Raw genomic sequence first — 84,968 nt, forward strand, 5'->3', positions numbered from 1 at the left:
ACAGGCCCGGCCCGGCGACCTCCGCCCCGGCCTGGCTCACGGACACCCGGCCGTTGGCCGACAGCAGGTCCTCGGGGGCGACGAACTTCGGCAGGTAGGCCACCAGGCACAGGTCGAACAGCACGGTGAACGTCCCGATGCCGGTGGCGAGGACCACCAGCCAGGGCATGGTCAGCCAGCCGAGCGCGGCGAGCACGGGGATGGCCCCGACGAGCGCCGCGCGCGCGGAGTTGGCGATCACCAGCAGGGGGTGGCGCCTTCTCCGGTCGACGAGGACGCCCAGGGGCAGGGCCAGGGCGAGGAAGGGGAGGTATTCGGCGAAGCGCAGCAGGCCCAGATCGGAGGCATCGGCACCGAGTACGACGAGGGCGGTGAGCGGCAGGGCCAGGAGGCTGACCTCGGCGCCGAACAGTGAGATCGTCTCGCCGACCCAGAAGATGTGGAAGTCGCGGTTGCGTCGCAGCCCTTGGGGCGGGGCCTGCGTCGTCGACGTCATCAGTGCGCCACCTGCCGTGACCACGTCCGTGACCAAGTCAGAGACCGTGCCCAGGCCCGTGACCGGGCCGGGCGCCGCCGACCGGCCGCCGTGGTGAGCGGGCCGACACCGTCAACCCCAACCCCAACCCCGAGCCCGAACCCGGCCCGGAGCGGCCTGACTCCGGGTGTGTGCGCGTTCATGAATCCACCCATCAGTGACACTTTTGACGCCATGTCATTCTCCACTTGCTGAGCCCGGTGAGGGGCCTCCGGCCCGTACGCGGGCCGGCCGTCGTACGGGCCTCGGCGCGCCGGGCGGGAGCCAGGTGCTCTCACGCGCTGCCCGAGGTCGTCGTGAGGTGGCCGGCCCCGGACCGGTGGCGCGGCACCGACAGCCGGCGGAGGCGGTCGAAGGCCGCGTCGAGATACTCGGGAGCCGCGCCGAACGAGAGGCGGACCCGGTCGTCCGTGCCCTGCCAGAAGCCGGGGCCGGGCATCAGCCGTACGCCCGTCTCCGCCAGCGCGCGGTCGCAGAACTGCTGGGCGCCGGCGTTCGGGCCGGCCAGCTTCAGCCAGAGGAAGAGGCCGCCGGCCGGTGGCGGGGCGGTCTCGAAGAGGTCGAGGGTGGACAGTGCCTCCAGGGCGATGGCCCGGCGCTCGGCCAGCAACGTCAGGTTTCCGTCCACGGGTTGTGCCAGCAGGCCGGCCGCCGCCTGCTGAGCCACCAGTGACGGACCCATGCGCAGACGCTCGGCCACACCGGTGAGTACTTCGGCGACGGCCGGTGCCGTGGCGATCCACCCGATGCGGACGCCGGGGCAACCGAAGGCCTTCGACACCGAGTTGACCTTCACCAGATGGCCGGAGTCGAGCAGGGACTGGTCCTCGTGGGGGCGCGTGCCGCCCACGATCAGTTCGTCGTAGACCTGGTCCACGACGAGCAGTGCGCCGTCGGCGGCGGCCGCCTCGGCGTGGAAGGACAGGGCGCCGTCGGCGAGGACGCGGCCGTCGGGGTTCGACGGGCTGTGCAGCAACCGCATCCGGGTCGTACGGGCACTGTCGGGCTCCGCGTTGAGCGGGACGAGTCCGGCGCCGAGGTTTTCCAGGATCTCCCGGTAGAAGAGGAAGCTCGGAGCCTGTACGGCGACGCGGTCGCCGGGGTCCAGGAAGGTGTGGGCGAGCAGGAAGAGCGCCTCGGTCGCACCGTGTGTCACCACGATGTGGTCCTCGGTCAGCGACAGGCCGTACTTCGCGTTCTCCCGGGCCGCGATCCGGCGACGGAGTTCCCGCTCCCCCTGGGGGTCGGGATAGGACTCGGCGCGGAACGTGACCTGGCCGGCCGAGGACGGGAGGCCGCGCAGCAGGGCCTCCGAGAGGTCCCATGTGGGCCGTGCGTCATGCTGCGCCGCACGCGCCTGACGCTCTATCAAGGACAGATCGTGCCACGGGCGACACGGCGAAATCATGGGCCCTCCTCGGGGTGGTGGATCTCCGGCTCGTGCGGAGCCGCCTGGGGTCCGCGCCGGTGTCCGCGACGGGAGCCGCGGACACCGGCGGTGATGCGGTGCTGAGGTGACTAGAGCCGCAGCTCGATCGGCAGCGCGGCCGGGCTCGTGTCGGGCTCCGCGGGCGGGGCGTCGAAGAGTGTGGTGAGGCTCGTGTAGGCCCGGTCGGGGGAGCGCGGCGGTGTGCTGGGCTTGAAGAGTCCGTCGGTCTGCCACCGCTCGGGGTCCAGGCCGATCGCCCAGGCGTTGAGCCAGGGGTGTTCGTCGAGGTGTGCCCGCCGCTCGGGCATGGTGTCCTCCACGGCGATGCGGAAGATGGCCTGCGCCACCTCTTCGAGCACCTCCATGGAGTGGCGGTGGTCGGCCACGAGTTCGGCGACCGACTTGCCCTCCACGAGGTTGCGTTCGTACGCCTCACGGAGGAACGGGATCTTGTAGTAGTCGATGAAGCGGAAGTCCCGGCCCCGGCCCGCCTTCCGTTCCCACTGCTTGAACAACCGCTTGACCTGCACGGTCAGCGCGTACAGACCGGGGGTGGCGCCGCGAACCGCGGCGGCCTTCTCCTCGTCGAGGAAGATGCCGTTGTAGATCTGCGGGGTCGCCGTGGTCCAGGAGAGCAGGGTGTCCCAGAGGAACGACAGCGCCATGATCAGTGGCTCGCCGAAGTACGAGTACGAACTGTGGATGTTGTACTCGAGCCAGTCGTTCTGGCCGAGCACGAACCGGCTCAGCTCGTCGACGCGGTCCGGGCGCAGCTCGTTCCGGGCGTCCTCGTCGATCAGCTCGATCAGTGCCGAGTTCTCGAAGGCGATCATGTTGGAGCCGGGGGAGTAGAACGGGTCGGCGAAGGCCGCGGCCTCCCCCACGCAGCCCCAGCGGTCGGCCGAGAACACCTGGGAGGAGGTGTAGCTGTAGTCGCGGACCGCGAGGAAGTCGAGGACCTCGTGGTGGACCAGCGCGGACGCGACCGCCGGCTCGTGGTGCTCCAGCCACTCGACGGCACCGGGCAGGGTGCTCATCCCGTCGATGTCGTGGAGCTCACCGGACGTCACGATGCCGACGCTGGTGTTGCCGGAGCCGAGCGGAATCAGCCAGACCCAGTACCCGGGGCCCATCAGATGGACCGTGGAGAGCCGGCGCCGGCGGCCCGGTACCCGCTCGTGCCACTCGGTGTCGTCGTCGGACACGAAGTCCTCGACGTCGAGCCGGCCCTCGACGCGGAACCACGCGGCGTTGAACTGGCCCTCGGTGGGGCGTTGCAGCCCCAGCTTGCGCTGGAGGTACCGGGCCCGGCCCATGGCGTCGACCACCCAGCGGCAGCGTGCGCTGCGCGGTGTCCCGTCCCCGTCGACGTAGTGCACCAGGTGCGAGGCGCTGCCGGGGCCCAGGTCGACCTCGCGGACCATGCTGCCGGTGGCGATCTCGACACCGGCCTCGCAGTTCATCTCGTACAGGTCGTTCTCCAGGACCCCGCGGTCGATCTGGTAGGTGCTGCGCCCCGGCAGGGCCGACAGCCCGATCTCCGGGGCGTCCGCGAACGGCTCGCCGGCCCGGCCGAAGAAGTAGCGCAGGCCCAGCTTGGGCAGGTGCTTGTCCGCCATGTAGTCGGCGAGCCCGAGGACGGAGGAGAAGTAGAACCCCGCGATGTCCACGGTCGATTCGCCGACCTTGTGGGCCGCCAGCGGCACCGGGTAGGTCTGCCCGTCGATCACCAGGACCGAGGCGTCGGGCTGCTTGCGGCGCAGATGGCGGGCGAACGTGGCGCCCGCGAGTCCGCCGCCGCAGACCACGACGTCGTACCAGGGCGTGTCATCGGGCGTCTCGGTGTGCTCAGGACCGAACAGTGTCACGGGATTCCTCCGGATTGCCGGGTACGGGGCCGTGGCCCGGGATGTCGGTGGCCGGCTGGGACAGCGCCTCCGACCAGAGGGCCATCAGCCGCTCGGCCGCGGTCTCGTCGAGCCGGTCGAGGTCGTGCTCCAGGGTGGCGACGAGCTGGGGCGCGCCGCCGGGAGTCGCCGGTTCGAGCGACACCGCGAGCACCACCGGGTGGTGGAGCTGGCCGAGGGCCACGCACTCCTCGACCAGGGCGAGCCGCTCGACGGCGTCGCGGGCGTGATGGAAGTGCACGAAGTTGAACCACCCCGCGACCGCCCGGTCGTCCGCCACCTGGCCCGCCAGCGGATATCCCGCGTAGGGCTCCATGGCGTCGAGCCCGGCCTGGACCGCCGTCGCCGAGGGGGGCTGCGCACCGGCGTCCCACCGGGAGGTGAAGGGCAGGATGTTCCAGAACAGTCCGGTGGTGCCGAGCGGGTCGGTGAGCCGCTCCGAGCGGCCGTTGGCGACGACGCCGACCGTCAGCGCCGGTGCACCGCCGTGCCGGTGGAGGGCGGAGAGGAACGCGGAGAGACAGCGGGCCTTGGGGGAGAGCCGCTCGTTCCTGGCGCTCGTGAGGAGCGCCTCGACCCGCTCCGGGGGCACGATCACCTCCGTGTAGCCCACGCGCCGGAACTCCCGGCGTTGCGGAGTGTCCAGGCCGTCCGGGAGCGTGGCGAGGGCCTTCGCCCAGAAGTCCTGCGCCTGCGGATCGTTGGCGAGCGTCCGCTCCAGGGCGACGAACTCCCGGTAGGAGTCCACCGCGGGTGCCGCGGTGTCCGGGCGGCCGCCGGCGCGGAGCGTCCCGTAGTCCGCCAGCAGTTCGTTCCGCAGCTGGACCCCGCTCCAGCCGTCCGTCAGCGCGTGGTGCGCGGACATCAGGACATCGGCCTCGGTCGCGGAGCGTACGACGATCCGGAAGCGGGTCCACGGTGCGGTGCCGTCGCTGGCGAACGGTTCGGCGAGGTCGGCCTCGACGACGGCGTTCAGCACCGCGTCGGCCTCCTCCCCCGGGCCTGCTTCGACGGTGTCGACGAGGGTGGTGTCCGGAGGGAGGACGCACTGCAGCAGACGTCCCGAGCCGGGCGCGCGGACCACGGTGGTGCGCAGCGACCGGTGCCGCTCGACCAGGCCGCGCAGCGCCCGCCGCAGCGCCTCGACGTCCAGGTCCGCGGCGCGCACCCGCCACCCCGCGACGCAGCGGTAGGTGTGCAGCGCCCGCAGGTCCGGTTCGGCGGACCACTCGACCATCCGCTCCTGAAGGTGCGTCAGCGGATAGGCGTCCTCCCACCCCGCCGGCAACTGCCGTGCCTCCTCGTCGGTGAGGCTCACCGACGCGCTCACGGCCGGCGCAGCGGGCTCGGCGGCGTCGCCGCGTTCGGTCACCATGCGCGCGAGCGCCCGGACCGTGCGGTGCTCGATGATGTCGCTGGTGCGCAGGGCGACCCCCACCTGCTCCGCGGCCTGCACGGCCTGGATCAGCCGGATCGAGTCGCCGCCGAGCTGGAAGAAGTCGTCCTCGGCGTCGATCGCGGACCTGCCGAGGACCTTCGCCCACACCTCGACCAGGCTCGATTCGAGCGGGGTCGCCGGTGTGCCGACCGGACGCTCCGCCATCCGCCGCTCGTGCAGGGCGATGAGGGCGCGGCGGTCCACCTTGCCGTGCTCGGTGGTGGGGAAGGCGTCGACGAGGTGCACGGCGCCGGGGACCATGTAGGCCGGGAGCGTGCGGGCGAGGTGGTCGGCGAGCGCGCCCGTCAGCCCCTCGTCGTGCTCCGTGCCGCGGCCGCCCGGCTCGCGGACGAAGGCCAGCAGGACCCCGTGCACGGCGTCCACGGCCACGACGGCGTCCTCCACGCGGTCGTGCCCGCGCAGCGCGGCCTCGACCTCGGTGGGGTCCACCCGGAAGCCGCGGATCTTCACCTGCTGGTCCCGGCGGCCGGCGAAGACCAGCTCCCCGTTCTCGTCCCAGCCGCCGAGGTCGCCGGAGAGGTGCAGCACACCGTCCGGACGGAACGGGTGCGGGACGAACCGTCGGGCGCTCTGCTCCGGGTCCCCGACGTACCCGGACGCCACACCGCGCCCGGAGATGGCGATCTCGCCGATGACGTGGCGGGGGAGCAGATTCCGGTCCTGGTCCAGGATGTAGACCTGCATGTTCGCGCGCGGCCGGCCGAGCGGCACACTCTGGTAGTCGCGCTGCGGGTCCACCCGGTGCAGCGTCGTGTTCACGCACGCCTCGGTCGGGCCGTAGCCGTTGTACACCGCGACGCCGCGGGCCGCCCACGCCGTCAGGTCCGCGGTGTTCGCGGGCTCCGCCGCCGAGATGAGCACCCGGAGATCCGTCAGCCGCCGCGGGTCCAGGGCGCTCAGGTAGGAGGGGGTGATGGTGGTCGCCGTGACGGCGTGCTCCGCCATCAGGTCCTCCAGGCGGCGCGGGTCGGCGAGTTCCTGCTCGTCGGGCAGGACCAGCGCCGCACCGGCGAGATGGGTCATCACGATGTCGAGCAGCGCGCCGTCGAACGAGAGCGCCATGAACGCGAGATAGCGGTCGCCGGGGCCGAGGTCCAGCTCGGTCACGTGGTCGAGCGCGACGTTCACCACGCCGGCGTGGTCGAGGACGATCGTGCGCGGGGTCCCGCCCGAGCCCGAGGTCGTGATCACCGCGGCCGCGTCACCGCCCCGCGGGGCCGGCCAGGTCGGTTCGGCCGGCGGTCCCGCTGCGGTGCCCGCGGGGAACTGGAGGTCGGGACAGCACACGGCGAGCGAGGGCAGATCGGTGAGACGGTGCAGCAGACCGGAGTGCACCGCCAGGGTCTTGGCCTTCGAGGCCTCGGCGATCTGCGCGATACGGGCGGCCGGGGCGTGCGGGTCGACCGGGACGTACGCGGTCCCGGCGATCATGCACCCCCACAGCGCCACGAGGGTGTCCTCGGCCCGCGAGACGAGGACGGCCACCGCCTCTCCGTCGGCCAGGCCCAGGTCGCCGCGCAGATGGTGGGCGAACTGCTCGGCGCGGGCCAGCAGTTCGCCATAGCTCACGGTCCGGCCGCCGGTGAGGAGGGCGGGGGCGTCGCCGGCCGCGGCGGCCACCGCCCGGAACCGTGCCGCCAGCGAGTCGTCCGGGGTGTGGGCGGGGACGTCGGTGGCGGTGAGGGTGTCGAGCTGGTGGAGGATCTCGTCGTCGTCGAGCAGATCCAGGTCGGCCACCGCGGCCCCGGGGGCGTCGAGGTGTGCCAGCACCTTCTCGACCAGCCCGACGACATGGCCGGCGAACCACGCCGGGTACCGGCCCTGCCGGTCCTCGAACTCGAAGCTGCCCTCGGCCGCGTCGATCCGGATCACCAGGTCGGTGCTGTCGTCGGTCGGCACCTCCTCGTGCAGCTGTGTCTCGGCGACCATCAGACCGGTGTCCGTCGGTCCGTCCGCCTGCGCCCACAGGTCGCGGACCGGGAAGCCCTGGACCGCGTAGCAGGTGGCGGCCTGCCGGCGCACGTGCTCCAGCAGCGACTTGAAGCTGTCCCGCCGCTCCGTGCGGAAGACCAGCGGCACCCGGTCGTCGTGCCCGTAGGGGCTCTCGACCCCGCGGAGCAGGGGCGTGGACAGCCAGACCACGTCATGCGCCGAGGTACGCCGGACGACGGCCGCGAGGGCGGAGAGCAGGACCACGAAGCCGCCCAGCGCCTGGCCGCCGCTCACGGCGGTGACCCGGCGGCGGCTCTCCGGCCCGAGCACGGCGCGGTGCCGTGTCCCCGGGGCGGACGTCTTCGTGGTGACGACGGTGTCGGCCCAGTGCAGGGCGTCCTCGGCGGACGGCATGGCCGCCAGCCAGGCGGCGCGCTGCTGTTGATGGGCCGGGCCCTGAAGGGCCTCGATACGGGAGATGCTCACGATGCCCTCCAGCGCTTCGCCCCGTAGAGCCGCTCGGAGTGGCGGCCCTGTGCCTGGCAGGTCTCGACCAGGAGGTTGGCTTCCCGGATGGCGAGGGAGTCGTCGGTGTAGGGGATGCCCAGCAGGGGATAGAGCCAGGGCTCCTCGCCCATCGCGTACACGTAGACCGCCGAGCCGCTGAACCGCTCGACGACGTCGAGGGCCTCCTGGCAGGTGGACGCGCGCCCCCGCCGGCTCTGGTCGTGGTCCCGGTCGAGCGGATGGGCGAAGTACGGGGCGTAGACCCAACTCGCCGGTGCGCCCTCGCACTCCATGCCGAGGAACAGCATGTCCACATCGCCGACCAGGTCGTGCACGCGGTCGTAGAGCGCCGGGTTGACGTTGGCGGTGTCGGCCCCGAACAGCGCCGTCCGGCCGCCGAGACGGACGTGGTAGGTGGACTTCGACCGGATCGCCAGGTCGTGGTGCTCGCCGACGAACGGGATGGCGGTGATCGCCCCGTCGGGAAGGGGCACCACGTCGAGTTCCCGCACCTCACGGACGTCGGGGAAGCCCAGGTGCTCGACGACCAGGCGCAGCGACGGGTCCATCAGCCCTCCGCCGTCGTTGCCGGGCACGATGACCGTCCCCACCTTGTGCCGGATCTGCAGCAGTGTCTCGGGCAGCACATGGTCGTGGTGGGCGTGGGTGATCAGTACGTAGTCGATCCGGTCGGGCAGGTCGGCGAAGGAGAGGCGCGGCACGTCGGACTCGTGGTCGTAGGGGAGCACGGGGTCGACGAGGATGCTGACGCCCTCGTGCTCCACCAGCACACAGGCGTGCCCGAAGTAGGTCACCCGGACCTCACCCGGGCCGGACTGCGCGTCCTCGCGCGCACCCGGCGTCCGCGGGGGCGTGGTGGTGAACAGCTCGCGGAAGCGGGGCCGGGCCGCGGCGTCCAGGCCCAGTTCGTCGGCGAGCGCTTCCGGGTCGACGGGTTCGGTGCGGGCGCGGAACAGGGTGTCGAGTGCCGCAGTGGCGAAGGGCACGTCGAGTTCCACGGCGCCTTCCCAGGCCGCGCCGTCGGCGGCGTCCGGGTCCTCCACCACGGGCAGTCGGGGCGTGGAGAACGCGAACGGACGGTCACCGTCCCGGTCCGTGCGCACCAGCCGCAGACACTGCCCCGACGGGTCGGCCAGCGCGTCGGCGTACAGCAGCCGTTCGTAGAGCCGGCAGCGTGCCCGGTTGTGGCGGTCGTACTCCAGCTCCACCAGGCCCTTCAGCGCGGCCGGGACGGACGGGTAGAGCGGTTCCAGCGCCCCGCCGGTCATGCTCTCCAGCAGCTCGTCGAGTTCGCCGAACGCCGACACGAAGTCCTGCTGGCGCTTCGCCTTGGTGCGCGTCGCGTCCAGCAGCGCCTGGACCTCGGCGACCTTGGCGCCGCCGAGGTCGAGGAACGGGCCGCTGCGCGTCGCCGGGTTCGCCGCAGCGGCGGCGTGCATCGAGGGGGAGCGGACGTAGGACTCCATCATCCGCAGATGACGCTCGATGGTGACGAAGGCGGCCGTGGCCGGCGAGACCAGGTGCACCCACGCATACCAGCGGTCGACCAGCGGCTCGACCTCGACATCGCCGCGGAGGAAGTGACCAGGGGTCTTCTGCGGCCTCGTCATGAGCGGTCTCCCTCGGCGACCAGGGTGTCCAGGGCGGCCAGCGCCGACTCGATCTCCGCCAGGTCCTCGACGACGAAGTACCGGTTCTGGAGCTGGAGGATGTCGAAGGTCTCGCGCCGCACCACCTCCGGGTCGAAGGTCTCGACCGGGCAGGCCGGGTCGAGGCACTGCTGGATCTCGTCGGCCGAGGACAGGATGGCGCCGCCCAGCGCCCGGAGCCCGTCGGGCGTCCGTATCAGACCGGCCTCCAGCGTGGTCCACATGATGCTCTGGAGGAGCGCGAGTTCGTCCGGGCGCTCGGCGCACCGGACCCCGATACGGCCGAACTCCTGGTACAGACGCGCCGTGCGCGGGTGGGCCAGGAACGGGCCGTGCCCGAACAAGTCGTGGAAGAGGTCCGGCAGTTCGGCGAAGCGGATCTCCTCCGGCTTGCGCATCTGGTTGGTCACCGGGAACCGCCGGTTCAGGAGCATGTCGAAGAAGTCGGCCCCCTTCACCAGGCCGTCCACCGCGACGAAGGTCCAGCCGGTGATGGCGCGGACGCGCTCGTTCACCCGGTCGAGATCGGGCACGTGATCGGCCGGGAGGCCGAGCAGGTCGAGCCCCTCCAGGTAGAGGGCCGGCGCGGCCAACGGCACGAGATCCCGCTGCTGGCGGTAGAGCCGCTGCCAGACCTCGTGGTCGACCGGCTCGTGGTGTGCCTGAACCGGCGGTACTTCCTGAGTGTCCACCTCTGCTCCTTTCGGCGGGGACGGCTTCACACCAGTCCCGGGATCAGCGCTCAGTAGCGCAGCTCGATGGTCAGGGGGGCCGGGGACTGCGCCGGCCGGGCGTCCACGGCCCGGTCCAGCGGGTCGTCGGCGTGATCGAGGAGCGTCTCCACGATCCGGAGGAAGGCCCGCCCGAGTCCGGCGAGCGTGTCGTCGTCGATGCGGGCGCGCGGCGCCACGATCTCGACCTCCAGGGTGTCCGCCCGCTCGGTGATGTCGAACCACAGCGCGGTGTGGGCGCCGAAGACCACCTCCGTCCGGGGGACTTCGGCGGTGTCGGCCCGGGGCTGGAGGGTCAGGCCGACGTCGGCGAGCGGTGCGTCCGCCTCCAGGCCCAGCGCCCGGCCGATGTCCCCCGGCGGGGTCCGCCGGTGGGCGAGCGCGTCGAGAACCGAGTGGCGGACGGAGCCCAGCAGGGCGCGGAACGGTTCACCGGGCCGGATGTGGTCGCGGAGGGCGACGGTGTTCAGCAACGGGCCGAGCTGCTCCTCCAGGACCCGCCCGTCCCGCAGCGACACCGGCGACATCACGACGAGGTCGGTCTGCCGGGTCATGGCGAACAGGAAGGCCTTGACGACGGCGTGCAGCCCCGCGAACAGCGTCGTGCGGCCGTCCGCGCAGAGGGCCCGCAGGGCACGGGTACGGCGGGCGTCCACGGTCACCCAGTGGCGGCGCCCGAGGAAGTCCCGGGGCCCGGAGGGGCGGCCGATGCCCAGCGGCGTGAGATCGGGCCGGATGCGGTCGACCCCGGACAACCGCCCGGTCCACCAGGCGAGTTCGGCGCGCCCCTCGGGGCCCCTGAGGTAGGCGAGGTGGTCGGCTGCGACGTCGCGGAACTGACGCGCCGGACGCCGCGGGGCGCCCCGGCCCGCCTGCCGCGCCTGCCGGTCCCGCTGCCACCACTGGGCGAGGACGTCGAAGGACATGCCGTCCCACACGATGTGGTGGGCGGTGACCACGGCGAGCGTCGACGCGTCGGGCCGCCGGACCAGATGGAGCCGGAACAGCGGGCCCTCGGCGAGGTCCAGCGGCCGGGCCGCCTCCTCGTCGAGGAGCGTGCGCAGGTCCTCGGCCGTGGGGGAGCGGGACAGGTCGGTCAGCCGGAGCGCGTCCTGCGGGCCGTGCGGCCGGACCCGCTGCCGCGGGCGGCCGTCGGCCAGGGGGAAGTCGGTGCGCAGGATCTCGAAGGACTCGACGAGCCGGGCGAACGTGGCCCGGTCGGCCGCCGGGTCCCACGCGGTCCCGAGGTCCACGACCTCGGGCAGCGCCGCGGGTGTCTCCGGGCTCCGGAACTGGTCGAGCAGCCAGAACTCCGACTGCGCGGGCGACAACGGGGAGTCGTCGCCGTCCGGGGCGGCCGGCAGCGGGTCCGGACCGGTGGCGGGCTGCTCGTCCGCCGGAGTGCGGCGGGCGTCGATCAGCTCCGCCTGGCGGCCGAGCGTGGCGTACGTCAGCACGTCCTCCAGGCCGAGGACGACGCCCAGTTCCTCCTCCACCCTGGTCACCAGCGCCACCGCCAGCAGGGAATGGCCCCCGACGGTGAAGAAGTTGTCGTCCGGGCCGGGGCCGGGGTGGCCGAGCAGCTCGCTCCACAGGGCCGCCAGCGAGGCCAGCGTGCCGGGCGCACCGCCCGTGGCACCGTGGTCCGTCTCCGCCGGTTCCGCCGATTCCGTGGGGTCCTGGGCAGGGTTCTCCGGAGCGGCGGAGTACCGGGCGCGGAGCGCGTCCAGGTCCGCCTTCCCGTTGTCCGTGGTCGGCCAGTCGTCGACGGTGACGAACGAGGCGGGGACCATGGGCGCGGGCAGCAGCTCGCGCAGCCGCCGGCGCAGGGCGGGGATCTGCTCCCGGTCGCGGTCGTCGACGTAGGCCACCACCGACGGGGCGTCAGCCGGGCCCGTCCGGACATCGGTCACGGCGTCGCCGGCCAGGAGCCCGGTGCTCAGGATCGCGGAGCGGACCTCCTCCAGCTCTACCCGGTAGCCGCGGATCTTGACCTGGCGGTCCCGCCGTCCGACGAACACCAGGTCACCGGAGGGGAGGCGCCGGGCGAGGTCTCCGGAGCGGTACCACCTCCGGGGCGGGGCACCGTCGGGTCCGCCGCCCGCACCGTCCCCGGGCGCGTGCACCCCGAAGGCGCGGGCCGTCTCCTCGGGGCGGCCGAGGTAACCACGGGCCACCGCGGGCCCGCTGATGACGATCTCCCCGACGCCGCCGTCAGGGACCGGCTGCCCGTCCGGGTCCAGCAGTTCCACGCTCATCGTCCCCATCGGGCGGCCGATGTTCTGCACGTCGGACGGCGCCCCGGAGTCCTCTGCGGGGTCGAGCCGCTTGAACGTCGTGAAGACGGTGGTCTCGGTGATGCCGTAGCCGTTGACCACGTCCACGCCGGGCACATGGCCGGCGAGGCGCCGGACGGCACCGGGATGGATCGGCTCTCCCCCGAGCACCACGTAGCGCAGCGAGGCCGGCGCCAGTTCCGGACGTCGGTCGAGTGCGTCCACCGCGCGCTCGAAGGTGCTGGGGACCTGGGACAGCACGGTCACCCCCTCCCGCACGAGGACCGGCAGCAGCTGCCGCGGGTCCCGGCGGGTGGCCTCGGTGATGATCACGACCCGGGCGCCGCGGGAGAGCGGCAGATGGAGTTCCCAGACGGAGAAGTCGAAGGCGAACGAGTGCGTCGACGTCCAGACGTCGTCGTCCCGGAACTCGAACGGCCAGCCGCCGGCCCACAGGAGCGCGAGGGCGTTCCGGTGCTCCACCACGACACCCTTGGGCGTGCCGGTGCTGCCGGAGGTGTAGATGACGTACGCGGGGTCGTCCGCGCCGGCGGCCGGGGACAGGTCGGCCAACTCCGGTTCGCCGTCGGACGGTTCGGGTTCGTCGTCGAGGGCCAGCACGGGGAGCCACGCCACCCCCTCCGGGAGGCCGCGCTCGTGACCGTCGACGACCAGCAGGACCGGCCGGGCGTCCTCCAGGACCGCGCGGCCGCGCGCCTCGGGCTGGGTGGGGTCGATCCCGAGGAAGGCACCGCCCGCCTTGAGGACCGCGAGCTGGACGACGGGCACGCGCTCGGAGCGCTCCACCGCGTAGCTGACGAGCTGCCCCGGCACCACGCCGAAGTCGTCGCGCAGCCGGTGGGCGAGCCGGTTCGCCCTGCGGTTGAGTTCCCCGTAGGTGAGCACCCGGTCCTCGCACACCACGGCGGGGCGCTCGGGCGTGCGGCGGGCGTGCCGCTCCACCGCCGTGTGCAGCAGGTCCGGGACCGCCGGGGCCTCCAGTGCCGACCGGGCCACGGCCGCGGCGGTCGCACCGGCGGAGTCCGGGAGCGCGGTGAGCACGCGCGACAGCCCGGAGAGCCAGCGTTCGACGGTCGTGCTCGCGAAGAGGTGGGAGTCGTACTCGATCTCACCGCGCAGCCCGTCTTCGTCCTCGACGAACGTGACGATCATGTCGAGCTTGCCGACGCCGCGGTCGACGTCGACCCGGCGGGCGCGGGGCTCCCCCCACACGGACTCGGTACGGGCCCCGGGCGCGTTCTGCAGGACCAGCATCACGTCGAACAGGGCCGAGCGCCGGGGGTCACGCGCCAGACCCAGGTCCCGGACCACGAGGTCGAGGGGGTACTCCTCGTGGGCGAACGCGTCCAGGGCGGTGGACCGGACGCGGGCCAGCAGATCCTCGGGCGAGGCCTCCGGGTCGACGGCCACGCGGAGCGCCACGCTGTTGACGAAGGAGCCGAGGACGTCTTCGAGGTCGACGTGCGGGCGGCCGGCCACCGGGGTACCGACCACCAGGTCGCGCTGACCGGTCAGCTGGTGCAGCCAGGCGGAGGTCGCGGTGAGCAGAGCCATGAACAGCGTGGCGCGGTGCCGCCCGGCCCACGACCGCAGGGCGCCGGTGGCCTCGGGGCTCAGAGCGAAGCGCCGGACATCCGCCCCGGGGACCTTCGCGGAGCCGCGTGGGGCGTCCAGCGGGAGACCGAGGGCCGGCAGCGGCCCGGCCAGCCGGCCGGTCCAGAAGCGGCGCATCCGGTCGCCGGCCGGTCCGGCGAGCCGTGCGCGTTCCCAGGCGGCGTAGTCGCGGTACTGGAGGCGGGCGGGCGGCAGTTCCGCCGGGCCGTTACCGGCGGCCAACTCCCGGCACCGTGCGGCAAGTTCGGTGAGCAACAGCGTCAACGACCAGGTGTCGCTGATCAGATGGTGGATCACGAGGTACAGCACGGTTCCCCGGTCGGGTGTCCGCTCCGGAGCGGCCGGGGTGATCAGGCCGAGCCGCAGCAGGGGCCCGGCCTCGGTGTCGAACGGCCGCTCGCTCACCGCGCGCAGATGGCGCGCCGGGTCGGCCGCCGCACCCGTCTCCACGGGCACCCGGCCCGGCTGCGGGGGCAGGATGCGCTGGATGAGTTCGCCGTCCTCCAGCGCGAAGGTGGTGCGAAGGATTTCGTGACGGGCGGTCAGTTCGTCCAGTGCGGTGCGCAGGACGGCGGGCTCGGGGACCTCGGCCAGCTCGATGCCGACCGCGATGTTGTACGCCGAGGACGTGGCGTCGGAGCGGCTGGTGATCCAGTGGCGGAGCTGGCTGTGGGACGCCGGGACCCTCTCGGCCGACGGCGTGGGTTCGAGGCGGGCGACCCGGCACGAGGAGTGGTCGCAGTCCCGGATGACCGCGGCCTGGGCCCGGATCGTGGGGTGCGCGAAGACCGTGAGCACGTCCAGCCGGCCGCACAGCCCCGCCGCCGCACGGGTGGCCACCCGCGCGGCGTCCAGCGAGGTGGCTCCCCGGGCGATCAGATCGTCCTCGGGTCCCACCGCCGCCCCGTTCAGTACGTCCCGCCACAGGGCGGTGAGGGTGTCCTCGACGGAGGCGGACGGGGCGACCGGCAGGTGGTCCGTCGCCGGGCCGTCCGGAAGCGCCGTGTACGCCGCCGCCAGGGACTTGACGTCGACCTTGTCGTGCACGGTCCGGGGGAAGGCGGCCAGCACCCGGACCGCCTGGGGGACCATGGTGGACGGCAGGAACGCGCCCAGGTGCGCGCGGACTTCGTCCGGATCGGGCGGGGCGGCCGCGGCCTCGTGGGTCACCCAGGCCACCAGCCGTTCACCGCCCGCCTCCGCCGACGGGCCCCCGCCCACGGTGCGGACCAGGGCCTCGTCCACGGCGGGATGGCGGCGCAGCACGGCCTCGATCTCCGCGGGGGCGATCCGCTGCCCGCGGACCGACAGCTCGTCGTCGAGCCGCCCCAGGAACTCCAGGTTCCCGTCCGCGCGCCACCGGGCCCGGTCCCCGGTGCGGTAGAGCAGCTCCGGGCCCGCCACCGCGCGCCGTACGAAGCGTTCGCCGGTCAGACCGGGGTCGTTGAGATAGCCGGCGGCCAGGCAGCGGCCTGACACGAAGAGCTCACCCGGCACTCCGAGCGGAGTGAACCGTCCGTGGCGGTCGAGCACGGCGACACCCGTCCCCGGCATCGGACGGCCGACCGGCACGGGCTCGCCGACCGGTCCGGCCGAGCAGTCGAACGAGGTGACGTCGACACAGACCTCGGTCGCACCCCACCCGTTGAGCAGATGGGCGCCCCCGTGGCGGCCGACGGCCTTCTCGAACAGCTCCACCAGCCAGGGGTGCAGGGTCTCGGCACCGGCCAGCACCCACCGCAACGAGGTGACCGAGGAGGAGAGGCCCAGCGCGACCACATGCTCCAGCAGGCTGCGCAGCGGGGAGGGCACCAGGTCCACGACGGTGACCCGCTCACGCTCGATGGCCTCCAGCACCCGCGCCGGGTCACGCTCGTGACCGGTGGGCAGGAACCAGACCCGTCCCCCGACCGGCAGCAGACGGAACATCTCGCAGACGGCGGGGTCGAACGACAGCGCCGTCCGCCCCAGCGACACATCCTCCGGCCCGAGGCCGAGCCGGTCGATGAGCCACCGCTGACGGTTGACGAAGGACCGGTGGCGTACGAGGACGCCCTTCGGCTCGCCCTGGGAGCCGGAGGTGAACATGAGGTACGCGAGGTCGTCGCCGTGCAGCCGCGGGCGGTCTTCCTGCGGTTCGGCCGGTCCCAGGTCTTCGAGGACGACGGTGGGGTGGTCGGCCGTGAGCGCGGTGCGCCCGGCCCGGGTGGTGACGGCCAGCCGCGCCCCGGCCGCCGCCAGGAGCTGTTCCCGGCGGGCCTCCGGCAGGGTGGGGTCGAGCAGGAAGAACGCGCCGCCCGCGGTGAGCACACCGAGCGCCGCGGTGAGCACCGCGCAGGACCGCTCGGCGACGACGGCCACGACCTCCCCGCGCCCGACCCCGTGGGCCAGGAGGGCGGCGGCCACCCGGTCGGCGCGTTCCACGAGTTCCTCGTAGGTGAGGCGTTCCGCGGCGCAGGCCGCCGCGATCCGCTCCGGGTGGCGGCCGGCCGCCGCCCGGACCAGCTCATGGATCGTCGTCTCCGCCGGCACCGGGGACGGCTCGCCGGTGAGCCACTGCCGCTGGAGATCGGCCTCGGCGGGCGAGAGCACGGGGAGTTCGGCCAGCTCCTGGCCCGGGCGGGCGGTACCGGCGGCGAGCACACGGGCCACCGCCTCGTGCGGGCCGGCCGCGTACGGGTGCTCCAGGGTGAGCGTGGGCTCGGCGCCGTCGCGCACGGTGAGTTCGCAGCGCGCCACGGGCCCGGCGACCGCGCCGGATTCGGGGGCGTCGGCATCGGCGACCCGGACCGTCCAGCGACCCGCGACACGGGGCTGCGGCAGCCGGCCGGCGAGCGCGGCGCGCACCTGCGCGAAGGTGGCCGAGGGGGAGCAGTCCACGACGACGCCGTGCTCCGCCACGGCTCCGGACGCCGCGTCCGCCGGCTCGGCCGTGACGTCCACGACGAGCTGGTACCGGTCCTCGTACCGCGCGAGCACGATCACGGCGGCCGCGAGCATGTCGTCGGCGGAGGGACGGGCACCGTCACCGTCTCGGGCCGGGAGGGCGGGCCCGGAGTGCACCGGGCTCATACCTCGAAACCCTCCGCCTCGCCGTCCGGCGCCGAGGTGCCGGACAGCCGCTCGGACACGGTGGGCACCTCGGTGTGCGCACGGGTCGGCTTCGGCCCCCGCAGCGGCGGAGTCGTGCCCGACCGGTACCCCGACGGCCCGTGGTACTCGGAGACCTCGCCCGCCCAGTTGCGCAGGACGGCCCGCTCCGGTGACAGGCTGAGCAGGTAGTTCGGTCCGACCGGGATCTTCCCGCCGCCACCGGGGCTGTCGACCACATAGGTCGGGACCGCGAAGCCGCTGATGTGCCCCCGCAGACCCTCGATGATCTCGATGCCCTTGGTGACGCTCGTCCGGAAGTGCCCAGCGCCCCGCACCGAGTCGCACTGGTACAGGTAGTAGGGGCGTACCCGCATGCGGACGAGTTCGGTGCACAGCCGGCGCTGCACCTCGACGCTGTCGTTGATCCCCGCGAGCAGGACCGTCTGCGCGCCGAGGGGCACGCCGGCCCGGGAGAGACGCGAGCAGGCCCGCGCGAGTTCGGGGGTGAGTTCGTACGGGTGGTTGACGTGGATGTTCAGCCACACCGGGTGATTCGCCGCGAGGAGTTCACAGAACTCGTCGTCCACGACGAAGGGGTTGAAGACCGGGGCCCTGGTGCCCACCCGGATGATTTCGACGTGCGGAATCTTACGGAGTTCGGTGATGATTTCGGCGAGCCGGTTCCGCGCCATCGACAGCGGATCTCCGCCGGTGATGAGGACATCCCGCACCTGTGGCGAATCCCGGATATAGCGCAGTTGCTCCGCCCAGTCCGAGTGACTGTAGTTCTGCTTTCCGTCACCTACGAACCGGCTCCGTGTGCAGTACCGGCAGTAGGAGGTGCAGGAACTTGTGACGAGCATGACCAGACGGTCGGGGTATTTGTGAATGATGCCGCGCACCGGCTCGTGCTCGACCTCCGAGTTGGCATCGGGCAGCCGGCCGTCGAAGGCCTCCATTTCCCGTGAGCTGGGCACGACCTGGCGGCGCAGCGGGCAGTGCGGGTCGTCCCCGTCGATGAGGCTGAGGAAGTACGGGGTGATGTCCACACGGAACAGATCGTCCCCGCCGAGCGCCGCCTCCTCGTCCTCGGTCAGCTTGATGACCTCGCGCAACTGCGAGGGGCGCCGCAGCCGGTGGGTCATCTGCCATCGCGGATCGCTCCACTCGGCCTGGGGCACGTCCGCCCATCGCGGGTGACGAGCACTCTCTCCACTTTCTACGCCGATTGACACCTGAAACCTCCGGCTGCATCCAAGCGAGATTGCTGGAAAAGGAGACCGACGGATGATCGTCGCTGTCCTGAGTTCCACCAGAACACAGTCATGACGGTGATTCAAGAGTGGCCGAATTAGCCTTCAGATGGCCCGTCAGGCGCCTTTAAGGGAGCGTTTGGACAGCGTTTAGGGTGGGCTTTAGATGCCCCTTGGAACTCTGGTGTGCGGCTGCGCTGATCTGGTAGACCGTTCCTGCCCGTTGTTTTTCTCTTCGGCCGGACCGGTGCGCGGCCCGGCTGTCTGGCCGGTCTCGATCAGAGGTGGAGTGATGTCTGGGAGTACCGAGGAATTGTTCACCTGGAATCCGCGCTCAGGCGGCCTTGACCATGTCGGGATCGAAGATGACAGCCTGCGGGACGGATTACAGGGTGCTTTTGTGCACCACCCGCCCGTCGACGTGAAGAAAACGCTTGTCGAGTCCTCCGCGGCGATCGGGGTCGAGGCGGCCATGCTCGGATTTCCTTCGAGTTCGCCGGACGCCCGTGCGGAGGCCGCCGAGCTCGTCGAGCACCTCGACCGCCGCGGCATCCCGATGGTTCCGCGCTTCCTGGCGCTGGCCGACCCGGCGAGCATCGCCGCGGTCACCGCCGTCAACCGCGGCACCGACCGGGACGTGTGGGCCGACTTCTTCGTCGGGTGCAGCCCGCTGCGGCGGCGCATCGAGGGCTGGACCCTGGAGAGCGTGCTCGACCGCATCGCGGACGCCGGGTCGGCGGCCCGTGAGGAGGGCACCAGGTTCGGCGTCAGCCTGGAGGACGCCACACGCACCCCGCCCGGGGAACTCGAGCAGATGGTGCACACGGCGGTCGGTGTCGGGGCGGAGGTACTCACCGTCTGCGACACCGTCGGGGAGTCGACACCCGAGGGCGCCGCACACATCGTGCGGACGGTGCGGGCGGCCGCACAGCAGGCGGCGGACGCGCTGCCGCCCGCCGACCGCACCGCGGTGAAGATCTGGTGGCACGGCCACGACGACCGGGGGCTCGCGGTGGCGAACGCCCTCGCCGCCGCCGAGGCCGGGGCCGACACCCTCAGCGGCGCCTTCCTCGGCCTGGGGGAGCGGGCGGGGAACACCGCGCTCGAATCCGTCCTGATGTACCTCTACCAGGCAGGACATCAGGGCTACCGGATGGACCGGGTGTTCGCGCACTGCCGCCGGCTCGCCGAGGCGACCGGCACCCCGGTACGGCCCAACGCCCCCCTCATCGGCGACCAGGCCTTCGCCACCTGCACCGGGACCCATGTCGCGGCCCTGGTGAAGGCCCGGCGCTGGGGACGGGAGGCCGAGGACCTGGTGTTCTCCAGCGTGCCCGCCGCGGCGCTCGGACGCAGCCAGTCGATCATGGTCGGGCCGACGAGCGGCCGCGCCGCCGCCCGCGAGGCGCTCGCCTCGGTCGGGGCGCTGATCGACGACCGGAACGTCGACGCGGTACTGGCCCGCGCACGTTCGCGCGACCGCTGGCTGGAACCGTCGGAAATCCGTGAACTGCTCGACGTCGGAGGTACGCCGGCATGACCCCGCAGACCATGACCGCCAAGATCCTCGCGCGGGCCGCGGGCCGGGACCATGTGGTCGCCGGGGAGATCGTCGAGGTCGGCATCGACATGGCCTTCACCCACGACCCGGTGTGCGAGGGCCTCCGCCGCGAGTTCCGCGCCGCGTTCGGCCCGGACGCGACCGTGTGGGACCCCGGCCGGATCGCCCTCTTCGAGGACCACCTCGTGCCGGCCAAGGACGCCGAATCACGCCGGCTCGCCGCGGGCATGACGCAGTTCGCCACCGAGCAGGGCATCACCCACCACTACCCCTATGGCGAGAACTACGGCATCTGCCACGTGATGATGTGCGAGGAGGGACTCGTCCAGCCCGGGACCGTGGTGCTCGGCACCGACTCGCACTCGGTGACCTACGGCGCGTTCAACGCCTTCGGCACCGGCGTCGGCATGATCGACATGGTGAACGCCTTCTACACCGGCGATCTGTGGTTCCGGGTCCCGGAGACCATCGAGGTCCGCATCGAGGGCGAACTCCCGCCGGGCGTACTGGCGAAGGACGTGATCCTCACCCTGGTCGGCGACCTCGGCATGGGCGGTGCCTCGGGCCGCACGATCGAGTTCACCGGCTCCACGATCGACACGATGTCGGTCGAGGAGCGTATGACGCTGTGCAACATGGTCGTGGAGGCCGGCGCGGTCAACGGGATCATGTCGCTGTCGCCCGCCGCCGCCGACTACCTGGCCGCCCGGCCGCGCACCGTCGCGTACGAGCCGGTGACCAGCGACCCCGGTGCCCCGGTCGCCCGGCGCCTGGAGTACCGCGCCGAGAAGCTGCGCCCCGCCGTCGCCTACCCGCACCGGCCGGACAACGTGCACTCGATCGACGAGGCGATGGCCGACCGCATCGCGGTGGACCAGGTCTACATCGGGTCCTGCACCGGAGCGAAGTACGACGACATCGAGATAGCCGCCGCCGAACTCGCCGGCGGGCACGTGGCACCCGGAGTACGGCTCATGATCGTGCCGGCCACCATGGGGATCTACCGCCGGCTGGCCCTGTCCGGCACCATGGCCACGCTCCTCGCCGCCGGTGCCGTCGTCGAGTCGCCCGGATGCAAGGCGTGCTACGGCGCGCACGGCGGGGTCGTCGGGGACGGCGAGGTCTGCCTGTCCACCACCAACCGCAACTTCCGCGGGCGGATGGGCAACCCCAAGTCGTCCGTCTACCTGGCCTCCCCGATCGTGGCCGCGCGCAGTGCGCTCGCCGGCCGGATCACGGAGTAGCCGATGACACCCACAACGGAACCGACGGTACTCATCCTCCCCGGCGAAGGCATCGGACCGGAGGTCGTGGGCGCCGCCCGCCAGGTCCTCGAGCACGTCCTCGACCGCGCCGGACTGCCCGCCACGATCCGCGAGCACGCGGTGGGCCTCCCGGCGTACGAGCGCACCGGGCAGTGGCTGCCCGACCCGGTACGCGACGAACTCGACCAGGTCGCGGCGTCGCCGCACGGCGCGGTCCTGTTCGGCGCGACCGCGGACGAACCGATCGGCGAACTGCGCAGCCGCTACGACCTGTTCGCCAACCTCCGCCCGGCCCGCCCGCTGCGGGCGCTGGGCGAGGTCTCGCCGCTCCGGCCGGAGCGGCTCGCCGGTGTCGACCTGCTGCTCGTGCGCGAGCTCGTCTCGGACGTCTACTACGGGCGACGCCGGACGGGGTCCGACGCCGGACAGCGGTGGGCCGGACAGGAGATGTACTACCGGGAGGACGAGATCCGCCGCATCGTGCGGTGCGCCCTCCAGCACGCCGAGACACGGCGGCGCCGCCTGACCCTGGTGCACAAGGCGAACGCCATCCCCGACGTCTTCGGGCTGTGGCTGGACGTCCTCGCCGAGGAGGCGCCGGCCTACCCGAAGGTCGAGATCCGGGACATGTTCGCCGACACGATGGCGATGCAACTCGTCCTGCGGCCCGCCGACTTCGACGTCCTCGTGACCAGCAACCTGTTCGGCGACGTGCTCTCCGAGATCACCGGCGCGGTGTGCGGATCGCTGGGCCTGCTCCCGTCGGCGACCCTGAGCCCCACCGGGTTCGCGCTGTACGAGCCGGTCGGCGGCACGGCCCCCGACATCGCCGGCACCGGACGCGCCAACCCGCTCGGCACGATCGGCTCCGTGGAGCTGATGCTGCGCCACACCTTCGGCGCACCGCGATGGGCGGACTTCCTGGCCACCGCCGTCGAGCGGGCCGTCGAGACCCACCGCACCCCCGATATCGCCGGGCCGGGGAACCCGCCCTGCACCACCGACGAGATGGCCGCCGCGGTCCGTGACGCGTTCGACGCCGTGGTGGCGGAGGAGGCGACTGCGCGATGACCCCACCCACGCCCGGCGGACCGGGCGGACCCGCCGGCGACCCACCACAGGACTACGACGACGCGGTGCGCCGCGCCGACTACCGCGGGGTGTTCGGCCCGGAGACCACCTTCCTCGGACTGCCGCGATGTGACCAGAGCCCCGCGGGCTACGCCGGCGCCGATGTCGTGATCCTCGGCGCGCCCTTCGACGGCACCACCTCCCACCGGCCGGGAACCCGGTTCGGCCCCCAGGCCATCCGCCGCACCGACTACCTGCCGCATGTCCCCTACCGCCCCCATATGAGCCTCGGCATCGACCCGTTCAGCGAACTCAGGATCGTGGACGCCGGGGACGTGCCGACCCCTCCGGGGGAGACCGAGCGGGCCCACCAGCTCCTCGAACGCGCGGTGAGCGAGGTCGTCGCCGCCGGGGCCATCCCCTTCACCCTCGGTGGGGACCACAGCATCGCCTGGCCGACGATGCGCGGGATCGCCGGCCGGCGCGGCGCCGGAAGCTTCTCGGTGCTGCACTTCGACGCCCACGCCGACATCGGGGACACCAGCGACTTCGGAGCGAAGTACGGCCACGGCACCGTCATGCGCCGCCTCCTGGAGTCCGGCACCGTACCGGGGGACCAGTTCGTCCAGATGGGACTGCGCGGGTACTGGCCCGGACCACGCACGCTCCAATGGGCGGCCGGGCTCGGGGTCCGCTCGGTCACCATGTCCGAGCTGCGCTCCCGCGGCCTCGACGCCTGCCTGGACGAGGTCCTCGGACAACTCGGGGACACCCCCCTGTACCTGACGATCGACATCGACGTCGTCGACCCGGGCATGGCCCCGGCGACGGGGACGCCCGAACCGGGCGGGCTGACCAGCCGTGAACTGCTCGACGCCGTACGGATCTGCGCCCAGCGCACCGACCTCGTCGGCGCGGAGATCGTCGAGCTCTCGCCGCCCTACGACGGGCCGGGGGAGATCACGGCCTATCTCGCGAACCGGGTGGTGCTGGAAGTGCTGGCGGGGATGGCGTGGAAACGCCGCGCCACGTCAGCCGAGAAGGGAGGGATGCCGTCGTGATCATCAGTGGCCTCGCCTACGGGGTGGGGGACTTCGTGGACACCGACGTGATGAGTCCGGGCCGTTTCGAGCCCTACGAGGGGCCGGCGCAGCTCGCGCGGATCGCCCTGGTCGACTACCCGGCGAAGACGCCGTTCGTCGACCCGGAGACGGGCAGTTCGCCGTACACGGTGATCTTCGCCGGGACGGAGTTCGGCTGTGGCTCCAGCCGCGAGACCGCCCCGCAGGCGCTGCACCACGCCGGGGCCCGCGTGGTCATCGCCAGGTCCTTCGGCAACATCTTCTTCCGCAACTGCGTCAACATGGGCCTGCTGCTTCCCGTCGTCGTCGACCACGGCTTCGACGAGTCGATCACCGGTGCACCGGTCCGTGTCGATGTCTCCCGCCGGGTCGTGACCTGTGCGGACCGTGAGATGGAGTTCGCCGACCTCGGGGCCCTCCAGGGCATCGTCGACCGCGGCGGTCTCACCCCCTACACCCTCGACCGAGTCCGGGCCGGACAGGGAAGGCGCGTCCGATGACACCAACTCCGAACAGCCGCCGACCCGTTGCGCTGCGTCCCGACGTCGTGGCCGAGCCACTGATCGACCACTGGTACGCCTGGTCGCACCTGCTCTCGCCGGGCACGGCGGCGCGCAACATCGCCCGCCGCCAGCTGCCGATCATGACCTCGTACCTGGAGTCGCCGGCGGTCCACCAGCGGTCGTCCCGGACACCGGCGCTGGCCGGCGGCCCCTTCATGGACCTCGGAGCCGACCGCTCGGCGGACGTCGAGGCCCTGATCGAGACGACCCGGCGGCGCGCCGCGCGGCTGCTGGAATTCGACGGCGCGGTGGACGAGCTCCAGGAACTGCTCGCGAAGGCCGGTCCGGGCGTGCCGCTCGAAGGGCTCTACCCCCTCGTGCCGGAGCCCCTCAAGGGCTATGTGGAGCTGGTCTACGACCTCCAGGACAACGCCTCGTTCCGGCTGATCGAGGCGCTGCTGTACCGAAGTGACTACGCCTCGACCGACGGCCAGGCCCTCGCGCTGGAACCCCTCCGGGCCGACCGCCGCCCCTTCGCCCTCTCCACACCCCGTCTCGACACCGACGAGCGGACCGTGCTGCCGGTGCCCTTCCGCCACCCCGGCGTCGACGTCATGTTCTCGACCCTGCGCACCCCGCGGCCGTTCGGCGAGGTCGCCGAGGCCCTGGAACTCACCCCCGACGCGGCGGCGCGAGTGGCGCGCTACTTCACCGCGGCCGAGACCCCCGCGACGGCCGCGCGCAGGGAACACGTTCGGGAGCCGCGCATCCGCTACCTCGGACACGCCTGCGTCCTGGCCGAGAACGACCGGGGCGCGGTCCTGGTGGACCCGCTGCTGCCGCCCGCGTTCCCCGGCGCCGGCCCCCGCCTGGTCGACAGCGATCTGCCCGACTTCATCGACCACGTCCTCATCACGCACGGGCACCAGGACCACCTGGTACTGGAGTCGCTGCTGCGCCTGCGCACCCGGATCGGGACGATCGTCGTGCCCCGGTCGGACGCGGGGTCGCTCCAGGACCCGTCGCTGCGGCTGGCGCTGGAGGCCGCGGGCTTCCCCCGGGTCATCGAACTCGGCGAGCTGCAGCAGACCGACACGGCGATGGGCCGGATCACCGCCGTGCCCTTCTTCGGCGAGCACGGCGACCTCGCCATCGCCAAGTCCGCCTGGCTGCTGGAGTCCGACGGCAGGTCCGTGCTCTTCGCCGCCGACACCGCCACGGTGGACCCCGACGCGTATGCGCATGTGCGGCGGGCCATCGGCGAGGTGGATGTGCTCTTCCTGGGCATGGAGTGCGAAGGCGCCCCGCTGACCTGGCTCTACGGGCCGCTGTTCACTCAGGAGCCGGCGCGTGAGATGGCCGTGCGCCGGCGCCTGAACGGCAACGACGACCTCGGCGCCATGGCCCTCGCCGAGGCGCTGGGGTGCGGCCGGGCCTATGTGTACGCCATGGGACACGAGCCATGGGTCTGGTACCTGACGACGACCACCTTCGACGAGAACGCGGTACCGGTGCAGGCGGCCGAGCGGTTCGTGGCGGCCTGCCGCGCCCGGGGGATCGAGGCGCAGCGCCTGCACGGCTCCTGCGACCTGCCGTGGTGACGGGGCACCTCCGCACCGCCCCGCCGGTGTGACCCGCCGGTGAAACGGACCGTGCCCGGCGCGGATCACCGTCGGAACCGACCGGTGCAACGCATCCACAGAAAGGAGTGGTCGTGACTTCGCTCGAAACCTCTCTGGAGCCACAGGTGGCCGAACGGCTCATCCGTGGCCGGCGCGCGGTCCGTGCCTACCGACCCGACCCGGTCCCCGACGCGGTGATCGCCTCGGTGTTCGACCTGGCGGCCTCGGCCCCGTCACACTCCAACACCCAGCCGTGGTCCGTCGACGTCCTCAGCTCCGGCGCCCGCCAACGGCTCGGCGAGGCCCTGGTCCGGGCCGCCGAAGCGGGGAAACCGAGCCCCGACTTCCCGCTGCGCCCGTACACCGGGACGGCCGCGGAGCGCAGTCACGCGGCCGGCGCCCTCACCTACGAAGCGCTGGGCGTCGCCCGTGACGACCGTGCCGCACGGCGGCGGGCGTTCCTCGCGGGGCTGCGCTTCTACGGGGCGCCCCATGTCGCGCTGCTCTCGGTCCCCGCCAACGCCGACGAGCGCATGGCGGCCGACCTCGGCATCTACGCACAGACCCTGATGCTCGCCATGACGGCCCACGGCATCGCCAGCTGCCCGCAGGGCGTGCTCGGCTTCTACGCCGACGCCGTACGCACCGTCCTCGGCCCCTCCACCGACAAGCTGCTGTTCGGCATCTCCTTCGGCTACCCCGAGCCGGAGGCCGTGGCCACCATGCCGGCCGTCCCCCGCGCACCGCTCACCGAGACCACCCGGTTCCACGAGTGAACGGAGCCGGGTGACCGAGCGGCTGCCGGGCGCGCGGCACCGATGAAAGAATCGGCGCATGACCGCCGGAACCGGGGACTTCGAGTTGACCACGGACGAGCTGCGCGCCGTGGCGCGCTACGCCGCCGAGAGCGCTCAGGACGTCCTTCCGGTGTTCGAGGAGGCCCTTCCCGGCGATCCACGGCCGCGCGCGGCCGTGGACGCGGCCTGGGAGTTCGTGAACGGCGCACGAAGGACCACGCTGCAGCGCGTCACCTCGCTGGACGCCCACCGCGCCGCGAAGGAGGCGGACACCGAGGCCGCCTGTCTCGCGGCCCGCGCAGCCGGCGACGCCGCGGCCGCCGCCTACCTGCACCCGCTCGCCAAGGCCACCCAGGTGGGCCACATCCTGCGCGCGGCCGCCTGCGCGGCGCGCGTCGCCGAGCTGACCGCGGGCGACGCCCCCGGCGCCGGAGAAAGGGCCATTGAGCAGGCCCGGCAACGCGCCACGCCGCTCCTGAAGGACGTCCTGAGCCGCTATCCCGCCGCCCCGCACGGCAAGAGCCGCGTGGCCCACCTCATGAGCGCCTTGGACGCCGCCCTGCGCACGTCCGGCTGAGGAGGGCGATCGGCCGGCGTCCTTCGACGGTGAGGGGCGTGGTGCGGTGAGCCTGGGCCGTCCCGCCCGCGGTCGCCTCACGGGCCGGCGGGCGAGGCGTCCCGCGTGGCGAGAGTGAGCAGCACGGCCGCCGCGCTGAAGGCGAGGCCGACGAGGACGGTTCCGCTGAGATCGCCGGTGACGGTGATCGCCCGGCTTCCGATCGTGGTGGCCGCCGCGACGCCGAGGGTGATGGCCGAGGTGTGCACGGTGTTCACGAGAACGTCCGGCTCTCCGACGGCGATCACACGGTTCACCAGAAGAGGGTTCAAGGCGATGCCTGTCCCTCCAAGGAACACCGTCGCTGCCACGATCCACTGCGAGTCACCGGGCGTCAGCAGGAAAAGGAGCAGAGCGCCGAGCTGGACGACGACTCCTACGACCAGCCACCCTCGGGCGGCTCCTCCGGCAACGCGGCCGGCGAGGTGGTTGACGGCGAACGCCGCGCCACCGAAGCCGAACATCGTCAGGCTGACCTGGGGTGGGGTGAGACCGGCGCGCTGGAGCAGCGGGTCGATGAAGGTGAACGCCGTGAAGGCGCCACCGATGGTGAGAAAGCTGGTGAGGTACCTCAGCCACAGCTGTCCGTTGCGCAACGTGCCCAGAGACGCCGGGCGTTCATCGGGCCGCCCCGCCGCTTCGGGTACGGCGAGACGTACCGCGAGAGCCATGGCGGCCGCGGCCGCCGCCAGCACGACGAACGACGCTCGCCAGCCCACCGCCGTCGCCACCACGTGGCTCAGGGGGAGCCCCAACAGCGTTCCAGCCATCAGGCCGGTCAGAACACCGGCCGACATACGGGCCCGGCCGTGCTCGTCACCGAGGCGCATGCCCGTCGACAGGGCCATCCCGAAGGTCGCCCCGGACAACGCTCCGGTGAGCAGCCGCAGCGGGATGAGCAGGTGCTCTTCCGTCATGGTCCCGGTCAGCGCCTCGGCGACCGCGTAGCAGGCCATCACCAGAACCAGAGCGCTCCGGGGCCGGAACCGCCGGAGAGCCCATGCCACCACCGGCCCTCCGAAGCCCATGCCGAGCGAGTAGACCGTCACCAGGAGGCCCAGGTCCGCCACCGAGGCCCCCAGGTCGGCCGACATCGCGGTCAGCATGGCCGCGACCTGGAACTCGCTGCTGGTCACGACGAACAGCGCACCGGCGAGGACGATGACCACCAGCGTGGGTGAGGAAGTTCTTCGCATGCGCGGTAGCATCAACCTTCACACCAATATGAAGGTCAAGTCGGAAGGGCCCGACCACGGATGCGCATCGCTGACGCGGCCGCTCGCATCGGGGTGCCGGCGCACCGGCTGCGCCACTATGAGGCGGCGGAGCTGCTCGTACCCGACCGGAGCCCGGCCGGCTATCGCGACTACGACCCCGCCGACATCGACCGCGGCAAGCAGATCAAGGCGCTCCTCGACTCCGGCTTCACCGCCAAGGACATCGCCCTGATGCTGCCCTGCATGACCTCCGGCACGGACGACGACCGCCGTTGCTGCGAGGTCACCCGAGCCCGCCTGTCCGAACGCCTCGACGAGATCACCGAGCGGCGCATCCAACTCCAGCGCACCGAGCACGCTCTGACGGCCTGGCTCGACACCCCGGGACACAACGAGACCTCAACAGCCCCCTGAGCCACGACAACCGGGGTGCGCCGCACGGAAGTTCACCGAGCGGGCCGACGGCCACCGGGCACCGGCCCGGCCCGACCAGACCCTGTCCCCGGCAGCGACGCCTCTGCTTCGAGGCCGGGGAGGACCTGGACGAGGCCGGGGCCCGGCCGCTCGAACTACGGCTGCCGCGTCGGAGGATGCTCGCTGTTCTCCGCACGCGGCCCCGACGCCGGGACCCGTGCGCCGAGGGTGTCCTCGCCCTCCGCCGGCGCGCCGATGCTCGCGCGCAGGAGCGGCCCCGACACGACGGTGGTCACGACCGCCATCACGACCATCAGCGAGTAGAGGCCGGAATCCAGGAGCCCCAGGGAGAGGCCGACCGTCAGCAGCACCAGTTCGGTCAGGCCCCGCACGTTCATCAGCGTGGCGAGCCCCATGGACGACCGGTGGTCGAGGCGGGCGGCCCGTGCCGCGCCGTAGACGCCGAGGAGCTTCCCGCCGCTCGCGACCAGCAGGATCAGCACCAGCTCGCCGAGCGCGGCGGCATCGAGGTGCGAGAGATCCACCCGGAACCCGGCGACCACGAAGTAGATCGGCATGAGGAAGGACGCCAGCGGCTCGACGGAGGTCCCCAGCCCCTCCCGGAACCCCCCGGGCAGCCCGGTGCGGGGGACGACGAGGCCGAACAGGAAGGCTCCGAAGATCAGGTGCAGTCCCATCCACTCCGTCGCGGCGCCGGAGGCGAGCACGCCCGCCAGCACGAGCAGCACGACCGCCCGCTGCGGCAGCCGGCACACCACCCGGCTGCGCAGCAGCCGCGGGACCAGGAACACCATGGCCGCGGCATAGGGGAGGAGCAGGAGCAGGCGCCAGGAGTGCCCGTCCGTCCCGACGACGGCGACGACAACCGCGAGCACCGTCCAGGCGATCACATCGCCCACGGCCGCCAGCGCCAGTGCCAGCCCGCCGATCCGGCTGTTGAGCAGGCCGCGGTCGACGATGATCCGGGCGAGGACGGGGAAGGCGGTGACGGCCATGGCCGTGCCGAGGAAGACGACGAACACCGCGGGCCGCCGGCTCGGGTGAGCGTCGAGCAGCCAGAGCGCGAACAGCGCCCCGAGCCCGAACGGCACCACGAACGCCCCGATGCCCAGCCAGCCCATCGTGCCTGCCTGCCGGCGCACGACGCGCCGGTCGAACTCGAGCCCCACCAGGAACATGAACAACGCGACACCGACGTTCGCGAAGGCGCCGAGCAGCGGGCGGATGCCGGTCGGGAAGAGCGTGTCGGTGAGTTCGCCCCCGAACAGCGTCGGTCCGAGGAGCACACCGCCGATGATCTCCCCGACCACGGAGGGCTGGCCCAGGCGGCGGGCGAGCCCCGCCATCGCCTGGCAGACGAGGACGAGCACGGCGAGAGCGAGCAGCAGCGAGCTGGCGTCCGGGGCGCTCATCGCGCCACCACAACGGTGCAGAGGGAAAAGAACATCACGGTCTCTCTTTCCTTTCTCGGCAATTCCTGGTGGCTGGTGTGCCGGTGACCGGTGGCTGGCGCCGGTGGCCCCGGAAATGTCGCCCGCGCCGGACTAATCGACCGAACTGGGCTGACGGCGCAGCTCTCCCGCCGACCGCAGGCTGCTGACGCGCGAGGCCACGGCGCTCGCGATGACGCGCTTGGCCCGGCCGACGTCATCGGACAGGACGATGTCCTGAACCGTCCGCAGGTCTCCGCCCGGATTGATACCGACCTCGTCGGAAAGGACCTGACAGGCTCGGTGGAAAACCCTGAGGGACTGGGCGCGATGGCGTGACAGGAAGAACGCCAGCATCAGCTGCTGATACAGGATCTCGTTCAGCGGATACCGCGTCAGATGGAGGGAGAGAAAGTCGATCACCTCGTGGCACAGACCGGCGCTGAGCTGTGACCAGGCGGTCAGCTCGACGCAGTCCGCGCGTGACTGCTGCACCCACGAGTCGAAGCTGCCGAGGATCGGCCCCGAGTAGGCCCCGCCGAGCAGCGTGCCACGGCAGAGCGAGAGCCCGGCTTTCCAGTCGCGTGCCGCCGATTTGTAGTCGCCGTTCACCATGTTGCGGTGGCCGTCGATCCGGTGACGATGGAACGACTGGAGATCCAGCTGCTCGCCGTGGAGACGCATGAGATATCCCGGGAATTGGCTCCATATCACGTCGCTCTGTGAGGTGTCGCCGAGTTGTTGGCGCAGCTTGGAGATGTGTACGTAAATCGCGTCGCGCGCCCGCTGCGGCGGCTGGGCCCATACCTCACCGATTAGATCGTCGACGGTGACGATGTGCCCCGCCTTCACGAGAAGAGTGGCCAGAATGATCGCCAGGTTCCGGGAGCGCATGGAGCGCGGTTCGCCGTCGACGACCAGGTGGAGCGGCCCGAGAATTGCATAGTGCACGGAACTGGACCCTTCACATGGCATGCCTCATGGGCATGCGAATTCGGCATTGAAGAGGTGTGTGGGGGAGCGGCGTCAGTGACGAAGGGCCGGTCTGGGCAATGCCGTGAGGAGTGCCGCGGGAAGCGGACAGCGGCAGCGGCCGCCGACTCCGCCTCGCGAGGCAAGGGAGGCTGCCGGCACACCGGGTGGGTACAACCAACTCGCCATGTCTGAACGGGAGTTACGAGTCGACCCCGCAACTTTGTCTCGAACAACTCCCCAGGAAAGGGGAGTTGGAGGTGGCGCATACCATCCGGAGCCTCTAGGTGTGGCCATGGAGGCGGAGTTCGAGAGGGTGCTCACCCCGGAGTGCTGACCGCCCGGCACCGTCCCCGCAGAGGTCTCACCGAGTGCTCCGTCGCGCATCGGACCGCTACTCCTTCCCGTCGCCAGGCTGTCTTGGTGAAGGTCGGCCCGGCGGTCACCGTGAAGGCGCCACCGGGGGCCCCGACCCCGCCCTCCCCGTTCAGGTGGTTTCCGATGACGGGCATCCTGCGGCATGCCCCTTGCGGCGGTCTGGTCGGGACGCTGCCTGATTCCTGCCGTTCGCTGCGGCGATTTTTGGCCATCCTTGCCGAAACCCCTGCGGACTCCTTGCCGTTCGCTTGCCGCCGGTGAGGATGATCTTGGAACGCTTCGTCCTCTATGCAAGGCTCCGCTTCGGTAGGGCGCCGGCCGCCCGGCGCCACCCCACCTGCCGGCACGATTGCGCGTGCGAGAACGATTGGGAGCGATATGCCTTCATCCCTGACGCCGAATTCGCCCCCGACCACTCCGGCCCCCGAGTCCGGGCCGCACGGGACATCCCTCCTGCTGAGTGTTCTGGGTCCCATGTCGGCGCACCACGACGGCAGCGACCTCCCACTCGGTCCGCCACGCCGCAGGGCCCTGCTCGCGTTGCTTCTCATACGCCTGGGGCGTGTGGTGCCCACGGAACTGCTCATCGAGGAGCTGTGGGGCGAGGAGCCCCCGCGTCAGGCCGTCGCCACGCTCCAGAGCCACGTCTCCCACCTGCGCCGCGCGCTCCAGCCCGCCTCCGGGCCCGGCCGCCCCACCGTGCTGCGCCACCGCGCGCCCGGCTATGTCCTGGAACTCGCCCCCGAACAGATCGACACCTGCCGCTTCGAGCGCCTGATCGCCGACGGGCGGCGGCTGCTGGAGCGCCGCGAACCACGCGCCGCGCGCGACCGGTTCACGGCGGCCCTCTCCCTGTGGCGGGGCTCGCCCTACGCGGAGTTCGACGCCCATCCCCCGCTCAGCGACGAGAGTTCACGACTCGAAGACGTCCGGCTCACCGCCGTGGAGTCCTGCGCGGAGGCCCGGCTCACCCTCGGCGAGGCCCAGGAGGTCGCCGCCGACCTCGACCGCGAGGCCCGCCTCCACCCCGCGCGCGAACGCCTGGTCGGCCACCTGATGACGGCGCTCTCCCGGCTCGGGCGACAGGCCGAGGCGCTCGAAGCGTACGAACGCACCCGCGCCCACCTGGACGAGGAGTTCGGCGTGGGCACCGCCGCCGAACTCCGCAGGGTCAGGACCGCGATCCTGCGCCAGGAACCAGGGGTGGGCGGGCCCACCACGGGCCCACGCCCCGGTCTCCCCGAGCCCGCCGGGCCCACGCCGGGAGCCACGGCGACCGGAGCCGCCCCGGCGGACGAGGGCGTATGGGCACGAGGGGCGGAGGCACGACTGCCGCACACGGCGCAGGCGTCCCAGCCGCCCGCGGCGGCCGAGGCGTCCGGCCGGACCGGCAGGGCGCCGGCCGGGTCCTTCGCCCCGCACGGCGACGATGTCGTACTCCAGGACGGCACGCCGCCCGCGAGTCCGGGGAGAGTCGGACGCACGGCCACGGACCGGGCGGGAGCGGACGGTCCCCTGCCCGGACGGGGACCCGCGCACCCGCCGGTGCCGACGGCCACGGACCCGTGGCCGGCCCCCGCGAACTCCCGCTCGGTCAGCGCGGATTCGGGGTACGCCGGGCGTCCCGGGCAGGAAGCGAAGGCCCGCGAGCACGGCACCGGCACCGAGACCATACGGCCGGTGTGCGGCGGGCCGGGCGCCCAGTCACCGTTCACCGGCCGCAGCGCGGAGTTACAGCGCCTGACCGCCGCGGCGGCGGGCGCGCTCGCCGGTCTCGGACATGTGGCGGGCGTCCTCGGCCCCGCCGGCGTCGGCAAGACCCGTCTGCTGCTCGAACTCGTCCCCCGGCTCGGAGCCGCCCGCGCCGGCCAGAACGGTGCCGGCCACAACGCTGCCGGTCAGGCCGATGCCGGCCTGGAGGTGATCTGGAGCCACTGCTTCCTGGGCGAGGGCGTACCGCCCTACTGGCTCTGGACCCAGATCCTCAGACGGCTGTCCACCACCCGCCCGGAGGAGTTCCGCGAGGTGGCGCAGCCGTTCGGCGCCCTGCTCGCCCCGCTGCTGCCCGAGCGCGCGGCCCGGCCCAGCGCACCGGCCCCGGAATCCGACTGGGGCCGCGCCCGGTTCCTCACCCACGACGCGGTCTGCGAGGTCCTGCTCGCCCTCGCCGCCCGGCGCCCGCTGGTCCTGCTCATGGAGGACCTGCACTGGGCCGACACCGCCTCCCTGGACCTCCTCAGACTGCTGAGCACCCGCAGCCAGGGACACCCGCTCTGCATCGTGCTGACCGCCCGCGAGTACGAGGCCGAGTCCGACGCGACCCTGCGCCGCATGCTCTCCGAGGTCCTGCGCGGCCCCAGGACCGAGACCCTGCGGCTCGGCGGCCTCTCCCGGCACGCCGTCGCCGCCCTCGTCGTCGCCCAGGCCGGCCCCGGCGTCGACGCGAGGGTCGTCGAGGTGCTGCACCGGCGCAGTGAGGGCAACCCGTACTTCGTCATGCAGCTGCTCTCCCTCCTGGGCGATGCGCGCAGCCTGCGCCGGCCCGACGCGGTGGACGTACTCCTGACCCGCGTCCCGACGGGCGTCCGCGAGGCGCTGCACCAGCGGTTCGCCACACTGCCCGACCCGGTACTGCGCGTGCTGCGGCTGTGCGCGGTCATCGGCACCGAGGTCGACACCGATCTGCTGCAGCGCACCGCCACCGAGGACGAACCGGTCGCCACGGCACTGGAGTCGGCGATCCGGGCCGGGCTGCTCGGCGAGGACCCGCACCACCCGGAGCGGCTCCACTTCACCCACGCCCTGGTCCAGGAGACCCTGATCGACGACCTTCCCCGCGAGGACCGCCAGCGGCTGCACGCGAGGGTCGCCGAGGGGATATCCGCCCGCAGGCTGGGGCAGGTGAACGACGAGGAGATCGAGCGGGTCGCCCACCACGCCTGGCACGCCAAGACGGCACTGCCGACCGCCGAGACACTGCCCCTGCTGCTGCGCGCCGCCGAGCAGGCCGAGCAGCAACTCGCCTACGAACAAGTGGAGACCTGGCTGCGCCGCGCGGTCCACCTGATCGGCATGCTGCCGCCCGGCGACCCCTCCGCCGCCTCCCTGAACCAGCGGCTGCACGTCCAGCTCGGCCAGGTGCTGGCCACCACCCGGGGCTACGGCCATGCCGAGGCCGAGACGGCACTCGCCCGCGGATGGGCCCTCAGCGCGGCCACCGGTTCCCCCGAGGACCCGTCGGTGCTCTGGGCCCTGTGCGCGGCGTACATCGTCACCGGCCGCTACGACGCCTCACGCCAGTTCTCGGGCCTGCTCCGCGACCTCGCCGACCGGTCCGGCCAGCCGGTGGCGGTGCTCGGCGCCGCCTACGGCGAGGGCATCGTCCTGCACGTACGCGGCCAGCTGCGGCAGGCGCTCGCCGAGCTGGAGCACGGCGTCGCGATGGCGGACGGGTATGCCAGCGAGGGCCACGCCCTGGCCCGCACCTTCCAGCACGACCCGCGCGTCTCCTGCCGCTCCTACGACACCTTCACCCACTGGCTCATGGGCGACCGCACCGCCGCCGCGGCACGCCGTCGCGAGTTGCTGCGCCTGACCGAGTACGACAGCAGGCCCTCCGACCGTTCCTTCGCCCTCTACGTGGACGCGGTCGTGGCGGCCTGGGAGGGCGATGCCCGCCGGGCCCGCTCCTCCGGCGCCGAGGGGGTCCGCCTGGCGCACGAACACGGCCTGCTCTACTGGAAGGCGATGCTCGGCGTCCTGGAGGGCTGGGGCCTGACCCATTCCGGCCAGGAGGACGGCCTCACCCTGATGTACTCCTCCCTCGCCGAACTCCGCGCCTCCAGAACCCACTTGCGCCGCCCCCTCCACCTGGGCCTCCTCGGCCAGGCCCAGCACCGCGCCGGACGGACCGAGGACGCGAAGACCACCTTCCGATCCCTCCTCGCAGCCGTCGGCCAGAGCGACGAACACGTCTACCTCCACCCGGAACTCCCCGCCACCCGCCTCCTCCACGACCTCCTGGGCCGTGGCGCCGCGGAGGCGGTGGAGGCCGGCTGAGGGACACGAACCCCTAGGTGCCCACGGGCCCGGGGGCGCTGACACGGCCGGACGCCCCGCCGCCCGCCACCGGCGCGCCCTCGCCCTCCACTGCCCCGCCCCCTCGCTCCCTCCCCTACGTCACAACTGCGTAATACAGCTATCCACGCTGAACGCACGGGGCACCCCCGATATCTCCTCTCACACAACGACGTGAGGAGTTCGTCCATGCTTCGCAAGCGCTTAGGCCTGATCGCCGCGCCGATCGCGGCCGCCACCCTGACCCTGACGGTGGCCGGCTCTCCGGCCAGTGCGGCCTCGGACGGCGCGGGACGGTCCGGCAAGGCCGCCAAGACGACGTCCGTGTGCCTGGCCGACGCCACGACGCTGGTCGGTGACCTCGACGGTGACCGCCACCCGGACAAGATCAGCAACCCCGGGCTCACCGGCACCAAGATGACGATCCGGTGGGGCACCGCGAACGGCTCGTTCGGCAAGCCGTACCCCGTCCGCACCCTTCTCGGCGCGAAGAAGGGGGAGGTCGCCTCCGCCGCGGTCGCCGACTTCCAGAACGACGGCACCCTGGACATGGTCGTCAATCTCGTCACACCGGCCGACGGCGACGACCCCGCGACGGCACGCGTCGCGCAATACCGCCCCGGCCCCCTCAAGCGGTCGAACCTGGGCTCCGCCCACGCCCGGCACTCCGACATCGGCGACCGCGGCGAGGCGCAGCAGCTCCGGATCGCCAACTACGGCGGCGACGCCTACCCGGACCTCGCGATCCTCAACAACTCCGGTGACGGAGGCCTGGACCGGGACGTGCGCCTGTCGAAGCCGGGCACGGGCCCCGGGAACTACAGCTACGAACTCCAGGTGAAGTACGGCGAGTTCGGCACCACCCCCGAGCCCCCCGCCATGCCCGGCGACGGCTGGAAGCACTTCTACAAGCCCTGCTCCTGACCCGAACCGGACCCGGCCGCCCCCTCCGGTAGCCCGCGCCCCGACCCGACCGACCCGAAACGAAAGGCGCCTGACGGGCATGAGCCTGTTGGGCGCCTTTCCCTGTCCGCAGGCCCCCACCGGTGCGCCCGGCCTTGCCCCGCCACGGCACCGTGCGCCCGGCGTTGCCCCGCCTGCCGAGTGGCGGGCGTGAGTGCCGGGCGGGGGTGTCGGGCGTGGCACCCACACTCCCGCGCGGAAAGGCGGGACGATCACCGCGGCGGGCGTGGTGCGTGCTGCGCCCGCCGGCCGGCTCTCTCACCGGCCGGTGTTCCCGCGCCGCGGGCCGGGGCGCACACGGCCCGGCCCGTGGGAAGAGGCCACTGCCTCCACAGGGAGATCCGGGAGATCCGGAACATCCTCACCTGGTTCAAGTGGCTCAAGACCTGGTCCAAGGGCACCGCTCCCCGTGTGCCGGTCACGGCTGACGGAAGCGAAGGAGACCACGTATGGCAGGTCAGTGGAGCCGGCGCCGGGACGCCGTCGTCATCGGGGGTGGGCTTGCCGGTCTGGCCTGCGCGCTCGACCTCAGCCGTGCGGGCCTGCTCGTGGAACTGTGTGAAGCGGGCGACGAGGTCGGTGGCCGTATGCGGACGGACCGCCGGGACGGCTTCGTTCTGGATCGTGGTTTCCAGGTGTTCAACACCGCCTATCCGCAGGTGAAGCGCCGCCTGCCGCTGCGGGAACTGCGACTGCGGCCGTTCACCCCCGGCGTGCTGGCCCACACCCCGTCGGGCGTCGCACGGATCACGGACCCCACCCGGCGGCCACGCGAGGCGGGCAGCCTCCTGCCCGGTCGCGTCCTGGGCGCACGAGACCTCGCGGCCCTGGCCGCCCTGACCGCCCGGGACATGCTGGCCCCTGCCGCCCTTCTCAAGCGTGGCGGGGACCGCAGCACCGCTGACGCGCTCGCCGGAAGCGGCCTGTCCGCCAAAGCGGTGGACGAAGTGCTGCGGCCCTTCCTCGCCGGCGTGTTCCTGGAGAAGGAACTGGAGACATCGGCCCGGTTCTTCCATCTGGTGTGGCGCAGCATGGCCCGCGGCACGCTCTGCCTGCCCGCGCAGGGCATCGGCAGCGTGCCACGCCTCCTCGCCGGCCGGCTGCCCGCGGGCACCGTACGGCTTGAGTCCCCTGTCGCGGCCGTCACCGATGAAGGAGTGCTGCTGGACGGCACCGAACGCCCGGCCGAGGTGGTGGTCGTCGCCACGGACGCCGCCACGGCCTCCGGGTTGCTTCCCGGCCTGCCCGTGCCACCCGGGCGGACCGTCACCACCTACTACCACGCGGCCGAGACCTCGCCCCTGCGGGAACCGACCCTCGTGGTCGACAGCACCCTGGCCGTGCTCAACACCTGCGTGCTCACCGAGGTCACCACGACTTACGCACCTCCCGGCACCGCCCTGGTGTCGACCTCCGTCCTCGGCGGTGACCCGCCGGGCGCCGAGACCGCGGTGCGTCGGCGCCTGGCGGAGCTGTACGGCACGGACACCGCGCCCTGGCAGCTCGTGGCGACGTACACCGTCGAGCAAGCGCTGCCCGTGATGCGCCCGCCGTGGCCGACCAGCCGCAGCACCCGCTTCAGGAAGGGACGGTATGTCTGCGGTGACCACCGGGCGACCGGCTCGGTGCAGGGCGCTCTGGCCTCGGGCAGCCGGGCGGCCCGGGAGGTCCTGGCAGACCTCCGCGGCAGCTGAGACCGTCGCCCGTGCCCGGCACGGACAGCCTGGGAGACGCAGGTTGCCCGCCCCGCCCCGCCCCGCCCCGCAACGAGACGAGACGACGGGACAACGGGGCAACCGCCGCAGAGTTCCACCCGCGGCGATCCCGCCCACCGCCGCCGCGACAGCCCGGACGGAACGGAGGAACCCCGCATGCACTGGCTCTTCGGCGACCAGCTCGGACCGCACTTCCTGCGGCCCTCGCAGGACAGTGGTCCCACACGCGAGGAACCGTTGCTGATGATCGAGGCCCGGTCGGTCTTCCGGCGCCGGCGTTTCCACCGTGCCAAGGCACACTTGGTGCTCTCCGCCATGCGCCACCGGGCGGCCGAACTCGGTGACCGGGTCACCTACGTCCGCGCGGACACCTACCGGGAGGCGCTGGAACGGGTGGTGGGCGGCGGCGAGCGGCTGACCGTGCACCATCCGACCTCCTACGCCGCAGTGAAGCTCGTGCGCTCCCTGCCACAGGTCACCATGGGCCCCGCGCGTGGATTCCTGGTGCCCATGGACGACTTCGCCGCATGGGCGGACGGGCGCGGCGGCGAGCGGCTGCGCCAGGAGGATTTCTACCGGTGGGTGCGACGCTGCCATGACCTGCTGATGGACGGTGACGCGCCGGCCGGCGGCCGGTGGAACTACGACCACGACAACCGGGAGCCCCCGCCGCGCACACCTTCCCTGCCGGTTCCCGCCCCCTACTGGCCGCGTGAGGACGAGATCGACGAAGAGGTCCGGCGCGACCTCGACCGCTGGGAGAGGGAGGGTGAGGTGTCCTTCGTCGGACGGGATGGACCGCGCCTCTTCCCGGCAACCCGAGCCGAGGCACGAAGAGCCCTGCGCCGCTTCCTCGCCCACCGGCTTGCCACATTCGGCCCGTACGAGGACGCGATGCTCGCCGCCGACCCCGTCATGAGCCACAGCCTGCTGTCCGCCGCGCTCAACCTCGGCCTGCTCGATCCCGCCGAGTGCGTCGAACAGGCCGAAGCGGCGTGGCGCGCGGGCCGGGCACCCCTGAACAGCGTCGAGGGCTTCGTCCGGCAGATCGCCGGCTGGCGCGAGTACGTATGGCAGCTCTACTGGTATTTCGGCGAGGAGTACCGGCACTCGAACGCGCTGCGGCACACCGCCCCGCTGCCCGCCTGGTGGAACGACCTGGACGCGGACGGCGTCCGCGCACGCTGCCTCAGGACCGTGCTGGCCCAGGTACGCGACTCCGGATGGACCCACCACATCCCCCGGCTGATGATCCTCGGCAGCTACGCCCTCCAGCACGGCTGGGAGCCGGCCGCCGTCACGGACTGGTTCCACCGCTGCTTCGTCGACGGCTACGACTGGGTGATGGTCCCCAACGTCATCGGCATGTCCCAATACGCCGACGGCGGCCGCATGACCACCAAGCCCTACACCTCCGGCGGCGCCTACGTGAACCGCATGAGCGACCTGTGCGGCCCCTGCCCCTACCGTCCAGGTGACCGCACCGGCCCACACGCCTGCCCCTACACCGCGGCCTACTGGGCCTTCCTCGACCGCCACCGCCCCAGACTGGAACACAACCACCGCACCGCCCGCGCCGTACACGGCCTGGACCGCCTCACCGACCTCTCCGAACTCCGCCGCCAGGAACGAGCACGCGGCGACGGGCCACCGTGAGGGGAACGTCCGACGGGCCGACGGCGGTCCGCTGCAAGCCTCCACGCGAACAGGACAACTCCTCAACCGGGACCTCCTCACAACTCGGGACAAGGCGTACGGATGTCGACGGTGTCCCATTCGGTGCGAGTGCCGGTGGCGGCATCCAGCGCTGTGGCGACGAGGTACTCGGCGAGAATGCCACGCATCGTGTTGTTGGCCAGGTCCGAGCACGCCCAGCTCCAGAACTCGCCGAGCCTGCCGACTATGTCGCCCCGGGCCCGCAGGGGCTCACTGCCGCTGAGGCGGCTGACGGACAACGGACCAAGACCGGGGGTGCTCATCGTGTCTCCTGACGCGGTTCTGCAGCGAGTGACACCCAGCCTGACAGCAGCCACTGACAACGGAGTTCGGCTCACCACGGGACCTGGGCCCGTGCGGCCCCACGGGGGCGCGGACCACCGCCGGTCGTCGCGCTCCCGGACCGTGTACGGCCGACGCCGGTACGGCCGGCGAGCCTGCCGTACCGGCGGCAATCCACCGGTCAGCGGGTGCGGTCGACCGGCCAGCTGGTCAGGGACTCCTGCTCACCACAGTGCTCGGTGTCCTTGTCGCCGCGGCACAGGAAGACCGAACCAGTGGTGGTGAAGGTGTAGTTGGCCAGGCTCAAGTCCACCGACTTCGTACCTTCACCGCACAGGGTCGCCCGCTTGACGGGCGGCGTGGGTACCAGGTCATAGGTCCACTGGGTCCACACCGAGTAGCAGTCCTTACCCGTGTTCTTGAAGTCGCCCTTGATGACGAGCTTGGAGAACGCGGAGCCGTCCTTGGGCTGCACCGACCTGGTACCGGATGCCGTGGCCGTGCCGTACGTGGCCTTCCACGGCACGACCGCATCCGCCGACGTGACTCCGGCAGCCGTCGCGGAGGACTGCCCAAGGGCAAGCAGGACAGCAGTGGAAGCCAGAACGGCGGCTCCCGACGTGAATATACGGCTCGATTTCACTGAATTTCCTTTCCGGAGTTGTACAGAGCGGCGATCGGCCGGCCGGCCAGGGAAGGGCAGAGCGCTCCACCGCTGTCGAAACCCGCCAGGACCTGCCGACGCCGAATTCGATGTGCTTCGGGTTACAGCGAAGGGTGGTCAATTCCCAGGTACTTGAGACCGGCGATCCAACTTCCAGTGAAGAGCCGGCCGTACCGATCACCATCGAGGCGGCAAGGGCCGCCTGCGCTCCTTGCTGAGCTACTCATAGTGGAATCCCCCGCCGTGACCCTGCACGCCGTCGCCCCCGTGGGCGAGCACAGTCGTTTCTAGCACGGGAAGCACGCGCTAAAGAAAGGCGTTACTCGTTAAAGAAAGGCGTTAATTGATGCCGGAACGGCGCGCGATGCCCGCGAGGTCACCTGCCTCCGCAATACCCTGCGCTCGGTGAGGCGAGGTGAGGCCTGACCGTGTCCGCGCCGTGGAGCCGTTGCACGCTCCGCGGCTGCCCCTGTGGATACTGATCACCATGGATACCGACTTTGATCCAGAGGCCCTGCGACCGAACGAAGCGCCCGCGCCGCACGCACTGCTCGCCCCGCTGACCGGGTTCCTGGGCACCTGGGTCGGCCGGGGCAGCGGCGAATACCCGACGCTTCCCGAGGAGTTCACGTACGCCCAGGAGGTCACCTTCAGTCACGATGGGCGTCCCTTTCTCCACTACGAGTCGCGCGCCTGGCTGCTCGATGCGGACGGCACCCCACTGCGGCCGTCGGCCCGGGAGAGCGGCTGGTGGCGGCTGCAGCCCGACGGTCGCGTGGAAGCCTTGATCACCCAGCCCACGGGCATTGCCGAGATCCTGGTCGGCCGTGCCGCCGACGGTGTGGCCGACCTCAGCACCCATGAGGTGGCCCTCACCCCCACCGCCAAGGAAGTCAACGCCACCCGCCGCCGCTACACCCTGACCGACGAAGGCACGCTCAGCTTCGTCCACGACCTCGCAGCGGTCGGCCAGCCGCTGCAACACCACCTCTCGGCACAGCTTCGACGCACGGCCAGAAGCTAGGTGTGGTGTTAACGGCCTTGTCCTGAGCGGGCCGAGCCGAGGACAGTTGAAGGGTGAGCGGCGGCTGATCTGGCTCCCCGCCGGCGGCCCGGATGGCGTGGCAAGCGCGCCTTGCGCTACACCCAGCCAGTGATGTTCGGGTCGCGCTCGATCAGCTCAGTGATGCCGGCCCGCTGCGCCCGTGCGATCCGGGCGTCATCGGCCTGCGCGCGCTCCTGGGCGGACTTCCCCCAGTTCGCGGGCTGCATGAACATCATGGCGTTGCTGCCAGGGACGACCATGACGCCGCCGAAGAGCGGATCACCGGCGAACCAAACGCCGCCGTCCTCGGCCCCCTTGGGCCAGCGCCGCACCGTCGTGGCGTTGATGGCCCGCATGCGAGGGGCGCCGTGTCGGCCGCGGCTGGAGATTTTGATCGTGTGAAGAGTGCCGAGGTACTTCCACTCGTCCCCGTTCCTGTCTCCCGCCTTCCTGTCCACGCGCGTTCGGTATTCGAGCGGATAGGCGTGCAGCACCCTCCTGCACACGTTCAAGCGCCGCCCATGGCCGACCCTGAGTGCCAGAAAGACGAGCACCCACATGCCGAACGGAATGGGCAGTACCAGGAAGAGGGTGTTCGGCGCACCCAGCGAGTTCAGCACCAACGGCAGCGCCATCAGAGAGAGGGCGAGGGCGAGGCGTCCGGCGACATGCCGCTTCAGCAGTTCGGCGTTGCGCTTCAGGACCTGCTCAACATCAGGTGCCTTTAGTTCAGTCATGGGCTCCATGAAACCCTCATCCGAAGACGCTCCTCGCCGCCGCAACGGCGGATGAGTGCGGCGCCGGCTTCCGGCCCCGCCCGCATCGGCCTCGTCGTCGGACGGGGATGGACCGGTGAAGCTCAGGGCGTGGGCGGCGCCGAGCTTCAACGCTCAGGAAGTCCTCCGCCATCTCCGCGGTGGATGTCACCAGTTGAATCACCACGCTCCCGACCCGCCGAAGCCCGTGACCACCACCGCACCCTGTCAGATGTCTCCCACGAGGGTCCCCGTTTCGTGGCCCCGCCCGCGTGCTGTTGAGCGCCCACGATGTCCCGCCCCGCCACGACACCAAGCCCCTCGAAAGAGAGGCGCCTGACCGGCAAAATGCCCAGCTCAGACGCCTCTCTTCGGGTGCTCAGAAGACAAGGCTCAGAAGAACCCCAGCTTCTTCGCCGAGTAGCTCACCAGCAGGTTCTTCGTCTGCTGGTAGTGATCCAGCATCATCTTGTGCGTCTCCCTGCCGATGCCGGACTGCTTGTAGCCGCCGAAGGCGGCGTGGGCCGGGTAGGCGTGGTAGCAGTTGGTCCAGACGCGGCCGGCCTGGATGGCGCGGCCCGCGCGGTAGGCGGTGGAGCCGTCGCGGGTCCAGACGCCGGCGCCGAGGCCGTAGAGGGTGTCGTTGGCGATGCCGATGGCGTCGTCGAAGTCGCTGAACGGGGCCACGGCCACCACGGGGCCGAAGATCTCCTCCTGGAAGACCCGCATCTCGTTGTTGCCCTCGAAGATGGTCGGGCGGACGTAGTAGCCGCCTTCCAACTCGCCGCCCGGTTCGGCGCGGGAGCCGCCGGTCAGGATGCGGGCACCCTCCTTCTGGCCGATGTCCAGGTAGGAGAGGATCTTCTCCAGCTGGTCGTTGGACGCCTGGGCGCCGATCATGGTGTCGGTGTCCAGCGGGTGGCCCTGGACGATCTTCTCCGTGCGGGCCACCCCGGCCTCCAGGAAGTCCTGGTAGTGCCCGCGCTGGATCAGCGCCCGGGACGGACAGGTGCATACCTCGCCCTGGTTGAGGGCGAACATGGTGAAGCCCTCCAGCGCCTTGTCGTGGAAGTCGTCCGCGGCGGAGGAGACGTCGTCGAAGAAGATGTTCGGGCTCTTGCCGCCCAGTTCGAGGGTCACCGGGCGCAGGTGCTCGGAGGCGTACTGCATGATCAGGCGGCCGGTGGTGGTCTCGCCGGTGAAGGCGACCTTGGCGACCCGGGGGCTGGAGGCCAGCGGTTTGCCGGCCTCGGCGCCGAAGCCGTTGACGATGTTGACCACGCCGGGCGGCAGCAGGTCCGCGATCAGGCTCATCCAGAAGTGCACCGAGGCGGGGGTCTGTTCGGCCGGCTTCAGGACCACCGCGTTGCCGGCGGCCAGGGCCGGGGCGAGCTTCCAGGTCGCCATGAGGATGGGGAAGTTCCAGGGGATGATCTGGGCGACGACGCCGAGCGGCTCGTGGAAGTGGTAGGCGACGGTGTCCTCGTCGATCTCCGAAAGGGAGCCCTCCTGCGCGCGGATGGCGCCCGCGAAGTAGCGGAAGTGGTCGATGGCGAGCGGGATGTCGGCCGCCAGGGCCTCCCGTACGGGCTTGCCGTTCTCCCAGCTCTCCGCGACCGCCAGGGCCTCCAGGTTCTGTTCCATCCGGTCGGCGATCTTGTTGAGCACGGCGGCGCGTTCGGCGGCGGCGGTGCGGGCCCAGCCGGGAGCGGCCGCGTGCGCCGCGTCCAGGGCGCGCTCGACGTCCTCGGCGGTGCCGCGGGCGACCTCCGTGAAGGGTGTGCCGTTGACCGGGGTCGGGTTCTCGAAGTACCGGCCCAGCGCGGGCGCCACGTACTCGCCGCCGATCCAGTGGTCGTAGCGGGGCAGATAGCTCATCACGGCCTCTGCGGAACCCGGGCTGGCGTAACGGGCCATGGTGCGGCCTCCCAATCGCTCTCGGCGCGGTGCCCGCCACTCCCGTGTGACGGGCGTTGAGCGCAGGCTAGAGCCGGGGAGGTTGCCGGAACGTTGCGACGCGGGTGGCGACCGGCGCGTCCACCGCACCGGCAGGGCCGCCGGTCAGGCCGTACGCCACGCGCAGCCGGTGCGTGGTGGCCAGCGGGGCACTGCGGGCGGGGGAGCGCTCCGGGAGGGCGTCCACCAGGGCCTCCCAGATCTCCAGGTCGTCCTCGCCCCAGGAGGTGCGCGACCACTCGCGCAGCAGACCGGGGTCGCGGGCGCCGAGCAGCGCCGACCGCAGCCGGTCCGCCAGCGCGCCGCGCAGCCGCTGCACACCGGGCGCCTCCGACGACGGCAGCAGCGGACCCCGGTAGACGTTCAGCGCGGCGCGCGCGTCGCCGGCCGTCAGTGCTTCCTCGACCGCGCCCAGATCGGTCTCGACGGGTCTGCTCAGCCGGTACGGACGGGAGTGCAGCAGGGTGCCGACCAGCTGCCGCAGCCGGGACAGCTCGGCCCGCAGCGTCACCGGGCGCATCTCGCGCTCGCCGTACAGCAGCACCGAGAGCTGATCGCCCGTCAGCCCCTCGGGGTGCCGGGCCAGCAGCATCATGATCTCGCTGTGCCGGCGGCCGAGCCGCAGCCGCTCGCCGTCCCGCACCAGCAATGCCTCGTCCCGGCCGAGCGCCGTCAGACACACCCCCGACTCCGGTACGCCCGAGGCGAGATGGGCCTCCGCGGCACGGGCGGTGGCCTGCACCAGCGCCAGGCTGTGCGGACTCGCCACATGATCGCCGCCGGTGAGGTCCACCGCGCCCAGCAGCCGGCCGGTCCGTGGGTCGTGCAGCGGGGCGGCAGCACAACTCCAGCGCTGCACCTGCCGGTTGTAGTGCTCGGCGGCGAAGATCTGTACGGCGTGGTCGGCGGCGAGGGCGGTGCCCGGGGCATTGGTGCCGGCGTGCCGTTCGTCCCAGCGGGCCCCGACGACGAAGTTCATCCGCTCGGCGTCGCGCCGCACCCCGCGGTGCCCCTCCACCCACAGCAGCCGGCCCTGCGGATCGCAGACGGCGAGCAGATGCGCGCCGTCCTGCGCGAAGCTGCCCAGCAGCTCCCGGAAGACCGGCATGGCGCGGGCCAGCGGATGTCCGTCCCGGTAGGCGCTCAGCGCGGCCTCGTCCAGTTCGATGGGCACGGCGCCGTCCGCGGCCGCGTGCGCGTCGGCGGAACGGCGCCAGGAGTCGGCGACCACCTGGCGGACCGGCGGCGCGACGGTCCCGTCGGCCAGGAACGCCGCATGGGCTCTGCGCACCGTGCGGGTGCGCTCCACCGGATCGGCTCCGGTCTCCATCGCCAGCCAAGGGTTGACCACGTGTCACCTCTTCGAAGCGGCTCCTGCCCTCTTACGGCCGATGGTGCTCGTACGGGACGGAGCCGTAAACCCCGCGTGACACGGCGGGGTGGTGCCGAGGGGTGCCGGCCGTCCACCCGGTACCGGCGCCGGACGGCGAACGGGCGGGCGGCCGCTGCCACCCGCCCGTCCGGCTCCCCGGCTCTCCGGCCGGGGACCGCTACCTGATGGCCTTGATCAGCTCACCGTTGGCGGTGTCGCCGCTCAGTTCCCAGAAGAAGGTGCCGCCCAGCCCCTGGGCGTCCTTGAAGGCCATCTTCGTGCCGATGGTCTCCGGGGTGTCATAGCTCCACCACTGGTCGCCGCACTTGGCGTAGGCGGTGCCGGCCACCTTGCCGGTGGCCGGGCAGCGGCTCTTGAGCACCTTGTAGTCGTCGATTCCGGCCTCGTACTTGCCCGGTGCCGCGCCGGTCGCCGTACCGCCTGGTGCGTCCTGGGTGACGCCCGACCAGCCGCGCCCGTAGAAGCCGAGGCCCAGCAGCAGCTTGTCCGCCGGTACGCCCAGGCCCTTGAGCTTGGCGAGGGTGTCGGTGCTGTTGAAGCCGGCCTTCGGGATGCCGCTGTACGACGTGAGCGGGGAGTGCGGCGCGGTCGGGCCCTTGGCGTCCCAGGCGCCGAAGTAGTCGTACGTCATCGGGTTGTACCAGTCGACGTACTGGGCCGCGCCCGCATAGTCGGCCGCGTCGATCTTGCCGCCGGCCGAGGCGTCCGCGGTGATCGCCGCGGTCACCAGATTGCTCCGGCCGAACGTCGACCGCAGCGCCCGCATCACCTTGGTGAAGGCATCCCGGCCGCTGGTGTCGCAGGTCAGACCGCAGGCGTTGGGGTACTCCCAGTCGATGTCGATACCGTCGAAGACATCCGCCCAGCGCTTGTCCTCGACGAGGTCGTAGCAGGACTGCGCGAAGGCCGCCGGGTTCCTGGCGGCCTCGCCGAAGCCGCCCGACCAGGTCCAGCCGCCGAACGACCAGATCACCTTGAGGTTCGGGTGCAGCTTCTTGAGCTTTCGCAGCTGGTTGAAGTTGCCGCGCAGCGCCCCGTTGTCCCAGGTGTCCGCCTTGCCGTCGACGCTCTGGCCGGCGGTGTACGCCTTGTCGTAGTCGGCGTAGGAGTCGCCGATGGCGCACTTGCCGCCCTGGACGTTGCCGAAGGCGTAGTTGATGTGGGTCAGCTTGGCCGCCGAGCCCGAGGTCTCGATGTTCTTGACGTGGTAATTGCGGTCGTAGACACCCCAGTTGGTGAAGTATCCGACGACCTTGCCGCCGGCCGCGGCGGGCGCCGTCCGGGCCGTGGCGTGCGGTGCGGTGGGGGCGTTGGCGGGGCTGGCGGCGGCCGGTCCGGCGAGCAGGGTGCCGGCCAGTGCCGCCGTACACAGCGCGGTGGCGGCGGCGATCACTCTGCGCGGTGAGCGCAGCCGGTGCGGTCTGAGCATGTCGTCTCCTCGGAGGGGGTGGGGGTGCCCGCACACTCCCGAACGCCCGCCCGCCAGGCGGATGACGGGGGTTTCCGCGGACATCCCCTGGGGGGGGGAGCCTGACCTGCGTCCGAATTGGCATGAACGCGTGAAACGTTGGAGGAGAAGGTAGAAGGACTAGACCAGTGAGTCAATGGTTCGGACCAATTTCCCCTACGGGCCGGTGCCGGGCCGGATCTTCGTGGTCCGTGATGATCAACCCGTGACGCGGGGCCGCCGATCGGGCATACTCCTAGCGCCACAGCCGCAGGTCATCGCCTTCCGAGACCCGGAACGCGATCATCGGCCTGGCACCACGGAAACCGGCGCCGCCGCCCACCCTGCGCGTGTCGCCGCAGCGCCCGACAGGGAGGAGAGCGCCGCCATGACCGAGTACGGCCCCCGGCCGGTGGACCGCAGGCTGCCCACCGAAGAAGCCCGTGACCTGCTGACGCTCGTACGCGAGCTCGCCGACCGCGAGATCCGGCCGACGGCCGCCGAGGAGGAGGACGCCGGACACTTCCCGCGCGCGACCTTCACCCTGCTGTCGGAAGCCGGCCTGCTGTCGCTGCCGTACGACGAGGAGTTCGGCGGTGGCGGCCAGCCCTACGAGGTGTACCTCCAGGTGCTGGAGGAGCTCGCCGCCGCCCGGCTCACCGTCGGCCTCGGCGTCAGCGTGCACACCCTCGCCTGCCACGCGCTCGCCGGATACGGCAGCAAGGAACAGCGCGCCGAACACCTTCCGGACATGCTCGGCGGCGGTCTCCTCGGCGCGTACTGCCTCTCCGAGCCCTCCTCGGGCTCCGACGCCGCCTCCCTCACCACCCGGGCCACCCGGGAGGGCGACACCTGGACGCTGGAGGGCACCAAGGCCTGGACCACCCACGGCGGCGTGGCCGACTTCTACACCGTGCTGGCCCGCACCGGCGGCAGCGGCGCCCATGGCATCACCGCCTTCCTGGTGCCGGGCGACGCCGACGGGCTGAGCGCCGCGGTGCCCGAGCGCAAGATGGGCATGAAGGGCTCCCCGACCGCCCAGCTGCACTTCGACGCGGTGCGCCTCCCCGACTCCCGCCGCCTCGGGGAGGAGGGGCAGGGCTTCGCCATCGCGCTGTCCGCCCTGGACTCCGGGCGCCTGGGCATCGCCGCCTGCGCCATCGGGGTTGCCCAGGCGGCGCTGGACGAGGCGCTCAGCTACACCGCCGAACGGCAGCAGTTCGGCCGCCCGATCGCCGACTTCCAGGGCCTGCGCTTCATGCTCGCCGACATGGCCACCCAGATCGAGGCGGGCCGCGCCCTCTACCTCACCGCCGCCCGGCTGCGGGACGCCGGTCTGCCGTTCTCCAAGGAGGCGGCGATGGCCAAGCTGTTCTGCACCGACACCGCGATGCGGGTGACCACCGACGCCGTCCAGCTCCTCGGCGGCTACGGCTACACCCTCGACTTCCCGGCCGAGCGCTATATGCGTGAGGCCAAGGTGCTGCAGATCGTCGAGGGCACCAACCAGATCCAGCGGATGGTCATCGCCCGCCATCTCGCGGGCCCCGAGAAGCGCTGAGCAGGCCGGGGTGGGCGGGGGAGTCCCGTCACGGCTCCCGGCCCACCCCGGGCTCCGGCCCACCCCGCGGCCTCCCGCCCGGCCGGGACAGGCGTTCAGCCCACCAGCCCTTGAGCCCCGTCGCCGTCCGGGTCTGGTCGTTCACGCATAGCTGACGTACCGTCAACTCCCGCCCGCGGGCGTCGATCCCGGGGTGTCGCCTGCCGACCGCGCGCCCAGGAGGAGACCGTGCCCGACCGCCCGATCGCGCTCGACGAGTACCCGATCCACCAGGTCCCGCTCTCCATGCGGCATGTCGCCACCGGCGACCGCAACGCCTACGACCGGTGCATCTTCCACGTCATGGACCACTCCGGCCGCGCCCTGCTGATCGCCGGCCTCGGTGTCTATCCCAACACCGGTGTCATCGACGCCTACGCCACCCTCCGCCTCGGCGACCGGCTGTATGCCGTACGGGCCTCCGACGCGCTCACCGACGACCGTCTCGCACTCACCGTCGGCCCGCTCGCCATCACCGTCGACGAGCCGCTCGCCCGCCTGCGGCTGACCTGCGCCGCGGACCCCGGCGACCCGGACGGCCTGTCCTACGACCTGACCTGGAACGCGGCGTTCCCCGCCACCTGGGAGCCGCACCACACCCAGTACCGCGGCGACCGGCTGATGCTGGAAGGCCGGCGGTTCGTCCAGGCGGGCACCTGCACCGGCAGCATCCGCGTCGCCGGCCAGGAGCTCGCCGTCACGGCGGGGGAGTGGACCGGCACCCGCGACCGCAGCTGGGGCGTCCGCCCGATACCCGGCGAGGACGGCGGACGGGCCGCGGAGGAGCTGCGGCCCGAGGGCTTCCACTGGGTCTGGTGCCCGGTGCGCTTCGACGACCGCTTCGTGATGGTCATCGTCCAGGAGGGCGCCGACGGCCACCGCACCCTGAACGAGGCCCTCATGGTCCACGACGACGGCCGCCAGGCCCAACTGGGCTGGCCGCACACCGACATCGGCTACCGCCCCGGCACCCGCCACCCCGAACACGCCGTCATCCACCTCACCGGCCCCGGCCGCAAGCCCCTGGAACTCACCGCCGAGATCCTCACCTCCTCGCCGCTGGCTCTCGGTGCCGGCTACCCTCCCGCGGACGACTGGCAGCACGGCACCTGGCGGGGCCGCGGCTGGACGGACCGCCGCAGCTACGACCTCACCGACCCGGCGGCCCACCCGCTCGCCGCCTACGGCGTCACCGACCACGCCGCCCGCTTCACCCTCGACGGCCGGACCGGCCACGGCATCTTCGAGCACGGCAGCTTCGGCCGTCACGACCCCAGCGGCTTCACCGGCCATGACTCCGTCGCGGGGGAGGCCGGCCGATGACGGCGCATCCGCCGCCCGCCGCCGGGGGAGCGCCCGCGGGCCGTCGCCCCCGCACCACCACCCGCGACCCCGAAGCCCTCACCCGCCGGCTCACCGCCTGGCTCGGCACCCGGCTGCCCGGCGCCCGCGCGGTCGCCGCGACCGTCCCGGACTCCAACGGCATGTCCAGCGAGACACTGCTCTTCGACATCGACCGGTCCCGGTGCCCGACGCCCGAGCCCCCGTCCACCGGGCTCGCGTCGTCCGAGCAGGACGGCATCCCCGTCTCCTGCGCACTGCGGCTCGCCGCCGACCCCGCCGCGTACACCGTCTTCCCGCGCTACGACATGGCCCGGCAGTACCGCACCATGCGCCTGGTCGCCGCCCACACCGACCTCCCGGTGCCCCGCACCCTGTGGCTGGAGGAGGACCCGGCGCACCTCGGAGCGCCGTTCTTCGTCATGGCCCGCGCCGACGGCCGCGTCCCACCGGACGTCATGCCCTATACGTACGAGGGGAATTGGCTCCACGACGCCACCGACGTCCAGCGTGACCACCTGGAGGCCGCCAGCGTCTCGGTGCTCGCCCGACTGCACGACCAAGTCCCGCCCGCCGCAGCCGAGTTCCTCGCCACCCCTGGCACCGGAAGCGCACTGCACCGGCACGTCGAGGCCCAACGTGCGTACTACTCCTGGGTCGTTGACGGGCGCCCGCGCTCACCGCTCATCGAGCGCGGCTTCGCCCGGCTGGCCGGCCTCTGGCCGTCGGACCCCGGCGAGACCGTTCTCACCTGGGGCGACGCCCGGATCGGCAATATCGTCTACGACGGCTTCGAACCGGCCGCCGTCCTCGACTGGGAGATGGCCGCCCTCGGCCCCCGCGAACTCGACCTGGGCTGGATGATCTCGCTCCACCGCTTCTTCCAGGACCTCACCGAGGCGAGCGGAATGCCGGGACTGCCCGGCCTGCTGAGCCGCGACCGCGTCGAGAGCCGCTATGCCGCGCTCACCGGGCACCGGCCCCGCGACATGGACTTCCACACCCTCTACGCGGCCCTGCGGCACGCCATCGTCATGCTGCGGGTGGCCTACCGCCAGGTCCACTTCGGCGAGGTGCCGGTCCCGGACGACGCCGATGCGCTGATCCTCCACCGGGACTCGCTGGAGGCGATGATCGAGGGCCGCTACTGGTGAGTGCGGCCTCTCGGAAGGACTTCCCGGTCTCTCAGGCGCCCGGACGCATCCGCGGCACCCGGGCCGGCCGGGTGCCGGGCCCGCCGATGTGCGAGAACGGCTGACGGCGCCAGTCCAGGCTCTCCGGGAGCGTCAGCAGCATCGCCGCGTCCTGCTCCTGGGCGTCCAGGGTGTCCTCGGACTCCGGGGCCTCGGACGCGGCCCGGCCGGAGCCCTGGCACACCGTCAGCCCGAACGGGTTCCACGGCGAGGCACACAGGGCGTGCTCCGGGAGCCTGTCCTCGTCCGCCAGCAGCGCGATCGACTGCAGGCAGTCCGGGCAGGTCACCCGGTAGATCTCATAGGTGTCGAAAGAGTCGTACGCGGAGTCGTCGCCGGAACTGTCGCCCTCCTGGGCGCCGATGTCCGCGGCTGCGGAGTCCTGCTTAAGGCGTCGCATGATGTCCATCCCCCTCGGGTGGGCCGAGTCGTACCGCTGGCTTCCTGATGACGGGCGGTCCCGGCCACCACCAGCAATTCCCTTCATGCCGCACGCATAATCGCCGGCCCTTCACCGACACCGGATCACATGTGTGGCATTGGTCACATGACCCGGCGCAAGGGGGTCCACGAGCCGGCGCGCGGTGCGCACACGCGCCCGCGCGCAGTAGGTTGAGTGGGTGGAGGAGTTGGACCGACAAATCGTGGATCTGCTCGTCAAGGACGGGCGGATGAGCTACACCGACCTGGGCAAGGCCACCGGCCTGTCCACCTCGGCGGTGCACCAGCGCGTGCGCCGCCTGGAGCAGCGCGGTGTCATCCGGGGCTATGCCGCCATCGTGGACCCCGAAGCCGTGGGCCTGCCGCTCACCGCCTTCATCTCGGTCAAACCCTTCGACCCCAGTGCGCCCGACGACATCGCCGACCGCCTGGCCGAGGTCCCCGAGCTGGAGGCCTGCCACAGCGTTGCGGGCGACGAGAACTACATCCTCAAGGTGCGGGTCGCCACCCCCCTGGAGCTGGAGCATCTGCTCACCCGGATACGCACCCTCGCCGGAGTCTCGACCCGCACCACGGTCGTGCTCTCCACGCCCTACGAGGCCCGACCGCCGCGCATCTGACCGGTGATCGCCCCCCGCGCGCGGCCGGTCCGCACGCAGGGGTCAAACTGTCCGGTATGAGCGAGCGCATCCCCGATCCGGCCCGGCCGCACCCCTCCGGCCCGGCCCGCCCCCGTACGGTCCTGCTGCGTGGCGGCGAGGTGCACAGCCCCGCTGACCCCTTCGCCACCGCCATGGTCGTCGAGGGCGACCGCATCGCCTGGGTCGGCGAGGAGGGCGCGGCGGACTCCTTCGCCGACGGCGTGGACGAGGTCGTCCGGCTCGATGGTGCGCTCGTCACCCCGGCGTTCACGGACGCACATGTGCACACCACAGCGACCGGGCTCGCGCTCACCGGACTCGACCTGTCCGGCGCCGGCGCCCTGGCCGATGCGCTGGCCCGCGTCCGCGGCTACGCGGCCGCGCGGCGGACGGACCGGATTCTGCTCGGCCACGGCTGGGACGCCAGCGCCTGGCCCGAGGGCCGCCCGCCGTCGCGCGCGGAACTGGACGAGGCCACCGGCGGCCGGCCGCTCTACCTCACCCGTGTCGACGTGCACTCCGCGGTCGTGACGACGGCGCTGCTCGACCTGGTGCCCGGCGTGCGCGAGCTGGCCGGTTTCCGGTCCGACGCCCCGCTGACCGGCGACGCCCACCACGCGGTGCGCCAGGCCGCGTACGCCACCGTCACCCCCGCCCAGCGCGCCGAGGCCCAGGCCGCCGCGCTCGCCCGTGCCGCCGCGCTCGGCATCGGCAGCGTCCACGAGTGCGCCGGCCCGGACATCTCCGGTGCGGACGACTTCACGTCGCTGCTCGCCCTGGCCCGGGAGGGGAACGGCCCGCGCGTCGTCGGCTACTGGGCCGAGTTCGTCGCGTCCGCAAAGGACGCCGAGCGCATCCGTGACCTCGGGGCCATCGGCGCCGCCGGCGATCTCTTCGCCGACGGCTCGCTCGGCTCGCACACCGCCCATCTGCACGCCCCGTACGCGGATTCCCCCGGCCACACCGGCACCGCGCAGCTCGACGCCGAGGCCGTCGCCGCCCATGTCGCCGCCTGCACCGAGGCCGGACTCCAGGCCGGCTTCCACGCCATCGGTGACGCGGCCCTGACCGGCGTCGTCGACGGCGTACGGGCCGCCGCCGAGCGCGTCGGCCTCGCCCGTGTCCGGGCCGCCCGGCACCGCGTCGAGCACGCCGAGATGCTCACCGAGCAGACCATCACCGGCTTCGCCGACCTGGCCCTGACCGCCTCCGTCCAGCCCGCCTTCGACGCGGCGTGGGGCGGCGAGGACGGCATGTACGCCGCCCGTCTCGGCGCCGACCGGGCCCGCACCCTCAACCCGTACGCCGCGCTGCTCAAGGCCGGGGTCCCGCTCGCCCTCGGGTCCGACAGCCCGGTCACCCCGCTCGACCCCTGGGGCACCGTCCGCGCCGCGGTCTTCCACCGCACCCGCGCCCACGGCATCTCCGCCCGCGCCGCGTTCACCGCCCACACCCGTGGCGGCTGGCGCGCCGTCGGCCGGGACGACGCGGGCGTCCTGGTGCCCGGCGCGCCCGCCGACTACGCGGTCTGGCGCACCGGCGAGCTGCTCGTCCAGGCGCCCGACGAGCGGGTGGAGCGCTGGTCCACCGACCCCCGCTCCGGCACCCCCGGCCTGCCCGATCTCACCCCCGGCAACGACCTCCCGGTCTGCCTGCGCACGGTCGTCGGCGGGCGAACGGTCTTCGGCCCGCCGAACGAGTGACATCACGCGAGCACGTGCCACAGCGGACCGCGCTTGCTGCTCCTTGGCCCACCTGCGGGCGCTCGCGGCTGACCTGGGGCGACGCGAAACGACGCAGGCGGAGCACCTGTTGACAGCAGGCGGTCGGCGGCCGGTAGGTTCGGCCGAGTCCACCACAGGACGTCCGACCGGCAGATCTCCGCGCAGTCGTCGAACGCAACTGGGCCATGGGGCGGTGCGCCACTGGGGCACCCCGCCACTGGGAGCCAGGTCCAGGATTCGCGGCACGGGGCGACGGAAGGTTTCGGCCGGTCGGCGGGTGCGACCCGGGTGGGGCCCGGACGCTCAGTAGACAACGGCTCTCGGTCGATCCGCAGCCAGCGGGTCCCAGGTCGGCCCGAAGGGCGCCGGGCCCCTATCCGCACCGCGGCGCAGCGCGCCCGCCGCCACCTGTGGTGCCTCTTTGCCATTTGTGCACCCCGCATCCGCAATCCCGCCTTCCCGATGTACGGTCACCTCACCACCCACGACCTGCAGGAAGGCTCGCGACCGTGCCATCGGGCTCCGACACCACCGAAGAAGCCGTCAGCGGCACCACGCCCGACGGCCCGGTGCCCCCCGCCGGGACGGCCTCCTCCGCCGAGCCCGTACGCCCCGGACGCGCCCGGCGGTTCGCCGCACTGGCCCGCCGGGAGGCACCGCGCTCCGGCCTCGCGGCCGCCGCCGGCCTCGTGCTCGGTCTCGCCTTCCCGCCGTACGACCTGTGGCCGCTGTCGCTGGTGTCCGTCGCCGCGCTGTCGCTGCTGACCCGCGGCCGGACCGCCCGCCAGGGGGCCTGGACGGGCTTCGCGTTCGGGCTGCCGTTCTTCCTGATCCTGCTGAAGTGGCTGCATGTCATCGGCTGGGACGCGGTGGTGGGCCTGTCGATCGTCGAGGCGTTCTTCCTGGCGCTGCTGGGCGCGGGGCTCGCCGTCACCTCCCGGCTGCCGGTCTGGCCGCTGTGGGCCGCCTGCCTGTGGGTCGCCGAGGAGTGGGCCCGCGACCGGCTGCCGCTCGGCGGCTTCCCGTGGGGGCGGCTGGCCTTCGCCCACACCGGTTCGCCGTTCACCCCGCTCGCCGCGCTCGGCGGCGCCCCGCTGGTGACCTTCGCGGTCGCGCTGGCCGCGGCGCTGCTCGCCGCCTGCGCCGGCACGCTCTGGGGGCTGCGCGCGAACGGGTCGCTGCGGCGGGCCGTCCCCGCCATGGAGGCCTTCGGGCTGGCCGCCGCGGTCACCCTGGCCGGGGTACTGGTGCCCGTCCCCACGAAGGCCGACGACACCGTCGACATCGCTGTCATCCAGGGCAACGTCCAGTCGCCCGGCATGGACTTCCTCGGCCGCCCCATGATGATCACCGACAACCACGCCACCGCCACCGAGAAGCTCGCCGCCGACGTCAAGGCCGGCCGGGCCAAGAAGCCGGACCTGGTGATCTGGCCGGAGAACTCCTCCGACCTCGACCCGTACCAGTACCCGCAGGCGTACGACCGGATCGACGAGGCCGTGAAGGCCATCGGGGTGCCCGTCCTCGTCGGCGCCCTGGTCGACCACCCCTCCAAGCCGGGCTACGTCTACAACGAGGGCATCGTCTGGGACCCGAAGAAGGGGCCGGGCGCCTCCTACACCAAGCAGCACCCGGTGCCGTTCGGCGAGTACGTGCCGTTCAAGGAGCAGCTCAGCAAGATCATCACGCGCTTCCAGCGGGTGACCCGCAACTTCTACCCCGGTGACCACACCGGCCTGCTCAAGGTCGGCCCCGCCCGGCTCGGCGACGTGATCTGCTTCGAGGTCGCCTACGACGAGATCGTCCACGACACCGTCAACGCCGGTGCCCGCGCCCTGGTCGTCCAGACGAACAACGCCACCTACGGCCGCACCGGCCAGCCCGAGCAGCAGCTGGCGATGTCCAAGCTGCGCGCCGTCGAGCACGGCCGCGCCGTGGTCACCGCCGCCACCAGCGGGATCAGCGCGGTGGTCGCCCCGGACGGCAAGATCACCCACCGCATCCCCGAGTTCACGCAGGGCGTGGTCTCCGCGCGGATTCCGCTGCGGGACGAAACGACGCTCGCCGACCGCGTCGGGGCCGCTCCCGAGTGGGCGCTCGCTATCGTGGGCCTCCTGTCCTGCGCCGCCGCGGCAGCCATCGGCCGGCGCGGGCGTACGAAGGACGAGAAGGGGCAGCAGTGACAGACGGGCAGCGGCAGTACGGTCCGCTCGGCACCACGTTGGTGATCATTCCGACGTACAACGAGGCGGAGAACATCAAGCCGGTCGTCTCGCGGGTGCGGTCCGCCGTCCCCGCGGCGCATGTCCTGGTCGCGGACGACAACAGCCCGGACGGCACCGGCAAGCTGGCCGACGAGCTGGCCGCCGACGACGAGCAGGTCCACGTCCTGCACCGCAAGGGCAAGGAAGGCCTCGGCGCCGCCTATCTCGCCGGTTTCCGGTGGGGCATCGACAACGGCTACGGCGTGCTGGTCGAGATGGACGCCGACGGCTCGCACCAGCCCGAGGAGCTGCCCCGGCTGCTCACCGCCCTCAAGGGCGCCGACCTCGTCCTCGGCTCCCGCTGGGTGCCCGGCGGCCGTACCGTCAACTGGCCCACGTACCGCCGGCTCATCTCCCGCGGCGGCAGCACCTACTCCCGGCTGGCGCTGGACCTGCCGCTGCGCGACATCACCGGCGGCTTCCGGGCCTTCCGCGCGGAGGCCCTCGAAGGGCTGGGCCTGGACGACGTCGCCTCCCAGGGCTACTGCTTCCAGGTCGACCTGGCCCGTCGCGCCGTGCAGGCCGGCTACCACGTCGTCGAGGTCCCGATCACCTTCGTCGAGCGCGAGCACGGCGACAGCAAGATGAGCCGTGACATCGTCGTGGAGGCGCTGTGGCGCGTCACGGCGTGGGGCGTCGGCTCACGGGTCGACAAGATCCGCGGCCGCTGACCCCGGTCCGCCGCCCGCGGCCGGGAGTTGATCCCTCCGGCGACCCTTGGCAAGGGCGGCCGGACGGGCCAGGCACACTTGAGGCATGACGTTCGGAGCCACGCCCCCGCCCGATTCCCGCCCGCCCCAGCGCTCGCGCGCCCGAAGGTTCGTCCCCTTGGGCGTCGCCGCCTGGATGGTGCTGGAGATCTGGCTGCTCACCGTCGTGGCCGGTGCCACCAACGGGCTGACGGTGCTGCTTCTGCTGCTGGCCGGAGTGATCGTCGGCGGCTGTGTGACCAAGCGGGCCGGGCGTCGCGCCTGGCGGAACCTCACCGAGAGCCTGCAGAGGGCGGGCGACCCGTCGGCATCCGGCAACTCCCCGTCCGGCGACGGCAGATCCGGCAACGGCAAGGCGGGCGGCGGCAATACGCTCCCGATGGCGGGTGGGCTGCTGCTGATACTGCCGGGGCTGGTGTCCGACGCGCTGGGGCTGCTCTGCCTCTTCCCGCCGACCGGGAAGCTGATCCAGCGCCGCGCCGAGAAGCTGCTGTCCCGGCGGGCGGGCTACGCCCCGGGGTCGTTCGGTGACGCGTTCCAGCAGGCCCGGATGCACCGGCCGGACGGCAAGGTCGTCCAGGGCGAGGTCATCCGTGACGACGAGCCCCCGGCCGCACGCCGCCAGGACCCGCCGCTGACCGGCTGACCGTGCCGGCGGCCGGGCCGGGCCGAGCGGACGCGACAAGGGCCGGGGTCACTGCGTGGTGCAGTGGCCCCGGCCCTTGCGTGCTGCTCTGTGCAGGTCCGTCGTCAGGCGGACTTGCGGTTGCTGTCGCGCGGATGCACGGCGATGTTCATGGTGCCGGAGCGCAGGACGGCCAGCCGTTCGGCCAGCACCTCCTCGAGCTCCTCGCGGGTGCGTCGCTCCATGAGCATGTCCCAGTGCGTACGCGCGGGCTTACCCTTCTTCTCCTCGGGGCCGTCGCCATCCACCAGGAGAGAGGGTGCACCGCATACCTTGCACTCCCACTCCGGCGGAATCTCGGCCTCAACCGAGAACGGCATCTCGAATCGATGTCCGTTCTCGCATGCGTACTCCACCGCCTGGCGCGGGGCCAGGTCGATGCCGCGGTCGGTCTCGTAGCTGGTCACCACGAGTCGCGTGCCGCGGAGAGCTCGCTCACTCATGAATCGTGCCTCCCGGGCTTGTCGCCCACAGGACAGGTGTCGCTGTCGTCGTCATCCGGTCAACGTCCGGTCGGCGGTGAAGATTCCCGAATCCGGGATTTGAGCCCACCCGTCGCCCACCACCGCCCTTGACGGAGGCGCTGTGCGCCGCTGCCTACCTTCGTGCCGCCCCTTGTTGTACCCACCGGCGCCCGGTTTGTCACATCTGGCAGCAGATGTCACCCAGCGCCTTCCATGCTTGAGCGCGCAGTAACGGTCCGCCTGGTGAGCCAAAGGCGTACACTACCGCCCCGCACGCCCGGAGACTAAATCCGGTCAGGTACAGGATTTCCGGCCGCCGCGATCGCCCGGCCCACCGGGACCCGCGCCAGCAGGACGAAACCGGTCACGAAGAACGCCACCAGGGACACGATCGCGTCCCGGTAGCTCCCGGTGAGCTGATAGGCCATCCCGAACACCAGCGGCCCCAGCCAGCTCACGCCCCGGTCGCTGATCTCGTACGCGGAGAAGTACTCCGCCTCCTCGCCGCGCGGCACCAGATGGGAGAACAGCGAACGCGAGAGCGCCTGGCTGCCGCCCAGGACCAGGCCGATGCCGGCGGCCAGCGCGAAGAACCACAGCGGCTCCCGGGCGGGCAGGGAGTAGCCGGCCGTGAGGGTCAGCGTCCAGGCCACCAGCGAGCCGAGGATGGTCCGCTGTGCGCCGTACCGCCGGGCGAGGCGGCCCATCAGCAGGGCGCCCGCCGCGGCCAGCACCTGCACCAGCAGGACCGCGATGATCAGCGTCGTCTGGTCCAGCCGCAACTCCTCGGAGCCGTACACGGACGCCTGGGTGATCACCGTCTGCACCCCGTCGTTGTAGACGAGATAGGCCAGGAGGAAGGCGAGGGTCAGGGGGCGCCGCCGCATTCCGCGCAGCGTCCCGCGCAGCTGCCGCCACCCCTGGCGGGGCGAGGCGCCGCCCGCGTCTCCGGGTGCCCCGGCCGCGGCCGTCCGGCGGTCGCGCAGCCGGCGCAGCGGGATCAGCGAGAACGTCCCCCACCACAGTCCCGCCGACGCCAGGCAGATGCGCACCGCGGTGCCCTCGGATATCCCGAAGGAGTCGTGTGCGCCGTAGAGCACCAGATTGGCCACCAGGACCAGTGCCCCGGCCGCGTAGCCGAAGGCCCAGCCGCGGGAGGAGACCGCGTCCCGTTCGCCGGGCCCGGCGATCTGCGGCAGGAAGGAGTTGTAGAGCATCATCGACACCACGAACGCCACGTTCGCGATGACCAGCAGCGCCCCGCCGAGCAGATAGCGCTCGCCGTCCAAGAAGAACATCCCGGTCGTCGCCGCCGCGCCCACGTAGGCGCAGCAGCCCAGCAGCGGCTTCTTCCGGCCGGTCCGGTCGGCCACCGCCCCGGCGAGCGGCATCGCCAGTACGGACAGCAGCAGCGAAGCGGACACCGTGTACGCGTAGAAGGAACCCGCGCGCACCGGAATACCCAGCGGGTGCACAAAGCCGTGCGCGTCCGCCGCGGCCTTCGCCACCGATGTCAGATACGGCCCGAGGAAGACCGTCAGCACGGTGGTCGAGTAGACGCTGTTGGCCCAGTCGTACCAGTACCAGCCGCGCTGTTCGCGGCGCCGCTCAGCCGTCCCGTCCACGGCCCCGGCCGATGCGTCGCGCACTCCCGCCCCCGTCTTCCCGTCCCCGTTCACGGCGGCGGACGGCCCCCGGGCGGCTCAGACCCAGCACCCCCGCTCGGTCAGCACCGTCCGCAGCGTCTCGATGTGGTCCGTCATGATGCCATCCACGCCGAGGTCCAGCAGGGCGGTCATACGGTCCGGGTCATTGACCGTCCAGACGTGGACTTGCATGCCCAGCGCATGCGCGGCGCGCAGGAACAGCGGATCGACGACCGGGAGACCGGACTGCCGCTCGGGGACCTGGACACAGACTGCGCTGCGCCGCACCGCCGCGCCCAGCAGCCGGTCGAGCGGCAGCACGCCCCGGCCGTACGAGCGCAGCCGCAGCCCGGCCACACCGCGGGTGCCGAGCGAGCTCGCCATCCGCCGGCCGGCCAGCCGCTGGGCCCGCGCCACCCGGGCCTCCGAGAACGAGCCGACGCACACCCGGTCCCAGGTGTGCGTACGGCGCAGCAGGTCCAGCAGTGGCGGCAGCGCGGCCTCGGCCTTGAGGTCGACGTTCCAGCGCGCCTCCGGGAACTCCTCCAGCAGCTCCTCGAACAGCGGCAGCGGTTCCTGTCCGCCGACCCGGGCCCGGCGCACCGCCCGCCAGGGGAGCTGCCCGATCGCGCCCCGGGTGTCCGTGACGCGGTCGAGGGTCGCGTCGTGGAAGGCGACGAGCCTGCCGTCCGAGGTGGCGTGCACATCGGTCTCCAGGTAGCGGTAGCCGAGGCCGACCGCGCGGCGGAAGGCGGCCGCGGTGTTCTCCAGACCCTCCGCGTCCCCGCCCCGGTGGGCGAAGGGGAGCGGGGTGGGGTGGTCGAGATAGGCGTGGCGGATGCGTATCGCTGAGGTCACTCCGGCAGTATGGCGCGCTCAGGTGACGGCTCTCCGCGGGCCACCACCGGGGACGGCCGCGCGGGTGCGTCCCGGAGCGCGAAGCGGCGGAGGAAGAACTGCGCCAGCGGGCCGATGGCCAGTGCGTAGACGACCGTGCCGACGCCGACGGACCCGCCGAGCAGAAAGCCCGCCGCGAGCACCGTCACCTCGATGCAGGTCCGCACCAGCCGCACCGGGCGGCCGGTCCGCCGCTGCAGCCCGGTCATCAGCCCGTCCCGCGGCCCCGGGCCGAAGTCGGCGGAGATGTACAGGCCGGTCGCGGCGCCGTTCAGGAGGACGGCGCCGGCCAGCAGCGGGATACGGGCGCCCAGCGAGTGCAGCTCCGGCACCCAGGCCAGCGTCGCGTCCATCACCAGCCCGAGGATCACCACATTGGACACCGTGCCCAGGCCGGGCCGCTGCCGCAGCGGAATCCACAGCAGCAGGATCAGCGCGCCGGAGACGATGGTGACGGTGCCGATCGACAGCCCCGTATGCCGGGATATGCCCTGGTTGAGCACGCTCCAGGGCTCCAGTCCCAGCTCGGCCCGCAGCATCAGGCCCATGCTCACGCCGTACAGCGTCAGTCCCGTATAGAGCTGGACCAGGCGGCGCGCCCGCAGGCCCCTCCCCGGGCCGGGCCTACTGATCATGGACACGAAATTTCCCCCTCCTGGCAGGATTGGACCGACGCATGACACCATGTGGCGTGTCCGGGCTCGGGAAGTAGAGCCAATTCGGGGAAGGTGGACTGATCTTCATGGCTCAGTGGACTTCAGCGGTTGGCGCACCCCAACTCGCCCGGCTGCTCCGGTCGCAGGACCCGCGCGACGCCCAACTCGCGGTCGGCGGCCGCCGCTTGCCCGCCTATCGCAGCCTCGCCGACGGAGTGCGCCTGCTCGTGCTGGAAGGCCGGATACCGGTCGCCGCCCGCCTGCCGGCCGAACGCGAACTGGCCGCGGCCTTCGGCGTCAGCCGCACCACCGTCGCCGCCGCCTATGAAGCGCTGCGCGCCGAGGGGTTCCTGGAGTCCCGGCGCGGCTCGGGCAGTTGGACCGCCGTCCCGGCCGGGAATCCGCTGCCCACCCGCGGCCTGGAACCGCTGCCCCCGGAGGCCGCCGGTTCCATGATCGACCTCGGCTGTGCCGCCCTCCCGGCCCCCGAGCCCTGGCTGACCCGTGCCGTCCAGGGCGCCATGGCCGACCTTCCGCTCTACTCCCACACCCACGGCGACTACCCGGCCGGTCTGCCCGTCCTGCGCCAGGCCCTCGCCGACCGCTACACCGCCCGTGGCATCCCCACCATGCCGGAACAGATCATGGTGACCACCGGCGCGATGGGCGCCGTCGCCGCGATCTGCCGGCTCTGTACCGGTCCCGGCGAGCGCGTGGCCGTCGACTCGCCCTCGTACGCCAACATCCTGCAGCTGATGCGGGACGCCGGCGCCCGGCTCGTCCCGGTCGCGCTCGGGGACAAGCTGGCCGGCTGGGACATCCCCGTCTGGCGCCAGGTGATGCGCGACGCCGCCCCGCGCATGGCCTATGTGGTCGCCGACTTCCACAACCCCACCGGCACCCTCGCCACCGAGGACCAGCGCCGCCGCCTCGTCGACGCCGCCCGGTCGGCCGGCACCCTGCTCGTCGTCGACGAGACGATGACCGAGCTGCGGCTGGAGGAGGACGCCGAACCACCCCGTCCGGTCTGCGCGTTCGACCCGGCCGGCAGTGCGGTGATCACCGTCGGCTCGGCGAGCAAGGCGTTCTGGGCCGGGATGCGGATCGGCTGGGTGCGCGCCGCCCCCGACATCATCCGCAGTCTGGTCGCCGCCCGCGCCTACTCCGACCTGGGCTCACCCGTCCTCGAACAGCTCGCCATCGCCTCGCTCCTGGAGTCCGGCGGCTGGGAGCAGGCCATCGGCATCCGCCGCGAGCAGGCCCGCGAGAACCGCGACGCGATCGTCGGGGCGCTGCACCGGCACCTTCCCGACTGGGAGTTCAGCGTGCCCCGCGGCGGCCTCACGCTCTGGGCGCGCACCGGCGGGCTCTCCGGCTCCCGGATCGCCGAGGCGGGGGAGCGGCTCGGGGTGCGGGTGCCCTCCGGCCCGCGGTTCGGTGTCGACGGCGCCTTCGAGGGCTTCGTACGGCTGCCGTTCACGGTCAGCGGGGCGGTCGCCGACGAGGCCGCGGTCCGGCTGGCCGGTGCCGCACGGCTCGTGGCCACGGGCGCGCCCGTGGAGGCGGAGCTGCGGCACACGTTCGTGGCCTGACGGGGCGTTTCCTCCGGGCCGGCCGGATTCCCGGGGCCGCCGTGGGGCGGAGGAGGCTCACCCCTCCGCCCGGACGGCCTCCACCGTGCCCTTGATCACGCGGGGCTCGCCGCCCTTGGTGAGCACGCGGGTTTCGCCGCCCTTGTCGGTCCGCACCCGCGCGCTCGCGCCCACCGGTTCGGCCGCGGACGGGTCGGCGGCGGCACCGGTCTCCTCCGCGTCCGGTGCCACACCGGCCGCCGCGGGCCCGTCGTCCGCTTCGCTCACCGGGGCTCTCCCGGACGCATCGGCCTCCACGGCCCCGGCACCCGCCCGCTTGCCGACGTCCACCGCCGTGCCGCCGGTCACCGGCTCGGTGGGGTCCGCCCCGTCCGCCGGGACCGTACGCTCCGGCAGCAGCGCCAGCACGGCCTCCCGGTGCGCCTGGCCGGTGGCGTCGTCGAGCGGATCGGGGGTGGCCGGCACCTGGAGCCGCAGCACGGGCGCGCCGCCCAGCCGCGCATAGCCGCGCCCCGGCGGGACCTGCGCCGGCGGTGTGGTGTGCGGCGGCGCCCCGAGCACCGCCCGTACCTCCTCCGCCGTGGCCGGACCGAGCACCACCCGCGCCTTGGTGTGCGCCCGTACCGGATCGCTCAGCAGCTCGGCGGTCTCGAACTGGTCGGCCACCACCACCGTGACCGCCGCGGCCCGCCCGTGCCGCAACGGCACCTGGAGCCACTGCTGTGGATCGTCCCGGCCCTCGGCGACCGCGATGTGGGACAGCGCCGTCGGACGGTCCACGATGATCCACAGCGGGCGCCGGGTGTCGTCCGGTGCCGCCGTGCCGGCCTGCCGCGCCCGGTTGCCCGCGATCAGCCGCCGCTCGGTCTCGTGCGACGCCCACTCCAGCGTCGCCAGCGCCCCCGCCAGCCCGCTCTCCACCCCGAGCACCCCGCCGCGCCCGGCGAGACACCCGTACTCACCGGTGCCGCCGCCGTCGATGACCAGCACATCGCCGTGCTGCAGCGCCTGCAGCGCGATCGAGCGCAGCAGGGTCGTGGTGCCGGTCCCCGGCTGCCCCAGGACGAGCAGATGTGGTTCGGTGGAGCGCTGCCCGGTGCGCCAGACCGCCGGCGGGGCGTCCCGGGTCTCCTCCCCGCCGGTGACCGGCAGGGTCCGCTGGACGGAGTCCGGGTCGGTGAAACCGAGCACGGTCTCGCCCGGCGCGGTGACGAAGCGCTGTGCGGCGATGTCCGTGGGCAGCGGGTCCAGCACCGTCAGGGTGAGCTGATTGGCCAGCTCGTCCCAGGTGAACCGGTACTCCCGGCCGCGGCCGGCCTTGGCGTACAGCACCTGCTCGATGCGGACCCGGGACCGGTCCTCACCGTCGGTGAAGTACGCCGGGTACTTCAGCTGCAGCCGCTCCAGGCGCCCGTCGTCGTCGAAGGCGTACTCGGCGAAGGCCCCCGCCCAGTCACCGCCGTGCGCGTACAGGGGGCTGGGGTCGCCCTCGGCGGAGAGGTAGGGGACCAGCGCCTCGTAGAGCGCCCGCAGTCGCTCGGTCTCGGCCTCGCTGGGACCGGTCACCACCGGCGTACGCTCCCGCCCCGCCCAGGCGCCCGCGCCCATGACCGCGATCAGGGCGAGCAGCGGTCCGTACGGCACCAGCCACACCACCAGGCCGCACGCGCCCACGAAGAAGGCCAGCGGGCCGCGCTGGTCCTTGGGCGTCTCGGCCCAGCGTCCCCGGCCGGCCGCGCCCAGCCGGCGCAGCCCGCGACCGATGGTGATCAGCGGATGGAACACGTCGGAGGCGCTGTCGGCGGCGGTGCGCGCGAGTTCGCGGCTGCGGGCGAGCGGGGCGCTGTGTGCCATACGGGCGAGCGGTGCGCTGTGGGTCAGGATGCGGGGCAGGGGGCGCCGGGCCACGGCTTCTCCTGTTGCTCGTGCGGTGGGCGTGCGGGAACCGGCGTGGGCCGCGGGCGGGGGAGCGGGCCGCAGACGGAGCCACCCGGACGGGAAACGGTGCGGCCCGTTCGGGCGGGACCCGTGGTGGTGCGCCGGAGGCGGACTTTGCGGACACGCCCTAGATCTTGATCCCCCCGAGGAGGCTGGCCAGGCTCGCCCCGCCGGCCTTGATGCTGGGCGCGATGGCGGAGCTGGCGAGGTAGAACCCGAAGAGCGCGGAGACCAGAGCGTGGGACAACTTCAGGCCGTCTTTCCGGAAGAAGAGGAAGACGATGATGCCGAGCAGGACGACGCCGGAAATGGACAGAATCATGGGGGGTTCTCTCCTGGGTGGTGGGGACGGTCACCATGAGTTCTTCCAGCCTCACAGCACGTATCAAGCCAGGGAAAGCTACAAATGGGTGATTTGTCAGGGAAATTCCCTAAATGGGGGTATCTCCAGGGCGTGCCGGGTCCGGCTGTGCTCTCGGCGTGTCGCGGTCCGCCCCCGCCGACCCGGCACAATCGTGGGGTGTCGAAGCAGAAGAACAAGCCCCGCCCCGCCGCAGTCACCCCCACCTCGCCGTGCCCCTGCGGACGCGACGAGACCTACCGCGACTGCTGTGCCGCGTTCCATGAGGGGCGCGCCACCGCCCCGACGGCGGAGCGCCTGATGCGCTCGCGCTACAGCGCCTTCGTGGTCGGTGACACCGGCTATCTGCTGCGCACCTGGCACCCGACGACCCGCCCGGACGCTCTCGACCTCGAACCGGCGCAGCGGTGGACCGGCCTGGACATCCTCGGCACGACCGGCGGCAGCGCCTTCCACACCGAAGGCACCGTCGAATTCCGCGCCCACTACAGCCGGCACGGGCACACCGACAGCCAGTACGAGCACAGCCGCTTCGTCCGCGAGGGCGGCCAGTGGGTCTATCTCGACGCACTGGCGTCGTCGTAGCGGTCACCCCCCGGGGCCGGCCCGCCCCTCGTGGTGTGCGGGGCCGGCCCGGTTCACAGGCCGCGCAGCTGGTCGATCTCGCGGCGGTCGCGCTTCGTGGGGCGTCCGGTGCCGCGGTCGCGCAGCCCGGTCACCGGAACCTCCGCCCGCGGCGGGACCGGCGGACTGTTGTCGACGAAGCACTCCGCCGCGACGGCCGCGCCGACCCGCTTGCGCACCAGCCGTGAGACGACCACGATCCGCTCCCGGCCCGCGTGCCGCAGTCGCACCTCGTCGCCGTTGCGCACGCCGTGGGCCGGCTTCACCCGCTCACCGTTGACCCGTACGTGCCCCGCGCGGCAGGCCGCAGCGGCCAGCGAGCGCGTCTTGGTGAGCCGTACCGACCAGATCCAGCTGTCGATGCGGGTGGTCCCCTCGTCTGAAGCCATACCAAGACTCTAGAACGGCCGCCCGCCGTCCGGGTGGCGCGACGGCGCTCACGCGGACGACCTCTTCGTCGTCTTCTTGGCCGCGGCCTTCTTGGTGGTGCTCTTCGACGCGGTCTTCCCGGACGCCGCCTTCCGGGAAGTGCCGGCAGAATTGGCCTTCTTGGCCGCCGCGGTGTCCTTCGCCCGCTCGCCGGTGGACTTCGCGGCGGCCGCGGACTTCTTCGCCGGAGCCTTCTTCGCGGTGGCCGCCGTGGTCTTCTTGGCCGTCGCCGTCTTCGCCGATTTCTCCGCCGCGCCGCTCTTCCCGGCGGCGCCCTTTCGCGCCTCGTCCTTCCTCGCTACCTTCCGCCCCCGTAGGGGTGTCACGGATGCCGACCCGGACTCCGCGCCGGTCTCCGGGGCGCCCCGGGCCGCCCGCACGCTCTTCTCCAGGGCCGCCGTGAGGTCGATGACCTGGGCACCGGACGTGCCCGAAGTGGCGGCGGCGACCGGCTCGCCCTCCAGCTTGGCGGCGACCAGTTCCTCGACGGCCTCGCGGTAGTCGTCGTGGAGTTCGGCGGGGTCCAGCTCGCCCAGGGAGTCCATCAGGGTCTCGGCGAGCGTCAGCTCGTTCTCGCGGAGTTCGACGTCCTCGGGCGCCACACCGGTGACGGGCCGGATCTGATCCGGCCACAGCAGGGTGTGCATCACGATCGCCCCGTCGTGCGCCCGCAGCATCGCCAGCGACTCCCGCCCCCGCATCGCCACCTTGCCGACCGCGACCTTCCGGTGGTCCTCCAGCGCCTCCCGCAGCAGCGCGTACGGCTTCGCCGCGGCGGCCCCGTTGGGTCCCAGGTAGTAGGCCTTGTCCATCTGGAGGGGGTCGATCTCGTCGGGGGCGACGAACGACAGGATGGACAGCGTCTTGGCGGTGGGCATCGGGAGCCGGGACAGATCCTCGTCGGTGATCGGCACGATGGTGTCGTCGCCGGGCGCCTGGTAGCCCTTGCCGACTTCCTCGTTCGGGACTTCCTCACCGTCCAGCTCACAGATCTTCCGGTACTGGACCTGCGCGCCGTCCTTCTCGTGGATGCGCACGAAAGACACCGACGAGGTGCGGTCGGTGGCGCTGTAGGTCTTCACGGGGATGGTGACCAGACCGAACGATATGGACCCATTCCATATAGAACGCATATTTCATCCCTTGTGTGGGATTCTCATCGTATGTCGCCGATCACCGTTGTGGAGGGGCGGCGCCTCTCGCTGAGCAACCTGGACAAGGTCCTCTATCCCGAGACCGGCACCACCAAGGGCGAGGTGCTGCACTACTGCACCACCACAGCGGACCCGCTGCTCGCCCACCTCCGTGACCGGCCGCTCTCCTTCCTGCGCTACCCCGACGGGCCCGACGGTCAGCGCTTCTTCACCAAGAACGTGCCGCCCGGCACGCCCTCCTGGGTGAAGACGTGCGAGGTCCCCCATTCGACGTCGGGGCCCACCCGGCAGGTCCTCCTGCAGGACCTGCCCTCGCTCGTCTGGGCCGCGAACCTGGTCGTCGAGCTGCACACCCCGCAGTGGACCCGCCAGGCGCCGGGCCTCGCCGACCGGCTGGTCTTCGACCTCGACCCCGGCGCCCCGGCCACCATCGTGGAATGCTGCACCGCCGCCCGGTGGCTGCACGGCCGGCTGGCCGCCGACGGCCTCGACGTGTACGCCAAGACCAGCGGCTCCAAGGGCCTGCACCTCATCGTGCCCGTCGAGCCCACACCGTCCGAGCGGACCACCGCCTACGCCCGGAGCCTCGCCGTCGAGGCCGCGGCGGCCCTCCCTGACCTGGTCCTGCACAAGATGACCAGGGCGCTGCGCCCCGGCAAGGTCTTCATCGACTTCTCCCAGAACGCCGCCGCCAAGACCACCGCGGTCGCCTACACCCTGCGCGCCCGTGCCACCCCCACCGTCTCGGCCCCGGTCACCTGGGACGAGATCGCCGACTGCACCGACCCGCGGCAACTCACCTTCCTCTACAGCGATATCGCCCCCCGCTGTGAACGCCAGGGCGACCTGCTGGCCCCCCTCCTCGACCCGCACCGGGCCCGCCCGCTGCCGGCCGTGGCGCCCTCCCGGCCGGGCTCTGCCTAAGGGCTGTCCTCAGACCACGCCCTCCCAGGCGTCCGCTCCGAAGGCGCCCTTCACGTCGGAGGCGAGGGTGGTGGGGTCCACGGTGGCCTGCAGGGCGTAGACGGTGGTCTTGCGGGCGCCCCGGACGGTGAGGTGCACGGGGCTGTCGCCCGGGTGGTCGGCGAGGATGCGCCTGAGTTCTCTCACGGACCGTTCGGTGACGCGGTGCGCGGGGAGCGCGAGCCGTACGGGTGGCATGGTGCCCTGTTCGGCGGAGGAAACGTCCAGTACGGCGAGTTCCCTGCCGAAGAGGTGCACCGTTCCGTCCCGGTCCGCGAGCTTGCCCCTGACGGAGATCACGGCGTCTTCCGCCAGCGCGTGCTGTACGAGCTGGTAGGCGGCGGGGAAGAAGAGGACCTCGATGGCGGCGTCGCGGTCCGCGAGGCTGACGATCGCCCAGGGACGGCCCTGTTTGGTCACCTTGCGCTGGATGCCGGTGATCAGCCCGGAGAGCCGTACCTCTCCGGTGGTGCGGCCGGAGGCGAGCAGGTCGGCGAGGGTGCAGTCCCGTGCGCGGGAGAGCACGTGCTCGGCACCGTCCAGCGGGTGGGCGGAGACGTAGAGGCCGAGCATCTCGCGTTCGGTGGCGAGGAGCTGCCGGCGGGGCCACTCCGTGCCGTCGAGGGGGATGTCGGGTCCGAAGGCGCGTTCGCCGCAGTCTTCCCCGGTCAGCTCCGCGAAGAGGTCCTCCTGCCCGAACCCGGCTGCCTTCTTCACCGGGGTGATCGCGTCGATGGCCGACTCGTGGACGGCGGTGAGGCCCTTGCGGGTGTGCTGCAGCGAGTCGAAGGCCCCGGCCTTGATCAGGGACTCCACGGCTCTCTTGTTCAGTACGGGCAGCTCGACCTTGTCGAGGAAGTCGGAGAAGGAGTGGAACTTCCCCTTCTGGCGGCGGGCTTCGACGATCCCGTGGATGACGTGGTCACCGACGTTGCGTACGGACCGCAGCCCGAAGCGCACATCGTCGCCGACGGCGGTGAACTCGGCGACGGAGGCGTTCACATCGGGCTGGAGGACCTGTACGCCGTTCTTGCGGGCGTCGGCGAGGTAGACCGCGGCCTTGTCCTTGTCGTCGCCGACGGAGGTGAGCAGGGCTGCCATGTACTCGGCCGGGTAGTTGGCCTTGAGATAGGCGGTCCAGTAGGAGACGAGGCCGTAGCCGGCGGTGTGGGACTTGTTGAACGCGTAGCCGGAGAACGGGAGCATGACGTCCCAGAGGGCCTTGACGGCTTCCTCGCTGTAGCCGTTGGCCCGCATGCCGGCGTGGAACGTGTCCCACTCCGCGGCGAGCACCTCGGGCTTCTTCTTGCCCATCGCGCGGCGCAGCAGGTCCGCTCCGCCGAGGGTGTAGCCCGCCAGTTCCCGGGCGATGGCCATGATCTGCTCCTGGTAGACGAGCAGATGGAAGGTGTTGCCGAGGATCGGTTCGAGGGCCTCGCGGAGCTCGGGGTGGATCGGGGTGATCTCCTGGCGGCCGGTCTTGCGGTGGGCGTAGTGGGTATGCGCGTTGGCCGCCATCGGGCCCGGCCGGTAGAGGGCGTTGACCGCGGCGATGTCCTCGAACCGGCTGGGCTCCATCTGCTTCAGCAGCACGCGCATCCCGCCGCCGTCGAGCTGGAAGACACCGAAGGTGTTGCCCTCGGCGAGGAGCCGGTAGGTCCGGGCGTCGTCCAGCGGGATGACGGTGGCGGAGGAGTCGCCGTCCACGGGGTCCACGGTGGTCAGCCGGATTCCGCGGTTCTCGCGGATGTTCTCGAGGGCCTGGTCGATGACGCCCAGGTTCCGCAGCCCCAGGAAGTCCATCTTGACCAGTCCCATGGCCTCACAGGACGGGTAGTCGAAGCCGGTGATCTTCACGCCGTCCGAGGCGCGCATGTGCAGCGGGATGCGGTCCGTGAGGACCGTCTTGGAGAGGATCACCGCGGCGGCGTGCACACCGGTGCCCCGGGTGAGGCCCTCCACACCGCGGGCGGTGTCGAGGACCCGCTTCACATCCGGTTCGTCGGCGTACATCTGCCGGATCTCGCCGGCCTCGCCGTACCGCTCATGGGCGGGGTCGAAGACGGCGGCCAGAGGAGCGGACTTGCCGTTCTGGTCCGGCGGGAGGGCCTTGGTGATCCGCTCGCCGTGGGCGTAGGGGTAGCCGAGGATGCGCGAGGAGTCCTTGATCGCGTTCTTGGCCTTGATCCGGCCGAACGTGTTGACCATGGCGGTGTACGCGTCGCCGTACTTCTCGGTGACGTACCGGACCATCCGGTCGCGCTGCCGGTCGTCGAAGTCGAGGTCCACATCGGGCGGGTTGATGCGCTCGGGATTCAGGAACCGTTCGAAGAGCAGACCGTGCTCCAGCGGGCACAGTTCGGTGATGCGGGTGGCGTAGGCGACGATCGATCCGGTGGCCGAGCCCCGCCCCGGCCCGAGGGGGATTCGGCTCTCCCTGGCGTGGCGGCAGATGTCCGCCACCACGAGGAAGTAGGAGCTGAACCCCATGGGGCCGATGACCGCCATCTCGGTCTCGAAGCGCTTCAGGATGCGTGGCGGGAGCGGGGTGCCGTAGCGCATCGCCAGCCCCTTGAGCACCTCCTTGCGCAGCCACGACTCCTGGGTCTCCCCCTCGGGCACGTCCGGGAACCGCGGCATCTCGTCGACGTGGTCGAAGACCTCGTCGTAGGGCTCGACGCGCTCGGCGATCAGCAGGGTGTTGTCGCAGGCCTCGGGAAGCTCCGAGAACAGAGCGCGCATCTCGGCCGGGGACTTGAGGTGGTAGCCGGAACCGTTGAACCGGAAGCGCCGCGGGTCGTCCTTGTTCCTGCCCACGCCGATGCACAGCAGACTGTCGTGGGCGTCGGCCTGGTCCGCGGTGACGTAGTGGGCGTCATTGGTCGCCAGGAGCGGGAGGCCGAGGTCCTTGGCCAGGCGCAACAGCCCCTGGCGGACGTCGCGTTCGAGGTCCAGACCGTGGTCCATCAGCTCCAGGAAGTAGTTCTCGCGGCCGAAGATCTCCTGGTACGCCGCGGCGGCGGCCTTCGCCTCGTCGTACTGCCGCAGCCGCAGCCGGGTCTGGATCTCGCCCGAGGGGCAGCCGGTGGTGGCGATGATGCCGTCCGGGCTCCCGGCGATCAGCTCCCGGTCCATACGGGGTTTGCCGGCGGGGAACTGGCCCTCGTAACTGGCCCGTGTGCTGAGCCGGAACAGGTTCCGCAGCCCCTGGACGTTCCGCGCCCACATGGTCATGTGGGTGAAGCGGCCGCCGCCGGAGACATCCTTCGACCCCTCACCGTCCTCGCGCATGGCGCGACGGCCTCCCGGCCCCCAGAACTCCTGCTGACGGACGAAGCGCGACGACGGCGCCACGTACGCCTCGATGCCGATGACCGGCCTGACGCCGTCGAAGTCCTTCGCCACCTGCGCGAATTCATAGGCGCCGAACATGTTGCCGTGATCACTCATGGCGATCGCGGGCATCCCCTGGCGGGCCACCTCGCCGAACATCGGCCTCAGCTTCTGCGCGCCGTCGAGCATCGAGTACTCGGTGTGATTGTGCAGGTGAACGAAAGAGTCCGGCATCGGTCGGAGGCACCTCCGGGCGTAGGGGAAGCCCCGCCCGGCCACGGGCGCACGGCGGGCACGGTCCGTCGCCGGGCACGTGGTCACGTCCCGCCGCCACACACATCCGCTCGGTCCCGCTCCCGGAATCCCGGCAGAGCCAGCGAGGGGGGCTGATCAACCACACGTTGACCACACTCATCAAAGCGGGCCGCAATCAGCGGAATCAAACAATCATTTCGACTCAGCGAACAACGCCTGGTTGTTCCACTAGGGTCTCCGTCGTGGACCTCAACGCCGTACGCACCTTCGTCGCCGCCGTCGACACGGGACAGTTCCAGGAAGCCGCCGCCGAGCTGTCGATCACCCAGCAGGCGGTCTCCAAACGCATCTCCGCACTGGAGAGAGACCTCGGCGTGCCGCTGTTCGGCCGGCCGGTCCGGGGAGCCCAGCTCACCATCGACGGGCAGGCCTTCCTCCCGCACGCCAGGGCACTGCTGCAGGCCGAGGAGCGGGCCGCCGCCTCCGTACGGCCCGGGTGCCGAGCGCTGCGCGTCGACGTGATCGGCCGACGGCTCTCCGTGGCAGGGCTGCTCCGTGACTTCCATCGCGCGTACCCGGAGACCGACCTCGACGTGGTGACCCTGTTCACCGCCGACGAGGCCATCGCCGCCGTCCGGGCCGGCACCATCGACGCGACCTTCCGCGCCGTGCTCAGGCCGGGCCGGCAGTTGCCCGAGGGCATCGGTGCCACCGTGGTCCTCGACGAACCGCTCCGCCTGTTCACCGGCCCGGCCCACGAGTTCGCCGGCGCCCGCGCCATCGCTCCCGCACAGCTCGCCGGGCGCCGGATCTGGATGCCCAGCAATGCCGCCGACACCGAATGGGCCGCCTACTACGACGCACTCGCCGCCGCGTTCGGGCTCACCATCGACACGATCGGACCCGACTTCGGCATCGAGCACCTGCTCGACACGATCGCCGGCTCCTCGACGCTGGCCACCTTCGTCGGCGGGCAGACCCCGCTGGTCTGGCCCGCCGGGCACGACCTGCGGCGTATTCCCCTGCGGGACCCGACCCCGGTGTACCCGCACTCACTGATCTGGCGCACCGACAACCCCCACCCCGGGCTCGCCGCACTCCGCCGGCACCTCACCTCCGCTTACCCCGGCCGTCCCGCCACCGGGATCTGGACGCCGGAGTGGGCCCAGCCCGCGCGGCGGACGGCGGGGCCGGCCCGCTGATCCCGGGCGCCCGGACAGCTCACCCGGCACGGCCACGCGCGACGGACGCCGCGCAAGGCGTGCCGGGATCAGCGGCCAGTCGACGCCACGTCACCCCGCGGTCCGGGGGCGGGCCGTGTCACACCGCGTGCGGGCGCGGCCAGGAGCCGCGCGCGGCGGTTCCCAGCCAGTTGATGACGGCGCCGGCCGTGGTGTCGCCCAGGGCCGCGATCTCCGCCAGGGCGGCCAGGTCCCCGTCCGTCGGAGCGACACCGGCCGCGGTCAGCGCGGCCTGAAGGTCCAGCCGCCGGCGATCCGGCATCGCCACCGGCCCCTGCCGCTGCTCCTCGGGGCGCGGGAGCGGCCGGTCCTGCGGGTACGGCGGGCCGAAGTGCAGCCGGTCCTCCGGGCGCGGCGGCGGCAGCGCATGGCCCGGGAGGGACGGAGACTGCGGCGCGGGTGCGCCGAGGCGGTCCTCGGGGCGCGGGGGAGCGAGCACATACTCCGGCGCCACGCCGTAGGGCGGGCGAGTGGAGTGGTCGTACGACATGGGGGCCTCCACAACTCACGGTCCGAAGGGTTCAAGGGATGCGGTGCATGCGGCTCTCGATGCTTCGGAAGCGAGGCGGTACCGGTTCGGTTGCGCAACGGGCACGGGTTCACCCGATGAGCCCAAGGCGCACCGCCGCCCTCCGCACCGCCGTGGCGGTCGTTCACCACCCGGACTGCGCCGCCGCGTCCGCCGGATTGTCGCGGCCGCACACCGCGCGCACAGCAGGCGCACACCGAAGGCGGGCGCGACTTCTCGGTATTCACCCGTATTCATCCGCGTTCCTTGCTCAACGCGCCACCATTGCACAACCCTTGGTGAACATCAGGCATTCTCCGCATTACTCACCGGCGGAGCCGGAATCCGGCGCATACGGAACATCCCTGGTGGGAAGCCTCAAACCGGCGAAGTCCACGACTGCCGAACCGAAAGTCCGGTGGGCGGCGGAGTTCTGACGGAGCATCGATCACCGCGGCATTTTCGGGTGAATTCGGTGATTCACACGGGGTGGGCACATAACTCTTGCCCGGTGTTCACACTGTGGTGATTGCCGTGATGGAAAGCTTCCTGGCGGCCGCTCCCAACGGCCGGTGCCGGTCGTGCCCCACATTTCGCGACCCGGCGCCACAATTCGGGGAGAGGACACCCTCGTGGACAACACCCGCGTGACCCGTCGCGCCCGTATCGCGCTGGCCATCGCCGCCGGCGCGGCACTGACAGCGGTGGCCGCACAGATTCCGGCGAACGCGACGGCCGGCTCGGCCGCACCGCACCGCGCCGACGGCGCCTCCACCGCCCAGAAGCCGTCCGGCGCGGCTGACGGCACGTCGTATGACGACACGTACTACAAGGACGCCGAAGGCAAGACCGGCCAGGCGCTCAAGGACGCGCTGCACAAGATCATCAGCAGCACCCAGACCGGGAAGCTGTCGTACGACGAGGTCTGGGACGCCCTCAAGGAAACCGACCAGGACCCGGACAACAGCGCGAACGTGATCCTGCTCTACACGGGCCGTTCGCAGAGCAAGGACGCCAACGGCGGCAACCCGGACGACTGGAACCGTGAGCACGTCTGGGCGAAGTCCCACGGTGATTTCGGCACCGACACCGGTCCCGGTACCGACATCCACCATCTGCGCCCGGAGGATGTGTCCGTCAACAGCATCCGCGGCAACAAGGACTTCGACAACGGTGGGTCGAAGGTCGACGAGGCGCCCGGCAGCCTCAGCGACGACGACTCCTTCGAACCCCGTGACGCGGTCAAGGGCGATGTCGCCCGCATGATCCTGTACATGGCCGTCCGCTACGACGGCGGCGACGGATTCCCCGACCTGGAGCCCAACGACAAGGTCGACAACGGAACCCAGCCGCATATCGGCCGGCTCTCCGTCCTCAAGAAGTGGAGCGAGCAGGACGCGCCGGACGCCTTCGAAAAGCGCCGCAACCAGGTGATATTCGACAAGTTCCAGCACAACAGGAACCCGTTCATCGACCACCCCGAGTGGGTCGACGAGATCTGGTAGCCCGTCCGGCCGGGCCCGGTGGTCCTTCCGCCGGGTCCGGCCCGCCCCGTACGGCAGTCGGGGCCGCCGCGCATCGGATGGAGTAGGCCAACCGGCGCCCGGCCGCGGTCGTTTCTAGCGTGGGCCACATGTCTAGCGTGAGTTGGGCCTCCGTCAGAGTCGTTACCGCCGCCACCGTTTGTGCCGCGAGCCTGTGGGCCGCGCCCGGTCAGGCAGCCGCCGATGGCCCCAACGGCATCGACGACCTGCGGCCCGGGGCGCACGCGGCCGAACCCGCCGACGTCGAGAACCGGCTGGACGGGCGCGGTGTGCGGTTCCTGGCCCGGCGGGACGTGCCCGAGCCACCGGAGGTCTCCTCCCTGTCCTGGATGGTGACGGACCTGCCGAGCGGCAAGGTCCTCGCGGCCAAGGACGCCCACCGGCCCCTGCCACCCGCCAGCACACTGAAGACGCTCTTCGCCCTGGCCGTGCTGCCGAGGTTCGCCCAGTCGACGGTGCACACCGTCTCCCTGGCGGACCTGGCCGGGATCGAGGCGGGCAGCTCCCTAGCCGGCCTCCGGGAGGACATGCCCTACCAGGTCGCCGACCTGTGGCACGGGGTCTTCCTCAGCTCGGGCAGCGACGCGGTGCACACCCTGGCCAGCATGAACGGCGGCTGGGGCAAGACCATCGACGACATGCAGGAGACGGCCCGGCGCCTCGGCGCCCGCGACACCCGGGTGGAGTCCGCCGACGGATTCGACACGCCGGGTCAGGTCTCGTCCGCCTACGACCTGGCGCTCTTCGGGCAGGCCGGGCTGACCGACCCGGACTTCGCCCACTTCGCCTCGACGAAACAGGCCGAACTCCCCCAGGAGGGCGGCCCGGACGCCTTCACCATCCAGAACACCAACCGGCTGCTGGTCGGCTCACACGGCGTCAAGCCGTACGCCGGCCTGATCGGGGTGAAGAACGGCTACACGAGCCACGCCGGCAACACCCTGATCGCCGCCGCCCGGCGCGGCGGCCGGACACTGCTGGTCACCCTCATGAACCCGCAGTCCGGCGGCCGGAACGCCGTCTACGAGGAGACCCGCGACCTGCTGGACTGGGGCTTCGAGGCGGCTCCCCGGGCCGCGGCCGTCGGTGTGCTGCCCGCTCTGGAGCCCGATGAGCGCACCGGCGAACTGCGGCCGGTCACCCACCGGCCGCGGTCCGTGCCGCTGCACAAGGCGGGGGTCGGGGCGCAGACGGACGGCGCGCTGTTCACCCGGTACCGGTGGTTCCTGCCCGTGGCCGGAGCCGTCGGGGCCGTCGCCGCCGCCGGGCTCGGCACCGCGCTGTGGCGGCGCCGGCGCCTCGCCCGCCAAGGACCGGGCGAGGGGTCCGGGCCCGGGAGCGGGCCCGCCTGAGGCAGTCCTCCACACCGTCGGCCGTCGCACACCCATCCGATCGGTCAGGGATACGGAGGACAGTCGCTGGCCTTGCCCGGTGAAGGGCGACGCGTCCGTCACGGTTGTGCGGCCTGCCGGGCGTTGCTCGGTGTAGCGTCCTGATCAGCTGTCGTGGTTCCGAAGTGCCGGACGCCCGTGTCGCCTCCACGGGCGTCCTTGCTGTGTGGCGCGTCTCCGGGCCAGGGCGATCACCTCCGGGTTCCGCAGCACGCGGAAGCCGATTCGAGCCCAATGAACGAAGGAGACGGACATGGCTTCCGGCACGGTGAAGTGGTTCAACTCGGAGAAGGGCTTCGGCTTCATCGCCCAGGACGGCGGTGGCGCCGATGTCTTCGCGCACTACTCCAACATCGACGCCACGGGCTTCCGTGAGCTTCAGGAGGGCCAGAAGGTGACCTTCGAGGTCACCCAGGGCCACAAGGGCCCTCAGGCGGAGAAGATCCGGCTGGCCTAGGTCCGGCGTCGCACCCCTCGGTGCCCGCTCCCGGCCCCCGGGGGCGGGCACCGTCGCGTGGGGCACGGTCCGGTCTCACCCGGTCGGCGGTATCCGGTGGCAGCGTCCCGCCGGCCCGTGCGGGTGGCGGTCGCTGCGGAGTTTCCGGCATCGGGGCCCCGGGACACCGGGGCGTCGGTGCGGCAGGCCTCGTCGGCCTGCGCACGGCTCATCCGTGCGGCGCAGTGGCGGCCGGCGGTGAGGTGCCGCCGGGTGAGCCGCTGGTTCAGGTCCGCGGCGGCTGATCCGGGCCCTGCCCGCCGCCGAACTGGTCCTTGAGCTTGTCCTGGCCGGTGTCGACCTGGCCCTGGTACTTGCCCTGGGTCTTCTCGTCGGCCATGTCGCCGGCCTTGTCGACGCCCTTCTCGGTCTGGCTCTCGTGGCCCTTCAGCATGCTCTTGATCTTGTCCATCATGGACATGATGCGTCCTCCTCACGAGGGTCCCCCACGACTCCAGCATCACCCCCTCCCAGACGATCTGCATCCGCGCGCCACGGGGCACCGCCGGGCGCCCGGCCGCCGGTTCAGGAGCCGCTCGGGACCGGTGCCTTCATCCGGTCGCTGATGAACTTGATCGAGCCGGCCGCCATGCCCTTCTGGTAGTCCCAGGCGTTGTGCCGGCCGCCGGGAATGACCTGGAGGACGGTGTGGACCGGGCCCTTGCCGTAGGTCTGCCGGAAGCGGTGTATGGCGGCGGTGACCCTGGCGGGCTCCCGGGAGCCGGCCTGGAAGGCGAGGTAGACGTCCGGACCGCCCTTCTGCAGCAGGCGCCGGGCGAGCCGCGCGGGGTCGTTGGCGGCCTTCTCCGCCTGGTGGCCCGCCCACAGCGGCGAATCCGGCACCAGGTCCGGGCCGCTGGCTATCGCCGCCTTGAACTTGTCCGGGTGCTTCAGCACCGACTTCAGTCCGGCGAAGCCGCCCGAGGACGATCCCATGAAGGCCCAGCCGTCGCGGGACTTGAAGGTGCGGAAGGTGGCCCGGGTCAGCTGGACGACGTCCTCGGTCAGCCAGGTCCCCATCTTCTGGCTGCCGGGAATGTCGCTGGCGTCGTGGTACCGGGTGTCCGGGTTGAGCATCGGCATCACCACGATGAACGGCAGGCTCTTGCCCTCCGCGGTCCACCGGGTGAGGTTCTCCTGCAGCTCGATGTCGCCGCCGACCCAGTAGTTCGTGACACCGCCGGGCTCCTTGGGGCTGCCGAGGCCGCCCGGCAGGGCCATCAGCACCGGAAATCCGCTTTTGGCGTATCTGGGGTCCGTGTATTCCTTGGGAGCCCAGACCCAGACGCTTCCGGTGACACCGGATTTCCGGCCGTGCAGCGTCGTCCGCGCTATGTGGGTGCCGTCGTCCAGGGTGCGGGTGATCCGGAAGTCGTTCTTCGGGCCGGTCGGCATGAGGGTGTCGTCGTCGACGGGCTTTGCCCGCGTGGCGCCGTCGCTCTTCCCGCCGGCGGAGAAGTCGACCGGCCGGCCGGTGTCCGAGCAGCCGGCGAGCAGCGAGGTGCCGAGGGCGAGTGCGGCGGCGAGCGCGACGGCGTAGGGGCGTTTCAAGGGGGGCTCCGCGGCTGAGTGATCACGTGCAAGTGCTCATAAAGAGGGAAAAGGGCCGCCGGAGGTTCCCCGCCGTGAGCCGGGCCCGCGGGGCGTTCCGGGGGCTCGTCCCACCCGTGTGGAGCAGCGCCGCCCGGCCGGTTCCCACCGGGCGGTCCCCGGCCCGCTCGACGGGCACGGTCCCGTGGTCCGGCCGAGAATGCAGCGGTGAGCGATGAACACCGCAGTGCCGATGACTCCGCATCCCGCGCCGTGCCGTGCGACGAGGAACGACGGCTCGCCAGGAAGGCGCTGGCCGGCCATGCGCGGAGCGCGGACGATCTGACGTTGTTGATGGACATGCTGGGCCTGGACCCGAGCCGCGATCCGGACCACGAGGCGGCGCACGGCCACGAGACGGGCCGCGGCCGGGACTGTGGCGGCGGCCCGGGGAACGGGCGCGGCACCGGCCGTGAGCGCCGCCCCGCATCGCGCCGGGACGCCCGGCCACGGTGGGGCGGGCCCTGGACGTAACCCCACGCCCGGAGCCCACCCCCGCCGGCCGCCACCGGCCGTTGTCCGCCCGGCGCAGCCGCACGGTCACGATCCAGGGCCCCGTTCCACTCGCCTCCACGGCTCTCGCCCCGGCCCCGCGCCGTGATGCTCCCGCGCGGAACCGGTGACAGACTTGCCGGGCAGGCTGATCATGCTGCTACCAGCCCCGAGGAGGCCGCGCCCATGGCCGGCACCGGCGAGACGCCGCAGCCCACGGCGCTCCCACGTGCCCTGGTCACCGGCGCCACCGGCTACATCGGCGGCCGTCTGATCCCCGAGCTGCTGGCGGCCGGATACGCCGTACGGGCACTGGCCAGGACACCGGAGAAGCTGCGCGACCACCCCTGGGCCGGGCAGACGGAGGTGTTGCGCGGCGATGTCACCGACGAGGGCTCGGTCCGTACCGCCATGGCCGGCGTCGACGTCGCGTACTACCTGGTGCACGCCCTGGGCAGCGGCCGCCGCTTCGAGGACACCGACCGCCGGGCCGCGCACATCTTCGCCCGGCGCGCCCGCGCCGCCGGCGTCCGCCGGATCGTCTACCTCGGCGGTCTCACCCCCGCGGGCATCCCCGAGCGGGAGCTGTCGCCCCACCTCCGCTCCCGCGCCGAGGTCGCGGACATCCTGCTGGCGTCCGGCGTCCCCACCGCCGTCCTGCGCGCCGCCGTCATCATCGGCTCCGGCTCGGCCTCGTTCGAGATGCTGCGCTATCTCACCGAGCGGCTGCCGGTCATGGTCACTCCCAGCTGGGTGCGCACCCGCATCCAGCCGGTCGCCGTCCGCGATGTGCTGCGCTACCTGGTCGGCTGCGCCCGCCTCCCCGACGACGTCAGCCGGGCCTTCGACATCGGCGGGCCGGACATCCTCACCTACCGCGACATGATGCAGCGCTACGCCCGGGTCGCCGGACTGCCCGAGCGGCTGATCCTCCCCGTACCGATGCTCACCCCGCGCCTCTCCAGCCTCTGGATCGGCCTGGTCACCCCCGTGCCGCCGGGCCTGGCCCGCCCGCTCGCCGAATCCCTGCGGCACGAGGTCGTCTGCCACGAGCACGACATCGCCCGCCATGTTCCCGACCCGGACCCGCCCGGTCACCCCATCGCCTTCGACGACGCGCTGGAACTGGCGCTGCGCCGGGTGCGGGACGCCGAGGTCGCCACCCACTGGTCCAACGCCGCGGTGCCCGGGGCGCCGAGCGATCCGCTGCCGACCGACCCCGACTGGGCGGGCGGCAGCCTCTACACCGACCGCCGGGAGCGGACCGTGGACGCCCCGCCCGAGGTGCTGTGGCGGGTGGTCGAGGGCATCGGCGGCGACAACGGCTGGTACTCCCTGCCGCTCGCCTGGGCGGTGCGCGGCTGGCTGGACCGGCTGATCGGCGGGGTGGGGCTGCGCCGCGGCCGACGGGACGCGGGCCGGCTGCGGGTCGGCGACTCACTCGACTTCTGGCGTGTCGAGGAGGTCGAGCCGGGCCGGCTGCTGCGGCTGCGCGCCGAGATGCGGCTCCCCGGCCTGGCCTGGCTGGAACTGACGGTCGGCCGCGACGCCCGGGGCCGGACGCTCTACGGCCAGCGGGCCCTGTTCCACCCCCACGGGCTGACCGGCCATGCCTACTGGTGGTCCATCTCGCCCTTCCACGCCGCGGTGTTCGGCGGGATGGCCCGCAACATCGCGGCCGCCGCGGCGACCGAGCACCGCAACCGTCCGGAGTGACCGGCATCCGCCGGGCTCCGGTAATTGTCAAGTCATGGGCGAATCAAGGTAGTTGGCGCTCACCGTTCCCCGGTACGCAGACATGACGACGGCGGGTCCCCGGGTGCGCAGCCCGGGAACCCGCCGTCGCGGACGATCAGTGGTGGGTCACCACACCGGGCGCCATCCGGCCGCAGTTGGAGCCGGACACGCTGACGCTGACCGACTCGATCGAGCCGCCCCAGTCGACACAGATGCCCTTTCCGGGCAGATAGACGGGACCGGCGTAGGAGGTGTACTGACCGCTGTCGTAAACCCAGTCCGAACTGCCGTCCGTGGCCGTGAGATAGGCGTACATGTTCACCCGCTTGCCGGGGCTGTTCCGCACCGTCACGACACAGTTCTTTCCGGTCTTGGCGCTGTACGTCAGGTACACGGTCCCCTTTCCGGTGACCGGTACGGAATTCACTACGCTGTAGCCGCTTCCGCAGGCGCCGTTGTACGCGGCGGCGGCCGCCGGTGCGGCGGACGCGGTGGTGGCCGTCGCCATCGTGGCGATACCGGCCACGGCCAGCGCCGCCGATCCTGCGATGACACGAGAACGCTTCATGGAAAACCCCCCGTTGGGTGAAGTGCGTCGCGTGGTTGTTTCGCAGTGTTGGACGACGGTCGGCCGCCGATGGTTGTACCGCTTCGGGAATTCACCGGCGCGCCGGAGGAGTTGTCCGAAAAGGACTTCCCGCCCGCACCGCTGCCGTCGCCCCCGCCGAAGCACGGAAAGGCGGCCGGCCCCCGCGCGCCGGAAGGGGCGCGCCGGGGGCCGGCCGTCGGGTGTGTGCGGTCAGCTGCCGTTGGCGAGGACCTTGAGGCGGGTGTACGAGCCGTTGAAGCGGTTGCGGTCGCCGACCGTGTGGCCCGAGGAGGTGTGCTGCCAGATGCTGTGGAAGTGCCAGCCGGCCGGCAGCGCGCCCACGGACGAGCCGTACCGCGGAATCCACAGGGGGTTCGACCGGCCGAACTTGCCGGAGTTGCCGGTGCAGCGCTTCCACCAGTTGGTGGAGGTGTAGATGACCGCGTGACGGCCGGTCTCCTCCCGGTAGGTCCGGGTGAAGTCGCGAATCCAGCTGACCATTTCCTTGTGGCTCATGCCGTAGCAGGTCGCGCCGTAGGGGTTGTACTCCATGTCGAGCGCGCCGGGCAGCGTCCTGCCGTCCCGGGACCAGTCGCCGCCGCGGTCGGCGAAGTAGCGCGCCTGGGAGCTTCCGCTGGAGTGGTCGGGCAGCGCGAAGTGGTACGCGCCGTGGATCATGCCGGAGTTGTACGAGCCCCTGTACTGCTGTGTGAAGTACGGGTTCGTGTAACTGGTCCCCTCGGTGGCCTTGACGTACGCGAAGCGCACCCCGGACTTGCGCAGCGACGACCAGCTGACCTTGCGGTTGTGGCTGGAGACGTCGACGCCGGACACACCTCTTCTGGCCGAGGCCCGTGCCCCCAGACCGCCGGCCCGGTCGCCGCCCTCGTGGGCCATGATCGTGGAACCCATCCAGTCCTGCTCGGGGTGGGCGGGTCTCTTCTCGGCGTCGGACGCCGTGGCGGAGCCGGGCAGCGCGAGGGGCAGAGCGAGCACGGAGAGGAGAGAAACGAGAGTTCCGGCCGCAAGAGGGACTGTACGGCGGGCCGGACCGGATCTGCGCAAGGGCATCGCATGCCTCCGAAGGCCTTCGGTTGAGTCAGGTTCGGCAGCTTTTGAGCAGAATCCTGCCGATAAGACACATATACGCAGAACTGCCTGACTCTATGACCCGATGGCCCGTCAGTCCGCCGACCGGCCCTGCATCTCACCCGTCCGGCGGGCGGGAACGGCGGGTCACGCCCCCGTTCCGTGCCCCGCGGGTCGCACGGGAGAGCGAAGCGGGCCCCGGCATGGCCGGGACCCGCTCCACCGCGCAGCGGCGAACGCGCCATTCCGCCGCTTCGCAAGCTGCTCTATACCGAGCCTTCGGGCTCGTTTGTGTGGTCCGTCAGGTCCCTGGCCTCATCTGGCGGGGCCGGCTTCGGGTGCCGGTGACGGCTCATGCTGCTCTGCCGGCTCAGTAAGCCGAGTCGACGTTGTCGATCGAGCCGTAGCGGTCGGCCGCGTAGTTGGCGGCAGCCGTGATGTTGGCGATCGGGTCGGTGAGCTTGTCGGGCGTGCCGGCGACGTGGTAGGCGTCGAACGTGGGCTGGATCACCTGGAGCAGGCCCTTGGAGGGCGTGCCGTTGATCGCGTTGATGTCCCAGCCGTTGACGGCGTTGGGGTCACCGGCGGACTCCCGCATGATGTTGCGGTGCAGGCCCTCGTAGGAGCCGGGGATGCCCTTGGCCTTCATGATGTCCAGCGACTCACGAATCCAGCCGTCCAGGTTGTTCGGGTAGTCCTTGACGGCCTTGCGGTCGGCAGAACGGTCGGCGGCCTGCTTGGCGGTGTGCTGCTTCTCGGCCTTCACGTGGTCGGCGACCGAGGCGGTCACCGGACGGCCGGTCTTGGCGTCGTCAGCCTTGGCCGGCTGGCCCTTCGCGCTGACCGGCTTGACCGCGGCGGGGGAGTGCTCAGAAGCGGCCTGAGCGGTGTCCGGAGCCGAGGTGAGGGCCAGGCCCGAGGTGGCACCCGCGGCGGCCAGAACGGCCACGGCGACCTTGTGGGTACGGGTGATACGGGCAGCGCGGGGCAGGGTGAAGCTGGGCATGCAGAGTGACCTCTTCCAGGTACGGGGACGGGGAGGCGGCCTTTTGGCGGCGCGTGACGTTCCGGAGGTCTTTGCCGCGATCGCCTTGGGGCGTGATTCGCAAACTCGCTCTCGGTGCGTCGGAATCCATGGTTAACGCCGGTCCCGAATCGAGGCAATGGTGCTCTGTACTACTCATCTTCGTGAGAGAAACCCGGATCACCGAAGGGATAAGCATTTCCGGCGGCGTTGGCCCGGAATGGGCGCACGGATATCGACTAGGCAGGCTCGTAAGTGACGTACATCGCGTGCCTCGGGTCACCCGATAACGCCCTCAAAGGCCGCTAGGCACCCCGGCATAAGTTGCCTGGCTCACACCGGAATTAGCGCTCATGGGTATCGGTCCGGACGGCGGTGACGGCGTATTTATCCGGCTGTTGGACCGGTGCGGCCGGCCGGGAATCGGGAAATGTGGCGAGGGGCACCGGAGTGGCGGCCGAAAGGGCAGGAATGTGTGCGCTGATTCACGATCGGCGTGGCCGGTTGTGCGTTCGCGAGGGCGCCGGAGGGCGGGCCGGCTCGGCCGTTGGTGAGGGCTGCGCTCATGCAATACGGCGGTGCCGCTGGTCCGTTCGCAGCAGCGCCCGGAGCTGTCGCATGACTCCGGGCCGTCCGCCCCCGGAAGGTGGCACCGCAATCGTCACCACTCACCGTAGGGACATGCTGATGCTCCGTCGTCTTTCCGTTGTGCTCGCCGGTCTGCTCGTCACCGGCTTCCTCGCGACCGGCGCCGCCGCCGCGGCCCCCGCCGACGGCCGCCACCAGGACCGCCTCACCCCCAAGGAGCGGCAGGGACTCCGTATCGCGAGCGAGGTTCTCGACACGCTCTTCGGTGACGGTCTGTACCGGCGCGACCGTTACTGACCGGCGGCGCCGGGGGCTTGACGCCCGGCGCCGGTGCCACCTGACAACGGCAGTGGCCCTGCCCGCGGATCGCGGGCCGGGC

Annotated in this window: 65 protein-coding genes (1 of these 65 running past the window's edge); 32 read left to right on the forward strand and 33 right to left on the reverse strand. The window is 72.0% G+C overall.

Annotated features, from left to right (window positions below; genetic code table 11):
- From ACWC9R_RS05770 to ACWC9R_RS05805, 8 genes are all read right to left on the reverse strand, one after another.
- Window positions 1-496, reverse strand: the 5' portion of a protein-coding gene (locus ACWC9R_RS05770; protein WP_450729126.1) for an MFS transporter. The gene continues 806 nt to the left of window position 1, outside the view; only the first 496 of its 1,302 coding nucleotides appear in the window; it begins with the start codon at window positions 494-496; its stop codon lies beyond the left edge, outside the window.
- Window positions 497-809: 313 nt separating this feature from the next.
- On the reverse strand, window positions 810-1,907 hold the full coding sequence (locus tag ACWC9R_RS05775) for a pyridoxal phosphate-dependent aminotransferase (protein ID WP_450729127.1): 1,098 nt from the start codon (window positions 1,905-1,907) through the stop codon (window positions 810-812).
- A gap of 146 nt (window positions 1,908-2,053) precedes the next feature.
- Window positions 2,054-3,832, reverse strand: coding sequence for an NAD(P)/FAD-dependent oxidoreductase (locus ACWC9R_RS05780; protein WP_450729128.1), 1,779 nt, complete (start codon window positions 3,830-3,832; stop codon window positions 2,054-2,056).
- Entirely contained in the window at window positions 3,813-7,748 is a 3,936-nt protein-coding gene (locus tag ACWC9R_RS05785) for an amino acid adenylation domain-containing protein (protein WP_450729129.1), read from the reverse strand. The genes ACWC9R_RS05780 and ACWC9R_RS05785 overlap by 20 nt, the downstream gene beginning before the upstream one ends.
- Complete coding sequence (locus ACWC9R_RS05790) at window positions 7,745-9,400, reverse strand: MBL fold metallo-hydrolase (RefSeq protein ID WP_450729130.1); 1,656 nt, start codon at window positions 9,398-9,400, stop codon at window positions 7,745-7,747. Before ACWC9R_RS05790 ends, ACWC9R_RS05785 begins: the two co-directional genes overlap by 4 nt.
- Entirely contained in the window at window positions 9,397-10,131 is a 735-nt protein-coding gene (locus tag ACWC9R_RS05795; RefSeq protein WP_450729131.1) for a hypothetical protein, read from the reverse strand. Before ACWC9R_RS05795 ends, ACWC9R_RS05790 begins: the two co-directional genes overlap by 4 nt.
- A gap of 50 nt (window positions 10,132-10,181) precedes the next feature.
- Window positions 10,182-17,153 (reverse strand): amino acid adenylation domain-containing protein, encoded by a 6,972-nt coding sequence (locus ACWC9R_RS05800; RefSeq protein WP_450729132.1) that lies wholly within the window; start codon window positions 17,151-17,153, stop codon window positions 10,182-10,184.
- On the reverse strand, window positions 17,150-18,355 hold the full coding sequence (locus ACWC9R_RS05805; protein ID WP_450729133.1) for a KamA family radical SAM protein: 1,206 nt from the start codon (window positions 18,353-18,355) through the stop codon (window positions 17,150-17,152). Before ACWC9R_RS05805 ends, ACWC9R_RS05800 begins: the two co-directional genes overlap by 4 nt.
- A gap of 364 nt (window positions 18,356-18,719) precedes the next feature.
- Here ACWC9R_RS05805 and ACWC9R_RS05810 point away from each other — a divergent pair, with 364 nt between their 5' ends.
- The 8 genes from ACWC9R_RS05810 (at window position 18,720) to ACWC9R_RS05845 (ending at window position 26,905) form a co-directional block, all read left to right on the forward strand.
- Entirely contained in the window at window positions 18,720-19,967 is a 1,248-nt protein-coding gene (locus tag ACWC9R_RS05810) for a hypothetical protein (protein ID WP_450729134.1), read from the forward strand.
- Window positions 19,964-21,232 (forward strand): 3-isopropylmalate dehydratase large subunit, encoded by a 1,269-nt coding sequence (locus ACWC9R_RS05815; protein WP_450729135.1) that lies wholly within the window; start codon window positions 19,964-19,966, stop codon window positions 21,230-21,232. Before ACWC9R_RS05810 ends, ACWC9R_RS05815 begins: the two co-directional genes overlap by 4 nt.
- Window positions 21,233-21,235: 3 nt before the next feature.
- Window positions 21,236-22,324 carry an isocitrate/isopropylmalate dehydrogenase family protein gene (locus ACWC9R_RS05820; RefSeq protein ID WP_450729136.1) on the forward strand — a complete coding sequence of 363 codons (1,089 nt, stop codon included), beginning with the start codon at window positions 21,236-21,238 and terminating at the stop codon, window positions 22,322-22,324.
- Window positions 22,321-23,385 (forward strand): agmatinase, encoded by a 1,065-nt coding sequence (gene speB / locus ACWC9R_RS05825; protein WP_450729137.1) that lies wholly within the window; start codon window positions 22,321-22,323, stop codon window positions 23,383-23,385. The genes ACWC9R_RS05820 and speB overlap by 4 nt, the downstream gene beginning before the upstream one ends.
- Window positions 23,382-23,906 (forward strand): hypothetical protein, encoded by a 525-nt coding sequence (locus ACWC9R_RS05830; protein WP_450729138.1) that lies wholly within the window; start codon window positions 23,382-23,384, stop codon window positions 23,904-23,906. Before speB ends, ACWC9R_RS05830 begins: the two co-directional genes overlap by 4 nt.
- Window positions 23,903-25,510, forward strand: a complete 1,608-nt coding sequence (locus ACWC9R_RS05835) for an MBL fold metallo-hydrolase (RefSeq protein WP_450729139.1) — start codon at window positions 23,903-23,905, stop codon at window positions 25,508-25,510. The genes ACWC9R_RS05830 and ACWC9R_RS05835 overlap by 4 nt, the downstream gene beginning before the upstream one ends.
- Before the next feature lie 113 nt (window positions 25,511-25,623).
- The gene (locus ACWC9R_RS05840; RefSeq protein WP_450729140.1) at window positions 25,624-26,307 is read left to right on the forward strand and encodes a nitroreductase; all 684 of its coding nucleotides are present in this window, start codon (window positions 25,624-25,626) and stop codon (window positions 26,305-26,307) included.
- A gap of 58 nt (window positions 26,308-26,365) precedes the next feature.
- On the forward strand, window positions 26,366-26,905 hold the full coding sequence (locus tag ACWC9R_RS05845) for a putative immunity protein (protein ID WP_450729141.1): 540 nt from the start codon (window positions 26,366-26,368) through the stop codon (window positions 26,903-26,905).
- A gap of 77 nt (window positions 26,906-26,982) precedes the next feature.
- Here the strand turns inward: ACWC9R_RS05845 and ACWC9R_RS05850 are convergent, their stop codons facing one another.
- A complete protein-coding gene (locus tag ACWC9R_RS05850; protein ID WP_450729142.1) occupies window positions 26,983-28,140 on the reverse strand; it encodes an MFS transporter in 1,158 nt (385 codons plus the stop codon).
- A gap of 60 nt (window positions 28,141-28,200) precedes the next feature.
- Here ACWC9R_RS05850 and ACWC9R_RS05855 point away from each other — a divergent pair, with 60 nt between their 5' ends.
- On the forward strand, window positions 28,201-28,575 hold the full coding sequence (locus ACWC9R_RS05855) for a MerR family transcriptional regulator (protein ID WP_450729143.1): 375 nt from the start codon (window positions 28,201-28,203) through the stop codon (window positions 28,573-28,575).
- Window positions 28,576-28,730: 155 nt separating this feature from the next.
- Here the strand turns inward: ACWC9R_RS05855 and ACWC9R_RS05860 are convergent, their stop codons facing one another.
- Window positions 28,731-30,008: a cation:proton antiporter gene (locus ACWC9R_RS05860; protein WP_450729144.1), complete on the reverse strand. Its 1,278-nt coding sequence runs from the start codon at window positions 30,006-30,008 to the stop codon at window positions 28,731-28,733.
- A gap of 132 nt (window positions 30,009-30,140) precedes the next feature.
- The gene (locus ACWC9R_RS05865; protein WP_450729145.1) at window positions 30,141-30,977 is read right to left on the reverse strand and encodes an AfsR/SARP family transcriptional regulator; all 837 of its coding nucleotides are present in this window, start codon (window positions 30,975-30,977) and stop codon (window positions 30,141-30,143) included.
- Between the two features lie 873 nt (window positions 30,978-31,850).
- On the opposite strand from ACWC9R_RS05865, the gene ACWC9R_RS05870 reads away from it, so the two are divergent.
- The 4 genes from ACWC9R_RS05870 to ACWC9R_RS05885 all read left to right on the forward strand — a co-directional run bounded on the left by ACWC9R_RS05870 (window position 31,851) and on the right by ACWC9R_RS05885 (window position 39,787).
- Window positions 31,851-35,435: a BTAD domain-containing putative transcriptional regulator gene (locus tag ACWC9R_RS05870; protein ID WP_450729146.1), complete on the forward strand. Its 3,585-nt coding sequence runs from the start codon at window positions 31,851-31,853 to the stop codon at window positions 35,433-35,435.
- A gap of 207 nt (window positions 35,436-35,642) precedes the next feature.
- Window positions 35,643-36,377 (forward strand): FG-GAP repeat domain-containing protein, encoded by a 735-nt coding sequence (locus ACWC9R_RS05875; protein WP_450729147.1) that lies wholly within the window; start codon window positions 35,643-35,645, stop codon window positions 36,375-36,377.
- A 488-nt stretch (window positions 36,378-36,865) separates the two neighbouring features.
- Window positions 36,866-38,110: an NAD(P)/FAD-dependent oxidoreductase gene (locus ACWC9R_RS05880; protein ID WP_450729148.1), complete on the forward strand. Its 1,245-nt coding sequence runs from the start codon at window positions 36,866-36,868 to the stop codon at window positions 38,108-38,110.
- Between the two features lie 177 nt (window positions 38,111-38,287).
- Complete coding sequence (locus ACWC9R_RS05885) at window positions 38,288-39,787, forward strand: cryptochrome/photolyase family protein (protein WP_450729149.1); 1,500 nt, start codon at window positions 38,288-38,290, stop codon at window positions 39,785-39,787.
- Between the two features lie 77 nt (window positions 39,788-39,864).
- On the opposite strand, the gene ACWC9R_RS05890 is transcribed toward ACWC9R_RS05885, so the two are convergent.
- Both ACWC9R_RS05890 and ACWC9R_RS05895 read right to left on the reverse strand, forming a co-directional pair.
- Window positions 39,865-40,110, reverse strand: a complete 246-nt coding sequence (locus tag ACWC9R_RS05890; protein ID WP_450729150.1) for a hypothetical protein — start codon at window positions 40,108-40,110, stop codon at window positions 39,865-39,867.
- Between the two features lie 200 nt (window positions 40,111-40,310).
- Window positions 40,311-40,655: a hypothetical protein gene (locus tag ACWC9R_RS05895; RefSeq protein WP_450729151.1), complete on the reverse strand. Its 345-nt coding sequence runs from the start codon at window positions 40,653-40,655 to the stop codon at window positions 40,311-40,313.
- A gap of 625 nt (window positions 40,656-41,280) precedes the next feature.
- On the opposite strand from ACWC9R_RS05895, the gene ACWC9R_RS05900 reads away from it, so the two are divergent.
- Complete coding sequence (locus ACWC9R_RS05900) at window positions 41,281-41,817, forward strand: FABP family protein (RefSeq protein WP_450729152.1); 537 nt, start codon at window positions 41,281-41,283, stop codon at window positions 41,815-41,817.
- 116 nt (window positions 41,818-41,933) lie between these two features.
- On the opposite strand, the gene ACWC9R_RS05905 is transcribed toward ACWC9R_RS05900, so the two are convergent.
- The 4 genes from ACWC9R_RS05905 to ACWC9R_RS05920 form a co-directional block, all read right to left on the reverse strand.
- On the reverse strand, window positions 41,934-42,575 hold the full coding sequence (locus ACWC9R_RS05905) for a hypothetical protein (protein ID WP_450729153.1): 642 nt from the start codon (window positions 42,573-42,575) through the stop codon (window positions 41,934-41,936).
- A gap of 411 nt (window positions 42,576-42,986) precedes the next feature.
- Window positions 42,987-44,510 carry an aldehyde dehydrogenase gene (gene adh / locus ACWC9R_RS05910; protein WP_450729154.1) on the reverse strand — a complete coding sequence of 508 codons (1,524 nt, stop codon included), beginning with the start codon at window positions 44,508-44,510 and terminating at the stop codon, window positions 42,987-42,989.
- A 67-nt stretch (window positions 44,511-44,577) separates the two neighbouring features.
- A complete protein-coding gene (locus ACWC9R_RS05915; RefSeq protein WP_450729155.1) occupies window positions 44,578-45,900 on the reverse strand; it encodes a GAF domain-containing protein in 1,323 nt (440 codons plus the stop codon).
- A gap of 199 nt (window positions 45,901-46,099) precedes the next feature.
- Window positions 46,100-47,371, reverse strand: coding sequence for a glycoside hydrolase family 18 protein (locus ACWC9R_RS05920; protein WP_450729156.1), 1,272 nt, complete (start codon window positions 47,369-47,371; stop codon window positions 46,100-46,102).
- 406 nt (window positions 47,372-47,777) lie between these two features.
- Between ACWC9R_RS05920 and ACWC9R_RS05925 the strand changes: the two genes are divergently transcribed.
- From ACWC9R_RS05925 to ACWC9R_RS05935, 3 genes are all read left to right on the forward strand, one after another.
- On the forward strand, window positions 47,778-48,950 hold the full coding sequence (locus tag ACWC9R_RS05925; RefSeq protein ID WP_450729157.1) for an acyl-CoA dehydrogenase family protein: 1,173 nt from the start codon (window positions 47,778-47,780) through the stop codon (window positions 48,948-48,950).
- Window positions 48,951-49,178: 228 nt separating this feature from the next.
- A complete protein-coding gene (locus ACWC9R_RS05930; RefSeq protein ID WP_450729158.1) occupies window positions 49,179-50,312 on the forward strand; it encodes a hypothetical protein in 1,134 nt (377 codons plus the stop codon).
- On the forward strand, window positions 50,309-51,484 hold the full coding sequence (locus ACWC9R_RS05935) for a phosphotransferase family protein (protein WP_450729159.1): 1,176 nt from the start codon (window positions 50,309-50,311) through the stop codon (window positions 51,482-51,484). The genes ACWC9R_RS05930 and ACWC9R_RS05935 overlap by 4 nt, the downstream gene beginning before the upstream one ends.
- Window positions 51,485-51,515: 31 nt before the next feature.
- On the opposite strand, the gene ACWC9R_RS05940 is transcribed toward ACWC9R_RS05935, so the two are convergent.
- The gene (locus ACWC9R_RS05940; protein ID WP_450729160.1) at window positions 51,516-51,932 is read right to left on the reverse strand and encodes a hypothetical protein; all 417 of its coding nucleotides are present in this window, start codon (window positions 51,930-51,932) and stop codon (window positions 51,516-51,518) included.
- Between the two features lie 211 nt (window positions 51,933-52,143).
- Here ACWC9R_RS05940 and ACWC9R_RS05945 point away from each other — a divergent pair, with 211 nt between their 5' ends.
- The 5 genes from ACWC9R_RS05945 to fxsA all read left to right on the forward strand — a co-directional run bounded on the left by ACWC9R_RS05945 (window position 52,144) and on the right by fxsA (window position 57,949).
- Window positions 52,144-52,584: an Lrp/AsnC family transcriptional regulator gene (locus ACWC9R_RS05945; RefSeq protein ID WP_026170119.1), complete on the forward strand. Its 441-nt coding sequence runs from the start codon at window positions 52,144-52,146 to the stop codon at window positions 52,582-52,584.
- Window positions 52,585-52,640: 56 nt separating this feature from the next.
- Window positions 52,641-54,308 (forward strand): amidohydrolase, encoded by a 1,668-nt coding sequence (locus tag ACWC9R_RS05950; protein ID WP_450729161.1) that lies wholly within the window; start codon window positions 52,641-52,643, stop codon window positions 54,306-54,308.
- Between the two features lie 530 nt (window positions 54,309-54,838).
- Window positions 54,839-56,512, forward strand: coding sequence for an apolipoprotein N-acyltransferase (lnt, locus tag ACWC9R_RS05955; protein WP_450729162.1), 1,674 nt, complete (start codon window positions 54,839-54,841; stop codon window positions 56,510-56,512).
- Window positions 56,509-57,264 (forward strand): polyprenol monophosphomannose synthase, encoded by a 756-nt coding sequence (locus tag ACWC9R_RS05960; RefSeq protein ID WP_450729163.1) that lies wholly within the window; start codon window positions 56,509-56,511, stop codon window positions 57,262-57,264. Before lnt ends, ACWC9R_RS05960 begins: the two co-directional genes overlap by 4 nt.
- Before the next feature lie 85 nt (window positions 57,265-57,349).
- Window positions 57,350-57,949 (forward strand): FxsA family membrane protein, encoded by a 600-nt coding sequence (gene fxsA / locus ACWC9R_RS05965; RefSeq protein ID WP_450729164.1) that lies wholly within the window; start codon window positions 57,350-57,352, stop codon window positions 57,947-57,949.
- 104 nt (window positions 57,950-58,053) lie between these two features.
- Here fxsA and ACWC9R_RS05970 read toward each other — a convergent pair whose 3' ends face one another.
- The 4 genes from ACWC9R_RS05970 to yczE form a co-directional block, all read right to left on the reverse strand.
- A complete protein-coding gene (locus ACWC9R_RS05970) occupies window positions 58,054-58,431 on the reverse strand; it encodes an RNA polymerase-binding protein RbpA (protein ID WP_030080286.1) in 378 nt (125 codons plus the stop codon).
- A 305-nt stretch (window positions 58,432-58,736) separates the two neighbouring features.
- Entirely contained in the window at window positions 58,737-60,101 is a 1,365-nt protein-coding gene (locus ACWC9R_RS05975) for an MFS transporter (protein WP_450729165.1), read from the reverse strand.
- A gap of 54 nt (window positions 60,102-60,155) precedes the next feature.
- A complete protein-coding gene (locus ACWC9R_RS05980; RefSeq protein ID WP_450729166.1) occupies window positions 60,156-60,956 on the reverse strand; it encodes a glycerophosphodiester phosphodiesterase family protein in 801 nt (266 codons plus the stop codon).
- A complete protein-coding gene (gene yczE / locus ACWC9R_RS05985) occupies window positions 60,953-61,630 on the reverse strand; it encodes a membrane protein YczE (protein WP_450729167.1) in 678 nt (225 codons plus the stop codon). Before yczE ends, ACWC9R_RS05980 begins: the two co-directional genes overlap by 4 nt.
- Window positions 61,631-61,737: 107 nt before the next feature.
- Here yczE and ACWC9R_RS05990 point away from each other — a divergent pair, with 107 nt between their 5' ends.
- Window positions 61,738-63,243, forward strand: a complete 1,506-nt coding sequence (locus ACWC9R_RS05990; protein ID WP_450729168.1) for an SCO1417 family MocR-like transcription factor — start codon at window positions 61,738-61,740, stop codon at window positions 63,241-63,243.
- Between the two features lie 57 nt (window positions 63,244-63,300).
- Here the strand turns inward: ACWC9R_RS05990 and ACWC9R_RS05995 are convergent, their stop codons facing one another.
- The gene (locus tag ACWC9R_RS05995; RefSeq protein ID WP_450729169.1) at window positions 63,301-65,151 is read right to left on the reverse strand and encodes a hypothetical protein; all 1,851 of its coding nucleotides are present in this window, start codon (window positions 65,149-65,151) and stop codon (window positions 63,301-63,303) included.
- Window positions 65,152-65,308: 157 nt separating this feature from the next.
- The gene (locus ACWC9R_RS06000) at window positions 65,309-65,503 is read right to left on the reverse strand and encodes a hypothetical protein (RefSeq protein WP_208679784.1); all 195 of its coding nucleotides are present in this window, start codon (window positions 65,501-65,503) and stop codon (window positions 65,309-65,311) included.
- 198 nt (window positions 65,504-65,701) lie between these two features.
- Between ACWC9R_RS06000 and ACWC9R_RS06005 the strand changes: the two genes are divergently transcribed.
- Window positions 65,702-66,127, forward strand: coding sequence for a YchJ family protein (locus tag ACWC9R_RS06005; protein ID WP_450729170.1), 426 nt, complete (start codon window positions 65,702-65,704; stop codon window positions 66,125-66,127).
- A 53-nt stretch (window positions 66,128-66,180) separates the two neighbouring features.
- Here ACWC9R_RS06005 and ACWC9R_RS06010 read toward each other — a convergent pair whose 3' ends face one another.
- Both ACWC9R_RS06010 and ku read right to left on the reverse strand, forming a co-directional pair.
- Complete coding sequence (locus tag ACWC9R_RS06010) at window positions 66,181-66,555, reverse strand: RNA-binding S4 domain-containing protein (protein WP_362609422.1); 375 nt, start codon at window positions 66,553-66,555, stop codon at window positions 66,181-66,183.
- A gap of 48 nt (window positions 66,556-66,603) precedes the next feature.
- Window positions 66,604-67,728: a non-homologous end joining protein Ku gene (gene ku, locus ACWC9R_RS06015; protein WP_450729171.1), complete on the reverse strand. Its 1,125-nt coding sequence runs from the start codon at window positions 67,726-67,728 to the stop codon at window positions 66,604-66,606.
- A gap of 30 nt (window positions 67,729-67,758) precedes the next feature.
- Between ku and ligD the strand changes: the two genes are divergently transcribed.
- On the forward strand, window positions 67,759-68,673 hold the full coding sequence (gene ligD, locus ACWC9R_RS06020; protein WP_450729172.1) for a non-homologous end-joining DNA ligase: 915 nt from the start codon (window positions 67,759-67,761) through the stop codon (window positions 68,671-68,673).
- A gap of 9 nt (window positions 68,674-68,682) precedes the next feature.
- Here ligD and dnaE read toward each other — a convergent pair whose 3' ends face one another.
- Window positions 68,683-72,279: a DNA polymerase III subunit alpha gene (gene dnaE / locus ACWC9R_RS06025; RefSeq protein WP_450729173.1), complete on the reverse strand. Its 3,597-nt coding sequence runs from the start codon at window positions 72,277-72,279 to the stop codon at window positions 68,683-68,685.
- Window positions 72,280-72,542: 263 nt separating this feature from the next.
- Here dnaE and ACWC9R_RS06030 point away from each other — a divergent pair, with 263 nt between their 5' ends.
- Window positions 72,543-73,502 (forward strand): LysR family transcriptional regulator, encoded by a 960-nt coding sequence (locus ACWC9R_RS06030; protein ID WP_450729174.1) that lies wholly within the window; start codon window positions 72,543-72,545, stop codon window positions 73,500-73,502.
- A gap of 118 nt (window positions 73,503-73,620) precedes the next feature.
- On the opposite strand, the gene ACWC9R_RS06035 is transcribed toward ACWC9R_RS06030, so the two are convergent.
- Window positions 73,621-74,031, reverse strand: a complete 411-nt coding sequence (locus ACWC9R_RS06035; RefSeq protein ID WP_450729175.1) for a hypothetical protein — start codon at window positions 74,029-74,031, stop codon at window positions 73,621-73,623.
- Window positions 74,032-74,681: 650 nt separating this feature from the next.
- On the opposite strand from ACWC9R_RS06035, the gene ACWC9R_RS06040 reads away from it, so the two are divergent.
- The 3 genes from ACWC9R_RS06040 to ACWC9R_RS06050 all read left to right on the forward strand — a co-directional run bounded on the left by ACWC9R_RS06040 (window position 74,682) and on the right by ACWC9R_RS06050 (window position 77,441).
- Window positions 74,682-75,554: an endonuclease I family protein gene (locus ACWC9R_RS06040; RefSeq protein ID WP_450729176.1), complete on the forward strand. Its 873-nt coding sequence runs from the start codon at window positions 74,682-74,684 to the stop codon at window positions 75,552-75,554.
- A gap of 128 nt (window positions 75,555-75,682) precedes the next feature.
- Window positions 75,683-76,945 (forward strand): D-alanyl-D-alanine carboxypeptidase family protein, encoded by a 1,263-nt coding sequence (locus tag ACWC9R_RS06045; RefSeq protein WP_450729177.1) that lies wholly within the window; start codon window positions 75,683-75,685, stop codon window positions 76,943-76,945.
- A 292-nt stretch (window positions 76,946-77,237) separates the two neighbouring features.
- Entirely contained in the window at window positions 77,238-77,441 is a 204-nt protein-coding gene (locus ACWC9R_RS06050) for a cold-shock protein (protein WP_006601696.1), read from the forward strand.
- 265 nt (window positions 77,442-77,706) lie between these two features.
- Here the strand turns inward: ACWC9R_RS06050 and ACWC9R_RS06055 are convergent, their stop codons facing one another.
- Both ACWC9R_RS06055 and ACWC9R_RS06060 read right to left on the reverse strand, forming a co-directional pair.
- On the reverse strand, window positions 77,707-77,901 hold the full coding sequence (locus ACWC9R_RS06055; RefSeq protein ID WP_450729178.1) for an antitoxin: 195 nt from the start codon (window positions 77,899-77,901) through the stop codon (window positions 77,707-77,709).
- A 104-nt stretch (window positions 77,902-78,005) separates the two neighbouring features.
- Window positions 78,006-79,031 (reverse strand): alpha/beta hydrolase, encoded by a 1,026-nt coding sequence (locus ACWC9R_RS06060; RefSeq protein WP_450729179.1) that lies wholly within the window; start codon window positions 79,029-79,031, stop codon window positions 78,006-78,008.
- 207 nt (window positions 79,032-79,238) lie between these two features.
- Here ACWC9R_RS06060 and ACWC9R_RS06065 point away from each other — a divergent pair, with 207 nt between their 5' ends.
- Together ACWC9R_RS06065 and ACWC9R_RS06070 are read left to right on the forward strand one after the other, a co-directional pair.
- Window positions 79,239-79,544, forward strand: a complete 306-nt coding sequence (locus ACWC9R_RS06065) for a hypothetical protein (RefSeq protein ID WP_450729180.1) — start codon at window positions 79,239-79,241, stop codon at window positions 79,542-79,544.
- 204 nt (window positions 79,545-79,748) lie between these two features.
- Window positions 79,749-81,278, forward strand: a complete 1,530-nt coding sequence (locus ACWC9R_RS06070) for an SDR family oxidoreductase (RefSeq protein WP_450729181.1) — start codon at window positions 79,749-79,751, stop codon at window positions 81,276-81,278.
- 136 nt (window positions 81,279-81,414) lie between these two features.
- Here the strand turns inward: ACWC9R_RS06070 and ACWC9R_RS06075 are convergent, their stop codons facing one another.
- From ACWC9R_RS06075 to ACWC9R_RS06085, 3 genes are all read right to left on the reverse strand, one after another.
- Window positions 81,415-81,867, reverse strand: coding sequence for a spore-associated protein A (locus ACWC9R_RS06075; RefSeq protein WP_450729182.1), 453 nt, complete (start codon window positions 81,865-81,867; stop codon window positions 81,415-81,417).
- A 231-nt stretch (window positions 81,868-82,098) separates the two neighbouring features.
- Window positions 82,099-82,959 (reverse strand): lysozyme, encoded by an 861-nt coding sequence (locus tag ACWC9R_RS06080; RefSeq protein WP_450729183.1) that lies wholly within the window; start codon window positions 82,957-82,959, stop codon window positions 82,099-82,101.
- Between the two features lie 388 nt (window positions 82,960-83,347).
- The gene (locus ACWC9R_RS06085) at window positions 83,348-83,983 is read right to left on the reverse strand and encodes a transglycosylase SLT domain-containing protein (protein WP_450729184.1); all 636 of its coding nucleotides are present in this window, start codon (window positions 83,981-83,983) and stop codon (window positions 83,348-83,350) included.
- A 699-nt stretch (window positions 83,984-84,682) separates the two neighbouring features.
- On the opposite strand from ACWC9R_RS06085, the gene ACWC9R_RS06090 reads away from it, so the two are divergent.
- Window positions 84,683-84,886 carry a hypothetical protein gene (locus ACWC9R_RS06090; protein WP_450729185.1) on the forward strand — a complete coding sequence of 68 codons (204 nt, stop codon included), beginning with the start codon at window positions 84,683-84,685 and terminating at the stop codon, window positions 84,884-84,886.
- Window positions 84,887-84,968 lie beyond the last annotated feature (82 nt).

The organism is Streptomyces sp. NPDC001219 (genome assembly GCF_053597915.1).

Coding starts and splice junctions, on each gene's coding strand:
- ACWC9R_RS05790 (WP_450729130.1), bottom strand. CDS start 9,400: ATGACGAGGCCGCAGAAGACCCCTGGTCACTTCCTCCGCGGCGATGTC.
- ACWC9R_RS05800 (WP_450729132.1), bottom strand. CDS start 17,153: ATGAGCCCGGTGCACTCCGGGCCCGCCCTCCCGGCCCGAGACGGTGAC.
- ACWC9R_RS05810 (WP_450729134.1), top strand. CDS start 18,720: ATGTCTGGGAGTACCGAGGAATTGTTCACCTGGAATCCGCGCTCAGGC.
- ACWC9R_RS05815 (WP_450729135.1), top strand. CDS start 19,964: ATGACCCCGCAGACCATGACCGCCAAGATCCTCGCGCGGGCCGCGGGC.
- ACWC9R_RS05820 (WP_450729136.1), top strand. CDS start 21,236: ATGACACCCACAACGGAACCGACGGTACTCATCCTCCCCGGCGAAGGC.
- speB (WP_450729137.1), top strand. CDS start 22,321: ATGACCCCACCCACGCCCGGCGGACCGGGCGGACCCGCCGGCGACCCA.
- ACWC9R_RS05835 (WP_450729139.1), top strand. CDS start 23,903: ATGACACCAACTCCGAACAGCCGCCGACCCGTTGCGCTGCGTCCCGAC.
- ACWC9R_RS05845 (WP_450729141.1), top strand. CDS start 26,366: ATGACCGCCGGAACCGGGGACTTCGAGTTGACCACGGACGAGCTGCGC.
- ACWC9R_RS05850 (WP_450729142.1), bottom strand. CDS start 28,140: ATGCGAAGAACTTCCTCACCCACGCTGGTGGTCATCGTCCTCGCCGGT.
- ACWC9R_RS05855 (WP_450729143.1), top strand. CDS start 28,201: ATGCGCATCGCTGACGCGGCCGCTCGCATCGGGGTGCCGGCGCACCGG.
- ACWC9R_RS05860 (WP_450729144.1), bottom strand. CDS start 30,008: ATGAGCGCCCCGGACGCCAGCTCGCTGCTGCTCGCTCTCGCCGTGCTC.
- ACWC9R_RS05870 (WP_450729146.1), top strand. CDS start 31,851: ATGTCGGCGCACCACGACGGCAGCGACCTCCCACTCGGTCCGCCACGC.
- ACWC9R_RS05875 (WP_450729147.1), top strand. CDS start 35,643: ATGCTTCGCAAGCGCTTAGGCCTGATCGCCGCGCCGATCGCGGCCGCC.
- ACWC9R_RS05880 (WP_450729148.1), top strand. CDS start 36,866: ATGGCAGGTCAGTGGAGCCGGCGCCGGGACGCCGTCGTCATCGGGGGT.
- ACWC9R_RS05885 (WP_450729149.1), top strand. CDS start 38,288: ATGCACTGGCTCTTCGGCGACCAGCTCGGACCGCACTTCCTGCGGCCC.
- ACWC9R_RS05890 (WP_450729150.1), bottom strand. CDS start 40,110: ATGAGCACCCCCGGTCTTGGTCCGTTGTCCGTCAGCCGCCTCAGCGGC.
- ACWC9R_RS05900 (WP_450729152.1), top strand. CDS start 41,281: ATGGATACCGACTTTGATCCAGAGGCCCTGCGACCGAACGAAGCGCCC.
- ACWC9R_RS05905 (WP_450729153.1), bottom strand. CDS start 42,575: ATGACTGAACTAAAGGCACCTGATGTTGAGCAGGTCCTGAAGCGCAAC.
- adh (WP_450729154.1), bottom strand. CDS start 44,510: ATGGCCCGTTACGCCAGCCCGGGTTCCGCAGAGGCCGTGATGAGCTAT.
- ACWC9R_RS05920 (WP_450729156.1), bottom strand. CDS start 47,371: ATGCTCAGACCGCACCGGCTGCGCTCACCGCGCAGAGTGATCGCCGCC.
- ACWC9R_RS05925 (WP_450729157.1), top strand. CDS start 47,778: ATGACCGAGTACGGCCCCCGGCCGGTGGACCGCAGGCTGCCCACCGAA.
- ACWC9R_RS05935 (WP_450729159.1), top strand. CDS start 50,309: ATGACGGCGCATCCGCCGCCCGCCGCCGGGGGAGCGCCCGCGGGCCGT.
- ACWC9R_RS05940 (WP_450729160.1), bottom strand. CDS start 51,932: ATGGACATCATGCGACGCCTTAAGCAGGACTCCGCAGCCGCGGACATC.
- ACWC9R_RS05950 (WP_450729161.1), top strand. CDS start 52,641: ATGAGCGAGCGCATCCCCGATCCGGCCCGGCCGCACCCCTCCGGCCCG.
- fxsA (WP_450729164.1), top strand. CDS start 57,350: ATGACGTTCGGAGCCACGCCCCCGCCCGATTCCCGCCCGCCCCAGCGC.
- ACWC9R_RS05970 (WP_030080286.1), bottom strand. CDS start 58,431: ATGAGTGAGCGAGCTCTCCGCGGCACGCGACTCGTGGTGACCAGCTAC.
- yczE (WP_450729167.1), bottom strand. CDS start 61,630: ATGATCAGTAGGCCCGGCCCGGGGAGGGGCCTGCGGGCGCGCCGCCTG.
- ACWC9R_RS05990 (WP_450729168.1), top strand. CDS start 61,738: ATGGCTCAGTGGACTTCAGCGGTTGGCGCACCCCAACTCGCCCGGCTG.
- ACWC9R_RS06000 (WP_208679784.1), bottom strand. CDS start 65,503: ATGATTCTGTCCATTTCCGGCGTCGTCCTGCTCGGCATCATCGTCTTC.
- ACWC9R_RS06010 (WP_362609422.1), bottom strand. CDS start 66,555: ATGGCTTCAGACGAGGGGACCACCCGCATCGACAGCTGGATCTGGTCG.
- ku (WP_450729171.1), bottom strand. CDS start 67,728: ATGCGTTCTATATGGAATGGGTCCATATCGTTCGGTCTGGTCACCATC.
- ligD (WP_450729172.1), top strand. CDS start 67,759: ATGTCGCCGATCACCGTTGTGGAGGGGCGGCGCCTCTCGCTGAGCAAC.
- dnaE (WP_450729173.1), bottom strand. CDS start 72,279: ATGCCGGACTCTTTCGTTCACCTGCACAATCACACCGAGTACTCGATG.
- ACWC9R_RS06035 (WP_450729175.1), bottom strand. CDS start 74,031: ATGTCGTACGACCACTCCACTCGCCCGCCCTACGGCGTGGCGCCGGAG.
- ACWC9R_RS06045 (WP_450729177.1), top strand. CDS start 75,683: ATGTCTAGCGTGAGTTGGGCCTCCGTCAGAGTCGTTACCGCCGCCACC.
- ACWC9R_RS06050 (WP_006601696.1), top strand. CDS start 77,238: ATGGCTTCCGGCACGGTGAAGTGGTTCAACTCGGAGAAGGGCTTCGGC.
- ACWC9R_RS06055 (WP_450729178.1), bottom strand. CDS start 77,901: ATGTCCATGATGGACAAGATCAAGAGCATGCTGAAGGGCCACGAGAGC.
- ACWC9R_RS06070 (WP_450729181.1), top strand. CDS start 79,749: ATGGCCGGCACCGGCGAGACGCCGCAGCCCACGGCGCTCCCACGTGCC.
- ACWC9R_RS06075 (WP_450729182.1), bottom strand. CDS start 81,867: ATGAAGCGTTCTCGTGTCATCGCAGGATCGGCGGCGCTGGCCGTGGCC.
- ACWC9R_RS06080 (WP_450729183.1), bottom strand. CDS start 82,959: ATGCCCTTGCGCAGATCCGGTCCGGCCCGCCGTACAGTCCCTCTTGCG.
- ACWC9R_RS06085 (WP_450729184.1), bottom strand. CDS start 83,983: ATGCCCAGCTTCACCCTGCCCCGCGCTGCCCGTATCACCCGTACCCAC.
- ACWC9R_RS06090 (WP_450729185.1), top strand. CDS start 84,683: ATGCTGATGCTCCGTCGTCTTTCCGTTGTGCTCGCCGGTCTGCTCGTC.